105 protein-coding genes, 1 tRNA gene and 2 pseudogenes (1 of these 108 cut by a window edge) are annotated in these 112,082 nt (G+C 62.2%); 61 read left to right on the forward strand and 47 right to left on the reverse strand.

Going from position 1 to position 112,082, the window contains the following annotated elements; translation table 11 throughout:
* Positions 1–17: 17 nt before the first annotated feature.
* A complete protein-coding gene (locus G9X67_RS32815) occupies positions 18–182 on the reverse strand; it encodes a hypothetical protein (protein WP_003542801.1) in 165 nt (54 codons plus the stop codon).
* A gap of 172 nt (positions 183–354) precedes the next feature.
* On the opposite strand from G9X67_RS32815, the gene G9X67_RS32820 reads away from it, so the two are divergent.
* From G9X67_RS32820 to G9X67_RS32830, 3 genes are all read left to right on the forward strand, one after another.
* Positions 355–1,653: an MFS transporter gene (locus tag G9X67_RS32820; protein WP_138333416.1), complete on the forward strand. Its 1,299-nt coding sequence runs from the start codon at positions 355–357 to the stop codon at positions 1,651–1,653.
* A gap of 21 nt (positions 1,654–1,674) precedes the next feature.
* Positions 1,675–1,866, forward strand: coding sequence for a DUF1192 domain-containing protein (locus G9X67_RS32825; RefSeq protein WP_003542803.1), 192 nt, complete (start codon positions 1,675–1,677; stop codon positions 1,864–1,866).
* 391 nt (positions 1,867–2,257) lie between these two features.
* Positions 2,258–2,773: a DUF1465 family protein gene (locus G9X67_RS32830; RefSeq protein ID WP_003542804.1), complete on the forward strand. Its 516-nt coding sequence runs from the start codon at positions 2,258–2,260 to the stop codon at positions 2,771–2,773.
* 185 nt (positions 2,774–2,958) lie between these two features.
* Here G9X67_RS32830 and rpmE read toward each other — a convergent pair whose 3' ends face one another.
* The gene (gene rpmE / locus G9X67_RS32835; protein ID WP_003542805.1) at positions 2,959–3,180 is read right to left on the reverse strand and encodes a 50S ribosomal protein L31; all 222 of its coding nucleotides are present in this window, start codon (positions 3,178–3,180) and stop codon (positions 2,959–2,961) included.
* A 192-nt stretch (positions 3,181–3,372) separates the two neighbouring features.
* Between rpmE and G9X67_RS32840 the strand changes: the two genes are divergently transcribed.
* From G9X67_RS32840 to G9X67_RS32860, 5 genes are all read left to right on the forward strand, one after another.
* A complete protein-coding gene (locus tag G9X67_RS32840) occupies positions 3,373–5,175 on the forward strand; it encodes an ABC transporter transmembrane domain-containing protein (RefSeq protein WP_171600626.1) in 1,803 nt (600 codons plus the stop codon).
* A 143-nt stretch (positions 5,176–5,318) separates the two neighbouring features.
* Positions 5,319–6,311, forward strand: coding sequence for a tripartite tricarboxylate transporter substrate binding protein (locus G9X67_RS32845; protein ID WP_138333412.1), 993 nt, complete (start codon positions 5,319–5,321; stop codon positions 6,309–6,311).
* A gap of 283 nt (positions 6,312–6,594) precedes the next feature.
* Positions 6,595–6,783: a YegP family protein gene (locus G9X67_RS32850; RefSeq protein WP_064651210.1), complete on the forward strand. Its 189-nt coding sequence runs from the start codon at positions 6,595–6,597 to the stop codon at positions 6,781–6,783.
* A gap of 268 nt (positions 6,784–7,051) precedes the next feature.
* On the forward strand, positions 7,052–7,390 hold the full coding sequence (locus G9X67_RS32855; protein ID WP_138333410.1) for a YciI family protein: 339 nt from the start codon (positions 7,052–7,054) through the stop codon (positions 7,388–7,390).
* A gap of 7 nt (positions 7,391–7,397) precedes the next feature.
* Positions 7,398–8,642 (forward strand): DUF6596 domain-containing protein, encoded by a 1,245-nt coding sequence (locus tag G9X67_RS32860; RefSeq protein ID WP_138333408.1) that lies wholly within the window; start codon positions 7,398–7,400, stop codon positions 8,640–8,642.
* 6 nt (positions 8,643–8,648) lie between these two features.
* On the opposite strand, the gene G9X67_RS32865 is transcribed toward G9X67_RS32860, so the two are convergent.
* The 3 genes from G9X67_RS32865 to G9X67_RS32875 all read right to left on the reverse strand — a co-directional run bounded on the left by G9X67_RS32865 (position 8,649) and on the right by G9X67_RS32875 (position 11,703).
* Positions 8,649–9,680 (reverse strand): peptidoglycan -binding protein, encoded by a 1,032-nt coding sequence (locus G9X67_RS32865; protein ID WP_138333406.1) that lies wholly within the window; start codon positions 9,678–9,680, stop codon positions 8,649–8,651.
* Positions 9,681–9,683: 3 nt separating this feature from the next.
* Positions 9,684–10,790, reverse strand: coding sequence for a flagellar motor protein MotA (locus tag G9X67_RS32870; protein ID WP_138333405.1), 1,107 nt, complete (start codon positions 10,788–10,790; stop codon positions 9,684–9,686).
* 112 nt (positions 10,791–10,902) lie between these two features.
* Entirely contained in the window at positions 10,903–11,703 is an 801-nt protein-coding gene (locus G9X67_RS32875; RefSeq protein WP_138333404.1) for an inositol monophosphatase family protein, read from the reverse strand.
* A gap of 218 nt (positions 11,704–11,921) precedes the next feature.
* Here G9X67_RS32875 and G9X67_RS32880 point away from each other — a divergent pair, with 218 nt between their 5' ends.
* The gene (locus G9X67_RS32880; RefSeq protein ID WP_138333403.1) at positions 11,922–12,500 is read left to right on the forward strand and encodes a TetR/AcrR family transcriptional regulator; all 579 of its coding nucleotides are present in this window, start codon (positions 11,922–11,924) and stop codon (positions 12,498–12,500) included.
* Between the two features lie 74 nt (positions 12,501–12,574).
* Positions 12,575–13,315 (forward strand): 3-oxoacyl-ACP reductase family protein, encoded by a 741-nt coding sequence (locus G9X67_RS32885; protein ID WP_138333402.1) that lies wholly within the window; start codon positions 12,575–12,577, stop codon positions 13,313–13,315.
* Between the two features lie 82 nt (positions 13,316–13,397).
* On the opposite strand, the gene G9X67_RS32890 is transcribed toward G9X67_RS32885, so the two are convergent.
* The 10 genes from G9X67_RS32890 to G9X67_RS32935 form a co-directional block, all read right to left on the reverse strand.
* Entirely contained in the window at positions 13,398–14,495 is a 1,098-nt protein-coding gene (locus tag G9X67_RS32890) for a chemotaxis response regulator protein-glutamate methylesterase (RefSeq protein ID WP_138333401.1), read from the reverse strand.
* 61 nt (positions 14,496–14,556) lie between these two features.
* A complete protein-coding gene (locus tag G9X67_RS32895; RefSeq protein ID WP_138333400.1) occupies positions 14,557–15,414 on the reverse strand; it encodes a CheR family methyltransferase in 858 nt (285 codons plus the stop codon).
* Positions 15,415–15,444: 30 nt separating this feature from the next.
* Entirely contained in the window at positions 15,445–15,927 is a 483-nt protein-coding gene (locus G9X67_RS32900; RefSeq protein WP_018072866.1) for a chemotaxis protein CheW, read from the reverse strand.
* Positions 15,924–17,732, reverse strand: coding sequence for a methyl-accepting chemotaxis protein (locus G9X67_RS32905; RefSeq protein WP_171600627.1), 1,809 nt, complete (start codon positions 17,730–17,732; stop codon positions 15,924–15,926). The genes G9X67_RS32900 and G9X67_RS32905 overlap by 4 nt, the downstream gene beginning before the upstream one ends.
* 218 nt (positions 17,733–17,950) lie before the next feature.
* Positions 17,951–19,873 carry a methyl-accepting chemotaxis protein gene (locus G9X67_RS32910; RefSeq protein ID WP_138333398.1) on the reverse strand — a complete coding sequence of 641 codons (1,923 nt, stop codon included), beginning with the start codon at positions 19,871–19,873 and terminating at the stop codon, positions 17,951–17,953.
* A 244-nt stretch (positions 19,874–20,117) separates the two neighbouring features.
* Positions 20,118–21,827: a methyl-accepting chemotaxis protein gene (locus G9X67_RS32915; RefSeq protein ID WP_138333397.1), complete on the reverse strand. Its 1,710-nt coding sequence runs from the start codon at positions 21,825–21,827 to the stop codon at positions 20,118–20,120.
* A 33-nt stretch (positions 21,828–21,860) separates the two neighbouring features.
* A complete protein-coding gene (locus tag G9X67_RS32920; RefSeq protein WP_003542822.1) occupies positions 21,861–22,370 on the reverse strand; it encodes a chemotaxis protein CheW in 510 nt (169 codons plus the stop codon).
* Positions 22,367–24,415, reverse strand: coding sequence for a chemotaxis protein CheA (locus tag G9X67_RS32925; protein WP_171600628.1), 2,049 nt, complete (start codon positions 24,413–24,415; stop codon positions 22,367–22,369). Before G9X67_RS32925 ends, G9X67_RS32920 begins: the two co-directional genes overlap by 4 nt.
* The gene (locus G9X67_RS32930) at positions 24,412–24,780 is read right to left on the reverse strand and encodes a response regulator (RefSeq protein ID WP_003542824.1); all 369 of its coding nucleotides are present in this window, start codon (positions 24,778–24,780) and stop codon (positions 24,412–24,414) included. Before G9X67_RS32930 ends, G9X67_RS32925 begins: the two co-directional genes overlap by 4 nt.
* A complete protein-coding gene (locus G9X67_RS32935; RefSeq protein ID WP_171600629.1) occupies positions 24,777–25,106 on the reverse strand; it encodes an STAS domain-containing protein in 330 nt (109 codons plus the stop codon). Before G9X67_RS32935 ends, G9X67_RS32930 begins: the two co-directional genes overlap by 4 nt.
* 342 nt (positions 25,107–25,448) lie before the next feature.
* On the opposite strand from G9X67_RS32935, the gene G9X67_RS32940 reads away from it, so the two are divergent.
* Positions 25,449–27,191: a chemotaxis protein gene (locus tag G9X67_RS32940; protein ID WP_171600630.1), complete on the forward strand. Its 1,743-nt coding sequence runs from the start codon at positions 25,449–25,451 to the stop codon at positions 27,189–27,191.
* Positions 27,192–27,230: 39 nt separating this feature from the next.
* Here the strand turns inward: G9X67_RS32940 and G9X67_RS32945 are convergent, their stop codons facing one another.
* Positions 27,231–28,313, reverse strand: a complete 1,083-nt coding sequence (locus tag G9X67_RS32945; RefSeq protein WP_138333393.1) for a tetratricopeptide repeat protein — start codon at positions 28,311–28,313, stop codon at positions 27,231–27,233.
* A 10-nt stretch (positions 28,314–28,323) separates the two neighbouring features.
* Positions 28,324–28,977 (reverse strand): thiamine phosphate synthase, encoded by a 654-nt coding sequence (locus tag G9X67_RS32950; protein ID WP_171600631.1) that lies wholly within the window; start codon positions 28,975–28,977, stop codon positions 28,324–28,326.
* 107 nt (positions 28,978–29,084) lie between these two features.
* On the opposite strand from G9X67_RS32950, the gene G9X67_RS32955 reads away from it, so the two are divergent.
* A complete protein-coding gene (locus G9X67_RS32955; protein ID WP_171600632.1) occupies positions 29,085–29,849 on the forward strand; it encodes a sulfite exporter TauE/SafE family protein in 765 nt (254 codons plus the stop codon).
* A gap of 95 nt (positions 29,850–29,944) precedes the next feature.
* Positions 29,945–30,205, forward strand: a complete 261-nt coding sequence (locus tag G9X67_RS32960) for a metalloregulator ArsR/SmtB family transcription factor (protein ID WP_003542830.1) — start codon at positions 29,945–29,947, stop codon at positions 30,203–30,205.
* Between the two features lie 206 nt (positions 30,206–30,411).
* On the opposite strand, the gene G9X67_RS32965 is transcribed toward G9X67_RS32960, so the two are convergent.
* Positions 30,412–30,585 (reverse strand): DUF465 domain-containing protein, encoded by a 174-nt coding sequence (locus tag G9X67_RS32965; RefSeq protein WP_003542831.1) that lies wholly within the window; start codon positions 30,583–30,585, stop codon positions 30,412–30,414.
* A 228-nt stretch (positions 30,586–30,813) separates the two neighbouring features.
* Here G9X67_RS32965 and G9X67_RS32970 point away from each other — a divergent pair, with 228 nt between their 5' ends.
* From G9X67_RS32970 to G9X67_RS32995, 6 genes are all read left to right on the forward strand, one after another.
* Positions 30,814–31,017 (forward strand): YdcH family protein, encoded by a 204-nt coding sequence (locus G9X67_RS32970; RefSeq protein WP_003542832.1) that lies wholly within the window; start codon positions 30,814–30,816, stop codon positions 31,015–31,017.
* Positions 31,018–31,035: 18 nt separating this feature from the next.
* Positions 31,036–31,530, forward strand: coding sequence for a 5-(carboxyamino)imidazole ribonucleotide mutase (purE, locus tag G9X67_RS32975; protein ID WP_011653459.1), 495 nt, complete (start codon positions 31,036–31,038; stop codon positions 31,528–31,530).
* On the forward strand, positions 31,527–32,603 hold the full coding sequence (locus G9X67_RS32980; protein ID WP_003542834.1) for a 5-(carboxyamino)imidazole ribonucleotide synthase: 1,077 nt from the start codon (positions 31,527–31,529) through the stop codon (positions 32,601–32,603). Before purE ends, G9X67_RS32980 begins: the two co-directional genes overlap by 4 nt.
* A 164-nt stretch (positions 32,604–32,767) precedes the next feature.
* Complete coding sequence (gene ykgO, locus G9X67_RS32985; RefSeq protein WP_003542835.1) at positions 32,768–32,893, forward strand: type B 50S ribosomal protein L36; 126 nt, start codon at positions 32,768–32,770, stop codon at positions 32,891–32,893.
* A gap of 112 nt (positions 32,894–33,005) precedes the next feature.
* Positions 33,006–33,641, forward strand: a complete 636-nt coding sequence (locus G9X67_RS32990) for a hypothetical protein (protein WP_171600719.1) — start codon at positions 33,006–33,008, stop codon at positions 33,639–33,641.
* A 113-nt stretch (positions 33,642–33,754) separates the two neighbouring features.
* Positions 33,755–34,810 carry an alpha/beta hydrolase gene (locus G9X67_RS32995; RefSeq protein WP_138390532.1) on the forward strand — a complete coding sequence of 352 codons (1,056 nt, stop codon included), beginning with the start codon at positions 33,755–33,757 and terminating at the stop codon, positions 34,808–34,810.
* Positions 34,811–34,855: 45 nt separating this feature from the next.
* Here G9X67_RS32995 and G9X67_RS33000 read toward each other — a convergent pair whose 3' ends face one another.
* On the reverse strand, positions 34,856–35,572 hold the full coding sequence (locus G9X67_RS33000) for an SDR family oxidoreductase (protein WP_171600633.1): 717 nt from the start codon (positions 35,570–35,572) through the stop codon (positions 34,856–34,858).
* A gap of 116 nt (positions 35,573–35,688) precedes the next feature.
* Between G9X67_RS33000 and G9X67_RS33005 the strand changes: the two genes are divergently transcribed.
* The 3 genes from G9X67_RS33005 (at position 35,689) to G9X67_RS33015 (ending at position 39,551) form a co-directional block, all read left to right on the forward strand.
* Positions 35,689–36,546 carry a helix-turn-helix transcriptional regulator gene (locus tag G9X67_RS33005; RefSeq protein ID WP_171600634.1) on the forward strand — a complete coding sequence of 286 codons (858 nt, stop codon included), beginning with the start codon at positions 35,689–35,691 and terminating at the stop codon, positions 36,544–36,546.
* Between the two features lie 137 nt (positions 36,547–36,683).
* Positions 36,684–38,420, forward strand: coding sequence for a gamma-glutamyltransferase (gene ggt, locus G9X67_RS33010; protein WP_138390535.1), 1,737 nt, complete (start codon positions 36,684–36,686; stop codon positions 38,418–38,420).
* Between the two features lie 156 nt (positions 38,421–38,576).
* Entirely contained in the window at positions 38,577–39,551 is a 975-nt protein-coding gene (locus G9X67_RS33015) for a threonine/serine dehydratase (protein ID WP_138390536.1), read from the forward strand.
* A gap of 67 nt (positions 39,552–39,618) precedes the next feature.
* Here G9X67_RS33015 and G9X67_RS33020 read toward each other — a convergent pair whose 3' ends face one another.
* Positions 39,619–40,416: an SDR family oxidoreductase gene (locus tag G9X67_RS33020; protein WP_171600635.1), complete on the reverse strand. Its 798-nt coding sequence runs from the start codon at positions 40,414–40,416 to the stop codon at positions 39,619–39,621.
* 126 nt (positions 40,417–40,542) lie between these two features.
* Here G9X67_RS33020 and G9X67_RS33025 point away from each other — a divergent pair, with 126 nt between their 5' ends.
* On the forward strand, positions 40,543–41,487 hold the full coding sequence (locus tag G9X67_RS33025; RefSeq protein WP_171600636.1) for a GlxA family transcriptional regulator: 945 nt from the start codon (positions 40,543–40,545) through the stop codon (positions 41,485–41,487).
* A 141-nt stretch (positions 41,488–41,628) separates the two neighbouring features.
* On the opposite strand, the gene G9X67_RS33030 is transcribed toward G9X67_RS33025, so the two are convergent.
* On the reverse strand, positions 41,629–42,435 hold the full coding sequence (locus G9X67_RS33030) for a phytanoyl-CoA dioxygenase family protein (RefSeq protein ID WP_171600637.1): 807 nt from the start codon (positions 42,433–42,435) through the stop codon (positions 41,629–41,631).
* A gap of 229 nt (positions 42,436–42,664) precedes the next feature.
* Positions 42,665–43,561 carry a LysR substrate-binding domain-containing protein gene (locus tag G9X67_RS33035; RefSeq protein WP_171600638.1) on the reverse strand — a complete coding sequence of 299 codons (897 nt, stop codon included), beginning with the start codon at positions 43,559–43,561 and terminating at the stop codon, positions 42,665–42,667.
* 118 nt (positions 43,562–43,679) lie between these two features.
* Between G9X67_RS33035 and G9X67_RS33040 the strand changes: the two genes are divergently transcribed.
* The 3 genes from G9X67_RS33040 to G9X67_RS33050 are packed head-to-tail and all read left to right on the forward strand — an operon-like array spanning position 43,680 to position 45,054.
* Positions 43,680–44,099 carry a tautomerase family protein gene (locus G9X67_RS33040; protein ID WP_171600639.1) on the forward strand — a complete coding sequence of 140 codons (420 nt, stop codon included), beginning with the start codon at positions 43,680–43,682 and terminating at the stop codon, positions 44,097–44,099.
* Positions 44,096–44,500 carry a cupin domain-containing protein gene (locus tag G9X67_RS33045; RefSeq protein WP_171600640.1) on the forward strand — a complete coding sequence of 135 codons (405 nt, stop codon included), beginning with the start codon at positions 44,096–44,098 and terminating at the stop codon, positions 44,498–44,500. The genes G9X67_RS33040 and G9X67_RS33045 overlap by 4 nt, the downstream gene beginning before the upstream one ends.
* Entirely contained in the window at positions 44,497–45,054 is a 558-nt protein-coding gene (locus tag G9X67_RS33050) for a DUF4865 family protein (protein ID WP_171600641.1), read from the forward strand. The genes G9X67_RS33045 and G9X67_RS33050 overlap by 4 nt, the downstream gene beginning before the upstream one ends.
* Positions 45,055–45,056: 2 nt before the next feature.
* Here G9X67_RS33050 and G9X67_RS33055 read toward each other — a convergent pair whose 3' ends face one another.
* From G9X67_RS33055 to G9X67_RS33065, 3 genes are all read right to left on the reverse strand, one after another.
* Complete coding sequence (locus tag G9X67_RS33055; protein ID WP_011653474.1) at positions 45,057–45,692, reverse strand: LysE family translocator; 636 nt, start codon at positions 45,690–45,692, stop codon at positions 45,057–45,059.
* Between the two features lie 123 nt (positions 45,693–45,815).
* The gene (gene pyk / locus G9X67_RS33060) at positions 45,816–47,255 is read right to left on the reverse strand and encodes a pyruvate kinase (RefSeq protein WP_003542849.1); all 1,440 of its coding nucleotides are present in this window, start codon (positions 47,253–47,255) and stop codon (positions 45,816–45,818) included.
* Positions 47,255–47,740 carry a DUF1036 domain-containing protein gene (locus G9X67_RS33065; protein WP_011653476.1) on the reverse strand — a complete coding sequence of 162 codons (486 nt, stop codon included), beginning with the start codon at positions 47,738–47,740 and terminating at the stop codon, positions 47,255–47,257. Before G9X67_RS33065 ends, pyk begins: the two co-directional genes overlap by 1 nt.
* 201 nt (positions 47,741–47,941) lie before the next feature.
* Here G9X67_RS33065 and G9X67_RS33070 point away from each other — a divergent pair, with 201 nt between their 5' ends.
* The 3 genes from G9X67_RS33070 to G9X67_RS33080 all read left to right on the forward strand — a co-directional run bounded on the left by G9X67_RS33070 (position 47,942) and on the right by G9X67_RS33080 (position 49,406).
* Positions 47,942–48,730 carry an N-formylglutamate amidohydrolase gene (locus G9X67_RS33070; RefSeq protein WP_171600720.1) on the forward strand — a complete coding sequence of 263 codons (789 nt, stop codon included), beginning with the start codon at positions 47,942–47,944 and terminating at the stop codon, positions 48,728–48,730.
* Positions 48,731–48,745: 15 nt separating this feature from the next.
* Positions 48,746–49,051 (forward strand): DUF1244 domain-containing protein, encoded by a 306-nt coding sequence (locus G9X67_RS33075; RefSeq protein ID WP_003542852.1) that lies wholly within the window; start codon positions 48,746–48,748, stop codon positions 49,049–49,051.
* A 91-nt stretch (positions 49,052–49,142) separates the two neighbouring features.
* Positions 49,143–49,406 carry a DUF2312 domain-containing protein gene (locus G9X67_RS33080; RefSeq protein ID WP_062941535.1) on the forward strand — a complete coding sequence of 88 codons (264 nt, stop codon included), beginning with the start codon at positions 49,143–49,145 and terminating at the stop codon, positions 49,404–49,406.
* A gap of 153 nt (positions 49,407–49,559) precedes the next feature.
* Here G9X67_RS33080 and G9X67_RS33085 read toward each other — a convergent pair whose 3' ends face one another.
* Positions 49,560–51,410 (reverse strand): DUF882 domain-containing protein, encoded by a 1,851-nt coding sequence (locus tag G9X67_RS33085; protein ID WP_171600642.1) that lies wholly within the window; start codon positions 51,408–51,410, stop codon positions 49,560–49,562.
* A 178-nt stretch (positions 51,411–51,588) separates the two neighbouring features.
* Positions 51,589–53,133 (reverse strand): sigma-54 dependent transcriptional regulator, encoded by a 1,545-nt coding sequence (locus tag G9X67_RS33090; RefSeq protein WP_041936462.1) that lies wholly within the window; start codon positions 53,131–53,133, stop codon positions 51,589–51,591.
* Positions 53,134–53,458: 325 nt separating this feature from the next.
* Between G9X67_RS33090 and G9X67_RS33095 the strand changes: the two genes are divergently transcribed.
* From G9X67_RS33095 to G9X67_RS33150, 12 genes are all read left to right on the forward strand, one after another.
* Positions 53,459–55,315, forward strand: coding sequence for a M3 family oligoendopeptidase (locus G9X67_RS33095; protein WP_171600643.1), 1,857 nt, complete (start codon positions 53,459–53,461; stop codon positions 55,313–55,315).
* A gap of 91 nt (positions 55,316–55,406) precedes the next feature.
* Positions 55,407–56,567: an aminodeoxychorismate synthase component I gene (locus G9X67_RS33100; protein ID WP_171600644.1), complete on the forward strand. Its 1,161-nt coding sequence runs from the start codon at positions 55,407–55,409 to the stop codon at positions 56,565–56,567.
* A complete protein-coding gene (locus tag G9X67_RS33105; protein ID WP_171600645.1) occupies positions 56,564–57,193 on the forward strand; it encodes an aminotransferase class IV family protein in 630 nt (209 codons plus the stop codon). The genes G9X67_RS33100 and G9X67_RS33105 overlap by 4 nt, the downstream gene beginning before the upstream one ends.
* A gap of 2 nt (positions 57,194–57,195) precedes the next feature.
* Positions 57,196–57,480, forward strand: coding sequence for a YciI family protein (locus G9X67_RS33110; protein ID WP_171600646.1), 285 nt, complete (start codon positions 57,196–57,198; stop codon positions 57,478–57,480).
* Positions 57,481–57,497: 17 nt separating this feature from the next.
* Positions 57,498–57,863, forward strand: coding sequence for a DUF4440 domain-containing protein (locus G9X67_RS33115; RefSeq protein WP_171600647.1), 366 nt, complete (start codon positions 57,498–57,500; stop codon positions 57,861–57,863).
* A gap of 197 nt (positions 57,864–58,060) precedes the next feature.
* The gene (locus tag G9X67_RS33120; RefSeq protein ID WP_138390549.1) at positions 58,061–59,512 is read left to right on the forward strand and encodes a homospermidine synthase; all 1,452 of its coding nucleotides are present in this window, start codon (positions 58,061–58,063) and stop codon (positions 59,510–59,512) included.
* A gap of 171 nt (positions 59,513–59,683) precedes the next feature.
* Positions 59,684–60,052 carry an outer membrane lipoprotein Omp10 gene (gene omp10, locus G9X67_RS33125; RefSeq protein WP_012758937.1) on the forward strand — a complete coding sequence of 123 codons (369 nt, stop codon included), beginning with the start codon at positions 59,684–59,686 and terminating at the stop codon, positions 60,050–60,052.
* Between the two features lie 27 nt (positions 60,053–60,079).
* Positions 60,080–60,400, forward strand: a complete 321-nt coding sequence (locus G9X67_RS33130) for a hypothetical protein (RefSeq protein WP_138333369.1) — start codon at positions 60,080–60,082, stop codon at positions 60,398–60,400.
* Positions 60,401–60,574: 174 nt separating this feature from the next.
* On the forward strand, positions 60,575–62,569 hold the full coding sequence (locus G9X67_RS33135) for a bifunctional UDP-sugar hydrolase/5'-nucleotidase (protein WP_171600648.1): 1,995 nt from the start codon (positions 60,575–60,577) through the stop codon (positions 62,567–62,569).
* A gap of 125 nt (positions 62,570–62,694) precedes the next feature.
* Positions 62,695–63,729 (forward strand): ferrochelatase, encoded by a 1,035-nt coding sequence (gene hemH, locus G9X67_RS33140; protein ID WP_138333367.1) that lies wholly within the window; start codon positions 62,695–62,697, stop codon positions 63,727–63,729.
* Between the two features lie 178 nt (positions 63,730–63,907).
* Positions 63,908–64,948, forward strand: coding sequence for an SPFH domain-containing protein (locus G9X67_RS33145; protein ID WP_011653489.1), 1,041 nt, complete (start codon positions 63,908–63,910; stop codon positions 64,946–64,948).
* A gap of 3 nt (positions 64,949–64,951) precedes the next feature.
* A complete protein-coding gene (locus tag G9X67_RS33150; protein WP_003542867.1) occupies positions 64,952–65,407 on the forward strand; it encodes an NfeD family protein in 456 nt (151 codons plus the stop codon).
* Positions 65,408–65,435: 28 nt separating this feature from the next.
* On the opposite strand, the gene G9X67_RS33155 is transcribed toward G9X67_RS33150, so the two are convergent.
* Positions 65,436–66,431, reverse strand: coding sequence for a KpsF/GutQ family sugar-phosphate isomerase (locus G9X67_RS33155; RefSeq protein ID WP_138333366.1), 996 nt, complete (start codon positions 66,429–66,431; stop codon positions 65,436–65,438).
* 143 nt (positions 66,432–66,574) lie between these two features.
* Between G9X67_RS33155 and G9X67_RS33160 the strand changes: the two genes are divergently transcribed.
* The gene (locus G9X67_RS33160; protein WP_138333365.1) at positions 66,575–68,116 is read left to right on the forward strand and encodes an outer membrane beta-barrel protein; all 1,542 of its coding nucleotides are present in this window, start codon (positions 66,575–66,577) and stop codon (positions 68,114–68,116) included.
* A 69-nt stretch (positions 68,117–68,185) separates the two neighbouring features.
* Here G9X67_RS33160 and galU read toward each other — a convergent pair whose 3' ends face one another.
* Positions 68,186–69,073, reverse strand: a complete 888-nt coding sequence (gene galU / locus G9X67_RS33165; RefSeq protein WP_003542870.1) for a UTP--glucose-1-phosphate uridylyltransferase GalU — start codon at positions 69,071–69,073, stop codon at positions 68,186–68,188.
* A 204-nt stretch (positions 69,074–69,277) separates the two neighbouring features.
* Here galU and G9X67_RS33170 point away from each other — a divergent pair, with 204 nt between their 5' ends.
* Together G9X67_RS33170 and G9X67_RS33175 are read left to right on the forward strand one after the other, a co-directional pair.
* Entirely contained in the window at positions 69,278–70,501 is a 1,224-nt protein-coding gene (locus tag G9X67_RS33170) for a lytic murein transglycosylase (RefSeq protein ID WP_138333364.1), read from the forward strand.
* A gap of 159 nt (positions 70,502–70,660) precedes the next feature.
* Positions 70,661–71,902, forward strand: coding sequence for a DUF459 domain-containing protein (locus G9X67_RS33175; protein WP_171600649.1), 1,242 nt, complete (start codon positions 70,661–70,663; stop codon positions 71,900–71,902).
* 36 nt (positions 71,903–71,938) lie between these two features.
* Here the strand turns inward: G9X67_RS33175 and G9X67_RS33180 are convergent, their stop codons facing one another.
* From G9X67_RS33180 to gltB, 3 genes are all read right to left on the reverse strand, one after another.
* Positions 71,939–72,571 carry a hypothetical protein gene (locus G9X67_RS33180; RefSeq protein WP_138333362.1) on the reverse strand — a complete coding sequence of 211 codons (633 nt, stop codon included), beginning with the start codon at positions 72,569–72,571 and terminating at the stop codon, positions 71,939–71,941.
* A 267-nt stretch (positions 72,572–72,838) separates the two neighbouring features.
* Positions 72,839–74,293 carry a glutamate synthase subunit beta gene (locus G9X67_RS33185; protein WP_072640575.1) on the reverse strand — a complete coding sequence of 485 codons (1,455 nt, stop codon included), beginning with the start codon at positions 74,291–74,293 and terminating at the stop codon, positions 72,839–72,841.
* Between the two features lie 226 nt (positions 74,294–74,519).
* Complete coding sequence (gene gltB / locus G9X67_RS33190) at positions 74,520–79,244, reverse strand: glutamate synthase large subunit (RefSeq protein ID WP_171600650.1); 4,725 nt, start codon at positions 79,242–79,244, stop codon at positions 74,520–74,522.
* Positions 79,245–79,782: 538 nt separating this feature from the next.
* On the opposite strand from gltB, the gene G9X67_RS33195 reads away from it, so the two are divergent.
* Complete coding sequence (locus G9X67_RS33195; protein ID WP_138333360.1) at positions 79,783–80,835, forward strand: low specificity L-threonine aldolase; 1,053 nt, start codon at positions 79,783–79,785, stop codon at positions 80,833–80,835.
* A 54-nt stretch (positions 80,836–80,889) separates the two neighbouring features.
* On the opposite strand, the gene G9X67_RS33200 is transcribed toward G9X67_RS33195, so the two are convergent.
* The gene (locus G9X67_RS33200) at positions 80,890–81,744 is read right to left on the reverse strand and encodes a LysR substrate-binding domain-containing protein (protein ID WP_138333359.1); all 855 of its coding nucleotides are present in this window, start codon (positions 81,742–81,744) and stop codon (positions 80,890–80,892) included.
* A 45-nt stretch (positions 81,745–81,789) separates the two neighbouring features.
* On the opposite strand from G9X67_RS33200, the gene G9X67_RS33205 reads away from it, so the two are divergent.
* Positions 81,790–82,839, forward strand: a complete 1,050-nt coding sequence (locus tag G9X67_RS33205) for a bile acid:sodium symporter family protein (RefSeq protein WP_138333358.1) — start codon at positions 81,790–81,792, stop codon at positions 82,837–82,839.
* Positions 82,840–82,898: 59 nt separating this feature from the next.
* On the opposite strand, the gene G9X67_RS33210 is transcribed toward G9X67_RS33205, so the two are convergent.
* Positions 82,899–83,369 carry an Hsp20 family protein gene (locus G9X67_RS33210; protein ID WP_018072811.1) on the reverse strand — a complete coding sequence of 157 codons (471 nt, stop codon included), beginning with the start codon at positions 83,367–83,369 and terminating at the stop codon, positions 82,899–82,901.
* Between the two features lie 404 nt (positions 83,370–83,773).
* Between G9X67_RS33210 and G9X67_RS33215 the strand changes: the two genes are divergently transcribed.
* Positions 83,774–84,748: an alpha/beta hydrolase gene (locus G9X67_RS33215; protein ID WP_024322335.1), complete on the forward strand. Its 975-nt coding sequence runs from the start codon at positions 83,774–83,776 to the stop codon at positions 84,746–84,748.
* Between the two features lie 64 nt (positions 84,749–84,812).
* On the opposite strand, the gene hisN is transcribed toward G9X67_RS33215, so the two are convergent.
* Together hisN and G9X67_RS33225 are read right to left on the reverse strand one after the other, a co-directional pair.
* Positions 84,813–85,586 (reverse strand): histidinol-phosphatase, encoded by a 774-nt coding sequence (gene hisN / locus G9X67_RS33220; protein WP_138333357.1) that lies wholly within the window; start codon positions 85,584–85,586, stop codon positions 84,813–84,815.
* A 275-nt stretch (positions 85,587–85,861) separates the two neighbouring features.
* Positions 85,862–86,743 (reverse strand): N-formylglutamate amidohydrolase, encoded by an 882-nt coding sequence (locus G9X67_RS33225; RefSeq protein WP_138333356.1) that lies wholly within the window; start codon positions 86,741–86,743, stop codon positions 85,862–85,864.
* Positions 86,744–86,930: 187 nt separating this feature from the next.
* On the opposite strand from G9X67_RS33225, the gene cpdR1 reads away from it, so the two are divergent.
* From cpdR1 to G9X67_RS33250, 5 genes are all read left to right on the forward strand, one after another.
* Positions 86,931–87,293: a response regulator CpdR1 gene (cpdR1, locus tag G9X67_RS33230; RefSeq protein WP_003542883.1), complete on the forward strand. Its 363-nt coding sequence runs from the start codon at positions 86,931–86,933 to the stop codon at positions 87,291–87,293.
* 84 nt (positions 87,294–87,377) lie between these two features.
* Positions 87,378–87,452, forward strand: a tRNA-Val gene (locus G9X67_RS33235).
* A 185-nt stretch (positions 87,453–87,637) separates the two neighbouring features.
* Complete coding sequence (locus G9X67_RS35475) at positions 87,638–87,832, forward strand: hypothetical protein (RefSeq protein ID WP_138333355.1); 195 nt, start codon at positions 87,638–87,640, stop codon at positions 87,830–87,832.
* A gap of 570 nt (positions 87,833–88,402) precedes the next feature.
* On the forward strand, positions 88,403–89,446 hold the full coding sequence (locus G9X67_RS33245) for a porin (RefSeq protein WP_138333354.1): 1,044 nt from the start codon (positions 88,403–88,405) through the stop codon (positions 89,444–89,446).
* A 435-nt stretch (positions 89,447–89,881) separates the two neighbouring features.
* Positions 89,882–90,394: a hypothetical protein gene (locus G9X67_RS33250; RefSeq protein ID WP_171600721.1), complete on the forward strand. Its 513-nt coding sequence runs from the start codon at positions 89,882–89,884 to the stop codon at positions 90,392–90,394.
* 6 nt (positions 90,395–90,400) lie between these two features.
* Here the strand turns inward: G9X67_RS33250 and G9X67_RS33255 are convergent, their stop codons facing one another.
* Entirely contained in the window at positions 90,401–91,114 is a 714-nt protein-coding gene (locus G9X67_RS33255) for a hypothetical protein (RefSeq protein WP_138333353.1), read from the reverse strand.
* A 231-nt stretch (positions 91,115–91,345) separates the two neighbouring features.
* Here G9X67_RS33255 and G9X67_RS33260 point away from each other — a divergent pair, with 231 nt between their 5' ends.
* A complete protein-coding gene (locus G9X67_RS33260) occupies positions 91,346–91,858 on the forward strand; it encodes an MgtC/SapB family protein (protein ID WP_171600652.1) in 513 nt (170 codons plus the stop codon).
* 60 nt (positions 91,859–91,918) lie between these two features.
* Here G9X67_RS33260 and G9X67_RS33265 read toward each other — a convergent pair whose 3' ends face one another.
* Positions 91,919–92,095, reverse strand: coding sequence for a hypothetical protein (locus tag G9X67_RS33265; protein ID WP_171600653.1), 177 nt, complete (start codon positions 92,093–92,095; stop codon positions 91,919–91,921).
* A gap of 57 nt (positions 92,096–92,152) precedes the next feature.
* Positions 92,153–92,404: a hypothetical protein gene (locus G9X67_RS33270; protein ID WP_017989424.1), complete on the reverse strand. Its 252-nt coding sequence runs from the start codon at positions 92,402–92,404 to the stop codon at positions 92,153–92,155.
* A 352-nt stretch (positions 92,405–92,756) separates the two neighbouring features.
* Here G9X67_RS33270 and G9X67_RS33275 point away from each other — a divergent pair, with 352 nt between their 5' ends.
* Entirely contained in the window at positions 92,757–93,845 is a 1,089-nt protein-coding gene (locus tag G9X67_RS33275; RefSeq protein ID WP_138333352.1) for a DUF475 domain-containing protein, read from the forward strand.
* Between the two features lie 99 nt (positions 93,846–93,944).
* Here the strand turns inward: G9X67_RS33275 and G9X67_RS33280 are convergent, their stop codons facing one another.
* The 7 genes and pseudogenes from G9X67_RS33280 to G9X67_RS33305 all read right to left on the reverse strand — a co-directional run bounded on the left by G9X67_RS33280 (position 93,945) and on the right by G9X67_RS33305 (position 99,678).
* Positions 93,945–94,115, reverse strand: coding sequence for a hypothetical protein (locus G9X67_RS33280; protein ID WP_003542890.1), 171 nt, complete (start codon positions 94,113–94,115; stop codon positions 93,945–93,947).
* Between the two features lie 157 nt (positions 94,116–94,272).
* Positions 94,273–95,790: a tripartite tricarboxylate transporter permease gene (locus G9X67_RS33285; RefSeq protein WP_011653510.1), complete on the reverse strand. Its 1,518-nt coding sequence runs from the start codon at positions 95,788–95,790 to the stop codon at positions 94,273–94,275.
* Between the two features lie 88 nt (positions 95,791–95,878).
* Entirely contained in the window at positions 95,879–96,370 is a 492-nt protein-coding gene (locus tag G9X67_RS33290; RefSeq protein WP_138333351.1) for a tripartite tricarboxylate transporter TctB family protein, read from the reverse strand.
* A complete protein-coding gene (locus G9X67_RS33295) occupies positions 96,367–97,311 on the reverse strand; it encodes a tripartite tricarboxylate transporter substrate binding protein (protein ID WP_011653512.1) in 945 nt (314 codons plus the stop codon). Before G9X67_RS33295 ends, G9X67_RS33290 begins: the two co-directional genes overlap by 4 nt.
* A 382-nt stretch (positions 97,312–97,693) precedes the next feature.
* A complete protein-coding gene (locus G9X67_RS33300; protein WP_029871889.1) occupies positions 97,694–98,740 on the reverse strand; it encodes an ABC transporter substrate-binding protein in 1,047 nt (348 codons plus the stop codon).
* Positions 98,741–98,803: 63 nt separating this feature from the next.
* Positions 98,804–98,971: pseudogene (locus G9X67_RS35245) on the reverse strand (ornithine carbamoyltransferase); the annotation flags it as partial.
* A gap of 221 nt (positions 98,972–99,192) precedes the next feature.
* On the reverse strand, positions 99,193–99,678 hold the full coding sequence (locus G9X67_RS33305) for a hypothetical protein (RefSeq protein WP_020487030.1): 486 nt from the start codon (positions 99,676–99,678) through the stop codon (positions 99,193–99,195).
* Positions 99,679–99,849: 171 nt separating this feature from the next.
* Here G9X67_RS33305 and G9X67_RS33310 point away from each other — a divergent pair.
* Positions 99,850–100,228 (forward strand): annotated as a pseudogene (locus tag G9X67_RS33310) (transposase); the annotation flags it as partial.
* 123 nt (positions 100,229–100,351) lie between these two features.
* Here the strand turns inward: G9X67_RS33310 and G9X67_RS33315 are convergent.
* Complete coding sequence (locus G9X67_RS33315) at positions 100,352–101,221, reverse strand: ornithine carbamoyltransferase (RefSeq protein WP_171600655.1); 870 nt, start codon at positions 101,219–101,221, stop codon at positions 100,352–100,354.
* Between the two features lie 434 nt (positions 101,222–101,655).
* On the opposite strand from G9X67_RS33315, the gene G9X67_RS33320 reads away from it, so the two are divergent.
* From G9X67_RS33320 to G9X67_RS33345, 6 genes are all read left to right on the forward strand, one after another.
* Positions 101,656–103,524, forward strand: coding sequence for an adenylate/guanylate cyclase domain-containing protein (locus G9X67_RS33320; RefSeq protein WP_171600656.1), 1,869 nt, complete (start codon positions 101,656–101,658; stop codon positions 103,522–103,524).
* A gap of 198 nt (positions 103,525–103,722) precedes the next feature.
* Positions 103,723–104,400, forward strand: coding sequence for a response regulator transcription factor (locus tag G9X67_RS33325; protein ID WP_003542898.1), 678 nt, complete (start codon positions 103,723–103,725; stop codon positions 104,398–104,400).
* Positions 104,397–105,779, forward strand: a complete 1,383-nt coding sequence (locus G9X67_RS33330) for a sensor histidine kinase (RefSeq protein WP_171600657.1) — start codon at positions 104,397–104,399, stop codon at positions 105,777–105,779. The genes G9X67_RS33325 and G9X67_RS33330 overlap by 4 nt, the downstream gene beginning before the upstream one ends.
* 103 nt (positions 105,780–105,882) lie before the next feature.
* A complete protein-coding gene (locus G9X67_RS33335; RefSeq protein ID WP_171600658.1) occupies positions 105,883–109,209 on the forward strand; it encodes a transglutaminase family protein in 3,327 nt (1,108 codons plus the stop codon).
* Between the two features lie 40 nt (positions 109,210–109,249).
* Positions 109,250–111,667 (forward strand): circularly permuted type 2 ATP-grasp protein, encoded by a 2,418-nt coding sequence (locus G9X67_RS33340; RefSeq protein ID WP_171600659.1) that lies wholly within the window; start codon positions 109,250–109,252, stop codon positions 111,665–111,667.
* A gap of 5 nt (positions 111,668–111,672) precedes the next feature.
* Positions 111,673–112,082 carry the 5' end (the start) of a transglutaminase family protein gene (locus tag G9X67_RS33345; protein ID WP_171600660.1) on the forward strand. It continues 469 nt past the right edge of the window, so only the first 410 of its 879 coding nucleotides appear in the window; its start codon is at positions 111,673–111,675; the stop codon falls past the right edge of the window.

The following is a 112,082-nucleotide window of genomic DNA, read 5'->3' on the forward strand; positions in this document are numbered from 1 at the left end:
TTATACGCAATCCGGGGCTACATCAGGAAATCGCGCGAAAGCAGAGCCACTGCCCAGACGGCGAAAGCGATCAGCGCGAGCTTCCAGAAATCCATCCGCCGCCTGAGGCCGGGAAGCCCGAGCGGTTTGATCACCTGTATCGCCATGGCAAGGATGAGCAGCAAGGCTATCAGCTTTGTCATGCTTTATTTTTTCCGTTTTTCGGAATGTCACAGGACGGACATTTTTCCGCGCGAACAAGAGGATCTCGACACGCCGTAAAGACATTCCGGGGCACAATCAATCATCTTGAGGCTGGGCTGACGCAGGTCCTGCCTTATGTCATTGCAAATCGCTAAGACCGAGTCTGGGGAAATGAAGAGAAATCTGCTGTCCGTCGCCGCGCTGCTCTTTGGCACGCTCTTCCTTTTCATGGGCAACGGCCTGCAGGGCATACTGCTTCCCGTGCGCGGCAATCTCGAAGGCTACGCGACGACGACGCTCGGCCTGCTCGGCACTTCGTGGGCGGGAGGCTTCGTCATCGGCTGCTTGATTGCGCCGAAGATTGTGCGCCGCGTCGGCCATGTGCGTGCCTTTTCAGGCTTCATCTCGATCATCGCCATCATTGCGCTGGTCAGCGGTATCATCATCGATCCGGTCTGGTGGGTGGTCCTGCGCGCCGTCACCGGCTTCTCCACCGCCGGCACGTCGATGATCATCGAAAGCTGGCTGAACGAGCGTGCCAGCAACGAGAGCCGCGGCATGATCTTCTCGCTTTATATCGGCATCACACTCATCGGCGTGGTCGGCGGCCAGATGATGATCCCGCTCGAGGATGTGCGCACGCCGGTTCTCTTCATGATCTGCGGCATCTTCTATTGCATCGCCATGCTGCCGACGACGCTGTCGACCGCCGCTTCGCCGCAGCCGCTGAAGGCGGTGCGCCTCGATCTGCCGGCGCTCTATCGCAACTCGCCGGTCTCCTGCCTCGGCATCCTGCTCGTCGGCATCGCCAACGGTGCCTACGGCACGCTCGGCGCCGTCTTCGGCGCCGGCGCCGGCCTCTCCGACACCAGCATCGCCGTCATGATGAGCGCCACCATCTTCGCCGGGGCGGTGATGCAGCTGCCGGCCGGCCGGCTTTCCGATCGCATCGACCGGCGTTACGTGCTCGCTGCCATGTCGGGGATCGCCGCCCTTGCCGGCCTGCTGATCTTCCTGCTCCACCCGACGTCCCCCGCCCTGCTGATCGGGCTCGTCGTCCTTTACGGCGCCGTGGCGAATACGCTCTATCCGATCGCCGTCGCCCACGCGAACGACTTCGCGTCGTCAGAGGATTTCGTCAAGGTCTCCGGCGGCTTGCTGCTGCTCTACGGCATCGGCACGGTGATCGGCCCGACGCTCAGCGGTCCCGTCATGTCGGCGATCAGTCCACACGCGCTTTTCCTGGTCACCGCCATCGCCCATGTGCTGATCACCGTTTATGCCATCATCAGGAGCCGCATCCGGGCCGCGGTCCCCGCCAGCGACCGCGACGCCTACACGACGATCCCGACCGGCACCTCGGCGATCCTGACACCGCAAAGCATGTCGCTTGCCGATCGCGGCGCCGGCAAACCTCCCGAAACCGGAAAGTCTCCCGAAAGCGACGATCCTGCTGTAAAGTTTGGTTAGGCAGCGAACGGAGGACGAACCATGAGCTTCATCGATGATGACCGGCCGCAGAAGAAAGTCGCCCATGAGATCGGCGCCGATCTCTCCATGCTTTCGGTCGATGAATTGAAGGCGCGGGTGGAATTGCTGAAGACGGAGATCGCCCGTCTTGAGGCCGAGGCCGCCCGCAAAGCCTCCGGGCGGCAGGCGGCGGAAAGCTTCTTCCGCTCGTGATCCGATAAAAACCCCGAAAAACAAGGCTATAGGCGGATAAAATAGCCCGCCTCAAGTCTTAATCCGGCACAATGTTAATAAAATATTAAGCTTTATAAGGTATTACTGTATTCATCCGGATTTCCTCTGGATCTCAGACAGTTTTCCAAGCGGTGAATTGGTCTGATTTTTCTCCCTGTTTTACCTTGAGAGCCGCGTTTGCGGCTCTTCTTTTTCCTATGGCCGGCGCACTTCCACGAAACTGTGGAGATTAACCCTTTCTTAAGAAACGGCTTGCGCATTTGGGCTAATGATACCATCTTAAAGTCATAAAGACCGGGCCTGGAAACTTTTCCGTCGGTGCCGGCGTTACCTGAATATATGTAGCTGCGTGCGAACAGGGACTATTGCGATGTCGGAAGTTGGATTGAACACGATCAGTTTTGCAGGCCGCGCCGCTGCATCCTCGCAGTTCAAGGCACTTTATGCGGAAGGCATGTCGCTGGTCGAAGAGACTGCCGCCTATCTCGACGGTCAGGGCCGCGCCGCCTCCAAGGTTCTGCCGCGGATGGCCTCGGTTCTCTACGCCGCGGAATCGATGCGTCTCACCACCCGCCTGATGCAGATGGCCTCCTGGCTGCTGTTGCAGCGCGCCGTCAACAATGGCGAAATGTCCCGTGACCAGGTGCTGGCCGAAAAGAACAAGGTTCGCCTCGACGGCTTCAACGTCGACCGCGCCGCGCCCGGCTGGGGCGACCTGCCGGAATCCTTCCGCGACCTCGTCGAACGCTCGCTGCGTTTGCAGAACCGTATCGCCCTACTCGACCGCGAGATCTACCGCCCGTCCGAAGCGGTGATCGTTCATGATAATCAGAACAGCGTCCAGGCCCAGCTTTCCCTGTTGCAGACCGCCTTCGGCAACAACTGACCAGATCTGCAAGAATTCGAATACGAACCGGCTGCGTCTTACGTGGCCGGTTTTTTGTTTGCCGCTGAAGCATCCCTACAGCGTCCTTTACGCGTCCCAAAAGACGCGCGGCACTGTAAGCCGTTGCAAACGCAAAAAAGCCCGGCGAAACCGGGCTCTCTTCGAATTCCGTCGAGCAAAAGCGATTAGAGGCCGAGACCGCCGAAGCGCTTGTTGAACTTGGAAACGCGGCCACCGCGGTCCATGAGCTGCTGGTTGCCGCCGGTCCAGGCCGGATGCGACTTGGAGTCGATTTCGAGGTTCATGACAGCGCCTTCCGAACCCCAGGTCGAGCGGGTTTCGTACTCAGTGCCATCGGTCATGACCACCTTGATCATGTGATATTCGGGATGGATGCCTGCCTTCATAACAATCTTCCTGCGATACCGGAGTTCAATTTGCCGCATGCAGTTGCGGCCAACGAACCGATTGAATAAATGAAGCCGCAGTCGGATGGCTACGGCTTCCCATTAGGATGCGGTGCCTATACATGAAGGACGCCTAGATAACAAGAGCCAACAGGCCGCATTGCGCGGGTCCTGCGGGCGATCGGAGACGATTTGGCAGAGCAGACACGGGCTGAGGAAAACAAGAAGCGATCGCTGCGACCGCTCGGCAGGCTGATGCCCTATGTCATGCGCTACCGCGGCCTGGTGGCCGGTGCGCTGATGTCGCTGGCGCTTGCCGCCATCACCTCGCTGGCGCTGCCGCTCGCCGTGCGTCGCATGATCGATCACGGCTTCACCCAGTCCGACGGCCGCTTCATCAACAGCTACTTCGCCATGCTGATGGTCATGGCCATCGTGCTCGCGGTCGCCAGCGCGCTGCGCTATTATTTCGTCATCACCATCGGCGAGCGCATCGTCGCCGATCTTCGCCGCGATGTCTTTTCCCATGTGACAAGGCTGTCGCCCTCCTTCTTCGACGTCAATCAATCGGGTGAGATCGTCTCGCGGCTGACCGCCGATACGACACAGATCAAGTCCGCCGTCGGCGCCACCGCCTCGGTGGCGCTCAGGAACTTCATCCTCTGTATCGGCGCCATGGGCATGATGATCGTCACCTCGCCGAAGCTTTCGAGCCTCGTCATCGGAGCGATCCCGCTGATTGTCTTCCCGCTCGTCGCCTTCGGCCGCTCGGTGCGCAAGCGCTCACGCGCCGCCCAGGATACGCTCGCCGATGCCTCCGCCTTCGCCAACGAGACGATCGCCGCGACCCGCACCGTCCAGGCCTTCAACGGCGAGGATGCCGCAGCGACGCGTTACGGCACCGCCGTCGAATCCGCCTATGAGGCCGCCCGCGCCGCCATCCGCTCGCGCGCGCTGCTGACCGGGATCGCCATCACGCTGATCTTCGGCAGCGTCGTCGCCGTTCTTTGGGTCGGCGCCCACAGCGTGCTTGCCGGCACGCTTTCGGCCGGCACGCTCGGCCAGTTCCTGCTCTATGCCGTCATCTCCGCCGGTTCGCTGGGCGCGCTGTCAGAGGTCTGGGGTGAACTCTCGCAGGCAGCCGGTGCCGCAGACCGGCTGACCGAGCTTCTCGACGAGGTCTCGCCGATCGCAGCACCCGCCAGCCCTGAGCCGCTTCCCTCGCCCAGCCGCGGCCGCGTCGAATTTTCCGGCGTGCATTTTGCCTATCCCTCGCGCCCCGGCAAATCGGCGCTGCATGGTTTAAGCTTCGCGGTCACGCCAGGTGAGACCGTCGCCATCGTCGGCCCTTCCGGTGCCGGCAAGAGCACCGTCTTTTCGCTGCTGCTGCGCTTCTACGATCCGCAGCAGGGCAGCGTGACGATCGACGGTGTCGATGCGCAGCTGACGACGCCCGACGAGCTGCGCCAGCGCATCGCCATCGTGCCGCAGGACGTCACCATCTTTGCCGCCTCGATCCATGACAACATCGCCTTCGGCCGTCCCGGCGCCTCGCGTGACGAGGTCCGCGCCGCAGCTCTTGCCGCGCAGGCCGACGAATTCATCGCCCGGCTGGACCAGGGTTATGAGACCGAGGTCGGCGAACGCGGCATCACGCTCTCCGGCGGCCAGCGACAGCGCATCGCCATTGCCCGCGCCATCCTGAAGAACGCGCCCGTGCTGCTGCTCGACGAGGCAACCTCCGCGCTTGACGCCGAAAGCGAAACGCTGGTGCAGAAGGCGCTTGACGGCCTGGTGGACGGCCGCACGACGCTCGTCATCGCCCATCGCCTGGCAACCGTGCTGAAGGCCGACCGTATTCTCGTCATGGATCAGGGCCGGGTCGTCGAAGAGGGCACGCATCAGAGCCTGATCCGTCACGGCGGCATCTATGCGCGGCTGGCGCGGCTGCAATTCGACGCCGCCAATGAGGATGTGCTCGCCGCCGCGAAATAGCCGGCGCGCACTTCTCCCGCCAACAGCGACTAAAGTCTGAACCCGCCGCGCTTCTCTGCGGTTGTCTTTCGCGCGTCCTGCCCTAACCTCTTCATTCCCCGGGGTGGGGATATTGCTGCTGAAATCCTTGGGAGGAGATAGGAATGGCGCTTTTCGATATGACGCGACGTACGGGCCTTGCGCTCGGTTTCGGTGCGCTTGCGGCCCTTGCCGTCGGCGCGTCTGCCGCTGCTGCGGATTTTCCCGATCGCGCGATCACTATGGTCGTGCCCTTCGCGGCCGGCGGCTCGACCGATGTCGTCGCCCGCATCGTCGCGCAGAAGATGTCGGAGGATCTCGGCCAACAGGTAATCGTCCAGAACGTCGCCGGCGCCGGCGGCAATCTCGGCGCCGGTAACGTCGCCCGCGCCGAACCGGACGGCTACACCATCCTGATGGGCACGGTCGCGACCCACGCCCTCAATCCGCTGATCCTGAAATCGACGCCCTATGACGCCGAAAAGGATTTCGCGCCGATCTCGCTGCTCGTCGTCGTGCCGAATGTGCTGGTCGTCAACCCGGAACTGCCGGCAAAGACCGTGCAGGAACTGGTCGCCCTGCTGAAGGCCGAGCCCGACAAATACAGCTACGCCTCATCGGGCAACGGCACGCCGTTGCATCTTTCCGGTGAACTCTTCAAGTCCATGGCCGGCGTCAGCATGCAGCACATCCCCTATAAGGGTGCCGGTCCGGCATTGAACGACGTCATCGGCAACCAGGTGCCGATCATGTTCGACAACCTGCCCTCCTCGTCGAGCCACATCAAGGCCGGCACTCTGCGGGCGCTGGCGGTGACCACGGCCGAGCGCGCGCCCTCGTTCCCAGACATACCGACCGTCGCCGAGTCAGGCATTCCAGGTTACGAGACCTACACCTGGAACGCGCTTTTCGCCCCGGCCAAGACGCCGAGCGAGGTTGTGACGCGCCTCAACGCCTCGGCTAAAAAGGCGCTCGCCGACCCTGCCGTTGCGGAACGGATGAAGGAATTCAGCGCCACCATCGTCGGCTCGACGCCGGAGGAACTCGCCGCCCATGTGAAGGCCGAACTCGCCAAATGGGGACCGGTCGTCAAGGGCGCGAACATCCAGATGGAGTGATGCCGAGCATGATCCGCAAAGTGTGAGCGGTTTTCGGATGACGTCATGCTCTATTCTTTAAATGAGAACAGGATTCAGATTTTAGGCCGATCCGGCCTGAGATCATCCTGTTCTCGGGCATAGGCGCTGCCGCCCTCATTCGCTTGCGTCCAATAGAAACGGTGACAATTGGACGCTAAGCAACCCAATCCTGATTAAGGCAGTGGAAAAGCTCGCCATTTTGATCTAGCCTCCACTAAGCTGATGGTTGCAATTCAGCGTTTTGGGATTTCGGGAGACATCTATGTATAAATTCGAAGTCTATAAGGATAAGGCCGGCGAGTTCCGCTTCCGCTTCAAGGCATCGAACGGGGAAACCATGTTCCTGTCCGAAGGCTACAAGGCGAAGGCGTCCGCCGTGAGTGCCATCGAATCCATCAAGAAGAACACGCCAAGCGCCGAGGTCGTCGACCAGACGAAGGCCGAGTCCTGAGCAGACCGGCAGCGGCGGCGTGATTGCCGCCCTGCCCTTTCGCGCCCGTAAGCAGCGCCGGCGCCCTTGAGCCTGGCCCGCTTGCGATTTTCGGCGCCATTTTTCTTTTTCGCATATTTTTTTGAAAACCATGTCGAAACGACCGGTGGCCGCGCCTCATTGTTTCGGAACGGCCCCACCGCTCCGCCGGGCTTCACGGTTTTCGGGATCTGGATCCCCGCTATCGGCATGCCCGGATCAACGTCAGCAACGAGATCAGGAGTTTTCCATGCAATATGCTCTCATCATTCGCGAAGCCGCCGAGGATTTCGCCCGCCGTAGCGATCCCGCCTATCGCGACGGCTGGGTCGCCTACAGCCAGGCGCTCGCCCAGGCCGGGATCATGACCGGCGGCGCCGGGCTGACAGGCCCGGAGACCGGCACGATCGTGCGCCGCAAAGGCGAGGACCATGATGTTCAGGACGGTCCCTATCCGGAAGGCAAGGAACAGCTCGGCGGCTTCTATCTGATCGACGTTCCCGACATGGACACCGCGCTCGAATGGGCGACCCGCGTTCCGATCTCCGACAAGGGTTCGGTCGAGGTGCGCCCGCGCCTGCAGATGTGAGGCGGCAATGCAACCCGATGCCGGACGCGCTGCCGAAAAGGTGGCGCGTCAGTCCTACGGCAAGCTGATTGCCTTTCTCGCCGCCCGCTCGCGCGACGTGCCGGCGGCAGAGGATGCATTGTCGGCAGCGCTGGCTTCGGCCCTTCGCGTCTGGCCGGAACGCGGCGTTCCCGGCAATCCGGAAGCCTGGCTGCTGGTGGCTGCTCGCCGCAACCTCATGCAGGCGGCCCGCCATCGCACCGTCGAGGCCAATGCACAAACGACGATATCGGTCGCCTTCGAGGAGGCGGAGGAACGCATGAACGCGGCCGGCAGCGCCGTCTTTCCCGATGAGCGGCTGAAGCTGCTGTTTGCCTGCACCCATCCCGCCATCGACAGCTCCGTGCATACGGCGCTGATGCTGCAGACCGTTCTTGGCATCGAAGCAAAGATCATCGCCCGATCGTTCGTCGTCTCACCGGAGGCGATGAGCCAGCGGCTGGTGCGGGCCAAGGTGAAGATCCGCGATGCCGGCATTCCCTTCGCCGTTCCGCCTCGCCCCGCGTTGCCGGGGCGGTTGGCGGCGGTGCTTTCGGCGATCTACGCGGCTTACGGTCTCGGCTGGGACGGTCTTGACGGAGAGAACGAACGCCATTCGCTCGCCGGCGAAGCGATCTGGCTCGGCCGTGCGCTTCTGGCGGTGCTGCCGGACGAACCGGAAGCTGTTGGCCTGCTCTCGCTGATGCTTCACTGCGAAGCCCGCCGCAGCGCCCGGCGCGGCGGCGATGGCCGATATGTGCCGTTGGATGAGCAGGATACGACTGCGTGGAACGCGATCATGATTGCCGAGGCGGATGCGCTGCTGCGCAAGGCCGGCAGCTTCGACCGTTTCGGCCCCTTCCAGTGCCAGGCGGCGATCCAGTCCGTGCATGCGGCGCGCCGGCTATCGGGAACGACCGACTGGCAGGCGCTGACGACACTCTACGCAGCGCTGGTGATGATGAAGCCGACGCTGGGTGCGCGCGTCAGCCAGGCTGCGGTGATCGGCAGGGCCTCGAGCGCCGCTGCCGGGCTGGAGCAGCTCGACAAGCTCGATCCGCGCGACATCGCAAGCTACCAGCCCTACTGGGCGGTGCGTGCCTTTCTCCTGACCCAGGTCGGCGATCATACCGCGGCAGCCGATGCCTATATGACAGCAATCGGCCTCAGCGACAGCCCCGCCGTGCGCGATTTCCTCGCCGGCCGGCTAAAGGACGCGCGGCAGGCGATATGATGTTAATCACTTCTCGGTCAGCTTCAGCTCGATGCGGCGGTTGGTAGAGCGCGCATCCGGTGTATCGCCAGGCGCGATCGGCTGGAACTCGCCGAAGCCGGCGGCAACCAGCCGGTCGGCCGGCACGCCTTGTGCAATCAGGAATTTGACGACCGAAATCGCGCGCGCCGAGGAGAGTTCCCAATTGTCGCGATAGCGGCCAGTTCCGCCAAGCGGCACATTGTCGGTATGGCCATCGACGCGCAGCACCCAGTTGATCTCGGGCGGAATTTCTTTGGCGAGATCGAGAAGGGCGCTAGCAAGCTTCGCCATCTCGGTCTGCCCCTCCGGGTTGAGATCGGCGCCGCCCGAGGGAAACAGCACTTCCGATTGGAAGACGAACCGGTCGCCGACGATGCGGATATTCTCGCGGTCCGAGAGGATCTCGCGCAGACGGCCGAAGAAGTCGGAACGGTAGCGGTTCAGCTCCTGGACGCGTGCGGCGAGCGCCACGTTGAGGCGGCTGCCGAGGTCGGCGATCTTGGTCTGCGAGACCCGGTCTTTCTCCTCCGACGCCTGAAGGGCTGCTTCGACGGCGGCAATCTGGCTGCGAAGCGCTGCGATCTGCTGGTTCAGCAATTCGACCTGGCTGAGCGCCCGCTCGCTCACCTGCTTCTGCTCGTCGAGCTCCTGCGTCATCGAGCCGATCCGCTTCTGTGCCGCATCCTGACCGCCCGAACCGGCATTCAGCAGCGCCTGCAGCCGCGACCGGTCACCTTCGGCGCTGGCAAGCGAGGCCTGCAGATTGGCGACCGAATCCTGGAGATCCTGGTTGCTGCCCTTTTCGAGCGCGAGAAGCTGCGTCAGCTCGTTGATCTGGCTGTTGAGGCGATTGAGCACCTCATCGCGTCCGGTGATCTCACGGCTGAGGATGAACTGCCCGACGACAAAGACCGTCAGCAGGAACATGATGGAAATGAGCAGCGTCGACAGCGCGTCGACGAAACCCGGCCAGTAATCCACCGTGCGTTCGCGGCGCCGGTTGCGGGCAAGAGCCATGGCTTACTTGCCCTCGCTCTTTTCTGCCTGGCTGGCGCGGTCGCGCAAGCGCTCGCCCCTCTCGCCTGCGCGCTCCTGCACGCCGATGCGTTCGGCAAGCCGGTCGAGCGTGCGTCGCATTGCCTTGGCCTCGTCCTGCTGTGCCTCGATCCAGTCGCGCAGCATCTGCTGCTCGTTGCGCATGTTCTTGACGAGACCCTGAATGCCTTCGGCAAGGCTCGCCATGGCAGCGACGGAGCGCTGGCTGCCGGCGCCGCCCTCTTCCGAGACCTTGCGCAGATAATCGGAGAGCGCGCGCATGTCATCCGACGAAGCGCCGGAAACGGCGTCGAGAGCTGGGGCAAGATGATCGGAGCCGACATCCGTGACCGAGGAGAGCCAGTTTTCCAGCTCCATATAGAAGCGGTTTTGCGCGCGGCCGGCCTGCAGGTCGAGGAAGCCGAGAATGAGCGAACCGGAAAGGCCGAGCAGCGAGGAGGAGAAGGCCTGGCCCATGCCCGAAAGCGGCGTGGAAAGCCCTTCCTTCAGCGCCGAGAGCACGTCCCCGGTGCCGTTCGAGCCGGCATCGAGCGACTGGATGACAATGCTGATCGAACCGATCGTGCCGATGAGGCCCCAGAATGTGCCGAGCAGGCCGAGGAAGACCAAGAGGCCGATCAGGTAGCGCGAAACGTCGCGCGATTCGTCGAGGCGGCTGGCAATCGAATCGAGGATCGAGCGTAGCGCCGTCGTCGACAGCGACACTGCGGACTTGCGGCTGCCGAGCAGCGCCCGCATTGGCGCAAGCAGCCGCGGATTGCGGTTGACCTTGTCGACGCTGCCGGCGGCGCGGAACGAATTGAACCAGCGCACCTCGGGGCGAAGCGCCAGTACATGGTTGAAAACAAGGATGATTCCGACCGCGAGAACGCCGACGATCAGGCCGTTGAGGCCCGGATTGTGCATGAAGGCGGTCTGCGTCTGGCGGAAGAGGATGGCGGCGATAAAACCGACGATGACGAGGAAAAGCAGCATCGTCCAGAGGAAGGGCATGGGGCTCGAAAGCCTGTTGGCATAAATGCCCGCCGTCTTTTCGGTGGAGCCGATCTCCGCCACATTCACATTTTCCATAGGTTACGCAGCCTCCGGATTCCCTGCTGGCGGAGACTAGAACAACATTGTGCCGAATTGAAGTATGCCGGGGAGAAAACCGTGACTTTACAACAGCCAGATTTTCGTTCGGTCACTTGGCGGGAACCGGCCGCTTGACGACTTCGATCAGCGCCTTGTGGATAATCTCGTTGCCGGCGACGATCGTGCCGCTCTCGAGCATCGTTGCGCCACCGTCCCAGTCGGTGGCGAAACCGCCAGCTTCGCGGATGAGCAGGATGCCAGCCGCCATATCCCAGGGCGCAAGCTCCGCTTCCCAGAAACCGTCGAAACGCCCGGCCGCGACATAGGCAAGATCAAGCGTCGGCGAGCCCAGGCGCCGGATGCCTGCCACTTCGCCCATCACGTGGCGAAGCTCGACCAGGAACTTGCCGTGATTGCGCTTGCCGAGCGCCGGCACGCCACAGCCGATGACGCAATCCGACAGTGCCCGGCGCGCAGCGACGCGCAGGCGCCGGTCGTTGAGAAAGGCGCCGCCGCCACGCTCGGCGGTATAGAGTTCGTCGGTCGCCGGATTGAAGACGACGGCGGCAACGATCTCGCCATTGCGTTCGAGCGCGATCGAGACAGCGAAGGCTGGGATGCCGTGCAAAAAGTTCGTCGTGCCGTCGAGCGGGTCGACGATCCAGCGATGCGCGCCGTCGGTGCCCCTGATTTCCTCGCTTTCCTCGCCGAGGAAGCCATAGGTCGGACGCGCCTTGAGCAGCTCTTCCCTGACGATCTTTTCGGCCTTGCGGTCGGCGGTGGAAACGAAATCGCCCGGTCCCTTCACGGAAACCTGCAGGTTCTGCACTTCGCCGAAATCACGTCCCAGCGACTTTCCTGCCTTGAGGGCAGCCTGAACCATGACATTGAGAAGAGCTGAACGGGCCATCGGCGCATTTTTCCTTGGGACTGATACGGGGCGCGCGCGCTGCCAGGGGCGGGAAGTGTCCCTGAACATGCATGACAGGCAGCGCTGCGAAGATTGGCGGCCTCAAGACCACAAAATCAGGGAAATTTCAAGGGGAGGCGCGCATGGCTGCCCTGCGGTGCCAGAAACCATTAATTTTATTCTGGACAGATCAGTCCAATAAGAGTAGAAGCCTCGTCATGGCACGACACAAGGAATTCGATCGCGACACCGCCCTTCATGCCGCCATCGGCGTATTTTCCGAGCACGGCTATGAAGGCACCTCGACCGAGGAATTGCTGACGGCGATGAAGATCAGCCGGCAAAGCATGTACGACACCTTCGGCGACAAGCGCGGCCTCTATCTGGAAGCGCTGAAGCGCTACAATGTGGAGAGCATCGACAACATCATCGCCGATCTTCGCCGCGAAGGCCGGCCGATCGAGGCGCTGGAAGGCGCTCTTGTCGCCTTCGCCTCGCGTCCCGCTGCCGAAGCGCGGCGCGGCTGCCTCGGTGTCAGCGCCATCTGTGAATTCGGCCGCACCGATGCCGAGGTCGCAGCTCTTACCGACAGCGCCGGCCACGCGCTTCACGCGGCGATCGAGAGCCTTCTCGCGGAGGCTCGCAGGACCGGAGATCTCGCAACAGATATCGATATCGCCGACGCCATTCCGTTTCTCGGCGCTGCCCTGTCGGGCATGAAAGTCAGCGCCCGAAACGGCGCCCCACCCGCGACGCTACGCGGTATCGCACGCATGGCAATCAGAAGCCTCCGCTGACGAAGGGACAACTCCGAACCGGCCTTTCCATGCACAATTCTAGACTGATCTATCCAAAAACAAAGGAAACCTGCATGTCTCAACCCCTTTCCACCAAGATCGCCCTCGTTACCGGCGGCTCACGCGGCATCGGTGCCGCCATCGTCCGAAGGCTCGCCGCCGACGGCGCCGCCGTTGCCTTCACCTATTCCAGCTCCGAGCACAAGGCGAAGGCGATCGTCGCCGAGTTGGAGGCTGCTGGCGGTAGGGCGCTGGCGATCCGGGCCGACAGTGCCGATACGAAAGCCGTACAGGATGCCGTCGCGCTGACAGCTGGGACCTTTGGCGGTCTCGACATTCTCGTCAGCAATGCCGGGATTCTCATCCTCAACCCGCTCGACGACTATTCGCTCGAAGATTTCGACCGGATGTTCGCCGTTAATGTCCGCGCTGCCTTCGTCGGCATCCAGGCAGCGGCAAGACATATGAAGGAAGGCGGCCGCATCATCACCATCGGCAGCGTCACCGCCGATCGCAGCGGCTTTCCGACCTCCGCAGTCTACAGCATGACGAAGGGCGCGATCGCCTCGATGACCCGCGGCCTCGCCCGCGATCTCGGCCCACGCGGCATCACCGTCAACAACATCCAGCCCGGCCCGACGGCGACCGACATGAACCCCAATGAGGACGATCATGAGCGCCTCAAGCCGCTGATGGCGCTTGGCCGCCTGGGTGAGGACCGCGAGATCGCCGGTCTCGCCGCCTATCTCGCCAGTGCCGAGGCCGCCTTCGTCACCGGCACCAGCCTGACGATCGACGGCGGTTATCTCGCCTGAATACAGAACTTGCACGGCTATGATCAAAAGCCGGCGGCATCGTGCGATACCGCCGGCTTCAGCCGGTTCCCTTGAAACCGACTTAAAACTTCTGTTGTGTCATCAGCACTTCGCGAGCGATCTGATCGAGCGGCAGAATACGGTCGACGCCGCCTTTGGCGATCGCCTCCTTCGGCATGCCGAAAACAACGGAACTCGCCTCGTCCTGCGCCACTGTGTAGGCGCCGGCCTGATGCATTTCCAGCATGCCGCGCGCGCCGTCGTCGCCCATGCCGGTCATGATGATCCCCATGGCGTTCGAGCCGGCCGAGCGCGCCGCCGAGCGGAAGAGCACGTCGACGGAAGGCCGGTGTCGCGACACCAGCGGCCCGGTCTTGACGCTCACATAGTAGCGCGCACCCTGGCGTTCGAGCAGCATGTGTTTGTCGCCTGGCGCGATCAGCACATGGCCGCGCAGCACCGGATCGCCATCGACGGCTTCCTTGACCTCGACCTCGCAGAGCCCGTTCAGCCGCTTGGCGAAGGCGGCAGTAAATTTTTCCGGCATATGCTGGACGATCACCATGCCAGGTGCATTGGCCGGCAGTTCCTCCAGGAACTCGCGCAGCGCTTCGGTGCCGCCGGTGGAGGCGCCGACGCAGACGACCATCTCCGTCGTCTTCGCCATGGCCCGCCCCGTCGGTGGCGGCAGCATCACATCCGCGGTCAGCTTCTTGGCCGGCCCCTCCGCCGAAGCCGGGCGAATGGTTCCGGCGGCGCGGCGCACGTTGGAAAGCCGTGCATGCGAGGCGCTCTTGACGACTTCGCGAATACGCATCGCATCGTCGGCAAGGCTGTCGGCCGCTCCGATCTTCGATTTCAAAATGACGTCGACGGCGCCGGCCTCCAGCGCCTGGAGCAGCGTTTCCGAACCCGCTTCCGTCAGCGACGAGCACATCACGACGGGGATCGGCCGTTGCGACATCAGCTTGCGCAGGAAGGTGATGCCATCCATGCGCGGCATCTCGACGTCGAGCGTGATGACATCGGGGATCTCCTCCTGGAGCTTCCGCGCCGCCATGAACGGGTCGGATGCGACCGCCATGATCTCGATATCGGGATCCTGCTCCAGCACATGGGTCAGCGTCTGGCGGATGCTGGCGGAATCGTCGATGATGAGAACGCGGATTTTCTTAGCCATGAATGCCCCTAATGCATGCCGTCCAGAAGTGCGCAGCGGTTTTGGGATGACGCGATGCGCTTTAGATACGCTGAAACACCGTATTCGAGACCTGCTTCAACGGCAGATCGAAGCCGGTGATCGATTCGGAGTGACCGATGAACATATAGCCGCCCTTCGCCAGGCAGGCGCAGAGGCGGTTGAGCACGCCGGCCTGAGTCTGTTTGTCGAAGTAGATTAGCACGTTGCGGCAGAAGATGACGTGCATCGGTTCGCCGATCGCGTATTTCTCGTCCATCAGGTTCATACGGGCAAAACCGATCTTGCTGCGCAGTTTCGGCGTGATGCGCACCTCCCGCCGACCTGGCTGCTTGGCTGTCAGCACGTATTTGCGCTGCAGATCGCGCGGCACAGGCGCGATCAAATCTTCCGGATAGATGCCACGGCGCGCCGTCTGCAGCACGTCGGTGGAAAGGTCGGTCGCCAGCACGCTGTAGGAGACGTCATTGCGGCCTTCGGCGAACTCCGCCAGCACCATCGCCATCGTGTAGGGTTCCGCCCCCGTCGAGCAGGCCGAACTCCAGGTGCGGATGGTCCGCACGCCGCTATTGGCGATCGCCGGCAACGCCACGCTCTGCAGATAGTCGAAATGCTTGGCTTCGCGGAAGAAGTCGGTCTTATTCGTCGTCACCACGTCGATCAGGTAGACGGTTTCCTGGGCGAGGCCATCCTCATTGAACAGGAAGTCGCAATAATCGTCGAAGGTCGCGTGGTTGGTTGCGCGAAGGCGGCGCCTCAGCCGCCCTTCGAGCATCGTCAGCTTGGTCGGCGGCATCTTGATGCCGCTATAGTCGTAGATGAACCGGGCAAGCTTGTCGAAATTGCGCTTGCTGATCCGGTCACCCGGCAATTGGGTTTCCACCGCTGCTGCCATACTCATAGAATGCAGTACTCCGAGTTGATGCGCGGGTCAGGCCGCCGATTGCAGTGCCGAGGCGTCCTCGCGCGACAGCAAGCGTGCAAGATCGATGATGACGACGAAGCCGTTTTCACGGCGAACGACGCCGGCGATATAGTCCGAGCGCCACCGCACGCCGATATCGGGCGCTGCCTCGATCTGCTCGCGCCGGAACGGCGTGACCTCGAAGACGCGGTCGGCGACGAGGCCGAGCGTCAGCAGCCGGCTTTCCATCGGAACGTCGAGGACGAGCACCCGCGTGTGCGGTGTCGGCACGGTCTTCGTCATGCCGAGCTTCAATCGAAGGTCGATCGTCGGCACGCCCTGCCCGCGCACATCGCGCAGGCCGAGCAGATAGTCAGGACCATTCGGAATCTTGAAAGCTTCCGCATAGTCGAGGATTTCCCGTACGACCTCAACCGGCACGGCGAAAATCTCCTCGCCGAGGCTGAAGGTCACGAATTGCGCTTCCAGAGATGTCGTGGCCATGATCATGCGCTTTCCTTGAACTCGGCGTCCCCACTATCGGGACCACCCATCGAGAGATCGAGAGCGAAGCCTTTCGCCCGAGCCTGCTGGCCGGCAACGCTGTTGGCAGCCGGCTTCTTGGACATGGGCTTGCGGCCGGCGGCGGAAGCCGGGCTGCGGACCGTGACCTTGGCGGCCGGCACGCGATGCTGGCGATTGCTTGCCGTATCGACTTTAAAGAAGGCGCCCGACGTCTGCAGTTCTTCCGCTTGGGTCGCGAGCTCTTCCGATGTCGCAGACATCTGCTCGGAAGCACCGGCATTCTGCTGCGTCACCTTGTCGAGCTGCTGGATCGCTTCATTGATCTGCGAGGCGCCGATATCCTGCTCGCGGCAGGCGGCACTGATCTCGGAAACCAGTTCCGCCGTCTTGCGGATATCGGGCACCAGCCGGCCGAGCATGTCGCCGGCTTCCTGAGCGGCCTTGACCGTATCGCCCGACATAGAGCTGATTTCGGCGGCGGCCGACTGGCTGCGTTCGGCAAGCTTGCGCACTTCCGAGGCGACGACCGCAAAACCCTTGCCGTGTTCCCCCGCACGCGCGGCTTCGACGGCAGCGTTCAAAGCCAGCAGATCGGTCTGGCGGGCGATTTCCTGGACGATGCCGATCTTCTGGGCAATCGTGCGCATGGCGTCGACAGCACGCGTCACCGCTTCACCGCTCATCTCCGCGTCCTTGGCCGACTGGCGGGCGATCTTTTCGGTCTGGGCGGCGTTATCGGCGTTCTGCTTGATGTTGGCGGCCATCTCTTCCATCGAGGCAGAAGCCTCTTCGGCCGACGCGGCCTGTTCAGTTGCGCCCTGCGACACCTGCTCGGAGCTCGAGGAGAGTTCCTGGCTGCCGGCCGAGACATTTTCTGCGGCAGCGGCCGCGTCGGAGACAACCCCGCGCAGGCGCTCGACCATCTGCTCGAGCGCAATGCCCAACGCATCCTTGTCGGAGAGCGGCTTCGGAGACACCGTCAGGTCGCCGTTTGCGATCTGATTGGCGATCTCCGCGGTGTTGCGAAGATTTTCCGTCATAACGTTGATCGTGTTCACGAGATCCTTGATCTCGTCGTTGCTCCTGATCTCGACCTTCTGGTTCAGGTCACCGATGGCGACGGCGCTGGCAACGTTCATGATCTTGCGCAGGCCGCTGTTGACGCCGAGCGCGATCCATAGCGCAGCAGCGAACGCGATGACGGAAGCGCCGACAGCGATACCGATGAGCATGTTCTTCGTCGAACTATAAAGAATGTCGGTGTCGTCATCGGCTTGCGTCATCGACTTCTGCTGAAGTGCGACGAGCGTCTCGAAAACCTCTTCCAGTTCCACGACGAGGACGCGGACCTCTCCCGACGAAAGCGCCGCGGCCCCTGCCCTGTCGCCGCTTTCCTGGATGGAGGCGACCTTGTTGGAGCTCTCATTGAAGCGTTTGGCAAGCTCAACCAGCCTGTCCCAAGTGGGTTTGCCCTCGGTGGTTGCGAGCTGTTGGCCGCCCGTGGCGAAGGCCACCATTTCATCCAGGCTCTTCGCCGAGTTCTGGTAGTCCTTCCTGGCCACTTCGGGATCCATTTCCAGAAGGGCATTCTTCTGCCAGCGAACGGCATTAAGCTCGGCAGTCTTTGCCTCCAGAGCCAGTTCCAGCCTTTTTGCAGGACCTGAAACAAGGTTGCCGACAGCATCGTTCAGGGAACTGAGGCTGATGATTCCATAGACCGCGCTGCCTACCAGCAACAGTATGACAAAGCCGAATGCGGCTGCGAGCTTAAGTTTGATCGTAATACGCATCTCAATATACCTCTCCGAGAGCGAAGCAATAAAATGGGGTCCAGGCGCGCGCGGCATCATGCAGCAAAGAAATTCGAGTAGGCAAAGACATGCCACGGAAGGAAATTGGCGGACTTCCGTGCCGGCACGCGAGCGCCGGAGTGTGCGTCGTGGGCCAGGCTGGCTGGCCCACGACAGTTGCGAACGGGGGAGCGCTATGCGCTTTCCCCAGGGGAGCGCTATGCGCTCTCCCTAAACTCGTCATCGGCCGTGTCGGGACCGCCCATCGACATATCGAGGGCAAACCCCTTGGCGCGGGTTTGCTGGCCGGCGACCGTATTGGCCGGCGCCTTGCTGGCCGGCTTGCGCGGTGTGGCCGGAGCCCGGCTGCGGACGGTGAGTTTTGCAGCCGGCGTGCGATCGCGGCGCCCGCCCGCCATGTCAACCCTGAAGAAGGCGATCGAGGTCTGCAGTTCCTCGGCCTGGGAAGCGAGCTCCTCGGAGGTCGCCGACATCTGCTCGGAGGCACCGGCATTCTGCTGCGTCACCTTGTCGAGCTGCTGGATTGCCTCGTTGATCTGGGCAGCCCCGATATCCTGTTCGCGGCAGGCAGCACTGATCTCGGAGACCAGTTCCGCCGTCTTGCGGATGTCGGGCACCAGACGGCCGAGCATATCGCCGGCTTCCTGGGCGGCCGTCACGGTATCGCTCGACATCGCGCTGATTTCGGCGGCAGCCGACTGGCTGCGTTCGGCAAGCTTGCGCACCTCCGAGGCGACGACTGCAAAACCCTTACCGTGTTCACCCGCACGAGCGGCTTCGACGGCGGCATTGAGGGCGAGCAGATCGGTCTGGCGGGCGATTTCCTGGACGATGCCGATCTTCTGGGCGATCGTGCGCATGGCATCGACGGCACGGGAGACGGCCTCGCCGCTGGCTTCAGCATCCTTGGCCGACTGACGGGCGATCTTTTCCGTTTGCGCCGCGTTGTCAGCGTTCTGCTTGATATTGGAAGCCATCTCTTCCATCGAGGCGGAAGCCTCTTCGGCCGAAGCCGCCTGTTCGGTGGCGCCCTGCGAGACCTGCTCGGAGCTTGCCGAGAGTTCCTGGCTGCCGGAAGAGACGTTCTCGGCGGCGGAGATCGCGTCGGCGACGACGCCGCGCAGACGTTCGACCATCTGCTCCAGGGCGAGGCCCAGCGCATCCTTGTCGGAGAGCGGCTTCGGAGACACCGTCAGGTCGCCGTTTGCGATCTGATCGGCGATGCCGGCGGTGGTCCGCAGGTTGGAGATCATGCTCTGCATCGCGATGCCGAGCGTATCCTTGTCCGAAAGCGGCTTGGCATCGGTACTGAGGTCGCCCATAGCGATCTGATCGGCGAGTGCTGCCGTGGCGCGCAGGTTGGCAGTCATGGTGTTGACCGTGTTGATGAGATCCTTGATCTCGTCATTGGTCTTGACGTCGACCTTCTGGTTGAGGTCGCCGATTGCGACGGCGTTTACGACGGTCGTAATCTTCCGCAGACCGTTGTTGATGCCGAGCGTGATCCACAGTGCAGCGCCGAGAGCGATGAGCACGGCGATACCGGAAGCGGTGCCGAGGATCAGCTTGGTCGAATTGTAAAGATCGGTGTTCGACTGATCGGTCGCCTTCATGCCCTTGCGCTGGATCTCGATGAGTGCGGCAATCGCGTCACCCATGTCGTTGGTCATCGTGCGCAGGTCGCCGAGCGACAGCGCCAGTGCACCGGCTTGATCGCCCCTGGCGTCAAGCTGCTGCAGTTCGGCGGATCTGTCGCGGAATTTCGCACCGATCGTCTGCAGCTTTTCCCAATAGGGCTTGCCTTCGGGCGAAGCGATGGCGTGGCCGGCATCGACGGCATCGAACATCGCCTGCAAGTTCTGGTCGGCCTCCTTGTAGAAACCGGCAGCGGCGTCGGGTTCGGTGGAAAGCAGCGCGTTCTTCTGAGCGCGGATGGCGTTGACTTCGGCAACATTGGCGTTCAGCGCCAGTTCCAGGCGGCGCATCGGGCCGTCGATCATATTGCCGCTTGCATCGTTCAAGGTGCCGAGGCTCAGGCTTCCATAAACCGCGATGCCGATCAGCAGCAGCGTCATGATGCCGAAGGCAAGACCCAATTTGAGCTTGATGGTGAAACGCATGTGAGGCCCCCTGTTTGCGGTCAAAACGAATGGATAGAGACACGTCCCATCGGTGGGGCGTCGAGCGTGAAAGTGATGTGTCTGAAAAGGGGGAAAGCGACTACATTCACTTCCCGGCAGCCGGACATCTATCGATCGCAGCGCCAACGCCTACATGCGTTGGGGGATATCCCGCCTCGGGCCACCGGAGCAGCCCGAGGGATCACATGGCGAAAGCGTTCAGGCGCTTTTGCCAGGGGAGCGCCTATGCGCTCTCCCTAAAGTCGTCGTCGCCGGCGTCTGGACCGCCCATCGACATATCGAGAGCAAAGCCCTTGAGACGCTGCTGCTGCGCCGAAACCGTCTGGCCACGGCCCTGGCCGTTGGCCTGCGGGGCGGGTTTGCGGACAGCAGCCGGGGTCTTGATCACCTTGGTCGAAGCTTTTGGCTGGGCCTTGTAGGCGCCGGTCCGTGCGCTGCCTGCCGTATCGACCTTGAAGAAGGCGATCGAGGTCTGCAGCTCCTCGGCCTGGGAGGCGAGCTCCTCGGAGGTCGCCGACATCTGCTCGGAAGCGCCGGCATTCTGCTGCGTCACTTTGTCGAGCTGCTGGATCGCTTCGTTGATCTGCGAGGCGCCGATATCCTGTTCGCGGCAGGCCGCACTGATCTCGGAGACAAGTTCCGCCGTCTTGCGGATGTCGGGCACCAGCCGGCCAAGCATGTCGCCGGCATCGGCGGCAGCCTTGACTGTGTCGCTCGACATCGAGCTGATTTCGGCAGCGGCCGACTGGCTGCGTTCGGCAAGCTTGCGCACCTCCGAGGCGACGACCGCAAAACCCTTGCCGTGTTCCCCCGCACGAGCGGCTTCGACGGCAGCGTTCAGAGCCAGCAGATCGGTCTGGCGGGCGATCTCCTGGACGATGCCAATCTTCTGGGCAATCGTGCGCATGGCGTCGACAGCACGCGTCACCGCTTCTCCGCTCATCTCCGCGTCCTTGGCCGACTGGCGGGCGATCTTTTCGGTCTGGGCGGCGTTATCGGCGTTCTGCTTGATGTTGGCGGCCATCTGCTCCATCGAGGCGGAAGCCTCTTCGGCGGAAGCCGCCTGTTCGGTTGCGCCCTGCGATACCTGTTCCGAGCTTGCCGAAAGCTGCTGGCTGCCGGAAGAGACGTTGTCGGCGGCCGACAGTGCGTCGGCGACGACGCCGCGCAGGCGTTCGATCATCGTATTGACGTTGCCCAGAAGTTCGCCGATTTCGTCATGGCTGGTGATATCGGCCATCTTGGTCAGATCGCCTTCCGACACTTCGCGCACCACGCTGTTGGCACGGCCGAGGCCCTTGCTGATCGTGCTGGCGATCCAGAACGCGGTAAAGGCAGCAATCAGCAGGGCAACGGCGGCGACCGCAACCATCATTGTGCGCGTCGTCGTGTACTGCGCTTCGGCGCCGTCGTCGGCAGCCTTCATACGCTGCTTTTCAAGTGCCAGGATTTCGCTGAGCGTCGAGTCGATGTCGTTGGCAGCGACCCGCGCCGTCGTGACGGAAACGGCATTTGCGCCTTCGGCATTGCCGGCCTTCATATATTCCCGGATCTGATCGTCGGCTGCCGTGAAGCTCTTGGAAAGTTCGGCGATGCGCGCCCAGCGCGCCTTGCCTTCTTCCGTGGCCAGCTCCAACACCTGGTTGAAGGCGTCGGTGAAGTCCTTGCGGGCCTGATTGCCCTTCGCGATTGCGCCAGCCGTCTCGTCTGCGCTGCGGGCAGTGAGCAGGTTCTTCTGCTGGCGGATCTCCTCGAGCTGGGCAATGTTGATCTGCTGCGCCAGATCGAGCCGGGCTGCCGGGCCGGCGAGAAGCTTATCGATCGTGTCATTCAGCGATCCAAGGCTGAAGATACCGTAAGCGGCGGTGCCTACGAGCATCAGAATGATGAAGGTGAACGCGGTCACCAGTTTCGTCTTGATTGTCAGTCGCATAGTCCCCAAACCCCTCGTTGAATTCATTCAGCGTCAATTAGCGGCTCCCGCCGCATCTCGCCTCGATGAAAAAATCGCCTGCAGATTGGGGAGAATGATGAACTCTCCGCCCCTTTTCACCAGGCAGTTGATGTAATCGGCGCGCCAGCGCATGCCGACACTCGGCGGGGCCTCGCTCGCGGACTTTGCAAGCGTCGTCACCTCGTTCACCTTGTCGGTCCTGAGGCCGACGAGCGTCTGCTCGCCCTGCAGATCGATCTCGATGACGATGATGCGGCTGTCGATTGTCGCCTCCGCCGCTTCCATCCCGAAGGCGAGACGCAGATCGGCGAGCGGAATGACCTTGCCGCGAAAGTTGATGACGCTGGCGACGAAGGGCTGGCTGCCCGGCACCGCGGTCTCGGGAAGCAGGTCCAGGATTTCCTGGACGATGACCGCTTCCAGCGCGAAGGTTTCGCCGTTGAGATCGAAGGTCAGGACTTCGACTTCCTCGGCATAGTTCCAGTGATTGTCAAATCGTTCGGCTGCTGCTGTTGCACTCATCCTGCTACACGCAATTGCGCCTCCTGTTGCTGACCCGCGGCAACCAGGTGCCCGACGTCGAGAATGAGAGCGACGCTGCCGTCGCCGAGAATGGTGGCGCCCGAGAAGGTCGCGACGTTATTGTGCAGTTTCGACATCGACTTGATGACCGTCTGGTGGTCGCCGATGATCTGGTCGACGACGAGGCCGACGCGCTCCGTGCCTGTGGAGATAACGACGACCTTCTGATGCACATCGGGTTTTGTGCCGGTGCGGAAGAGGTCGCGCAGGCGCAGGAACGGCACCAGGCTGTCGCGCAGCGAGATGAAGCTGCGGCCGCGCGAACGAAGATCTTCCTCGAGCGACAGTTCGAGGCATTCCTCGACCGCCGAGAGCGGGATGACGTAGCGGCCGGAACCGACGCGCACCAGCAGGCCGTCGATGATGGCGAGCGTCAGCGGGATGCGCAGCGACACTTCCGAACCCTGTCCCGGCACGCTGACGATGTCGATCGCGCCGCGGAGCGCCTCGACCGTCTTCTTCACCACGTCCATGCCGACCCCGCGGCCGGACAGATTGGTGATCGCGGCTGCCGTCGAGAAGCCGGGGGCGAAGATCAGCTGCAGCAGCTCGGAGTCGGAAAGCGGCTGGCCGGGCTGGATAAGGCCGGAGGACTCCGCCTTGGCGCGCACCCGTTCACGATTGATGCCGCGGCCGTCGTCCCTGATCGAGATGATCACCTCGCCGCCGGCCTGGCGGGCCGAAAGCGTCACCGTGCCGGCTTCCGTCTTGCCGGAGGCAAGGCGGTCGGCGGGCGTTTCGAGGCCGTGATCGATCGAATTGCGCACCAGATGCACAAGCGGATCGGCCAGACGCTCGATGACGGTTTTGTCGACTTCGGTGCTCTCGCCCTCCGTCACCAGTTCGATCACCTTGCCGGTCTCGCGAGCGAGATCGTGAACGAGGCGGCGGAAGCGGGAGAACAGGGTGGCGACCGGCACCATGCGCAGCACCATCATCGTGTCGCGCAATTCGCCGGAGAGACGTTCGATTTCTTCCGAGACGGAGCGCAGTGCAATATCGGTGCTGGCGCTGGCGAGCTGGCTGAGGCGCGATTGCGCGATGACGAGCTCTCCGACGCGGTCCATCAGTTCGTCGAGACGTTCGGCCGGAACGCGGACATTCTCGGTCGCCTTCGCCTGGCTGACGGCGGCAGGCGCCTCGCGCTTGGCCGGAACCGCCTCGACAGGACGGAACTCCGGGACGGTGGCCGGCGGAACGGGGGCCGCCGATGCCGCGGCGACAGCCGCAGGTGCTACCTTTTCCTTAACCGGAGCGGCGGTTGCCGCTTCCGACGTGTCGATCTCCTCGACGCTGAGTTCCATGTCATCGAGCACGAAGATGAAGACGTCGTCGATCGCCGAGCGGTCCTGCTCGCTGGTCAGCGTCACGTCCCAGGAAATGTGGAGTTCCGTTGGAGCCAGCGCGTCGAGGGGCGGAATGGCCGAGGTGTTGGCGCGCACGGTGCATTCGCCGAGGTCGCGCAGCTCGTCCAGCAGGCCGAGCGGGTTGGTGCCGTTGGCCATCGAATTGGCGGGCAGGCTGAAGCGGATGCGCCAGCAGTTCTTCTTCGCCGCCGCGTCGCGCACCGCTGCGGAAACAGCGGCTGGCGCTGCTGCAGGCGCCGCTTCCTTGCCGCCGACGGCAGCCTGCAGCTGCGCCAGAAGCTTATGCCCGGTATCGCCATGATCGGCGTCCGGCTGGTCGACCAGCGCCCGCATATGGTCCTGGGCGGCGAGAACGGCGGCGACGAGTTCGCTGGTCGCCGCGACCTCGCCCTTGCGGACGCGGTCGAAGGCTGTTTCGCAATGATGGGTGAAGGCGGCGAGCGCCTCGAAACCGAACATCGCGCCGGAGCCCTTGAGCGTGTGGAGGCCGCGGAACACCGCGTCGACGAGATCCTTGTTGTCGAGCTGGTGGGTCAGGTCGAGAAGACCGGCCTCGATCGCTTCGAGGCATTCGGCGGCTTCGGTGCGGAATACGGCGACGGGATCGAGCGTACTCATCGTCCGAGAACCTTCTTCACGATCTTCACCAGGCTTTCCGGGTCGAACGGCTTGGTCAGCCAGCCCGTTGCGCCGGCGGCCTTGGCGCGCGCCTTGAGATCGGCGTCCGATTCCGTCGTCAGGAAGATGATCGGGACGCCGGCCTGCGCCGGCAGCTTGCGCAGTTCCTCGATCATCGTCAGCCCGTCCATGACAGGCATGTTGAGATCGGTCACGATCAGATCGAAGCTGCTGCCCTTGGCCGTCGCGAGGCCCTCTGCCCCATTGACCGCCTCGGTGACGCTATAACCGGCATTGGTCAGCGTGACCTTGGTGGTCAGACGAATGCTGGCGGAATCGTCGACAGTCAGGATATTTGCAGTCATAATGTCACCTCTTTATGCAACCAGAACTTTGCGTCTTCATGATCGAAGGATTCGATGAAACCTGCGCGCTCAAGTACCTTGAGGACCGAGCCGCTGGCCGGCGAAGAAAGCTTGAATGTCTTTCCCTTCGCCTTTGCTTGGCGGCGCGAGGATTCGATAAGTTGAACGAAACTCAGATCCGCTTCCGCGCCTTCGGGAATGCTGATGATGATTGTATCATTACTATGAAATTCATCAGTGAACTTTGAATATAGTTCAGACATGTTACGAATGCTGAGCACGTCCGGTAAATTTATAGATTCGTAATATTGTTTCTGAGTATCCAATGCAGCCTCCTGGGCCAGAAAAATACTTGATGACCCTAAAAGGACTCTCACGACAGCGTTAATGCAGAGTAAACAGCGGTTGTAGGAAACTGCCGTATAGCGCGTTCCGCGACTCCCAATTCTCATCCGGGATAAGTTGTATTTTTTCCTCAAAATTTAAAAATAAATAAAGTAAAAACAGTATGTTGAATCACACCTCACCACCGTGACTCTTTCATCGGAACCTCAACAACATCTTTCGTTAATCACAACGCTGGCGAGTCCCGGCGCGTTTACCGGACGTTTCCATCCTGCCCGTAAAAATAGAGTCGAATTGCCTGTATTTTAAGAAAAGGTATAAAAGTGGCACACGCTCTGGTATCATCGAACGCTGTAGCCTACACATCTGGGCGGGACATCAGCCAGACCCTGGAATCTGCTCGTAGCCAGGTCGAGGAACGTTTCCTCGAAGGCGGCACCGTGCTGCTCTCGGTGATGGATGTACTCAACCGTCTGTTGAACTCGCTCGAGAGTGTCACCACGACGCTCGACAACAAGGAGGCGAGCGACACCAGTGCCGATCTCCGCGCCACGGTGGAGAGCCTGATGGCGCTGCCCGTCACCGAGGAAAACCGGCAGCAGGCGCTCGTCTCGCTGGCGCATACCGGCAAAGAGCTGCGCAAGCACGTCGCTGACATGCAGGAGACGATGCGTTATCTCAGAACCTTCGCGGTGACCGTGAAGATTACCGGTGCCGGCCTTGCCGAATTCGCCGGCTTCGCCCAAGAGATCCTGGAGCGCATCTATTCCGGCACCGATGAGGTCAACCGTTTCGCCACGCACCTCGACAGTCTCGACAAGGAGGTCAAGCTCGCCGCCTCCTTTGGCGCCAGCGTTTCCACGGGCTATGCCGATACTGTTCCGGCCGTCGCCGGAGCCCTGCGCGATGATGCCGCCAAGATCGCCGGACATCGCAAGGATCTCGGCGTCATCGCCCGCGAGGTCGGCGCAATTGCCCGCGCCGTCCAGGGCAAGGTCGCCTCGACGCTGTCCGCCCTGCAGATCGGCGATATCACCCGCCAGCGCATCGAGCATGTGCAGGCCACCTTTTCGCTGCTTGAAGATTTCTTTGCCGGCGAGGATGGCGCCAGACTCGACGCCGGCGCGCGCCAGCGCCTCCAGAACGTCATTCACCATCTGACAGCGGCGCAGATGAGCGACATGTGCGTAAATTTCCAGCGGGATTCCGAAAACGTCGTCAAGACGATCGCGAGTTTCGACCGCGACATGCGGGAGCTTCTCAAGCTGCGCGATCAGATGAGCGGTGAGAGTGGCGAGGCCGGCGGCAACTTCATGCGCGCGCTGGAATCCAGCGTCTCGGCCGCCCATGAAATCGTCAAGCAGGTCGATACGGCAAGCCGCCAGGCCGATCAGGTGAGCCAGTCGACGATCGGTACGGCGGCCAAGCTCTCCGAAGCAATCGGCAACATCCGCGCCGTCAAGACCGACATTCACTATATGGCTTTGAATACCAACCTGCGCTGCAGCCGGCTCGGCGAGGAAGGCAGGTCGATCAACGTCGTCACCGCCGAGCTGCGCATCTTCGCCGGCAAACTCGACGATTCCGCCGACGCCATCGTCAACGGCCTGCCCACGCTCGAAGCTGCGGCCGGGCGCGTCGCCCCCGCCACCGATGCCGGAGCCGGCAACCTCGGAGAAAGCCTGACCTCGGCCGTCGGCAACATCCGCTCTGCAGCCAATGTGATGGAAAACGAGCTAAAGGTGCTCGCCGAGAACGGTCGCGAGGTCGCCACCAAGATCAGCCTGCTGATCGGCAAGCTCGATTTCCAGCATAATCTAGGCGAAGTCCTTGCCGGCTGCGCCGATATGCTCGAAGGGGTCGCCGGCACCGATGTCGCCGATATCTCCGATCTCGCTGAGACGATCGCGCCGCTCGACCGCAAGATCTTCAAGCACTATACGATGGTCCAGGAGCGCAGCATTCATCGCGGTATCATTCCGGCGAGCGAGGACAGCACCTCCGCTCCCGCCGAAACCGCCAAAGCCGAAAACGATGAAGACCTCTTCGCCGATGCGCTTTTTTAGGTTGAAACGCCTGTCGTCGGCCGGGTCGACAAACGGCCGCTATCGCCGCCGGAACTTGTTGGCGGCGTCGATCGCCGCCTTCTGCTGGGTGTCCTCGATGCCGAGGTAGAAATCCTCGAGCGCCGGATCGGCGAGCCCGGCCCGGCGCGACAGCACGTACCACTTCGCCGCCTCGATCGGATTGGGCGCCGTGCCGATCGCATTGATATAGAGATGGGCGAGCTTGTTCTGCGCGGCGACATTGCCGCCATTGGCGGCAAGTTTCAGCCATTCGAAGCCCTTGACGTAATCCTTCGGCCCGCCGACGCCGTTGACGAGCCAGATGCCGAGATCGAGCTGGGCCGTGTCGAAGCCGGCGCGCGCCGCGCGCACCATCCATTCGCGCGCGAGCTTCTTCTTTTCTTCCGGCAGGTCCTTCAGCGTCGCATAGATCTGCGCCACGGCATATTGCGAATCGGCAATGCCCTGCTCGGCCGATTTCTCGTAGAATGGCAGCGCCAGCCTCAGTCCCTTCTCGCCGGGATTGTCGGCGATGAGAAGCTGTGCCCAGTTGAATTCCGCCGAAGGATTGCCGGCCTCGGCCGCCTTGTGCATGTAGTCGTCGGCCTTGACCTTGTCACGCGGCACGCCCTCGCCTTCCATCAGGATCAGCGCATATTTGAACATTGCCGCCGCATCGCCGCCTTCGGCCGCCTTGCCGTACCAGAAGGCAGCGTTCTTCACGTCCTTCTTGACGCCGAGGCCCTGCGAGAGGATTTCGCCGATCAGCGTCTGCGCCGCCGGATCGCCGAGCTGGGCGCGCGGCAGCGCCTTGTCCATTGCCGTCAGGTAATAACCGCGCTGGAAGGCGCCGTAAGCCTCGTCGATCGGCCCCTTGTAATCCTTCTCCGGCGGCAGGTCCGGCAGCTTCGCGCCCATGCGGTCGAATACGCCGACGCCGTCGGAGGGTTGCACGCCCGGGCTGGAAGGCCGATCGGTGCGAAAGGTCGAAGCCGGCCCCGTGCCCGGCTGACTGATGACGCTGTCAGGCGCCTGCGCCAAGGCAATATTCGGCCCGGCCGCAAGGAAGGCGGCCATGCCGGCGAGGAGATATTTCAAATGACGGGCGGGCGGGATCGGCATGAGCGCGATTTCAATCCTCAAACCGTGGCGCTTTTTCGTCAAGCAACGCATTGATCTCGGCAACGACGGACGGCGCCCGGGCGGGCTCGCCGAAAACCGCCAGCCGCATCGCCACGAACTCCGCTCCGGTCTCGGCGACGGCGAGCGCCGAGGCCGGATCGGTGCCGCCCATGACGATGCAGGGGATCTCGATCATCGAGGCCCACCATTCGGCGAGCGCCAGGTTCTTCGGATGCGCCTCCGGCTTGATGTCGCCGTCGAGCTTGCCGAAGAAGATATAGTCCGGCCTGACTTCGCCGATCTCCAGCGCATGGTGCCGGTCGGCCGCGTTGCCGCCGCCGACGATCAGCTTCGGCGCATGTTTGTCGATCGCCTCCGAAAGGGCCTCCGCATTGCCGGAAAGGTGCAGGCCGTCGGCCTTCGCCCGACCTGCGACACGGCTGTCGCCTGCAATCAGCGCGGCGGCGCCAGCGCCCTGGATCAACGGCACCAGCTTTTCGGCATGTTTCTGGAAGGTGCCGTCGTCGAGCCCGTATTGCGGCACGATCACCGAAGCGACATCGCCGCCCTTGAGCGCGTCGGCGACGATCTTTGCCTGTTCATCGGCATCGGCGATATCGGCTACGATGAGCACAAGGCGGCAGCGGTTTTCCGGTTCGGTCATGGGGTCTTTCCGTTTCCTGCGAATTCCCCTTCGAAATGAGGGATCCGCACTCGTTTTGTGTGAGTAGTTCCGTTAGACGAGGCTTGCAAGAGGAGGACGTCGAAAGCATGCCGCAGGATTTGTTATTCTACTACGCCGCCGTGCCCGCCGTTCTGCTGGTGGGCCTCGCAAAGGGCGGCATGGGCGACGCTTTGTCGCTGATCGGCTTGCCCTTCCTCGCCCTTGTCGTCTCGCCGGTCGAGGCGGCGGCCATCCTGCTACCGATCCTGGTTTTCATGGACATGATCTCGCTCGTCATCTGGCGCAAGCATGGCGACTGGACGACGCTGAAGATCATGCTGCCCGGCGCCTTCACCGGCATTGCGCTGGGCTGGGCGACCTCGGCTCTGGTTCCGGGCAACTTGCTGCGCATCGTCATCGGCGCGGTGACCATCCTCTTCTGCCTGCGCTATTTCTGGAGCAATTTCGGCCCGGGCGCCGGCAAGGTGATCCCGCCGCGCAGCCAGCGGCCGGTAGCCGCCAGCCTCTGGGGAACATTTTCCGGTTATGGCAGCTTCGTCGCCCATGCCGGCGGTGCGCCCTTCCAGATCTATGCCCTGCCGCTCAAATTGCAGCCACGCGAATATACCGGCACCAGCGTGCGCTTCTTCGCGATCCTCAACGCTGTCAAGCTGATCCCCTATTTCGCGCTCGGCCAGCTCGGCACCCAGAACCTTGCGACCTCCGCAACGCTTCTGCCCTTTGCTCCGCTCGCCACCATTGCCGGCGCCTGGTGCGTGCGCCGCATGAGGCCACAGATCTTCTATCCCTTCATCTATACAATGGCGCTGATCGCCGCCTTCCTGATCGTGCACGAGGGCCTTGGCTGGTAAGAGGCCTACAGCGCCGCTGCACTTCGCATTGCTGCAATTCGCTGCAATGCACAATTTCCTTGCTGGCGCGGCCGGTTTGACGTAGCGTTGCTGCCATGTCGAACACCGACCCTTTCTCTGCGATTGCCGATCCGAACCGGCGGTTTCTGCTGGAGGAATTGCGTCGCGCGCCACGGACGGTCAATGAGCTCGCCGAAGGCCTGCCGATCAGCCGTCCAGCTGTTTCACAGCACCTGAAGGCGCTTCTCGACAGCAATCTCGTTTCCGTGACCTCGGAAGGCACCAAACGCATCTACACGGTCAATAACCGCGGCTTCGACAAGCTCAATTTGTGGCTGGATCAGTTCTGGGCCTGATGCAAGTTCCCATAAGATCTGGGGATACGATGCGAATCATAAGAACGCGATGTGGGACGTGACAGACCCAAAAGCGCCAGCCACGATGCCGGATGCATCGGACTGGCGCAAATATGGTGTCAAATCACCGGTTCTTGCAAATTTTTGGCGGAATGGATGGATTTACCTTGTTGCGCAAGATGATCGCCCGGCGACCCTTGGGAAGATTAGTGGACGGATGACTTAAGACGCTGAATCTCGTCCTTGATGCGCAACTTGCGGCGCTTGCATTCGGCAAGCTCCGTATCCGAAATAGAGGGAGATGTTCTGAGCGCGTGCAACTCCTCCTCGAGAGCGACATGCTTTTTCTGGAGTGACTCAAGATGAGCTTGAACAGTCATATGACCCTTCCTTCCTCTTACCCTCCCCGGCCAACATCGTCGGGGATCAAGGTGTCAACGGGCGGGACTGTGACATATTTTTGAAGGCTTGTCGAAGGCCAAAAGATGAAGACTGGATGGCAATTTCATGATCAAGACTAACTAGCCGTTACCTGTATTTGATGATAGGAGCTTGCGGAAATCATCGCCAGATCGGACAAGGTCCAAGGACGATAACGGGGAATGCATATGGCCGATCAGGAACAGGCGGAAATCAGGCTCATAGTGGCGCGCCTGCGCCAGGAGCACGAAGATTTCGACGCCGCGATCAACGCCATGATCCAGACCGGATGCGACGCTCTGCGGATCCAGCGCATGAAAAAGAAGAAGCTCGTTATCAAGGACAGGCTCTCCAAGCTGGAAGATCAGATCATCCCTGACATCATCGCCTGAGAGGGAATAACAGCAACGATGACAGACAGACCACCCGTCGCCATCATCATGGGCAGCCAGTCCGACTGGGAGACCATGAAAAACGCCGCCGACACGCTGGAGGCGCTGGAAATTCCCTATGACGCGCGCATCATTTCGGCCCACCGCACAGTCGACCGGCTGGTCAATTTCGCCAAGGGCGCACGCGCGGAGGGCTTCAAGGTCATCATCGCCGGCGCCGGCGGCGCCGCCCACCTGCCGGGAATGACCGCCGCGATGACGCCGCTGCCGGTCTTCGGCGTGCCGGTCCAGTCGAAAGCCCTGTCCGGCCAGGACAGCCTCCTTTCCATCGTGCAGATGCCGGCCGGTATCCCTGTCGGTACGCTCGCCATCGGCAAGGCCGGCGCAGTCAACGCTGCCCTTCTCGCCGCCGCCGTGCTAGCCCTTTCCGACGAAGAAATCGCCGACCGGCTCGACGAATGGCGCGAGCGCCAGAGTGCTGCCGTCGCCGAATACCCGATGGACGATCTATGACGGCACGAACGATCGGCATTATCGGCGGCGGCCAGCTCGGCCGCATGCTGGCCATTGCCGCCGCCAGGTTGAATTTTCGCACGGTCATCCTCGAGCCGCAGGCGGACTGCCCGGCCGCCCAGCTCGCCAACCGGCAGATTACCGCCGCCTATGACGATCCCTCGGCACTGGCCGAACTCGCCGATATCTGCGACGTCGTCACCTACGAATTCGAGAACGTGCCCGTCGCAGCCGCCGAAACGCTGTCGGCGAGCGTGTCTGTCTATCCGCCGCCGAAGGCGCTGGAAGCCGCCCAGGACCGCCTCGTCGAAAAACGCTTTCTCAATGGCTGCGGCATATCAACTGCCCGCTTCCATGCGATCGACAGCCAGGCCGATCTCGAGGCGGCACTGAAGGATTTCGGCGGCCAGGGCGTGCTGAAGACCCGCCGTCTCGGTTATGACGGCAAGGGCCAGAAGGTTTTCCGCTCGGCCGCAGACAGCCCGGATGGCGCCTATGCAGCACTTGGCGGCGTGCCGCTCATCCTCGAAAGCTTCGTTGCCTTCGAGCGCGAGGTCTCGATCATCGCCGCCCGCGCCACCGACGGTACGGTCGTCTGCTTCGATCCCGCCGAGAATGTCCACCGCAACGGCATCCTCCACACCTCGACGGTTCCCGCTGCGATCTCTGCGCCGGCGGCGGACGCTGCGCGCCAATCGGCCGAGAAAATCCTTGCCGCGTTGAACTATGTCGGCGTCATCGGCATCGAATTCTTCGTGCTTGCCGATGGCGGCCTGGTCGCCAACGAGATGGCACCACGTGTCCACAACTCCGGTCACTGGACGGAAGCCGCCTGCGTCGTCAGCCAGTTCGAGCAGCATATCCGCGCCGTTGCCGGCCTGCCGCTCGGCAATGCCGAGCGCCATTCCGACTGCGTCATGCAGAACCTGATCGGCGACGATATCCTTGCCGTTCCCGACTGGCTGCGGCGCCCCGATACGCTGGTTCATCTCTATGGCAAGACCGAGTGGCGCCCCGGGCGCAAGATGGGCCATGTCACCACCTTGACGCCGAAATCGCCGGTTTTGGCCTGAGAAAACACCCCTGTACCTTGGGAAAAACACCTTCGTGTGGTTGACACGGAAAAGGTGACGGGGTATCTGCTCCCCCACCTAAACAGCGCGCCCGATGGCGCGCTTTTGATTGTTAAAGATACGGGCGAATGTGAATTCCCCCATAGAGATCGCGGATCAGAAAAATGAAGATCAAGAATTCGCTCAAGTCGCTCAAGGCTCGTCACCGTGACAACCGTCTGGTTCGCCGCAAGGGCCGCATGTACATCATCAACAAGCTGAACCCGCGCTTCAAGGCTCGTCAGGGCTGATTTCGCGCGTCCGGATCGCCACGCCGCGTGAGCTTGCGTCGGCAGATATATCCGGTGGGTCGCTGCGGTGATCACGTCAAATTTGTTTGATCTTCGGCGCTGGCGGGCTAATATACCCGCCATGCGCTTTTTTGCTTTGACATCAGCGGCGGTGCCGCTCGCCCTCATTCTCCTCACCTCCTCCTTTCCGGCCGCCGCCGCGGAACAGCCGGCCGCCGCCGCGAAAAAGGACGTCATCGTCGAGCAGGCGGATGCCAACAATGCGCCGAAGCAGCACCTCGACCAGCTCTTCAGCCAGCTGAAGCGTGAACGCGATCCCGAAAAGGCCAGCGGCATCGCCAATGAAATCCGCATGGAATGGAACGATTCCGGCAGTGCCACCGTCAATCTGCTGATGCAGTGGGCCGACAAGGCGATCGAGGAGAAGCGCAATCCCGCGGCTCTCGATTTCCTCGACGAGGCGATCGCGTTGAAGCCCGATTATGCCGAAAGCTGGAACCGCCGCGCCACGCTGAATTTCGTCATGGGAAATTATCGCAAGTCGATGTCCGACATCGAACGTGTGCTCGATCTCGAGCCGCGCCATTTCGGCGCGCTCTCCGGCATGGCGGCGATCCTCAGCAATTCCGGCAACGACCAGCTGACCTTGAAGGCGTGGGAGCGTTTTCTCGATATCTATCCCGCCGAACGCACCGCGCAGGAACAGGCCAACACGCTTGCGGAAAAACTTGCCGGCAACCGCACATGATTCCCGGTCAGCGATCTTGACGTCGGATCACGCTGCACAATTTTAGAATAGAGAGGGAACGATGTGGCGGTTGTCCGCCGCAGGACGTCCCGCAATTATCGCTCGTTGAGATCATGCTTGCAGAAGTTTCCGCTCTTCTCGCCCCGCTCGCCGCCGCCATCGGTTACTCCACTTATAAGGCGCGGCAATTCGAACACGCCTATCCGAATATCGGCGAACTGACGGATGTCGGCGGCTACCGCATGAATGCCGTCCACGTCGAGCGTCCCGAAAATGCGGATCTGCCGGCGCTGGTCTTCATTCACGGCGCCAGCGGCAATCTGCTCGACCAGGTCGTTGCCTTCCGCGCCGCACTCGAAGGCCGGGCGGAAATGCTGTTCGTCGATCGCCCCGGTCATGGCTATTCCGAACGCGGCGGCCTTGAGAACGCCGTCCCCTCCGGCCAGGCAGATGCAATCGCCAGGCTGATGGAGAAGCGCGGCATCGGGAAGGCGATCATCGTCGGCCATTCCTTCGGCGGCGCGATCACCGCCGCCTTCGGCCTGCGCCATCCTGACAAGACCGCCGGTCTGCTCTTCCTCGCGCCCGCCACCCATCCATGGCCGGGCGGCATCGACTGGTACTATCACGTGGCAACCGTACCGATCGTCGGCTGGCTCTTCAACCACGCGATCGTCGTGCCGCTCGGGCTCAGCCGGCTGGAGCGCGGCACGCTGAATGTCTTCCGCCCCAATCCTCGCCCGGCCGATTACATCGAAAAAACCGGTCCGTCGCTGGTGCTACGCCCCAGCGCCTTCCACAACAATGCCGCCGATTTCAAAAGACTGCTCGCCTATGTGAAGGAGCAGTCGCTGCTCTATTCGCAGATCACCGCGCCGACCATCATCATAACGGGCGACCGCGACGAGATCGTCTGGGAACACCTGCATTCACGCGGCCTTGCCCGCGATATATCAGGCTCCGAGCTCATTACCGTCAGCGGCGTCGGCCACAAGCCGGATTACCTCGCAACCGATGTCGCCATCGCCGCCATGGAGAAGATATCAGGCAAGCCGCGCGACCTGCAGGCAATCGCCCGCAAGGCCGAAGAAAGGCTTGCCGCCACCTCACGCGATCGGACGGTCGCAACCGTGCCGTCGTTGAGGCCAGGCGCCCTGCCCGGCGTATGACCTCTCCGGCTTGGATTTCCGGTCGGCGACAGCCTGAAGCCTACCTCACGCGCTGAGACGCACACCCCCGTCACAGGTGATGACGTGGCCGCTCATGAAACCGTTTCCGATCAGGAAGGCGATCGCCTCCGCAATATCCTCCGGCCTGCCGACACGGCCGACCGGCGTGCGGCCGGCGAAATCCGCAAAGACGCCGCCGCGCTGCTCGGGCGGCAGGAAATTCCACCACGGCGTATCGACGACCCCGGGAGAAACGCCGTTGACGCGCAGTGGCTTCAGCTCGGCGGCAAGCACCGGCACCATCGCCTCGATGCCGGCATTGACGGCCGCAAGCCCAGCCGTTCCGGGCATCGCAGCCTGCGCGCTGACCGCCGAGACGAAGGTGATGCTGCCGCCTGGCTGCAGCAGCGGCGACGCCGCCTGCGCCGCTGCGGCATGAGGAATGAGCTTGGTCTGGAACCCGGCGAGCAGATCCGCCATGTCGAGCGTCGCGAAGGGTCCGGCGCCATGACCGCTGCCCATCGCCAGCACGAGATGGCCGAACGCGCCGATCCCGGCGAAGGCCTCTCCGAGGCTTGAAAGCTTCGCCGCATCGAGCACCAGGCTGCGCGGATCACCATCGAGCGAAGCCTTCGCCGCCGCGAGCTTTTCGCCGTCGCGGCCTGCAATGGTGACCGTATATCCCTGTTTCAAAAGTAATTTCGCCGTGGCAAGGCCGATGCCGGAAGAACCGCCGATGACGACCACATGCTGCAAAGACATGATGCTGCTCCTTGAATTGAACGATCCGCAGGCGCTTCGACCACCTGCGACACCTCAATCATGCGCGGCCTGAAAACGGCAAACAGTTCCAGTTTTATCCTGGTATCGATACTGATATGATCGGCGCCATGGACCAGAGATCCGACACATTCGAAGCACGCCGCCGCGAATTTGCGGCCTTCCTGCGCTCTCGCCGCGAGCGGCTGGCACCCTCCGATGTCGGCCTGCCCGAGGGTTTTCGTCGGCGCACGCCGGGTCTGAGGCGCGAGGAGCTTGCCATGCTCGCCGGCGTCGGCACCACCTGGTACACATGGCTGGAACAGGGCCGCGACATCAGGCCCTCCGCGCAGGTGCTCAACGCCCTTGCCGATGCGCTGCGCCTCGACGAGGCAGAGCGCCGGCATCTCTTCACTCTCAACAATCGCCAGGTGCCGGAGACAGTGTCGGCGGCACCGGAATGCGTCGACGAGCCGCTGCAACGCATGCTCGCCAACCTGACCCACCAGCCGGCCTATGTGCTCGGCCGCCGATGGGATGTGCTCGCCTGGAACCGCGCCGCCGACATGCTATTCGGCGGCTATGACACGCTCGACCGCGACGAACGCAACATCATGCATCGTCTCTTCGCCGACCCGGCGCATCGCCGGCTGCTCGTCGATTGGGAATCGGTTGCCCGCGTCTCGCTGGCGATGTTCCGCGCCGACAGCGCGCGTTATGCCGGCGATCCGGATTTCGATCGGCTGATCGCGCTGCTGAAGCAAGCAAGCCCTGAATTTCGTGATTGGTGGCAGCGCCATGAGGTCGTCAACCCGCTATCCGGCATCAAGCGCATCAACCATCCCGTCAAGGGCCGCATGTCATTCGAACATACCGGCCTGACACTGACCAGTCGGCCGGAGATGAAGCTCATCGTCTATACGCCCCTCGATGACGACGACACCAACCGGAAACTCGCCGAACTGCTGACGCTCTAGATTTTGTTTTTACGTAAGTCGTCGCCGCAAACTCGCGACATACTTTGCGCGACATGTTTTAAAGCCAACCCCTTGCATTGCCTCGGGCTGTCGCAGCCCCATATGTTTTTCCATCATTGTCCATAGGAGGGGAAATCATGGGCCGCCTGCATATCGGGACGATCTCCGTCATATCAGCATTGTCGCTGAGCCTGACCTCGGCTTTTGCCGCCTCGCCTGCGCCCGTCGAAGCCGAGCACGGCATGGTCGTCACCGCCCAGCATCTGGCGACTGATGTCGGCGTCGAGGTGCTGAAAAGCGGAGGCAACGCCGTCGATGCGGCGGTCGCCGTCGGTTATGCGCTGGCAGTCGTCTATCCCGCGGCCGGCAATCTCGGCGGCGGCGGCTTCATGACCATCCGCCTGAAGGACGGCACGAAGACTTTCCTCGATTTTCGCGAACGCGCACCGCTTGCCGCAATGAAGACCATGTATCTGGATGCCAAGGGCGATATCGTGCCGCGCGCCAGCCTCGACGGTTATCTTGCCGTCGGCGTGCCGGGCTCCGTCATGGGCTTCGAGACCGCGCGCGAGAAATACGGCACCAAACCGCGCGAAGAATTGATCGCACCGGCGCTCCGCTTCGCCAAGGAAGGTTTCACGCTGGAACAGGGCGACGCCGCAAGTTTCGCCGGCAACGCCAAGCGCCTCGCCAAGGATGAAGCCACGGCAAAGATCTTCCTGAAACCTGATGGTAAACCCTATGCATCCGGCGAAAAACTCCAGCAACCGGACCTTGCCGCCGTCCTGGCAGGCATTTCCGAAAAAGGCCCCGACGCCTTCTACAAGGCCGCGCCCGCCGAGGCGATCGTCAAGGCGAGCCAGGCCAATGGCGGCATCCTCGCCAAGGAGGATTTCGAGCAATATGCCGTGCGCGAGCTGAAGCCGATCGAGTGCAACTATCGCGGCTACGACATCATCTCCTCGCCGCCGCCGTCTTCCGGCGGCGTCATCATCTGCGAGATCCTCAACGTTCTGGAAGGCTACCCGCTCTCCTATCTGGGCTATAACTCGGCCGAAACCGTGCACATCATGGTCGAGGCGATGCGCTATGCCTATGTCGACCGCAATGCTGCGCTCGGCGATCCCGATTTCGTCGAGAACCCGGTCACAACGCTGCTCGACAAGAAGTATGCTTTGGAGATCGCCGCCAAGATCGACCCTTACAAGGCCGGCACCTCGGCGAACCTGAAACCGCTCGGCGGCAAGGAAAGCACCGAGACCACGCATTATTCGATCATCGACGACGAGGGCAATGCGGTCGCCGTCACCTATACGCTGAATGGCTCCTTCGGTGCCGCCGTTGTAGCGCCCGGCACCGGTGTGCTGCTGAACAACGAAATGGACGATTTCACCTCCAAGCCCGGCGTGCCGAACCTCTACGGACTGGTGCAGGGCGAGGCCAATGCCATCGCCCCGAAGAAGACGCCGCTCTCCTCGATGAGCCCGACGATCGTCACCCGGGACGGCAAACCCTTTATGGTGATCGGCAGCCCCGGCGGCTCGCGCATCATTACCATCACGCTGGAAGCGATCCTCAATGTCGTCGATTTCGGCATGGATATCAGCCAGGCGGTCAACGCCCCGCGTCTCCACCACCAATGGCAGCCCGACAAGGTCTTTCTCGAACCCTATGCGCTCTCGCCGGATACGGAAAAGACACTCGCCGCCATGGGCTACAGCTTCGATGGCGGCAATGACGCGCCGCAATGGGGCCAGGCCGCCGGCATCCTCGTCGGCGGTAAAAGCCTTGCTGCCATCGAAAAGGGTGGCGGTGCCCGCTACAACGGCGCCATGGACAGCCGCGCGGCAGAAGGGTCGGCAAGCGGCTACTGACGTTTCGGGGATCGCCTGATCAAACAGTCGGCGGAAGCGCAACGCGGCTCGAGAAGCAGCGGTGGCACCATTCATGTCACCGTGACAAAGTCGCCGTTCACAATTGACTTGCCGCGCCCTATGCATGGGCGAACCCGCAAGCAGAAAGATTCCCGAATGGCCAGCATTGAAATGATTGTCGCAGCCCGCGCCCGTCTGCGCGGTCATGCAAGGCGCACGCCGCTTCTCTCCTCCCCTTTCCTCGATGAGATTGCCGGCCGGCGCCTGTTCGTGAAGGCGGAATGCCTGCAGCATTCCGGCTCGTTCAAGTTTCGCGGCGGATGGTCGGCCGTCTCCGGCCTCGATCCGGCGGTGCGCTCGAAGGGCGTCATCGCCTTCTCCTCCGGCAACCACGCCCAGGGCGTTGCGCTTGCGGCCAAGCTGCACAATATCCCCTCCGTCATCATCATGCCGAGCGATGCGCCGAAGCTGAAGATTGCCAACACCCGTGCCTTCGGTGCCGAGGTGGTGCTCTACGACCGCGTCAACGAGGATCGCGACGAGATCGGCGCGAGGCTTTCGGCCGAGCGCGGCCTGACGCTGATCAAGCCCTTCGACGAACCGCTTGTCATCGCCGGTCAGGGCACGACCGGTCTCGAAATCTCCGAGCAGGCGGAAGAGGAAGGCGTGACGTCAGCCGAGGTCCTCGTTCCCTGCGGCGGCGGCGGATTGACCTCTGGCATTGCGCTCGCCCTCGAAGCCAGCGCCCCCGGCTTTCGCGTCCGCCCCTGCGAGCCCAAGGATTTCGATGACACCACCCGTTCGCTCGCCTCCGGCAAGATCGAACGCAACGCGGCGGTGTCAGGCTCGATCTGCGATGCGATCGTCACGCCGCAACCTGGCAATATCACTTTCCCGATCCTCAAGCGCCTCGCCGGCGCCGGCATCGTCGTCACCGACGAGGAGGCGTTGCGCGCCATGGCGCTCGCCTTCACACGGCTGAAGATCGTCGTCGAGCCCGGCGGCGCCGTGGCGCTCGCCGCCGCCCTCTTCCATGGCGATGCCCTGGAAAGCGACACGGTCATAGTGGTCACCTCCGGCGGCAATGTCGATTCCGATATCTTCGCCATGGCTTTGGAACGTTTCGGCTGAACATCGTGTAAGTGAACGCCGTCGACCATCCGCAGCAGCAGCCGCGGATGGTTTCTATCTTTTATAATTACGCGACCTTGTAGCGTTTCGCCGGCGCGGTGCGTGAGAGGTTCGGCATCAATGCCTGACGCGCCTGCTCGTAAGCGGCAAGCAGGCCTGCATCCTCAAGCGAGGGGATCGTTGCAAATTCGCCCTGCTCAAGACCTGCGAGCGATGCATCGACCATATTTTCTGCCGACATCACGATCTCATTCGGCAAATGTTCGACCGGCGTGCCGGCGATGTCCCAGAATTCCGTGGCGGTGGCGCCGGGCAGCACCGCCTGCACGCGGATGTTCTTCTCCGCCAGTTCGTGCTTCAGCGACTGGCTGAAGGCGAGCACGAAGGCTTTCGTACCGCCGTAAACGCCGTTCAGCAGCTCCGGCGCGATCGCGACGATGGACGCAATATTGATGATCGTGCCGCCGCCGCGTGCGACGAACCCCGGCACGGCGGCATAGGTCAGCCGCGTCAGCGCCGTGACGTTGAGCTCGATCATCTCCTGCATCTTTTCGACATCGGCGGAAAGCAGCGGCGCCGTTCCACCGACACCGGCATTGTTGACCAGAAGCGTGATGCTCCGGTCATCCTTCAACACCCCTTCGATGCGGCCGAGATCGGCCCGGTTGCCGAGATCGGCAACGACAGTCTCGACCGTCCGGCCGGTCTCGTCGGTCAGCCGGCTTGCCAGCGCCTTCAGCCGCTCGCCGTTGCGGGCAACGAGGATGAGATTGTAACCCTGCTTTGCCAGCCTGTGGGCATAAATTGCGCCGATACCCGACGATGCGCCGGTCACCAGCGCCGTACCCTTATGGTCCTGTGTCATGATCCGTCTCCTTGCATGCGCCGGCACGATGCCTTGCGCTTGAGAAGATCTTACGCCCGATTGCGAACGTCCTGAATGTCATATATACCACCTTTCAGGACATACCTTTCTCAGGACGCGATGATCATGCAGCAAATCGGCTTTCTGCTTTATCCCGGCTTTCAGATCATGAGCCTGGCGGCCGTCTCCGCCTTCGAATTCGCCAATCTCGAACTCGAGGAAAAGGTTTACGAGATCCGCTACCTCTCCGAAAATGGTGGGCCGGTTGCCAACTCGCTTGGCATGATGATGGAGACGGAGGCCTTCGGCGCCCCGACCCTCGACACCCTGATCGTGGCGGGGGCGCCCGATATCAGGCTGCCGAATGCCGCAGAAGCCGACTTCATTCGCGCCGCCCTGCCCGCCACACGTCGCCTGGCGTCGATCTGCACCGGCGCCTTCTTTCTTGCCGAAGCCGGCATCCTCGACGGCCGCCGCGCGACGACGCACTGGTATGTCTCTCGCGAGCTGCAAAGCCGCTATCCCAAGATAAAGATGGAAGAGGACCGGATCTTCATCATCGACGGTTCCATCTGGACCTCGGCAGGCATGACGGCCGGTCTCGACCTGGCTTTGGCGATGGTCGAGAAGGATCATGGTTTCGAGGTGGCGCGCGCCGTTTCCCGCAAGCTCGTCGTCTATCATCGCCGCGCCGGCGGCCAATCGCAGTTTTCCGCGCTCCTGGAACTGGAGCCCAAATCGGACCGCATCCAGAAGGCGCTCGCCCACGCCCGCAGCAATCTGAAATCGGCGCTGTCAGTGGAGGAGTTGGCGGAAGCCGCCCATCTCAGCCCCCGCCAGTTCAGCCGCGCCTTCCGCGCGGAAACCGGACAATCGCCGGCGAAGGCCGTCGAGAACCTGAGGCTGGAAGCGGCCCGGCTGATGATGGAGCAGGGCCGCCACCCGATCGATGTCGTTGCCCGCGAAACCGGCTTTGCCGATCGCGAGCGCATGCGCCGCGCCTTCCTTCGCGCTTTCGGTCAGCCGCCGCAGGCAATTCGACGCGCCGCCCTGCAGGAACTGCAGATGTGATGCACCCGGCCTACTGCATAATTCCTTAAATCGGAATCGATTTAAGGATAAAATTATGCAGCAATTCAAAGTGCTACAGCGTCCTTTGCGCGTCTGAAAAGACGCGCGGCGCTGTAGGCGACAGGATGCATCCTGTTCTCGTTAACCCCCCTGAAGCGCCCGGCGGATTGCGATTTCGACCGGTGAATAGGCACCGTCCTCCCGTTCGAGCCGAAGAGGTTCGAAAGGTGCAAGGCCGGGCTGCGCCATGAAGCGCGGCTGCTTGCCGCGATGCATCTGCGCCGCATGGATGAGGAACGGATGGCACAGATAGACCGTGCCCGCCCGTCCCGTCGCCCACTCCAGCGGCCGCTCTTCCCCGACATGCTCCAGCCAGAGATGGGCCATTCCTCTCTCGCCGGCCGGCTCGAGAAGGCGTGCGATATCCTTGTGCGAACCGACGCGGATACGGGTCGGCGCATCCTCTTGCCCCACATCCGAAAACAGGAAGAGCATCAGCAGCGCCCGCCCGTGCGAGGTGATGTTCACCCGCCAGGCGGAAAAGTCCCGCTGCTCGTTCGGATCGGAACCCTCGTCGGGAAAGCTGAGGTCGACATGCCAGCCGGCATCACCGGGATCATCGGGATGGGGGAAGCGCACGGGAAAACTGCCAAGCCCATCGCGCGGCTCCCAGCGACCGGTGCCGACGAGCTTGTCGAAGGCCGAATGCAATACCGGCGTGTTGACGGCTTTCTCGAACGGCCCGCCGCCATAACCGGCAAGCCGCACGACGGGCTGCGTCCACGTGCTTGGATCATCCGCAGCGAAGGGAATATCGCGCCACATGATGGCACGGGCTTCCTCGGCCAATGCGCGGGGAAAAGCGTCGTCGATCCTGACGAAACCGTCCTCGATGAATTGCTCGATCTGCGCAGCACTCAGTGCCGCCGGATAAACATCTGATGTCATGAAATATCTCTCTATCGCCAAACCTGCCGGCTCTTTCCTTGGCCAGATGCAGGGTGGTTACATCCACGGCAACGCGCCAACCACGAAGGCTGGTCAGCGGCCGCATCTTCTAATGCCCGAAGGCAGAGCCTTAGAGGCTCAAGAAGAAGACCGAAGCGATATTGAGGGTGAACGTCTTCATAGCGGTTCGAGGCTACAGGCTTGCGCCCGAGGGGTCAATGCGGAGATGTCAAGCCGACACCTCGCGCAGCGCGCCCTGCACGGACTGAAGCACGAGCTCGGCAAGCCGGGCCGCAGCCGGTTGCGGTTCGGCTTCCGCCCGATGCAGGACCAGACCGAGCTTGGGCAAATCCGGCAAGCCGATGGTCTCCGGCGCGAGCGGCCGGACCTTCGCCGGCAGGCCGATCGGCGTGCGGATGGTGAGACCGAGGCCTGCCGCCGTCGCGGCCCAGAGACCGCCGAGACTGGGACTGACGAAGGCGAGCCGCCAGGAGATACCCGCCTCATCCAGCGCCTTGGTCGCGGCGCTGCGTAACAGACACGGCGCCTCCAGCGAAGCGAGCGGCATCGGCTCACCGCTTGCGGCTTGCCAGGCCGGCGGCCCCTCGGAAGGTCCGATCCAGCGCATCGGCACTTCGCCGATCCGCTCGCAATGCGCCGTCAGCGTGCCGTCACTCCAGGCAAGCGCGAGATCGAGTTTGCCCGATGTGACGCGCTCGAGCAGTTCGGCATTGCGCACCACCCGCGCTTCGATCCGGACCTTCGGATGAGCGCGCGCGAAGCGGCCGAGCACATCAGGCAGCAGGGTCTCGCCGAAATCCTCCTGCAGGCCGAGCCGCACCCAGCCTTCCAGCTCGACGCTGTTGACGGCAGCAGCCGCCTCGTCGTTGAGTTCCAGCAGCCGCCTGGCATAACCGAGCATCGTCTCGCCGGCATCGGTCAGCGCCAGTCCGCGCCCCGCCTTACGGAAGATCGGCGTGCCCGCCTGCTCCTCCAACTTCTTCAGCTGCGCACTCACTGCCGAGGTCGAACGCCCAAGCCGCTCGGCCGCCTTGGCGAAGTTGCCGAGTTCCATGCCGGTCGAAAAGGTTCGAAGCACATCGAGATCGAAGGTCATCCGTCGCATCGCATTAATCCCGTTTTTAAGGACCATTATTCCATAAAATTCTGATTTTCAGCATCATCGTGCCGTGCGATGGTTCTGCTGTCAAGGCCGACGGACGGCCTAAACCATGGAGATCCCGATGCCCTTCGTTCGCATTTCCCTTCGCAAAGGCAAGTCGCCGGACTACCTCATGGCACTGGCCGACAACATCCAGCGCGCCCTGGTCGAGACCTTCGACGTGCCCGAAAACGACCGTTTCCAGGCCATCCATCAGCATGACCAGAACGAGCTGATCTTCGATCGCAGCTATCTCGCCGGCCCGCGCTCGGACAACTTCGTCTACATCTCGATCACGATCGGCAGGCCTCGCACCGGCGAGATGAAGGCAGCGCTCTATCGGCGCCTCGCCGATCTCCTGGCGCAATCGCCGGGCCTCCGGCCGGAGGACGTAATGATCGTCATCAGCACCAGCACACCAGAAGACTGGTCCTTCGGTAATGGCATTGCCCAGATGACCGACCCAGACTGGCGGCTCCGTGTGCCTGGAGCCCGGCAATGAGCGCTTCGAACCCGAAGACCATGACTGTTAGACGCCCTGGCAAGGCGATCCGCTCGCCGGAGGGCGTCGCAACGTCGCCTTTCTGGGTCGAGATGCTGCTCGAAGGCAGCGCCGACGGCGAAAACACCGCAATGCGCGCCACGCTCGATCCCGGAACGATCACCCGCTGGCACACACATCCCAGGGGCCAACTGCTCTATGTGCTTTCGGGCCATGGGTTGGCGCAGAGCGAGGGCGGCCCGATCGAAACATTGCGTGCCGGCGATGCCGTCTGGTTTGCACCCGGCGAGCGCCACTGGCATGGCGCGGCCGATGACAGCCCCCTCAGTTATATCAGCCTCCAGCCGGCGGAAAACGGCAGCGTCGTCGAATGGCTGCGACCGGTGGAGGCACAATCATGATCGCCATGCAGTACAGCTTCACCCTGCCCGCCGATTACGACATGTCGATCATCGACCGCCGCATCCGCGACAAGGGACCGCTGCTCGACGGCTTTCCCAATCTCGGCTTCAAAGCCTATCTCAGCGCCCGCAAGGGGGAGTTCCGCAGCCGCGACAATCTCTATGCGCCCTTCTATCTCTGGCAGAAGCCGGAAGGGGCAAGCGACTTCCTCTGCGGTCCGGGCTTCGAGACGCTGACCGGTGCCTTCGGCTGGCCGCGGGTGAGGACTTGGATCGTCTGGCGGTCGGAAGTCTCATCCGACATCGCCGCGGCAAGGTTCGCAACACGCGATATCCAGCAGACGCAGCCCTACGCGCCGCTCGCCGATATTCGCCGCGCCGAAAGCGCGGCGGCCGAAGCAGACCTGGCGACAGGCGGCGCACTCGCCTCCGTCTCCGGCTTCGAACCGACAAGCTGGACGCGGGTACGCTTCAGGCTTTGGCGGGAGCTTCCCGAGATCGGTGAGCAAACGCAAGCCTATCGCGTCGGTCATCTATCCCTGCCTCGACCCTGAACTCAGACGGTTGCCCGGCGATAGAAGGCCAGCGAGCCGGCGAGCGCCAGCAGCGCGCCACCACAGGCCCGCTCCAGCCACATGGCGCCCGAGGTTTTCAGGAAACGCACCGCCTGCGAACCGAAAAAGGCGTAGCCGAACATGATGAGGAAATCGAGCGCGGCAAAGACAAGGGCGAGCAGCATATATTGCGTCGCCTGCGGCATGGTAGGATCGATGAACTGCGGCAGGAAGGCCGAGAAGAACAGGTAGCCCTTCGGATTGGTCGCCGCGACCATAAAACTCTTCAGTCCGATCGAGAAGGGCGATGTCGCGCCCGCAGGCGCTCCGGACTTCAACGCCGCATCGATCGTGCCCTTCGAACGCAGCAGCATGATGCCCAGAAAAGCGAGATAGGCGGCACCCGCCCATTTCAGCATCGAAAACCAGAATTCCGATGCGGCGAGCAGTGCACCGAGCCCGATCGCGACGGCGCCGATCAGCACGAAATCGGACAGCACCGCGCCGATCATGCCGGCAACTGCCCGGCGCAGGCCATGCCGAGAGCCGTTGGTCAGCGCAAGCAGCACGGTCGGTCCGGGTGTCGCGATGCCAACGAAGGAAACAGCTGCAAAAGCCAGAAGCGTGACGATATCCATAGTGCTCCTCCGAACCCAGAATATCGAAACTTGCATGCGCCGCCGCCTTTGGCAATGCCGGCCCATGAACGAAAAAGCCCGCCGCCGTTTCAGGCAGCGGGCTCTAGAATCCATGCAATTGGATCAGACACCGCTCTGGCCGTCGGAGCCGATATAGGCGATGCGGATCATGTTGGTGGCGCCGGGCGTGCCGAGCGGCACACCGGCCGAGATGATGATGCGGTCGCCCGGCTTGCCGAAGCCTTCGTCGGCGACGATGCGGCAGGCGCGGTTGACCATGTCGTCGAGATCGGTCGCGTCATGGGTGACGACGCAATGCAGGCCCCAGACGACGGCAAGGCGGCGCGCCGTCTTGATGATCGGCGACAGCGCCAGGATCGGCACCTGCGGACGCTCGCGCGAAGCGCGAAGGCCTGTGGTGCCCGACGAGGTATAACAGACGATCGCCGACAGCTTCAGCGTTTCGGCAATCTGACGGGCGGCCAGCGAGATCGCATCGGCACCGGTCGCTTCCGGCTGGGCACGCTGGGCATAGATGATGCCGGGATAATGCGGCTCGCGCTCGATGGCGGTGGCAATCGACGCCATCGTCGTCACAGCTTCGACGGGATAGTCGCCCGAGGCCGATTCGGCCGAGAGCATGACGGCATCCGCACCTTCGAAGACGGCGGTCGCGACGTCGGAAACTTCGGCGCGTGTCGGCACCGGCGCGGAGATCATCGATTCCAGCATCTGCGTGGCAACGACCACCGGCTTGCCCGAACGGCGGCAGGCGCGGATCAGCTGCTTCTGGATGCCGGGAACCGATTCGAGCGGCATTTCGACGCCGAGATCGCCGCGGGCGACCATCAATGCGTCTGACAGTTCGATAATTTCCTCGATGCGCTCGAGAGCCTGCGGCTTTTCGATCTTCGACATCAGGCCGACGCGGCCGCGGGCGATCTTGCGCACTTCGGCAAGGTCGTCGGGACGCTGGACGAAGGAAAGCGCCACCCAGTCGACATCGTCGGTGGCAAGCACTGCATCGAGATCGGCACGGTCCTTGTCCGTCAGCGCGCCGACGCCGAGCAGCGTGTCGGGAAGGCTGACGCCCTTGCGGTCGGAGATGCGCGTGCCCGAAATAACAGTCGTGACGATGCTCTTGCCGTCGCATTTTTCTGCGCGCAGGGCGAGCTTGCCGTCATCGATCAGCAGACGGTGGCCGGGCTGTACCGACTCCAGGATCTCGGGGTGCGGCAAATAGACGCGGTTCTGGTCGCCGAGGGCTTCGTTGTTGTCGAGCGTGAAGGTCTGGCCGGGCTTCAGATCCACCTTGCCGTCGACGAACTTGCCGACACGCAGTTTCGGTCCCTGCAGGTCGGCGAGAATGCCGATCGGCCGGCCGGAGCGCGCCTCGACCGAGCGGATGCGCTGGATGAGCATACGCATCATGTCGTGGCTCGCATGGCTCATGTTGATGCGGAAGACATCGGCACCAGCCTGGTGCAGCTTCTCGATCATCGATTCCTCGGAGGAGGCTGGCCCGAGGGTGGCGAGGATTTTAACTTTGCGATTACGCTTCATCAATTCTGGCTTTCTTGCGTCCCTGGGGTGTCGGAGAGCTGAACCATCCAGCTACCCTGGCGGCCCGTATCATATTCCTTGAATCCCATCTTCTGGTAACCGCGGGCATAACAATCCTGCACACCCGAGATCTTGAATTCATTTTCCGCCACGCACATCTGCACGTCACCCGTCCATCGTCCTCCCCGGGCGGCGTCCTCTGCGTAGAGGTAATAATAACGCGACTGCAATTCTCCCTCGATCAGCGTGGCGCAGGTCGTTGCCGGCACCTGCCACCAGCCCTCCGTCACCCAGCCATCCTTGGCCCGGTATCCGATCGCAACGCCGACGAGATTCTGTGTTCCGTTGCAGACGCGAAAATCGGCGCGTGCGGCATCTGCGATGAAAAACGGCATGGCGGCTGCAAGAGCGAACAGAGCGAGACGGACCAGCGGTCCGGACCGCGTGAGGAAACTTGGCGCGGCTTGGATCAACACGGCTCCCAAATAGCTCCACGGTTATTCGTATCCGTGTCTTCTTGCGCCGCCGTCAAGCGAAAGTCAACGCAATGCTAATCGATTATATTTCCTTTCATAACCACCGTCGAGGGTCCGACTCAACCTCTCCCCACCCTGCCGCGCTTGAACCTGCCGCAGGTGCATGCGATCACTGCGCCCGACGGCGCAATGACAAACGGCAATTCCCTGATGGACGACTTCCAATCCTTCGAAATCCTATCCGGCAAACATGACAAAGGCATGGTGATCCTCGCAGATCACGCGATGAACCGCCTTCCCGCGCGATATGGCCGGCTCGGACTGCCCGAGGCGGCCTTCGCCCGCCACATCGCCTATGACATCGGCATCGAGGGCCTGACGCGACAGCTTTCGGCGAAACTCGGCGTTCCTGCCGTGCTCGGCGGCTTTTCGCGTCTGCTGATCGATCCGAATCGCGGCGAAGACGATCCGACGCTGATCATGAAGATCTCCGACGGCGCCGTCATATCAGGCAATCATCCGATCACACCGCAGGAATGGGACTACCGCATCGAAACCTTCCACCGCCCCTATCACGACGCTGTCGCCGCAACGATCGACAGCGTGGCGAATGCCACCGGTAGGGCGCCGCTGGTGCTGTCGCTGCACTCCTTCACGCCGGCCTGGAAAGGCATTCCCCGTCCGTGGCACGCCGCCGTGCTTTGGGATAGCGACCATCGCGCCGTCGGCCCGCTGCTCGACATGCTGCGCGCCGACCCCGATCTCGCCGTTGGCGACAACGAACCCTATGACGGCGCACTGAAGGGCGATACCATGTACCGCCATTGCATGATCACAGGCATTCCGCATGCGCTGCTCGAGGTGCGGCAGGACCTGATCGGAGACGAGACCGGCATATCAGCATGGGCCGAACGCCTGGCGCCGATCTTTGCGGCGATGAATGCCGATCCCGCCTTGCACGGATACGACGTCCACCTGTCACGCACCGGCCCCTATTGAAAGAAAGGAAGCAAGATGACCGCGCTCAGCAAGGAACAACAGACCGAATTCGAAGCTGCCGCCTTCCGCCGCCTCGTCGCACATCTTCGTGAGCGCAGCGACGTTCAGAACATCGATCTGATGAATCTGGCCGGCTTCTGCCGCAACTGCCTGTCGAACTGGTATCGCGAAGCCGCCGAGGCCGAAGGTGTCCCGGTGACCAGGGACGAATCGCGCGAAATGGTCTATGGCATGTCCTATGAGGACTGGAAGAATCTTCACCAGAACGAGGCGTCGCCTGTGCAAAAGGCTGCTTTTGAACTGAACAATCCACACAAATAGCGTGGCTGGCCGCGAACAGGCTTGACCGTGACGCCGCTTCGCGGCAGTCACTGGCATCCAAAATTGATCACCGAAAAACCAGGAGAACACGATGTCTGATGCTCATGGCGTCGCCCGCGATCAGCTTCGCGCTTTCATCGAGCGCATTGAACGGCTGGAAGAAGAAAAGAAGACCATCGCCGACGACATCAAGGACGTCTATGGCGAAGCCAAGGGAATGGGCTTCGATACCAAGATCCTGAAGAAGGTCGTGGCGCTGCGCAAGAAGGACGAGCAGGAACGCATGGAAGAGGAAGCAATCCTCGACACCTACCTGCTCGCGCTCGGCATGATCGAGTCGCCGCCGGAGGCCTGATCCGCCCACATCGCCGATATCGACAAGCCGCCGGGCCTTTCGGCGGCTTTTCTTTTGCGCGCAAGGCGGAACGGCCATCTCGCTCCATCGAAACAGCAAAAAGAAAAACCGCCGGATCGCTCCGGCGGTTTCGACATTCCGTAATCGGCAGGCTCAGTTCGTGTTGAACTTGCGCACTTCCATGAAATTCACAGCCGTGCCGCTGAAGCGGGCCGGGTCGACCGAAGCGGTCTTGACGTTGAAGCCCTCGGCATAGACGGCGGTCGGCTGGGCGCGCATCGTCTGGCTGACGAACCGCGGCGCCTTGACCTGCTTGGAGGCCATTTCCAGGCGGGCATTGGTGAGCGCCCACTGCGAGATCATCTTTTCCGTCAGCTTCGGCTCAGTGCGCACCGTCGTGCGGCTGGCATCCGCTGCCGCGGCTTCCTTATGGGTCGGGCGACCACCCTTGGCGGGAAGCCCCTGCGCCACGGCGCTTTCGACAGCCGGTTCGTCGAAGCCGTCGCCAAAGCTAGCCGTTTTGGTCATCGGCGCCAACGCCGCGAGTTCGAGCGGTGGCTTTGCGGCAGCCGCCTTTTGCGTCATCGCGGCGTTGATGGCCTGCTCGACCGTCTGCGGCGCCGCCCTGGACGCGATCTGCCTTTCCGCATCCTCGTTCCGCTGCTGGTCGAGCGCATCGGCGACCGCAGGAGAGAGCGCGTCCTGGTCGGCTTCGTCGGCGTCTGCCTCCGGATCGGCATCGGCCGCTGCAAGAAGGTTCTCGGCAACGGAAGGGCGTTCGATCGGCGTCGGAACCGGCAGCGCATTCGCGCCCGTCAGCACGGGATCGGTCGACGCAACCTCGGCGTCGCCAGGCGCGCGGCGCTGACCGAGAAGCGAGGGAACCGGAATGCTGTAGGCGCTGAGATCGGCGAACTGCTGCGGCTGGGCCTGATCGGCCGGAAGGGCCGCCGCAAGAGCCTGCTGTGCGGCATTACCCGAAGGCGGCGCGACGAGTGCATTCGCCACTTCGCTGGCCGCCGGCTGGTTGCTGAATGCGGGGCGAACCTGCGGCACCGGCGCGTTCAGATCGGCGACTTCGGTCTGCTGCGGCTCAGCAGGAGCAGGCTCGGCCTTAGGCGGCGTCGCCTTGGCGACGGCGACAGGCGTGGAATCATCCGACTCGTCTTCCTGCTCGTCCGCTCCGCCGCCAAAGAGCGCGGCAAACAGCGTCTTGTGCTTCGGCGCCGCCGATTCGGAAGCGCTGGCGATCTGAATCTGCGGGCCGCTGGCGCGGCGCTTGTAGTCGGCCATCGCCTGCTGGTAGCCCGGCAGCGGCTTGCCGTCGGCCGGAATATGGATGGTGTTGCCGTTGGGGAAAAGCCTGACGAGTTCGTCGCGGCTCATGCGCGGCCAGGCGCGAACGCCGCCGACATCCATATGCACGAAGGGCGAGCCCGATTTCGGATAGAAGCCGACGCCGCCGACCTGCATCTTCATGCCGATGCCGCGCAACGTCGCGAGTTTGACGTCGGGAATGAAGAAGTCCATCGCCTTGCCGAGCATATGCTGGCTCTTTTCGGCGACGCCGGATTTGCGCGAGCGGCCGCGCAGCATCTCGTTGGTCCCCGGCGAGCGGAAGCCGCAGACGACGTTGATGTAATCCCTCGAACCGCTCTGGCGATAGACTTCCCAGATCAGGTCGAACAGGCGCGGGTCCATCTTCGTCGGCTGGTTCTTGCGCCAATCGCGCAGGAAGCGGTTCAGCTGCTCCAGACCCTTGGGGTCGAACTTGCCGTTACGCTTGTAGGTGATGACGGCTTTTTCGCCGGTATGAATGAAATAGAGCTTGAGGCTGCGGGTGTCGCCCGCTGCCTGCGAAGGCGTACCAACGAATACCGGTGAGGAAACCGCGAGCGCAAGAAGGGCGGCCGCTACCGTCCTTATTGCCTTTCCGCAAATGTCGGCGCACAACAAACGCCAGCTCAAGCGCGAAGGCTTGGAATTCCCATTCAGATTCGGCAACTCGATCCCCGTCAGACAGACAATGTCCCGTACTGTCTCAGATGACTGTCAAATGCGGTCACACGATGGCAAAAATGCCACACATGATCAACCTTTTCTTTACATAGTGAACGCGCCACTAACAAGTGGTTTATGACTAGTAACAAAACGTGGTTGCCTTAATCTTAAGGAAAAGCGCTTAAGCCGCATCTTTCTGGGGATTGTCAGGGTCTATGCCGTAGTCCTTGAGCTTGCGATAAAGTGTGGATCGGCCGATGCCAAGTTTGCGCGCTACTTGACTCATCTGCCCGCGATAGAATTTGAGCGCGAATCGGATGAGTTCCTCCTCGACATCGGCAAGCTTGCGCACGTCTCCGGCAGGATTGACGCTGGCGATCGCGTTTTCCGAGGCCTCGGACAGGCGGTGGTGCACCTCTCCCGACATCGACGCCCTGAAGTCCTCGCCATAGCCATTGTCAGGATCGAGGCCGGTATTGTCGGCAACTAGTGCCAGGTGATCCACCACGTCATATTCCGGAAGCTGGGCGGCGATCTGCGGGAAATCAGCCTCGGTCAACTCAGGTCCTTCGGCCAGAACGACCGCGCGGAAGATCGCGTTTTCGAGCTGGCGGATATTACCCGGCCAGTCATAGGCGGTCAGCAAAGCCAGCGTGCCGGCATTCACCGTCATGCGGCGGCCGTTCTTCTGCTCGCTGGAGAAGCGGTCGGCAAAGACGCGCACCAGATGCGGAATGTCTTCCTTGCGTTTGCGCAGCGCCGGAATGGTGATCGGGAAGACGTTGAGGCGATAGTAGAGATCCTCGCGGAAATGGCCGTTCTTGACCTCCTCGATCAGATCCTTGTTGGTCGCCGAGATCAGCCGGACATTGACCTTGTGCGCGGTGCGGGCACCGACGGTCTCGATCTCGCCCTGCTGCACGGCACGCAGAAGCTTCACCTGCACCTCGAGCGGCAGATCGCCGATCTCGTCGAGGAAGATGGTGCCGCCATCGGCTTCCATGAATTTGCCGATATGACGCTCGGTCGCGCCGGTAAACGCGCCCTTCTCGTGACCGAAGAGAATGCTTTCGACCAGATTATGCGGGATCGCCCCGCAATTGACCGTGACGAAGGGCTTGTTCGAGCGGTCGCCGCCGGACTGGATGGCGCGCGCCACCAGTTCCTTGCCGACGCCGGATTCGCCTTCGAGCACGACCGGAATGTTGGACTGAGCCGCCCGCTGGGCGAGATCGATGACACGGAGCATCGCCGGGCTTGCCGAGACGATATCGTCGAAGCCAACCGAGCCTGAGCGCGACCGGCGTCCGGCCCGTGCCTTCACCTCGCGCTGGTCGAGCTTCATTGCATTCGAGATCGAAGTGGCGATGCGTTCAGGCGAGACCGGCTTGACGACAAAATCGAAGGCGCCGGCGCGCATCGCCTGCACCACCGTCTCGATGCCGCCCTGCCCCGTCTGCACGATGACGGGGATCTGCGTGCCGAATTCATGAAGCGCATCGAGGAATTCGAGGCCTGTCATCTCCGGCATCATCAAGTCGAGCACGATGACGTTGAAAAGGCCGCTGTCGCGTTTGACCATTTCCAGGCCGATGCGGCCATTTTCCGCCTGGTGCACGACATGGCCGTGACGCTCGATTGCGTTCTTGAGCAGGCGGCGCTGCACGGGGTCGTCCTCGACCACGAGGATTTGCCCTGCTCCCTTGAGCTCATTGTAACCGGTCATTGTCGCCTCACTTCATGCGAAACCATAAAGCGCACTCTGACAGCAAGGCTTGAACATCCAGTTTTGAGAAATAATTGCATTTTAACGATTGTAACGGGTCGTTTTCGTGCCGAAGCGAGGCCTTTCATACGCCGAAAACCCCTTGATGCCGGGCGTTAGCACGCTTACAGCGCCGCGCGTCTTTTCAGACGCGCAAAGGAAGCTGTAACACTTTCAATCGACGCATCGTGCTTTCCGAAAATCGATTCCGATTTTCGGGCCGATGCGGTAGACAAGCTGACCTGTTACGGCAGACCTGTTATAAAAGTGGAGAGGAATTGCGCTCATGAAAAACAAGCTCCCGCACGCCGGCCTTCTTCTATCGGCGGCAGCGCCAGCTGGGGCCGCCGATGCGGCGCTCGGCGATCTGCCGGTCTGGAAGCTGCAGGATCTTTATCCCTCCGCCACATCCACCGCCTTCGTCGCCGACATGGAAAAGGCCGGCAAGGCCGCGATCGCCTTTGAAGAAAAGTGGAAGGGCACACTCACTGAGGCGGCGACGAAGACCGGCGCTGACGGCATCGGCGCGGCGCTGAAGGAATATGAGGCGCTGGATGACATCATCGGCCGTCTCGGCTCCTTTGCCGGCCTCACCTATTTCTCCGACACCACTAACCCGGCAAACGGCAAGCTCTACGGCGACGTACAGGCCAAGATCACCGAATTTTCCGGCCATCTCCTATTCTTCGCGCTGGAACTGAACCGCATCGACGACGCGGTGATCGACGCCTGCATGGCGAATGATCCTGCCGCCGGACATTATCGCCCATGGCTGCTCGACCTCAGGAAGGACAAGCCCTACCAGCTCGACGACAGGCTGGAACAGCTCTTCCTCGAGAAGTCGATGACCTCGGCCGCCGCCTTTAACCGCCTCTTCGACGAAACCATGGCGGAACTTCGCTACGACATCGATGGCGAGAAAGTGCCGCTCGAAGTGGCGTTGAACAAGCTGCAGGAAAAGGATCCGGAAGTACGCCGCAAGGCAGCTATGGCGCTCGCCGAAACCTTCAAGGCGAATATCCGCACCTTTACGCTGATTACCAACACGCTTGCCAAGGACAAGGAGATCGCCGACCGCTGGCGCGGCTTCGAGGACATCGCAGACAGCCGACACCTGGCAAATCGCGTCGAGCGCGAGGTCGTCGATGCGCTGGCCGCAGCCGTCCGCGAAGCCTATCCCCGCCTTTCGCATCGCTATTACAAGATGAAGGCGAAATGGCTCGGCATGGAGCAGATGAATTTCTGGGACCGCAACGCGCCTCTTCCGGAAACCTCCAGTGCCATCATCTCCTGGCCGGAGGCGAAGGACACGGTGCTTTCGGCTTATGGCAATTTTGCCCCCGAGATGGCTGATATCGCCAGGCGGTTCTTCGACGAACAGTGGATCGATGCTCCGGTTCGTGCCGGCAAGGCGCCCGGCGCCTTCGCCCATCCGACGGTTCCTTCCGCCCATCCCTATGTGCTCGTCAATTATATGGGCAAGCCGCGCGATGTGATGACCCTTGCCCATGAACTCGGGCACGGCGTGCATCAGGTTCTCGCCGGTGCGCAAGGGGCGCTGATGTGCCAGACGCCGCTGACGCTTGCCGAAACCGCTTCCGTGTTCGGCGAGATGCTGACCTTTCGCGCGCTGCTGCAAAAGACCACCGATACGCGCGAGCGCAAGGCGATGCTTGCCCAGAAGGTCGAGGACATGATCAACACGGTCGTGCGCCAGATCGCCTTCTACGAATTCGAGCGCAAGCTGCACACCGCCCGCAAGGCTGGCGAACTCACAGCCGACGACATCGGCGAACTCTGGCTCTCCGTCCAGTCGGAAAGCCTTGGGCCGGCGATCAACATTTCTGAAGGTTACGAGACTTATTGGGCCTATATCCCCCACTTCATCCACTCGCCCTTCTATGTCTACGCCTATGCCTTCGGCGATTGCCTGGTGAATTCGCTCTATGCCGTCTACCAGAAGGCCGAGACGGGCTTTCAGGAGAAGTATTTCGAACTGCTGAGGGCCGGCGGCACCAAGCATCACTCGGAACTGCTGAGGCCTTTCGGCCTCGACGCCACCAATCCGTCGTTCTGGAGCCAGGGCCTGTCGATGATCGAAGGGCTGATCGACGAACTGGAAGCGTTGGATAGGTCGGCCTGACCAGCCTCGTCCCTACGCCAAACCTCTTCCCGCAAGCGGGGAGAGGCGTCGGCAGGCGGACGAAGGATCGCGCTCCAAGAAAAGACGCCCGATGGCCGAAACCCAACCCACTATTCTCTTCCGCGACGACACGACGGGACAGGTGATGCTTTTTGCCGAGCCGGCAGAGATCATCGTTGCCAGGACGCGCGCCGAGTTTTTTGCAGGCCTTGCCCGGATGCAGCAGGCAAAGGCCGCAGGCAAATGGCTTGCCGGCTACATGGCCTATGAGGCCGGATACCTCTTCGAGGAAAAACTTGCTCCCTTCGCCGGGGAACATCGCGAGACCCCGCTCATCTGTTTCGGCGTGTTCGACGCTCCGCAGGCTGATACGCATCCGCTTGCCCAGCCACAACAGCGCCTCGAAAACGAGGAATTCCTCACCGCTCCGAAAGCCGCCTGGGATTTCCCTATATATAAAGTGCGCTTCGACCGTCTCCACCAGCACCTGCGGCTCGGCGACGCCTATCAGGCGAACCTCACCATGCCGGTCGAGGCTCGCTGGAACGGCGATCCTCGGGCCGCCTTCTGGTCGCTGATCGAACGCCAGCCGGTCAAATACGGCGCGCTAGTCGATCTCGGCGGCCCGATCATCCTTTCGCGTTCGCCCGAACTTTTCTTCCGCACCGATGAAGAGGGCTGGATCGAGACCCATCCGATGAAGGGCACGGCGAAACGCGGCACGACTGCCGCCGAGGATGCCGAAATCATCGAGGCCATGCGCCGCGATATCAAGACGCAAGCGGAAAACCGCATGATCGTCGATCTCCTGCGCAACGATATCTCCCGCATCACCGAGGTCGGCACGCTCGACGTCCCGAAGCTCTTCGACATCGAGACCTATCCGACCGTCCACCAGATGGTGAGCCATGTCCAGGCAAGGCTCCGCCCCGACCTTTCGATCCGCGATATCTTCTCCGCGCTCTTCCCCTGCGGTTCGATCACCGGCGCGCCGAAGATGCGGGCAATGGAAATCCTCCATGCGCTCGAGGATGTCCCGCGCGACGCCTATTGCGGGGCGATCGGCATGATCTCGCCCACCGGCGCCATGCGTTTTTCCGTCGCCATCCGCACGATCACGCTTTTTGAGGGCGGCAGGGCCGTCTTCAATGTCGGCGGCGGCATCGTCTTCGATTCGACCGCCGAGGCCGAATACGAGGAATGCCTGCTCAAGGCCCGCTTCGCTGTCGGCGACCAATGGATTGCGCGATGATCGATTTTTCGCTGATCGAGACGCTGCTCTGGCAACCCGGCGAGGGCTTCATCCGGCTGCGGCTGCATCTCGCCCGGCTTTCCCGCTCCGCCCGTCGCCTTGGTTTCCCCCCACCGATCGAGGCCGCGGCCAAGCTCGACGAAGCCGTTGCGGGTGCTGCCGGTCCGCTGCGCATCCGCCTGACCTTCGACGCGCAGGGCCATATCGAAGTGACGAGCGCCGCTTTCGTGCCCCTGGCGCCCGATGCCATCTGGACCATCCGCCTCGCCGAGACCCGCCTGGATTCCGCCGACAGGCTGCTGCGCGTCAAGACCACGCGCCGTGCCGTCTACGAGGCCGCGCGGGCCGAATATCGGCCTGATGAGGCCGATGAGGTCATGCTTTTGAACGAGTGCGGCGAAGTCTGCGAGGGCACCATCACCTCGATCTTCCTGGACGACGGAACCGGCATCCTGCGCACCCCGCCGATCTCCTGCGGCCTGCTCGCCGGCGTGCTGCGCACCGAGCTCATCTGCCGGCGGCAGGCCCGCGTCGGCCGTATCTCGCTTGCCGATCTCGATGCCGGCACGCTTTATATCGGCAATTCGCTGCGCGGCCTGATCCGCGCAAACCTCGTCAGGAGCTGACCATGTTCATTCTCTCGCTCACCTATGTGAAACCCAACGATGAAGCCGACAGGCACATGGAGCCGCACATGGCCTGGGTGAAGGAGGGTTATGCAAAGGGCTGGTTCCTCGCCTCAGGCCGCAAGGTGCCGCGCACCGGCGGCGTCATCCTCGCAATCGGCGATCGCACCGCAATCGAGGCCTATGTCGCCGCCGATCCCTTCACCATCCATGGCGTTGCCGAATATGACATCACCGAGTTTGCCGTAACGACTGCGGTCGACGGACTGGAAATCCTGAAGGGCTGAATTTGCAGGAGCCGATCATGGATGATCTCGCAGCCCATCTGAAGGAGCTCGAAGAAAAACTCTTCGACCCGTCCGTTCGCGCCTCGCGGGAGATGCTGACTACGCTGCTCTCGCGCGATTTCCGTGAAATCGGCAGTTCCGGACGGCTCTATACCTTCGACGTCATTGTGCCCAGTCTTTTGGCCGAGCAACGAACGGGAACGTCCCGCGGCGAGCATTTCGAAACCCAAAGACTTGCGGAGCACATCGCGCTCGCGACCTACCGCGCCATTTACACAGACACCGACGGAAGCGAAAGGCGGACGCTGCGCAGTTCCATCTGGCGGCTGGAAGAGGAGGGGCACTGGCGCATGCTCTTCCATCAGGGCACCGTCATCGGTTAAGCCAATCCATGCGGTCTGCCGATCCCCAAGACGGTTTCGCCGGCCCCTATCGCCACTCGATATTTGGTCTTTCCCTGTCAACGCTCTTTATTGTGACGTCGTTTTATGGTTAGAGCCGGTCACCTCGCACTCTCTGCGGCAATTTCATAACAATTCTTCGGGCTGAACGCCTTCGTCGCCTTCCACAGGAGAAAAGAATGACGGAACAGAATTATCCGGTATATGCCGAAATTACCGGTCCGATCGTAATGATCGGCTTTGGCTCCATCGGCCGCGGCACCCTGCCCCTGATCGAGCGCCATTTCAAATTCGACAAGAGCCGGATGGTCGTCATCGACCCTCGTGAAGAGCCCTCCGACATGGAGATCCTGAAGAAGCACGGCGTTCGCCATATCAAGGAACATGTCACCAAGGACAATTACAAGGAACTGCTGAAGCCGCTGCTGACGGAGGGCGAAGGTCAGGGCTTCTGCGTCAACCTCTCGGTCGACACCTCCTCGCTCGACATCATCAAGCTCTGCCGCAAACTCGACGTTCCCTATATCGACACCGTCGTCGAGCCCTGGCTCGGCTTCTATTTCGACAAGGGCATGAGCAATGCCGACCGCACCAACTATGCGCTGCGCGAAACCATGCGCAAGGAAAAGGCGAAGAACCCGGGCGGCGCCACCGCCGTCTCCACCTGCGGCGCCAATCCGGGCATGGTCTCCTGGTTCGTCAAGCAGGCGCTCGTCAACCTCGCCAACGACATCGGCCTCAAGTTCGAGGAGCCGGACCAGCACGATCGCGAAGGCTGGGCAAAGCTGATGAAGAAGGTCGGCGTCAAGGGCATTCACATCGCCGAGCGCGACACCCAGCGCACCAAGCATCCGAAGCCGCTCAACGTCTTCTGGAACACATGGTCCGTCGAAGGCTTCATCTCTGAAGGCCTGCAGCCGGCTGAACTCGGCTGGGGCACGCATGAAGAGTGGATGCCGAAAAACGCCAAGAAGCACAAGAAGGGCAACAAGGCGGCGATCTACCTGGAGCAGCCGGGCGCCAACAGCCGCGTGCGCACCTGGTGCCCGACGCCCGGCCCGCAATATGGCTTCCTCGTCACCCACAACGAGTCGATCTCGATCGCCGACTTTTTCACGGTCCGCGACAAGGACGGCGAAGTGACCTTCCGCCCGACCTGCCACTATGCCTACCATCCGGCCAACGACGCCGTTCTCTCGCTGCATGAGATGTTCGGCAATGGCGGCACGCCGCAGCCGGTCCATCACGTTCTCGACGAGGACGAGCTGGAGGACGGCATCGACGAACTCGGCGTCCTGCTCTACGGCCATGAGAAGAATGCCTACTGGTATGGCTCGCGCCTGTCACTGGAAGAAACCCGCCGCATCGCGCCCTACCAGAACGCCACCGGCCTGCAGGTGACCTCCGCCGTCCTCGCCGGCATGGTCTGGGCGCTGGAAAACCCGAATGCCGGCATCGTCGAAGCCGACGAGATCGATTACAAGCGCTGCCTCGAAGTGCAGATGCCCTATCTCGGCCCGGTCGAAGGCCACTACACCGACTGGACCCCGCTCGACGGTCGTCCGGGCCTCTTCCCGGAGGATATCGACACCAAGGATCCGTGGCAGTTCAGGAACATTCTCGTTCGCTGAGGACGCCTGCACGGCTTTGACAATGCCCGCCGCAAGGCGGGCATTTTTGTAACGCCGGCTGTATAATTGCCGCCCGCCACCCCTCCAAGGCTTGCCTTCGTGCCGGGCGCGCGCCATGTTTTGCCCGAACTTGGCGGCTGTCCGCCGCGCCGATTCGCCGGGAGAAGCCTTATGAAAATCAGAACTGGTCTTGTTCTTGTCGGTGCAGCGGCCGCTCTTGCCGCCTGCGTTTCATCAGAGCCGCGTCGCTTGCCGGTTGCAACCGCGCCCGCCGCCACCGGCGTCGAAGGCAACTGGAGCGATCCGAACGGCATCGTTTCCACCTTCCAGGGCGGTAGTTTCACCACCCGCACGACCGACAGCAACCAGCTTCTTGCCTCGGGCACCTATATCAATACCTCACCGACCCTGGTGGAGATCAACATGACCTCGCTGGTGCGCAAGACCCAGTCAAAGGTCAATTGCGCCCTCGTCAACCCGAGCCAGCTCAATTGCACCTCCGATTCCGGCGCGCAGTTCACGCTTTCCCGCCGCGGCTGAAAGATGAGGCGATAGGCTAGGCACACCATGCGGGCCTTCGCCTCTTATCTCATCCTGCTGCTCGCATTGCCGCTTGCGGCGCTTGCGGTCGTTTCACCGGCCAACGAATATCGTGCCCAGGGCATCGCCGCTCCCGATTGCGACGGGCCGCTGCAGGTGCTGATCTTCGCCGTGCCGGCAGTCCTGATCTATGGTGCAGGCGCGCTCCTCGCCTATCGGGCCGGCCGGCGCTTTCATCGCCTCGTTTCCCTTCTCTGCTTGATCGTCGCGCTCGCCATAGTCCCGAATATTGCGGAGGCCGTGCACGAACTCTATCGAAACACCGCCGACGGCGAATGCCGGGGATAGGAACCCGGCTTTTTTACCCGGCCCCCTTGGAAAGCGTCCCGCCTGGCCCAGCTTTCTCTTGCGGTCGTGCATCGTCTGATGGAACATCCGCAGGCCGGGAAACCGCCCCGGCGCATAATGAAAGGGATCGGCGAGGGATCAGGGGGATCTTTCGCCTCAATCAGGAGAACAGGGATGACGAAGTCTTTCAGCTTCGGTCTTTTGACCGCGTCCATGCTGGCGCTCAGCGCGGGCGCCGCCTTTGCGGATTACGAACTCAATATTCTTCATATCAACGATTTCCATTCGCGCATCGAATCGATCAACAAGTTCGACTCCACCTGCTCGGCCGAGGAGGAAGGCAAGAAGGAATGCTTCGGTGGTGCTGCCCGCCTGAAGACCGCGATCGACCAGCGCCGTCAGGCGCTATCCGGCAAGAACGTCGTCCTCCTCAATGCCGGCGACAATTTCCAGGGCTCGCTCTTCTACACGACCTACAAGGGGGCAGCCGAAGCCGAATTCCTCAACCTGATGAAGTTCGACGCCATGACCGTCGGCAACCATGAATTCGACGACAGCGAGGACGGGCTCGCGACCTTCCTCGACAAGGTCCAGTTCCCTGTCGTGACCGCGAACGTCAAGGCGACGGCCGCCTCCAAGCTCGGTGACCGCATCAAGCCGTCGCTGGTGCTCGATGTCGGCGGCCAGAAGATCGGCATCGTCGGCGCCGTCACCAATGATACGGCAGAGCTTTCCTCCCCCGGCCCGAACGTCACGATCGCCGATGACGTTGAGACCATCACAGCGGCCATTCAGGATCTGAAGGGCCAGGGCGTCAACAAGATCATCGCGCTGACCCATGTCGGTTATCCCCGCGATCTCGCCCTGATCGCCAAGATCCCGGATGTCGATATCGTCGTCGGCGGCCATTCCCACAGCCTGCTCTCCAACACCGACCCGAAGGCTGAAGGCCCCTACCCGACGATGGTCGACAATCCCGGTGGCTACAAGGTACCGGTCGTCCAGGCCGCCTCCTACAGCAAGTATCTCGGCGATCTCGTCGTCAATTTCGACGATAGCGGCGTCGTCAAGGATGCCAAGGGCGATCCGATCCTGATCGATTCCACCTTCACGCCCGATCCGGCCGTCATCGCCCGTATCGCCGAACTGGCAAAACCGATCGAGGACCTGCGCAAAAAGGTGATCGGCTCCTCGGAAAGCCCGATCGAAGGCGACCGCAAGGTCTGCCGCGTCAAGGAGTGCTCGATGGGCAACCTTGTGGCCGACGCCATGCTCGATCGCACCAAAAACCAGGGCGTCACCATCGCCGTTCAGAACGGCGGCGGCCTGCGCGCTTCGATCGACGGCGGCGAGGTCACCCAGGGCGAGGTCATCACTGTCCTGCCTTTCCAAAACACGCTCGCTACGTTTGAGACGACCGGCGCAGACATCGTCAAGGCGCTCGAAAACGGCGTCAGCCAGATCGACCAGGGCGCCGGGCGCTTTCCGCAGGTCGCCGGCCTGAAGTTCTCCTTCGACCAGTCGAAACCCGTCGGCAGCCGCGTCAGCGATGTTCAGGTGAAGGACGGCGACAATTTCGCTTCGATCGATCCCGCCAAGACCTACAAAGTCGCCACCAACAACTTCATGCGGGCCGGCGGCGATGGCTATTCGATCTTCAAGGACGGCCAGAACGCCTATGACTATGGTCCGGATCTTGCCGACGTGACCGCCGAATATGTCGCCGCGCATTCGCCTTACAAGCCCTACACGGACGGCCGCGTCACGGAACTGGCGCAGGCAGCGCCTGCTCCGGCTCCCTCTGCCGAACCCAGCCCTGCACCGGCTGCTCCCGCCCCATCCACCAAGCCGGCTCCCGCACCCGCTGCCCCGGCCCCAGCAGCACCGGCTCCCGCGCCGGCGGCACCTGCAGAACCGACTCCTGCACCCGCGGCACCGGCGCCAGCAACACCCGCACCCGCTGCGGAACCGGCACCCGCACCGGCAGCCTCCACACCTGCCGCGACGACGCCTTCCACCCACGTCATCGCCGCGGGCGACACCTTCTGGGATCTCGCAGTGACCTTCTATGGCGACGGCACGCTGTGGCGGAAGCTTTCGGATGCCAATGGCAAGCCGAACCCGCGTCACCTGACGGTCGGCAAGGAGATCGAGGTCCCTGCCAAGTAAGACGATTTGTCCCGATGCCAATGGCCGGTCCGGGGTTTCCCGGGCCGGCTTTTCTTTCTATAGGGTGAACCACGATCTCCAGGCTGCGTATGAGCCGAAGAGACAGAAAGAGCTTTGGGGTCAGAATGACAGCAGATATTTCACTCCGCCCGGCCGACCATCCGGCCGTCAAATTTGGCAAGGTCGGTGTTCTGCTGGTCAATCTCGGCACGCCTGACGGCACCGATTATACGTCGATGCGCCGTTACCTCAGGGAATTCCTGACCGATCGCCGCGTCATCGAATGGTCGCCCTGGAAGTGGTATCCGATCCTGTTCGGCATCGTCCTCAACACCCGCCCGCAAAAGGTCGGTAAGGCCTATGAGTTGATCTGGAACAAGGAGAGGAACGAAAGTTATCTGCGCACCTACACCCGCAACCAGTCGGAACTGATGGCCGAGCGCCTGAAGGATCTTGATAGCGTCAAGGTCGACTGGGCGATGCGCTACGGCACGCCGTCGATCGCCTCGCGCATCGACGCGCTGAAAGAAGAAGGCTGCGACCGGATCGTGCTCTTCCCGCTCTATCCGCAATATGCGGCGGCGACGACCGCCACCGTCAACGACAAGGCCTTCCAGAAGCTGCTCTCAATGCGCTGGCAGCCGGCGCTGCGCACCGTTCCCGCCTATCATGACGACGAGACCTATATCGAAGCGCTCGCCGCATCCGTCGAAAGGCATCTTTCGACCCTCGACTGGAAGCCCGAGATGCTGCTCGCCTCCTTCCACGGCATACCGATGTCCTATTTCAAGCAAGGCGATCCCTATTACTGTCAATGCCAGAAGACCGGCCGGCTGCTGCGCGAGAGGCTCGGGCTCACCAAAGAAAACTTCATGGTGACCTTCCAGTCCCGCTTCGGGCCGGAGGAATGGCTGCAGCCCTATACCGACAAGACCGTTGAGAAACTCGCCAAGGACGGCGTCAAACGCATCGCCGTCATCAATCCCGGATTCGTCTCCGACTGTCTGGAGACGCTGGAGGAGATCGCCGAACAGGCCGCCCACTCCTTCCACGAAAACGGCGGCGAGAAGTTCGCGCATATCCCCTGCCTCAACGATGGCGAGGACGGCATGAAGGTGCTGGAAAAGGTCGTCCGCCGCGAATTGCAGGGCTGGATCTAAGAAACCATCTTCAGAAATTTACACCGCACGGATAGTCGGCGACGACCCGACGGACCTTACCGTCCTTTCGCTTGGAAGGTGCGGCAGCCGTGCGTCATTTCCTCCTCGCAAAGAACATGCTAACTCACCACATCAGTGGTGTAGGTGGGCGCGAATGCGCCGATAGGAGGAATTTTTCATGCTGTTCGGCGGCTTCGACATCGTCGTGATCGTACTGGTCATCTTCGTCATCCTGGTACTCTTTGCCGGGATCAAGACCGTGCCGCAGGGCTACCGCTATACGATCGAGCGCTTCGGGCGTTATACCCGCACGCTGGAGCCAGGCCTCAACCTCATCACCCCCTTCATCGAGCGCGTCGGCGCCAAGTTGAACGTCATGGAGCAGGTGCTGAACGTGCCGACCCAGGAGGTGATCACCAAGGACAATGCCTCGGTTTCGGCCGATGCCGTCTCTTTCTATCAGGTGCTGAACGCCGCCCAGGCTGCCTATCAGGTCTCCAACCTCGAAAACGCCATCCTCAATCTCACCATGACCAACATCCGCTCGGTCATGGGTTCGATGGATCTTGATGAACTGCTCTCCAACCGCGATGCGATCAACGACCGGCTGCTGCGCGTCGTCGACGAGGCCGTGCATCCCTGGGGTATCAAGGTCACCCGCGTCGAGATCAAGGACATTCAGCCGCCGCGCGACCTCGTCGATGCGATGGCCCGCCAGATGAAGGCCGAGCGCGAGAAACGCGCCCAGGTGCTGGAGGCCGAAGGCTCGCGCAACGCACAGATTCTGAGGGCCGAAGGCGCCAAGCAATCCGCCATCCTGCAGGCCGAAGGCCAGCGCGAAGCCGCCTTCCGCAACGCCGAAGCCCGCGAACGCCTGGCCGAGGCCGAGGCCAAGGCGACGAAGATGGTCTCTGAAGCCATCGCCGCTGGCGACATTCAGGCGATCAACTATTTCGTTGCCCAGAAATATACCGAGGCGCTCACCTCGATCGGTTCGGCGCCCAATTCCAAGATCGTGATGATGCCGATGGAAGCCTCTTCCATCCTGAGTTCGCTCGGTGGTATCGGCGCCATTGCCCGCGAGGTCTTCGGCGATGCCGGCAACAGCCCGTCAACACCGCTGCCGGTACCGCCGCGTCCGCGCCCCGCACCGGCGCGCTCGACGCCACCGATCAATCCGTCGACCCCCAATCCTTTCAATCCCGAGCAGGAGCGTTAAGCCATGCTGGCGAAGATCGTCGCCGAACTCGGTCCGTGGAGCTGGTGGGTCGCGGGCCTCGTGCTGCTCGCCGCGGAAATGATCGTTCCCGGCTTCTTCCTGGTCTGGATCGGCCTTGCCGCCCTGATCGTCGGCGCGCTGTCGCTGCTCTTTTGGGACAGCGCCTTCTGGGTCTGGGAGTTGCAGGCGATCCTTTTTGCGCTTCTCGCCGTTGCCACGACCTTCGCCGGCCGCCGGCTGACCCTGCGCAATGCGACCACCGACGAGCCCTTTCTCAATCAGCGCGGCGCCAGCCTCGTCGGCCGCACGGCGACCCTGCACGAACCGATCCGCGAGGGCCGCGGCCGCATCCGCCTCGACGATACGCTATGGCAGGTGATGGGGCCTGACCTGCCCGTCGGAACGCAGGTGAAGGTGGTTTCGAGCAATGGCCGCGACCTGACGGTCGAGCCCGTCTGATCAAATAACGCTGATCAAACGAACCTGATCAGGCGACGCCGATCCGCAGCAGGTCGTGGAAATGCACCAGCCCGACCGGCCGGCTGTCGTCGTCGATGACGATCAGCGCGCCGATGTGATGCTGGTTGAGCAGCGCCAGGGCTGCGGTCGCCAGCACCGTCTGCTTCACCGTCTTCGGCGTCCGCGTCATGATGTCGTCGACGGCAAGCTCGGCAAGATTGCGCGTCAGGTTGCGCGCCATGTCGCCTTCGGTGACGATACCACAGAGCCGCCCATCCTCATCAAGCACGCCGACGCAGCCGAAATGCTTGCGCGACAGGACCGTGATGGCCTCCGGCATCGGTGTGCCCTTGGCAACGAGCGGCAGCCGCTCGCCGGTGTGCATGATATCGGCGACATGCATCAGGCTCGCGCCCAGCTTGCCGCCCGGATGGAAGACGTGGAAATCCGTGGCGGTAAAGCCGCGCGCCTCCAACAGCGCCACCGCCAGCGCGTCGCCGATTGCAAGCTGCATCAGCGTCGAGGTCGTCGGCGCCAGCCCATTGGGGCAGGCTTCCTGTTCGTTCGGCATCAGAAGGACGATATCGGCGGCGGCGGCGAGCGAGGAGCCTTCGCTGCAGGTGATCGCGATCAGCGGAATGGAGAAGCGCCGCGTGAAGGAAATGATGCTCTTGAGTTCGGCGCTCTCGCCGCCTTTCGAAATCGCCAGCACAACGTCATCACGCTCGATCATGCCGAGATCGCCGTGATTGGCTTCCGCCGCATGCACGAAAAAGGCGGGTGTTCCGGTCGAAGCGAATGTCGCCGCGAGCTTGGCGCCGATATGCCCACTCTTGCCGACGCCGGTGACAATCACACGTCCGGAGATGTCGCCGATGACTTCGACGGCCCGTGTGAAAGGGCCGGCCAATCCATTGTCAAAAGCTTGTTCGAGCGCTTCAAGACCGCGTCTTTCGGTCTCTATCGTGCGTTTTGCCGACTCGAGCACGCTGTTTTCAACGAGGTTGATCGCTCTTCTGTTCATGAAGTTGCGTTAGACCTTTTCACTTTCCAAGTCCACCCCGCACTCTTTCCGAATTGTGAACAGCGCCCGCCGACAGCAACGAATGATTAACCACGAGGCTTTACCTTTGGGTAAGAACCGAAAGCATGTCAGGCGCGAATTGCATGGGCCAGCCAAAACAGACGAGCAGTGTGACGCCGCTCCGCGCCATGAGCCGTGCCGTCTCTTTTGCAGTGGTCGGTGGTCTGCTTCTCAGCCAGACGGCAGCCTTCGCGCAGTCCACCTCGACACAGCCGGCAAACAGCCGCTCCGCCGCCTCCCAGGATAACCGCGCCACCAACAATGCCGCATCCGCCGCCGGTTTCGATGACGAGACCGGCGATACCATTGCGCCTACGGCAAACGGCGCGACCGCGAACGCGGACGATGCCCAGCAGCGGCCCGCCATACCGGATGCGCAAGCCGGCGACGACATTACCGGCTCCATCCTCGACGAAGACATACGCCGGCTGAACACCCGCGAGGCGCCGAGCGACGAGACGCTGCCGCGCCGCAGGGCTGCCGATAGCGCCTCGACAGAGGAAACGCCGGGAATCCCGATTGGCACTTTCGTGCTCCGCCCGAGCGTCACCCAGAGCATCAACACCGAGACCACCAAGGACGGCAATACCAGGCAGCGGCGCGCCTTTCTCGAAACGGATGCCGCAGCGACACTGACTTCCGACTGGGGTCGGCACCAGCTGACCGTCACCTCGGAAGGTGCCTGGCAGAGGAATATCAGCGGCGAGGGCGAGGAGCAGCCTTCCTTTAAAGTCAACGGCGATCTCAGGCTGGATCTTCCCGACGATACGACCGCGCACCTCACCGCTGGCTATAATTTCTACCGTGAGGATACGGATGATCCCGACGCCATCGCCGACGCCGCACAGCAGTCGGACGTGCAGGAAATTTCGGCCGGCGCCTCCGTCCAACGCGATTTCGGCATCCTGCGCGGCACGACGGCACTGGCACTGACCCGCTCGATCTATTCGGATGCCAAGCTTGCGAACGGCACCACCGTCGCCCTCAGCGATCGCAACCAGACGACGGGTACGCTGCGCGGCCGCGTCGGCTACGAGCTGTCTCCCGCGCTCATTCCCTTCATCGAGGCGACGATCGGCCGTTCGGTCTATGACGAAACCCGCGACTCTGCCGGTTACGAGCGCTCCGGCCATAGCTATGGCGCCAAGGCAGGCGTCGAGGTCGATCTCGGCGAAAAGCTGAAGGGTGAAGTCGGCCTCGGCTACGAGATGGCGGATTTCGAAGACAGCCGGCTGTCCTCGATCGATACAGCCACGCTCGATGCGAGCCTGCTCTGGTCGCCGATCCGCGGCACCGATGTCAATCTCGACCTGCAGACGAGCATCCAACCCTCGACCACGGCAGGCGAAAGCGGCTACGTCTCACACGCGCTGACGACGACGGTCACCCACCAGCTGCGCGACAATCTGGTCGGGACGATGATCGGCGGGGTCATATGGCGCGATTATCCCACGGACAGCACGATTAACGATGAGCTCGTCTATACCGCCGCAACCGGCTTGACCTGGAACATCAACCGCTATCTCGATCTGACCAGCACACTCGGCTACGAGCTGACGACGCGCAAGGAAGGCACCGATTCGCAGCAATGGCGAGCCGGCGTCGGTCTCAAGCTGAAACGCTAAGAATGTCGGAAAATAAAGCGCCGCGCATCCGTTAGGACACGCGGCGCTTTATCGCGTTGAATCTGCAACTTATTTCAGGCCGGCCAGCAGTTCCCTGAAGCCGCCTTCGACGGAGGGGCGGATATCGGCGCGTTCGAGGGCGAAGGCGACGTTCGCCAGAATGAAGCCGTCCTTGGCGCCGCAGTCGTAAGTCGCGCCGCGGAAGTGGTAACCGGCGAAATCCTGTTCCTTCAGCAGCTTCAGCATGCCGTCGGTGAGCTGGATCTCGTTGCCGGCGCCGCGCTCCTGGGTTTCGAGGATCTTGAAGATCTCAGGCTGCAGGATATAGCGGCCGTTGATGAAGAAGTTGGAAGGCGCCGTCCCCTTGGCAGGCTTTTCCACCATGCCGGTGATGCGGAAGCCATCGCCGATCGCCTCGCCGACGCCGACGATGCCGTATTTATGCGCCTGATCCGGCGCGCATTCCTCGACGGCAATGATATTGCCGCCGCTCTGGGCATAGAGGTCGATCATGCCCTTCATGCAGCCCTTGTCACCCTTCATGATCATATCGGGCAGCAGCAGCGCGAAGGGCTCGTCGCCGACGATCTCACGCGCGCACCACACGGCGTGGCCGAGGCCGAGCGGCTCCTGCTGGCGAGTGAAGCTCACCGTGCCTGCCTTCGGCAATTGCTGGGCGAGAAGGGTAATCTCCGCCTTCTTGGCGCGTTCGCGCAGCGTCTGTTCCAGCTCGAAATGAATGTCGAAATAATCTTCGATGACGTGCTTGTTGCGTCCGGTGACGAAGACCAGATGTTCGATCCCGGCTTCGATCGCCTCATCGACGACATATTGAATGATTGGCTTGTCGACGACGGTCAACATTTCCTTCGGAACAGCCTTTGTCGCCGGCAGGAATCGCGTTCCCAACCCGGCAACCGGAAATACTGCTTTACGAACTTTGTTGTGTTGAGCCACACCCGGCCTCCTGCTTCGATCATATCGCTTTGGAAATAGAGCTTTTTAGCTTTAACTAGTATAGAATTGCTACTGTTTTGCAAATGGTGACCGCAGCGGGCCGCCATGGTAAAGAATTTGTTGACTCCGTTCCTGTAGTCTCGGGTCTGGGCGGACGTGATGCCCCGCTGCACCAGAAACTAAAGATGACGGATACGACTGTCGATGACCCAGAATCACAAAAACTCCCTTCGTGGTCTTGCTCTCGCCCTCGTTGTCGCCGTCCAGGTGGCACTGGTCCCCGACAACGCGCAAGCTGATTCCCGCTTCCAGAAATGGATCGCGGATTTTTACCAGACTGCCGCTCAGAGTGGCATCAGTAAGGCAACCTATCAAAAGGCCTTTTCCGGAGTGAGCGAGCCCGATCCGACCGTGCTCGAAAAGGCGGCCTACCAGCCGGAATTCACCTCGAAGATCTGGGACTATGTCGATTCCCGCGTCAACCCCTATACGGTCAAGATCGGCCGCGAGATGGCCGCCAAGCACGCAAGGACGCTCGCTGCGATCGAGCAGCGCTTCGGGGTCGACAAGACCATTCTGCTGGCCATCTGGTCGATGGAATCGAATTACGGCGCAGTCCTCGACAAGGACGACCGGTTGCACTACGTGCCGCGCGCCCTGGCAACGCTTGCCTATGCCGATCCGAGCCGCGCCAAATTCGCCAAGAAACAGCTGGTCGCCGCGCTGAAGATCCTGCAGAACGGCGATGTGCCGGCACGCGAGATGACCGGCTCCTGGGCCGGCGCCATGGGCCACACCCAGTTCATTCCGACAAGCTACCTGCTTTATGCCATCGATGCCGACGGCAACGGCCATCGCGATATCTGGAACTCGATCCCCGACGCGCTGGCGACCTCGGCCAACCTCCTGATGAAGAACGGCTGGGATACCGGCAAGACCTGGGGCTATGAGGTCGTTGTTCCCGCAGCGGCCGCCAAGCAGGCCGGCAAGACCCATACACTGGCCCAATGGGCGGCACTCGGCCTGACACGCCCGAACGGCAAGGCCTTTCGCGAGAGCGCTACCAAAGCCGTGCTGAAGATGCCGGCCGGAGCTGGCGGCCCGGGTTTCTTGATGACCGCCAACTTCTTCACCATCAAGAACTACAATGCCTCGGACAGCTACGCGCTTGCCGTCGGCCTGCTGGCCGACCAGATCGCCGGCTACGGCGGGATGCAGCAGCGTTGGCCGCGTCCGAACGGCGCACTCGACATCACCGAGAAATTCGAGCTGCAGACGCGTCTCAAGACGCTCGGCTATTACAACGGCGAGGTCGACGGCAATTTCGGCTCGGGTTCGAAGGCGGCGATATCAGCCGTGCAGTCGCGCATCGGCATGCAGCCGGACGGCGAGCCCTCGCTGCCGCTGCTGAACGCCCTGCGCCGCTAGAGTTCGCGTCGGTTCGGGAATCATGCAGGGCGCTTCAAGTCTTTGTCTCATGCAGGTCGCCCCGTCCTGCCGCACGGTTTTGGCGAACCCGCATTGGAAGCGGCAGAACCGTGACCTAGATATCAGTGGGAGTGGACGCTGGCCTGCCCTGCGTGCAAGATGCCGGCAGATGCGGAACTGCCCATGACGAAGAAAACTGATCGGACCCGTAAAATCCGTTGGCTCGTGCTCGCCTTGGCGGCGGCTTCGCTATGCCTTGGCGTGTCTGCGCCGGTGCATGTCGCCGAAGCCCAGGAGCAGCGCTATCAGCGCCGGTCGATCTTCGATTTCTTCCTTGGCCGGCGCTATCTCGACGACGGGCCGCAGGCCCCTGACGTGCAGCAGCCGAGACGCCAGCAGCGCAAACGCCCGCCGGCGCAGAAAGCCATCGTCAATACCCGCACTGCACCGCCGGTCCGCGCTCCCGTACAGGAGGAGGAGCCGGCCGTACAGAAGCTCGGCGACGCCCGAAAGATCCTGATCGTCGGCGATTTCCTGGCCAGCGGCCTCGGCGACGGCCTCACCGCCGCCTTCGAGACCTCGCCGGGTGTGGTCGTCGAAGCCCGCGGCAACGTCTCCTCAGGCCTTGTCCGCGACGATTATTACGACTGGCCGGAACAGCTGCCGAAGATGATCGACGAGCTGAAGCCGGCAATGGTCGTCGTCATGATCGGCGCCAACGACCGCCAGCAGATGGTGACCGACACCGCCAAGGAAAAATTCCGCACCGATGGCTGGTTCACCGAATACCGCCGCCGCGTGCTTTCCTTCGGCAAGGAGGTCACCGACCGCAAGATCCCGCTGCTCTGGGTCGGTCTTCCCGCCTTCGAATCCGATTCGATGACGGCCGATGCCGTCCAGATGAACCAGCTCTATCGCAACCAGGTCGAAAGCATCGGCGGTGAATTCGTCGATATCTGGGATGGTTTCGTCGACGAAAACGGCAACTTCATCGTCACCGGTTCGGATGTGAACGGCCAGCAGGTGCGCCTGCGCACCTCCGATGGCATCAACCTTACGCAGGCCGGCCGGCGCAAGCTCGCCTTCTATGTGGAAAAACCGGCGCGGCGTCTTCTCGGCACGCAGGCAAGCCCCGATCTGGTCCGCCTCGACTCCAGCAATCTGCCCGGTCTCGGCCTTCCCACCAATCCGGTCGAACATACCGTGCCGATCAGTCTCTCCGATCCCAATCTCGACGGCGGCGCCGAGCTTCTCGGTGCCAGGCCGCCACCGATGACTTTGACGCGCTCGCCGCGCGATCTCCTGGTCGAGCAGGGCGAAATGACGCCAGCACCTCCAGGCCGCGTCGATGACTACCGCCTGCCGGCGGTTAAGGCGCCGGCCGAAGTCTCGGTCAAATGAAAAGGCCGCCCGAGGCGCCCTTTTGCTTCACGCAGTTTATGCGGACGTCGCCTGCGGCCAGCTCAGATAATAATAGTTCGAGCCGATCAGGCCGAAGAAAGCGTTGCTGTCGTTCGTCTGGTCGACATAACTGCCGTTTTCCTTGACGAAGGCGCCATCGGCGCCGCGCTCCAGATGCGCGTCGAGGAAGTCGCTCCAGCCGCTGACGTCGATATCCTTGCCGGCCTTGCTCTCGGTGTCCGCCTCGTCGGGATCGTCGACATCCCAGGCGGTTATAGATACGCCCTGTGTCGGATCGGTGATGGTGAGCGTACCCGCTTCGAGGGCGGCCAGCATGTCATGGGCCTTGCCGCTCTCGCCTTCGGCCGCAGCCGCATCCTGCAGCTGCTGCTTCAGCATCGACATGAACGAGGCGCTGGTGACGTCGGCGCCGTCACCCGTCGTGTCGGACTCGTCCGACGTGTCGCTTTGGGCCGAAAGCCTGTCGAGCAGCCCAGAAAGGGCCTGGTTGGAAAGAAGCGAGGAAGAGCTCGCATCGAGCCCGTAGCTGCTCAGAATGCTGGCAACCGATGAACTCTGCGTATCCTGCGCGCTGTCATCGGAGCCGCGAAGGTTTTTCAGGGCATATTGGGCCGAAACCAGCCGTGTGCTGTCAAGTGCGGAAACCATTTGAAAATCCTTGTCGATCATTCGCGGCCTTGCGTCGCGACCGATGGTGAAATGTGCTGTGGCCAAAACGGCAGGGCACCTCCACTTCGGTCGCCGCCGGCTCCTTCTGAGCCCGCGTCCGGCGGAAAATCTCGCTTCCCGGCATTGCCTGGGGCTTGCGGCGCAGAGCCTCCGCGTCAAGCGGTCGCACTACAGCGCTGTGCACCATGAAAAAACTCCGCCGGAGGGGCGGAGTTCGTGGTCTTCGGGCAGGTGTGCGGCTGGCGGTCAGTTCGGCAGAACGGTCGAGCCCATCAATTCCTCGTCGATGGCGCGCGCAGCCTGGCGGCCTTCACGGATCGCCCAGACCACCAGCGATTGGCCGCGGCGCACGTCGCCCGCCGTCCAGAACTTGTCGACCGAAGTCTTGTAGTCGCGGTCGTTGGCGACGACGTTGGTCGAGCCGCGCTTATCGGTGTTGAGCGTCAGCTTGCCGTCGAGCTCCTTCAGCACGCTGCCGGTGAACGGCCCGCGGAAACCGATGGCGATGAAGGCGAGATCGGCCCGGATGACGAATTCCGTGCCTGGAACCGGCCGCCGGCGTTCGTCGACCTCGCAGCACTTGACGCCGGTCAGCACACCGTCTTCGCCGACGAATTCAAGAGTGGCCACCTGGAATTCACGCACGGCGCCCTCGGCCTGCGAGGAAGAGGTGCGCATCTTCGTCGCCCAGAAGGGCCAGACGGCAAGCTTGTCTTCCTTCTCCGGCGGCTGCGGCCGGATGTCGAGCTGGGTGACCCTGACGGCGCCCTGGCGGAAGGCCGTGCCGACGCAGTCCGAAGCCGTATCCCCGCCGCCGACGACGACGATATGTTTGGCGCCGGCAAGGATCGGGTCCGACGGCCAGCCGACGCTGTCGATGTTCTCGCGCCCGACGCGGCGGTTCTGCTGCACCAGATAGGGCATCGCATCATGCACGCCCGCAAGGTCGGTGCCCGGAATGCCCGCCTCGCGCGGCGTCTCGGAGCCGCCGCAGTAAAGCACGGCGTCGTGATCGGCGAGCAACTGCTCGACCTTGACGTCGACGCCGATATTGACGCCGCAATGGAAGGTGACGCCCTCACCCTTCATCTGCTCGACGCGACGGTCGATGAAGTTCTTCTCCATTTTGAAGTCGGGAATGCCGTACCGCAGCAGTCCGCCCGGCTTGGTCTCGCGCTCATAGAGATGCACCTCGTGGCCGGCGCGGCCGAGCTGCTGGGCGGCCGCCATGCCGGCGGGGCCGGAGCCGATGACGGCGACCTTCTTGCCGGTATGGACCGTTGCCGGCTGCGGCCGGATGAAACCGAGTTCATAAGCCTTGTCGGCGATCGCCTGCTCGACCGTCTTGATGGCGACCGGCGCATCCTCGAGGTTCAACGTGCAAGCTTCCTCGCAAGGCGCCGGGCAGACGCGACCGGTGAACTCAGGGAAGTTGTTGGTCGAATGCAGGTTCTGGATCGCCGCTTCCCAGTTGTTGTTGTAGACGAGGTCGTTCCAATCGGGAATCTGGTTGTGAACCGGGCAGCCGGTCGGGCCGTGGCAATAAGGGATGCCACAGTCCATGCAGCGCGCGGCCTGTTTCTGCACTTCCGGGTCCGACATCGGGATCGTGAACTCGCGGAAATGACGGATACGATCCGACGCCGGCTGGTACTTTGCCACCTGCCGGTCGATTTCCAGAAACCCTGTTACCTTACCCATATCTTCGTCCCTTACCCTCATGACCGCCTCACCGCAGCCAATCTGTCTATCGTCAGTCCCGGTACCCGGGGCAAGTTGCTTGTCTTGACCGTCATTGGACCATATCCCCTGAAAGACATCCGGGCGATCTGGACAGCCTTCGCCGTCGGTGTGATCGTCACGGGTCATCGAGATATTTTCGTCACCCGTCACCTGCAGTCGTCAGGTGACGGATGTCCGGTGCAATTCATTCCGCGGCGATGCCCATCCGGCTGCGCTCCATTTCCTCGAGCGCACGCCGGTATTCGACCGGCATGACCTTGCGGAATTTCGGCCGGTAATCGGCCCAGTTGTCGAGGATCTCAGTGGCGCGGGCCGAGCCCGTATAATGCAGATGGTTGGAGATCAGCTGGTAAAGGCGCTCCTCGTCATGGCGCGTCATGTCGCCAGAGACGTCGACGCGTCCCTTGTGCATGAGATCACCGCCGTGATGATGCAGCTTCTCCAGCATGTCGTCCTCCTCGGGCACCGGCTCGAGCTCGACCATTGCCATGTTGCAGCGGCTGGCGAAATCACCGGTTTCATCGAGCACGTAGGCGACACCGCCGGACATGCCGGCTGCGAAGTTGCGGCCCGTGGCGCCGAGCACAACGACGACGCCGCCGGTCATGTATTCGCAGCCATGGTCGCCGACACCCTCGACGATGGCGATCGCGCCCGAATTGCGCACGGCGAAACGTTCGCCCGCCACACCGCGGAAGTAGCATTCGCCCTCGGTCGCACCATAAAGCACGGTGTTGCCGACGATGATCGAGTCCTCGGCGACGATCCTCGAATTCTCCGGCGGCCTGATGATGATCTTGCCGCCCGAAAGGCCCTTGCCGACATAGTCGTTGCCGTCACCGATCAGGTTGAAGGTGACGCCGCGCGCCAGGAAGGCGCCGAAGCTCTGCCCCGCCGTGCCGCGAAGCGTCACGTTGATCGTGTCTTCCTTCAGACCGCGATGGCGATAACGCTTGGCGACCTCGCCGGAAAGCATCGCGCCCACCGACCGGTCGACGTTCTTGATGCCGACCTCGAAGGCAACGGGCGTCTTGGCCGTCAGTGCCGGCTGCGCCTGTTCGATCAGCACGCGGTCGAGAATGTCGTCGATCGGGTGCTTCTGCCGGCTCGTCCAGAAGGTCTCTTCCTTGGGAGCGTCGACCTTGTGGAAGATGCGGCTGAAGTCGAGGCCCTTCGCCTTCCAGTGGTTCAGCATCTCGTCCTTCTCCAGCAGCTCCGAGGCGCCGATGATCTGGTCGAGCCGGGTGAAGCCCAGCGAGGCGAGGATTTCGCGCACTTCGTTGGCGACGAAGAAGAAGTAGTTGATGACGTGCTCCGGCGCGCCCTTGAAGCGCTTGCGCAGCACCGGATCCTGGGTCGCCACACCCACCGGACAGGTGTTGAGATGGCACTTGCGCATCATGATGCAGCCGGCGGCAATCAGCGGCGCGGTGGCAAAGCCGAACTCGTCGGCTCCAAGCAGCGCTCCGATAATAACGTCGCGGCCGGTCTTCAGGCCGCCGTCCACCTGCAGGGCGACGCGCGAACGCAAGCCGTTCAGCACCAGAGTCTGCTGGGTCTCGGCAAGGCCGATTTCCCAGGGGCTGCCGGCATGTTTGAGCGAGGTCAGCGGTGAGGCACCGGTGCCGCCGTCGAAGCCGGCGACCGTGATATGGTCGGCGCGCGCCTTGGCGACGCCGGCAGCGACCGTACCGACGCCGACTTCCGAGACCAGCTTGACCGAAACATCGGCAGTCGGGTTTACGTTCTTCAGATCGTAGATCAGCTGCGCCAGATCTTCGATGGAATAGATGTCGTGGTGCGGCGGCGGCGAAATCAAGCCGACGCCCGGTGTCGAGTGGCGGGTCTTGGCAACCGTCGCGTCAACCTTGTGACCCGGCAGCTGGCCACCTTCGCCAGGCTTGGCGCCCTGCGCCACCTTGATCTGCAGCACGTCGGCATTGACGAGATATTCGGTGGTCACCCCGAAGCGGCCCGAGGCGATCTGCTTGATCGCCGAACGCTCCGGGTTCATCGAACCATTGGCCAGCGGTATATAGCGGTCGGATTCTTCGCCGCCCTCGCCGGTGTTCGACTTGCCGCCGATCCGGTTCATGGCGATCGCCAGTGTCGTATGCGCCTCCCTGGAAATCGATCCGAAGGACATCGCCCCCGTCGAGAAACGCTTGACGATATCGGCCGCCGGCTCGACCTCGTCGATCGATACCGGCGTACGGCCGAGCGCCTCGGCGCTCTTCATCTTGAAGAGCCCGCGGATCGTGTTCATGCGCAGCGCCGAATTGTTCACCATGTCGGCGAATTCGCGGTAGCGGTCCTCGGCATTGCCGCGCACGGCATGCTGGAGGGCTGCGACCGCATCCGGCGTCCAGGCATGGCTTTCACCGCGCATGCGGTAGGCATATTCGCCGCCGATATCGAGCGTCGTGGCAAGAAGCGGATCGGTGCCGAAGGCCGCATTATGGCGGGCGACGGTTTCCGCGGCGATCGCCTCGAGGCCGACGCCTTCGATCATCGTCGCGGTTCCGAAGAAATACTTGTCGATCAGTTCCGACTGCAGGCCGATCGCATCGAAGATCTGCGCGCCACAATAGGACTGGTAGGTCGAGATGCCCATCTTCGACATGACCTTGAGGATGCCTTTGCCGACCGCCTTGATGTAGCGGTAGACGATTTCGGAAGCATCCACTTCCTTCGGGAATTCGCCCTTGGCATGCATGTCGAGCAGCGTGTCGAAGGCGAGATAGGGGTTGATCGCCTCGGCGCCGTAGCCGGCAAGCAGGCAGAAATGATGGACTTCGCGCGGCTCTCCGGTCTCGACGACGAGACCGACCGAGGTGCGCAGCCCCTTGCGGATCAGATGGTGATGCACGGCAGCTGTGGCGAGCAAAGCAGGAATCGCGATCCGGTCCGGCCCGATCTGGCGGTCGGAGAGCACGATGATGTTGTAGCCGCCCTTGACGGCCGCTTCCGCGCGCTCGCAGAGCCGGTCGAGCATTTCGGGCATGCCTTCGGCACCACGCTCGATATCATAGGTGAAATCGAGCGTCTTGGTGTCGAAACGGTCTTCCGTATGACCGATCGAGCGGATCTTTTCGAGATCGCCATTGGTCAGGATCGGCTGACGAACCTCGAGCCGCTTGGCGTTGGCCGCCCCCTCATGGTCGAGAATGTTCGGCCGCGGCCCGATGAAGGAAACCAGGCTCATGACCAGTTCCTCGCGGATCGGGTCGATCGGCGGGTTGGTCACCTGCGCGAAGTTCTGCTTGAAATAGGTGTAGAGCAGCTTCGGCTTTTCCGACATCGCCGAGATCGGCGTATCCGTGCCCATCGAGCCGATCGCTTCCTGGCCGGTCGTCGCCATCGGCGACATCAGGATGCGTGTGTCCTCGAGCGTGTAGCCGAAGGCCTGCTGGCGGTCGAGCAGCGAGACGTCGCGGCGCAGTGCCCGCGGTTCCACCGGCTTCAGGTCTTCGAGGATGAGCTGGGTGCGGTTGAGCCAGCTGCGATAGGGATGCGCCGTCGCCAGTTGCGACTTCACCTCGTCGTCGGAGATGATGCGGCCTTCTTCCATGTCGATCAGCAGCATCTTGCCCGGCTGCAGGCGCCACTTCTGGATGATCTTCTCCTCCGGAACCGGCAGCACGCCGGCTTCGGACGCCATGATGACGCGGTCGTCATCGGTGACGAGGTAGCGCGCCGGCCGCAGGCCGTTGCGGTCGAGCGTCGCGCCGATCTGCTTGCCGTCGGTGAAGGCGACGGCAGCCGGCCCGTCCCAGGGCTCCATCAGCGCCGCATGATATTCGTAGAAGGCCTTGCGTTCGGCCGCCATCGACTGGTTGCCGGCCCAGGCTTCCGGGATCAGCATCATCACGGCATGCGCCATCGAATAACCGCCGCGCACCAGGAATTCGAGCGCGTTGTCAAAGCAGGCCGTGTCCGACTGCCCCTCGTAGGAGATCGGCCAGAGCTTGGAGATGTCCTCGCCGAACAGCGGTGAGGAGACCGACGCCTGGCGCGCCGCCATCCAGTTGACGTTGCCGCGCAGCGTGTTGATCTCGCCGTTATGGGCGACCATGCGGTAGGGATGCGCGAGCTTCCATGACGGGAAGGTGTTGGTCGAGAAGCGCTGGTGCACCAGGGCGACCGCGCTTTCAAAACGCGGATCCGACAGGTCCTTGTAATAGACGCCGACCTGATAAGCCAGGAACATGCCCTTGTAGACCACCGTCGCCGACGACAGCGACACCGGATAGAAATTGCTCTCCTCGCCGTCGAACTCGTCATAGATACGGTTGGAGATCACCTTGCGCAGCGTGAACAGCCGGCGCTCGAACTCGTCGTTGTTTTCGGCATCCTCGCCGGCGCCGATGAAGACCTGCACATGATGCGGCTCGGTGGCGGCAATGGCCGGCGCCTTGGAGAGCGAGGAATTGTCGACGGGCACGTCGCGAAAGCCGATGAAGACCTGACCTTCCTCGGTGATGACATCCTTGATCACCTTCTTGAAGTGCTCGATCTGCTTTTCATCGCGCGGCATGAAGATATGGCCGACGCCATATTCGCCGACCGGCGGCAGGGTGATGCCCTGCTCGGCCATCTCCTCGCGGAAGAAACGGTCGGGGATCTGCACCAGGATGCCGGCGCCGTCACCCATCAGCGGATCGGCGCCGACGGCGCCGCGATGCGTCAGGTTCTCGAGAATGAACAGGCCATCCTTGACGATCTGGTGCGACTTCTGGCCCTTCATATGCGCGACGAAGCCGACGCCGCAGGCATCATGTTCGTTACGCGGATCGTAGAGGCCCTGTTTCTTCGGCAGGCCGGAGGCGGATTTGGAGATATTGGCCGTCGCGCGCAGCTCTGCAGCAGCAAACCGGTCAACTTCCATGGATGGCGTCTTCGTCATCATCTTTCCTCCTGTCGAAGCCCGCGGGGCCGCGGGCGGCTTTTCGTCCCGCGCCGCAACCCGAAGATAGGTTCGGCGCATGACAGCGCTGTTGCATTGTGAAGATCGGCCGCAGACATCTGCTTTAAAGGAAAGCAAACCGTCGCGTTCCGCGCCTGCCATTCGCCTCCGCGCGCCGCCCTTGAGGCTTGGCGCTCGGAAGAACTATAGCGTGAAAGCCGGTCTGTTCCAGGGCTTTCGGCGCCTCTTCGGTCATAAAGGCCAAAATAGGACAGCAACACTGTCCTAATTCATCAGTTCTATGCCAGAAAGCATTCAGCTCCGCAAGAGCGCTCCGTCAAAAAACGTCAAATTGCGACGGAAGATTACCTGGCCAGTGGTGCTGACGAAATAAAATTACGTCAAACGGTACTATTTTGTTTATTGATTGCGTAGTTCAATTTCTGTGATGTGTCGCGGGCGACAACCTTGATCCTGTGAAGCTTTGGCGTAATGTCCGCTGCGGACTTGCCAACCCCTTCCTTTCTCACGGTTTCCCCACATGTTCTTTGCTTCCGATAACTGGGCCGGCGCCCACAAATCCATTGCCGAACGTCTGCTGACGGAATCGCCCGGCTTTGCCGCCGCCTATGGCGCCGGCGATCTCGACAGGAAGGTCGAGGCCCGCTTTTCCGAGATCTTCGAGCGTGAGGTTTCGATCTTCTTCGTCGCCACCGGCACAGCCGCCAACTCCCTGTCGCTGGCAAGTGTCCAGCGGCCCGGCGGCATCACCTTCTGCCATTCGGAGGCCCATGTAATCGAGGATGAATGCGGCGCGCCGGAATTTTTCTCCGGCTCCGCCCGCCTCGTTGCCGTTGACGGCGAAGCCGGCAAGATCGATCCGGCAAAGCTTTCGGCGAAGATCGCAAGCTTTCCCGAGGACGCCGTCCATCACGGCCGCGCCAGCGCGGTGACCATCACCCAGGCGACCGAGATCGGCACCGTCTATTCCCTGCCGGAGATCGGCGAGATCGCCGCCATATCAAGGAAGCGCAATCTGCCGCTCCACATGGACGGCGCCCGCTTCGCCAACGCCCTGGTCGCACTCGGCGCCACCCCGGCCGAAATGACCTGGAAGCGCGGCGTCGACATGCTGTCCTTCGGCGGCACCAAGAACGGCTGCTGGTGTGCCGAAGCGATCGTCTTCTTCAATCCGGATCAAGCCCGGGAAATGCCCTTCATCCGCAAGCGCGCCGCCCAGCTCTTTTCCAAGTCGCGTTTCATCGCCGCCCAGTTCGATGCCTATTTCGAAAACGGTCTCTGGCTCGATCTTGCCCGCCATTCGAACGGCATGGCCGACAGGCTGCGCGCCGGCATCGCCACCAGCAACTCCGCCCGCCTGGCCTGGCCGACCGCGTCCAACGAAGTCTTTGCCGTCGTCAGCAAAAGTGCCACAAAAACTGCGGAGGAAAAGGGCGCTAAATTTTACGAATGGCCAGTCCCGACGGCAATGCCCGAACTCGTTTCCGAAAGCGAAACCCTGATCCGCCTCGTCACCAGCTTCGCGACAACAGAAGCGGATGTCGATGGCTTCTTGAAGTGCCTGGCCGCCTGATCGCCTGCCCGAAAGGCTTGCCGGCCCGGCAGGCCCTTCGGTGACGGCAAGGACTCACGCCGATCGCAGTCCCCTCACCTTTTGCAGAATATCCTCGGACAGTGCTGAAACCAGTGCCTGGTCCGCGCCCTTGCGCGGCACCAGCACGAATTCCACATCCTCCAGCACCGGAAGTCTTCCCGCAGCGATCTCCTTCAGACCGGACGGCGCCATGCTGCGTGGCTGCACCAGCACGCCCATCCCGGCCCGCGCCGCCGCCGTCAGCCCGCTCAGGCTGCCGCAGGTGCAGACGATCCGCCACGGCACCCCGTTTCGTCCGAGTGCTTCGAGCGCGATCACCCGTGTGACGCTCGGCGGCGGAAAGGCGATCAGCGGCAAAGGGCCGGTGGCAAGCACACGCTCGGGATCGCGCGCCAGCCAGACGAGCGGCTCGCGATAGACGAGTTTTCCGCGTGCATCGCCGAGCCGGCGCTTGGCGAGCACCAGATCGATCTCGCCATTGTCCTGCATCTCGTAAAGAACGCCGGACAGCGCCACTGTCAGCTCGAGGTCGACCGAAGGGTGCGAACGCACGAAATCCTCGAGCACCGCCGGCAGCTGGCTGGTGACGAAATCCTCCGACACGCCGAGCCGCAGACTGCCGCGCAGGCTGTTGTTCTTAAACAGCGACCGTACCTGCCCCTCGATCGAAAGCATGGCGCGCGCATGTGACAACAGCGCCTCGCCATCGCCGGTCAGCATCACCTTATGCGTATCGCGTGCCAGCAGCCTGCGCCCGAGCGCTGCCTCCAGCCGCTGAATGTGCTGGCTGACTGTCGACTGCCCGAGACCCAGCCTTTCTGCGGCGAGCGTGAAACTGCCCATCTGTTCGACGGCGACGAAACTGCGCAATTGCGAAAGGTCCAGCATGATCCAGATTCTCGATAACTGTTATTCCTTGCATCCTGGATCATAATGGACGACAGAACAATGACTGTTTTATCAAGCCGCGAGACCGCCATGCGCCGCTTTCTGCCCGATACATTCACCATCCTGCTCGTCTGCACCGTCATCCTTGCCTCGTTGCTGCCGGCGCGCGGCACGTTCGCGGATTATTTCGGCATCGCCACCGATCTCGCTATCGCGCTGCTGTTTTTCCTGCATGGCGCCCGCCTGTCGCGCGACGTGGTCATATCAGGCCTGCTGCACTGGCGCCTGCATATCGTCATCCTGCTGACGACCTTTGGCATCTTCCCGCTGCTCGGCATGGCGCTCGGACTGATCCCCGACACGATCCTGCCGCAGCCGCTTTATCTCGGCATCCTCTTCCTCTGCGTCCTGCCGTCGACGGTGCAGTCGTCGATCGCTTTCACCTCGATGGCGGGCGGCAATGTGCCCGCCGCCATCTGCTCGGCCTCTGCATCCAACATCTTCGGCATGTTCCTGACACCGCTGCTCGTCGGCCTGCTGTTTTCCGTCGGCGGCCATGGCGGCTTCTCCTTCGACGCATTAGAGCAGATCCTGCTGCAGCTGCTTGCCCCCTTCATCATCGGCCAGATTCTGCAGCCCTGGATCGGCGACTGGATTCGCGCCAAGAAGAAGATCCTGATGCCAGTCGACCGCGGCTCGATCCTGATGGTCGTCTACCTCGCCTTCAGCACGGCGGTCGTCGAGGGCCTGTGGCACACCTTCTCGATCGCCGATATCGCCGTCGTCATCGTCGCCGACATGGTTCTGCTGGCAATTGTCCTGGTGCTGACGATGTTCGGCAGCCGGTGGCTGGGCTTCAACAAGGCCGACCAGATCACCATCACCTTCTGCGGCTCGAAGAAGAGCCTCGCAAGCGGCGTACCGATGGCGAACGTCATCTTCGCCGGCCAGTCGATCGGCGCAATCGTGCTGCCGCTGATGCTGTTCCACCAGATCCAGCTGATGGTCTGCGCCGTCATTGCCCAGAAATACGCCGCCGCCGCGGCCCGCCGCGCAACGGAAAAAGAGATGAAAGAGGCCGGCAGCCCGGCCTAAGCAACAACAAAAACGGCGCCCCGATGGAGCGCCGTTCGTTTTATCCGATAAGGATCTGATTAGCCGTTGATGATCTGCGCTTCGATGGCCTTCGGAGCCTCGACCGGTTCTGCGGCAATCGTAATCTTGCGGGGCTTCATGGCCTCGGGAATATTGCGCAGAAGGTCGATGTGCAGCAGGCCGTTCTTCAGCGAAGCGGCGGTCACCTCGACATGATCGGCAAGCTGGAAGCGGCGCTCGAAGGCACGCTTGGCAATGCCTCGATAGAGGAATTCGCCGCTTTCGGCAGGTTCCTCGTTCTTTTCACCCTTCACGGACAGCACATGGGCATGGGCTTCGATCGAAAGTTCAGTCTCGTCGAAACCGGCAACGGCCATGGTGATGCGATAGGTGTTTTCACCGGTGCGCTCGATATTATAGGGCGGATAGGTCTGCGCCTGCTCCGGCTGGGCAAGGCTGTCGAGCATGGTGAAGAGCCGGTCGAAACCGACGGTCGAACGATAAAGGGGAGAGAAGTCTACGTGACGCATGATGTCCTCCTGTGGAAGCGACGTGTTGCGATGAAATGCCCCTGAGACCCCATCTTTGGCGGCCTTGGGACGGTTGCGCAGGCCCTGTTCGGCACCCGCAGAAAGGAGATGGTGATGGGATTCGAGGAGTTCAAGACCTTTTCGGAATCGCGTTGATCGCCCCGTGAACCCCGCATGAACGACCGGTTCGGAGCGCGTTCAGGCGCATTCGCTTAGGAATTTAGGCGTCGGGTGAATCTGGTCCCGATGGCTGAAGTGCATCGTCCCTTCTTCTTCAGTCTCAACTTCGGCCGGCCGCGAGCACCCTCATGCTCCTGCCGGCCCTTTTCCCCACCGCTTTCCAAGCCGGATGCCATGCGCTATCCCTGATGCGAAGCAGTCAGCAGCGGCGCATTGGCAAAGTCATGGATCAGGTTCTCTATTCGACGCCCGATAATCCCGCCCCGGAAAACCGCACGGAGGGGTTCTTCGAAACCCATGACGGCCAGCAGCTGCGTTACGCCGTCTTCCGCTCGAGTGGCCAGATTGCCAAAGGTACCGTCGTCATCCTGCACGGCCGAAACGAATATATCGAGAAATATTTCGAGACGATCCGCGACCTCACGGCCAAGGGTCTCTGGGTCGCGACCTTCGACCTGCGCGGCCAGGGCCGTTCGTCACGGCTCATGAAGCGCCGCAACCACGGCCACATCCGCCGCTTTGCCGATTACGAGCGTGATCTCGATACCTTCCTGGAAAAGGTGGTGCTGCCGGATACCCGCCTGCCCTTCTATCTGCTTGCGCATTCCACAGGCGGCCTGATCGCACTGTCCGCCGCGCCCTATCTCACCACCCGTATCGATCGCATGGTGCTGTCGGCGCCCTTCATCGGCCTGACCGGCCAGTCGGCCTCGCCCCGCGTCATCCGCGCTCTCGCCGGCACGCTGACTGCCGTCGGCCTCGGCTTCCTGCCGCTGACCTCGAAACTGAAGGAGCCGAACTTCAGCGACAACCCGCTGACCTCGGACGAACACCGCTTCGAGCGCAATGTCGCAATGATGAAGGCCTATCCGGAATTGACGCTCGGGCCGCCGACGGCCCGCTGGCTGATCGAGGCTTTTCGCACGATGGACCGGGTCACCTCACCCTACCATCTCTTCTCGATCACCATCCCGACCATCGTCATCGCCCCGACGCGCGACGGTGTCGTGCCCTATACGGCGCAGGAGCGGCTTTCGCGTTATTTCCGTGCCGGCCAGCTGGTGCCGATCAACGGCGCCCGTCACGAGATCTTTCAGGAGCGCGATATCTACCGCGCCGCCGCCCTTGCGGCCTTCCACGCCTTCATTCCCGGCAGCGATGCCGAAGAAAACCAGGACGTCGCAGCCCTCGGCACGTGAGACGCATTAGCGTTATTGACGGGGGGTCAGCGTTGCTGACCGGGATCAGCGCGGCCGGTCGGGGTTAGCGCTGCAGGATGGCGATTGCCTGTTCGTAGACTGCGCGGCTGCCGGCAGCGATGATCGAGCCGCCGTTTTCCGGCCGTCCGCCGTCCCAGGTGGTGATGATGCCGCCCGCCCCCTCGATGACGGGAATGATGCCGCCGACATCATAAGGCTTCAGGCTGTTTTCGACGACGAGATCGACATGACCGGCGGCAAGCAGCGCATAGGCATAGCAGTCGCAGCCGTAGCGGAAGAGCCGCACCTGGCTCTCGATCTCGCGGTATTTCTCCATCTCCTCGCCGGCAAAGAGATGCGGCGAGGTGGTGAACAGGATGGCGTTCGAAAGCGCATCGCACTGGCGCGTCGCCAGACGCCGCTCGCCCTCCGGCCCGGTATAGATCGAGCCGTTCTGGTCGGCGAAATAACGCTCGCCGGTAAAGGGTTGTTCGATCATGCCCATGATCGCCCTGCCATCCTTCTGCAGGCCGATCAGCGTTCCCCATACCGGCACACCCGATATGAAGGCGCGCGTGCCGTCGATCGGATCGATCACCCAAACATATTCGCGGTCGAGCCCGACATTGCCGTGTTCCTCGCCGAGAATGCCGTGGCCGGGGAAACTCTCCTCGATCAGCGCCCGGATGGCGAGTTCGGCCGCCCGGTCGCCCTCCGTCACCGGATCGAAACCGGAGGAAAGCTTGTTCGTGACATCGAGGCCGGAGCGGAAGCGCGGAAGCGTTTCGGCTCGAGCAGCCTCCGCCAGGCGATTGAAGAACGAACGGTCAGGAAACATGTTGGATCCGTTTGGCTGGCGGGAATGGCGCTTTTCATAGCGAAAAGCAACGGGAATGCAAATGCAGCAGGCAATTTGGCTCTAACTGCCCAAAGATATCGCAGCGCAATATATTGCTTGACATTTGTGCAATGCAAAAGTAGCGTCTTCATACAGTCTTCTGACTGTAAATACCCTCCTTGGGTGTTTCCTCCCTAGACTTAGCCGCGCTCACAAGCGCGGTTTTTTTTGGCCGGAAAACGAAGGCCAGACGTCAGCAACATCGAAAAAGAGATCTATTCGGCGGCCAGCGCCCGGTCGCCGGCAAATTTCTCGACATATTCCGCCATCTGCTGCATGAAGTCCGTAACGGCGTCGGCCACTGCGGCGAAATCCTCGCGTTTCTGCAGCGTCACTTCATCGACATAGATCGCCCGGTTCACCTCGATCTGCAGCGCGTGCAGGCCGCGCGAAGGCCGGCCGTAATGTTCGGTGATGAAGCCGCCGGCATAGGGCTTGTTGCGGATCGCCGCAAAGCCCATTTCCTCGAGGATGGCGATGGCCGCGCGCGAAAGTTCGGCGGAAGCGCTGGTGCCGTAGCGATCACCAATGATGAAATCAGGTCGTGCAGTGCTGCCGGCAACGCGCACATTGCCGGGCATTGAGTGGCAGTCGATCAGCACGCCGAAGCCGAACTGCACATGCGTTCGCGCGATCAGCCGGCGAAGCGCCGCATGATAGGGCTTGTAGACCGCTTCGACGCGATCGAGCCCCTCCTGCACCGGCAGGCGCCGCGCATAGATCTCCATGTTCTCGGCGACGATGCGCGGAATGGTGCCGAGCCCGCCGGCGACCCGCAGCGAATTGACATTGGCATAGGGCGGCAGCAACCCGTCGAACATCCGCGGATCGAGCTCGTAAGGCTCGCGATTGACGTCGAGATAGGCGCGCGGGAAGTTGGCTGCCAGTAGCGGCGCGCCGAGTGCGACGGCCGAGCCGAAGAGCTCGTCGACATAGTGATCCTCGGAACGGCGGATGGCGATGCCTTCCAGCCTCGACTGAGCGATAAATTCCGGTGGATAAATGCGGCCGCTATGGGGGGAGTTGTAGACGAAGGGAATGGTCTGCGACACGGGCTCATGAACCTCAAAAAGCTCGTATTCGCGTATTTCCGGCACTTTCGGCCCTCTTTACCATGTCATGAACTGACTGCTTGGCCCATGTTGCCAGTTGCCCGGCCGCAAGTCCATACTATGTAGACGGGATGGCGGTCACGCACAGGCAATTCACCGGTTGTTTACCGGATAAAGACTAGTGTAAACGCCTGGCAGCCCACCAAAAACCTATGGATCGCGGTCTGGATTGATGACTCAGAAGATACTTCTCGCCGAAGACGACAACGACATGCGCCGCTTCCTCGTGAAAGCGCTCGAAAAGGCCGGCTACAAGGTCCTTTCCTATGACAATGGCGCCAGCGCCTATGACCGGCTGCGCGAGGAGCCGTTTTCCCTGCTGCTGACCGATATCGTCATGCCCGAGATGGACGGCATCGAGTTGGCGCGCCGCGCCACCGAGCTCGACCCCGACCTGAAGGTGATGTTCATCACCGGTTTTGCCGCCGTGGCGCTGAACCCTGATTCGAAGGCGCCGAAGGATGCCAAGGTCCTTTCCAAGCCTTTCCACCTGCGCGATCTCGTCGACGAGGTCAACAAGATGCTTGCCGCGTAAGGCTTGCCGGCCGGCGCGTCACAAAACTGAAAAAAGCCTATTGACGGCTCCAAAGGTTTTGTGATCTATGCGCCGCCATCGGATGGGCGTGTAGCTCAGCGGGAGAGCACTACGTTGACATCGTAGGGGTCACAGGTTCAATCCCTGTCACGCCCACCATCCGATCTCCCTGACATCGTTGACAAATCCCCGCCTTGGGGATTTTCTCTTTCCTGAGCCTGGCGCGAGCTCCAGATCCAGCACTTTGCGGAGCGAAGGCTTGCACGTGATTGATCCGCGACCATGATCCAGGCCGGATTTCAATGGCTGTGGGATAGCCCCATACGTGGGAAATAGGGGGACGTATGACGCAAAGAACGCGGACACGTAAAGCGATATCCATAATCCTCGGCCTCGCCCTGGTTGGGGCTGGCCTCCTCGGTTTCTGTTATATGCAGTTTCATGTCGTCGAACCCATCAGCATCAAGCTTTGGCTGATCCCGATCACGATCCTCGCGGCTGGGGCAGCGATCCTCTGGGACGATTTCAAAAATCCCTAGCGAGACGACAGCTCTCCCCGTTTTGACGCCCGAGCGACGGCCGGCAAGCTGGCGAAAGGGCAAATAGAGCAATTCCAGCAAAAGTGCGTGCCAGACCTTCTTCGCTTCTCGTCGAGGCGACGTATCGTCAGTCACCGATCACTGCCAGTTCGAACCTGTGGCCCGACATCGGCATGTCTTGGCAAACGATAGTGGTCGTTGGGCTTTGTCCGATTCGTACTGATTGCAGCGACGGCGCGATCGCATATGAGAACATGCTCACGCGCTCGTCACTTGCATTAGCGTATTCAAGTTTCAGCCCCTCGTTGGTCAAGCATCCAGAGCCGCCGGTTTTGTGACGGCCGGATGACGAGTTTGTGACAAAATGCGTGTTATTTCAGCAACATAGCAGCCCCGCCCTGCTGTCATGATCGACATCGTTATTGCGACGCAACATGCCGCTGTGTAACTACCGCGGCGAGGCAGGCACCGGGTCAAAAGGCGCCGCTTCGCTCACACGGGTTGAAGATACGTAGGGACTGCCGATGGCAACGGTCTTCATCCTTCTGCATCTGAACTGGAGGTTATTCCATGAACATTAAGAGCCTTCTTCTCGGCTCCGCTGCAGCACTTGCAGCAGTATCCGGCGCTCAGGCTGCTGACGCTATCGTTGCTGCCGAGCCGGAACCGGTTGAATACGTTCGCGTCTGCGACGCCTACGGCACCGGCTACTTCTACATCCCGGGCACCGAAACCTGCCTCAAGATCAACGGTTACATCCGTTTCCAGGTTGACGTTGCTCCGAACGCCAGCTCGATCGGCGCCGGCGGCGGTGGTTCTGTCGCTAACGACTCGGACTGGGACGCCCGTACGCGTGGTCAGGTTCAGTTCACGGCCAAGAGCGACACCGAATATGGTCCGCTGACCGGCGTTATCGTCATGCAGTTCAATGCTGACAACGCTTCGGCTCAGAAGGCCATTCTCGACTCCGCCTACATCGACATCGCCGGCTTCCGCGCTGGTCTGTTCTACAGCTGGTGGGACGATGGTCTCTCCGGCGAAACGGACGATATCGGTTCTCCGGTAACGCTGCATAACTCCATCCGTTATCAGTACGAAACCGACGCTTTCTACGCTGGCATCAGCGTTGATGAGCTGGAAGACAGCCCGTTCTATGACGGCGAAACCGCCAACAACGTTGGCGTTGCAGTCGGTCTCGGCGGCAAGGCTGGTGCATTCAGCTACCAGATCACTGCCGGTTACGACACCGACAACGAAGAAGGCGCCGTCCGCGCTATGGGTACGGTTGCTGTCGGTCCGGGCACGCTCGGCCTCGCAGTTGTCTACGCGAGCAACCCGAACGCCTATTACAACAAGGCTGAGTGGGCGATCGCTGCTGAATACGCCATCAAGGCGACCGACAAGCTGAAGATCACCCCGGCTGTTCAGTACTACAACAACTACGGCATCACTGCTGGCGAGTTCAACGACGACAATGATGCCTGGAAGGTCGGTCTGACGGTTGATTACCAGATCGTCGACAACCTCTCCACCAAGATTTCGGTTCAGTACCTCGATCCGGACAATGCTAGCGACGTTACCTCGGGCTTCTTCCGCCTGCAGCGCGCGTTCTGATAAAAGGCTGCCGGCTAGAACAGGATGACGTCCGAAAACCGTTCACACTTTTCGGCATTATGCTCTGGACCGGCAGCTACAAATTCCTGATCTGACTGACCTCCGATCGGGAAAGAATGGGCCTGGACTTCCCTGCCTGGGCCCATTCCCCTTGACCGGACGTGCGTCCAAGACGGCACACTCGATGAGTGCCTTGCCACTGTCGTTTCACATCGGTTCGTTGCCGATGTCCGGCAGCCTGTGTCATTGCCGGACCTTGTAACCAGCAAGCTCAACCAACTTTTCATTCATCTGCCGCCGATCGCCGAGCGAGCCCGGTGGCCGACAAAATTTTTGCGCCTCAGCAATAACGGCGCCAAATTCGGACACAGAGCCATGCCATGGCGAACCGAGGGTGAGGTAGTGATTCGCCTCGCTACGACATGGGGCCACGACATGGGGTTTGAGATCGAAATGAAGTTATACGCGCTTGCCGCTGCCGCCCTTTTTTCCGCCGTCCTCGCCTTGCCGGCCTCTGCCGCGCCGGCCGCGCCCTTAGAGACCTTTCCTGGTGCGCCCGGCGTCATTACGCTTTCCGGCAAATGCGCCAAGCTGGTCGTCGCCAAATTCGACGCCACCAAGGGCTGCAAGAACGAGCTTGCCAGCGTCACGCTGGCCAATGGCGTGGTGACCTTCATCTTCACCTCGGATGGCAAGGCGCTGGGCTTCCAGGGCGACGGCAGCGGCATCAAGCCTGCCTCCAATGGCAATGCCCGCCTGCCGCTCAGCCTCGTCACCACGGGTGTCGGCAACAAGATGACCGGAGAGGTCAAGGTCGCCGGCTTCTGCACTTTCGGCAATCCCTATGCCGGCAAGCCGATCGCGGTCGAATGCACCGCCGAAAGCAAGGACTCCTCCTTCACCGGCAGCTTCCGCACTGGCGGCAAGCTGGTGAAGAAGGGTAAGTAGCCGCCCTCAAGCGCACCAGGCACTGCCGGCGGCCCCTGGCTTGCGTGCCAGGCCCTCATTGATCAGTTGCGCGCCGAAAGAGCGCCCGTCGCGCGAGACGACGCGCGGCGCGCCAGAGGGCTCGGCCTTACCCGCCGCATTCATGGTGAAGGGTCCGGCGTTCAGAAGCGCCAGCAGCCGCGACTTGGCGGCAAAGGCCACCCGGCGCTCGCCGTCACAGCGCGCCTGGTCGACCACCGGGCTTGCCATGTCGGCAATCACGATCTTCTCGCCCTTGTACCAGAAGACGCCACCGTCGCCGACACAATTGATATGGGCGCCCTGCCCGCAATAGCCGAAGGCGACTGTCCCGGTTTGCGAAACGGCATCGGAAGCCGGCGGCTGCACTGCCTTTATCGGCTGGATCATCGGCGTCGGGATCGCGGCCGGCGGCAGCGGCTGCGGTACTGCGACTTTCGGCGTGGGTGCGGCAAGCGCTACCTGCTTCGGCGGCGCGTCCTTCCTGACGACAGGCCTCGGCTCCGCCGTGTCCCGTGTGATCGGCGTCGATGGTCTTGCAAGCATCGGCTGGATGCTCTTCCAATGGTCGTGGGCGACGATGCCGCCGATCGCGGCAATGCCGATCACCGCCCAGGGCAGCAATCCGCCACCGCTGCTGCGCGCTTTGCTCTTTCCTCTCGCCGGCGCCTTGCGGCGGCCGCGTGTCGCTGTCTTGGCCATCTGTCCGATTCCCGTGAGGCCGGGATTATCGCTGCCCAATCCTTTCCGAAAGGTTGGCGCGGCGACAGGATGATGCCTGGTTCGCCAAACTTTCCCTAAAATGACATGAACACGCCGGCGCGCACCGGAAAGGCTAACGGCACTACCGAAACGCAGCGGGGAAAAAGCTGAACAAATTCCGCGCTCAGACGTTAGCCAGCGAAAAATTCCATCTTTCTGGGGGAAAAATCCATGGATCTTATTATCGCCGACATAATACCGGAGTCGCGTATCCACTATCCCGTCATTTTCGCCCGCCTCTTCGGCGCCATCGTCTTCGGCGGGCTGATCGGCTTCGAGCGTGAGGCCCGCGACCGCCCGGCAGGCTTCCGCACCCATATTCTGATCAGTCTTGCCGCTGCCCTCTTCGCCATCATCTCGATCGAGGCAGTGCACATGCCGGGTTTTACCGATGACGAGCAGGTGCGCATCGATCCGCTACGTGTCATCGAGGCCGTGACCGCCGGCGTCGCCTTTCTTGCCGCCGGCATGATCGTCTTTGCAAGAGGTCGGGTGCAAGGGCTGACGACGGGCGCCGGCATGTGGCTCTCCGGCGCCATCGGCCTCGCCATGGGCTTCGGCTATTGGCCGATCGCTTTCTTCACGACGATCGTCGCCATCTGCGTACTCTTCGCCTTCGGTAAACTCGAACAACGATTCGGCTTTAATTCCGGACAGCGTGTCGATCGCGATGAACACAAATAGAAAAACAGAGCGCCCGGTATCATGCCGGGCGCTAGTGTTGTCGGCGTCATTGTCTGTCGGTCATTCAGCGCGTGTTGCCGAAGGATCGCTTTTCCCAACCGAAGCCGTGCCGCCGATGGCGAAGAGCGGCTTCTGGCGTTTGCCGATATCGACGCGCTCGTCCGCCGCCTCGCGTATGGCCTGCCATTCATTTTCGTGCCGGATGAAGATCTCGCGGGGCACAAAGTTGATCGTCATATGTTTTTCACCCTGTTTCAAATCTACCGTCAGCGCCGGAGACTTCCGGAATACCCGTTATTTCTTGGTCTCTGCATTCCCTGACGTCTTAACGTCGGGGCCCTTGATGTCGGGGCCACCCTTGGAAAGATCGGCGCCGGTAACATGGGCCGGGACGTGAATGTCGTGGTAGACGCCGGGCGTCAGCGTCAGGTCGACATGATGCGGCGGCAGCACCTGCGCCTTCTGCATGCGGTTCGGCTTCGCCCGCTTCATGCGGTCGGACGCCTCCGTGCGTTTGTCGGGAAGATGGGTCGAAGTGTGCATCATCGGCCTCCTTTTTTAAGCTCAACCAGGGCCTAACGGGCGGGCATCAGGTTGGTTCCAAAAAAATCACCCAATCGCAGTGTGACGACCGACCTTGACTGGCCCGCGAAGTTCATTACCTAGTGCCTATCCCGCAGCCTTCCAGACATCGGCTGACGGGGAACTTTGGTGCCGGGCCCCTCTGGCGAGAGTTTTACGGCGCTCTCGTGATGTCGGTACCGCCTGCAGCTTAGCCGGCGGATTTTTCATCGATGAACAAGCTCACCATGCCTGACCCGCGTGCCCGTTGTGGCGTGCCGCGTTTTTCCACTAAATCGACCCTCTTCAACACGATTTGCGGCCGCGAGGTGCGGCCATGAATCAACCCGTGACCCAATCCTCGCTCAGCTATTTCCGCTGGGCTTTCATCGTCACTGCCCTCGGCCTCGTTCTCGGCGCGGTGCTCGGCTGGCAGACGACCGGTACGATCGGCGGCATGGCGACCGTCTTCTTCATCTGCACGGTGCTTGCGGTGCTGGAGATCTCGCTCTCCTTCGATAATGCCATCGTCAACGCCAACAAGCTGAAGGAGATGACGCCGGTCTGGCAGCAGCGCTTCCTTACCTGGGGCATCATCATCGCCGTCTTCGGCATGCGCATCGTCTTCCCGCTGGCAATCGTCGCGATCGCGGCACAGATCGGCCCTTGGGATGCTCTGGTGCTTGCCGCACGCGAGCCGGCCGAATATGCCCGTATCATGAACGACGCGCATCTGCCGATCGCAGCCTTCGGCGGCACTTTCCTGATGATGGTCGGCCTCAACTACTTCTTTGACTACAAGAAGGAAATCCACTGGCTTCCCGGCCTGGAAAGGGTGATGGCGCGTTCGGCCGCCATCAAGGGTATCGAAATCGCCGTCGTGCTGGCGCTGATGCTGGTTTTCTCCTGGCTGATCGGCGGGGAGGAAGCGACCGTCTTCGTCAACTGCGCCCTCTACGGCCTGCTCACCTTCCTCGCGGTCGAGGTGGTCGGCGGGCTGCTCGATGCCTCGCAAAAGACGATGAGTGCCGCCGCCAAGGGCGGTCTAGGCGCCTTCATCTATCTGGAGGTGCTGGATGCAAGCTTTTCCTTCGACGGCGTCATCGGCGCCTTCGCGCTGACGCAGAACCTCTTCGTCATCGCGATCGGCCTCGGCATCGGCGCCATGTACGTGCGCTCGATGACGATCATGCTGGTGGAGAAGGGAACGCTTGCCGAATACCGCTATCTCGAGCATGGCGCCTTCTACGCCATCCTGATCCTCTCGGTGATCATGTATGCGCAGACCCTGGTGCATATCCCCGAGGTTATCACCGGGCTCGGCGGCGCGGCCTTGATCGGCCTGTCCCTCTGGTCGTCCATCCGCCACAACAGACGCGAAAGGGTGGAGGATCACGGCGCCCGGCAGGAGGAGCTTCGCGCCTGACGATGTAAGAAGCCGCAGTGCGCGACGCCCATGCAGCTAAAAATAAAGCCCGCGACCATCCGGTTGCGGGCTAATTCATTCATGCATGGCTTGAAGGTCTTAGCGGGAGACCTGACCGAAGGAGGCTGGGTCGATACCGAGTGTGGTGAGGTCATTGGCACGCGGGCGGCGGCCGGCTTCGACAGCAGCGCTGACGGCGTTTGCTGCACCAAGGACGGCGAATGCGCGGCCAAAGAAGCCAGTACGGACTGAATTGCGAAGTGCGGACATTGTCCTTTTCCTCTTGCTCTATGATTGACTATTCATAGATGGCATCGCGCATAGACCTCCACAATGCTCAGAAAATCACCTCGGCCATGCAAAAACAGGAGGCCGGCGCATGTCTCCATGGCCGACCTCGAGGGAGGGGGTGGGTCGTCTTTTTCTTTTAGTCTTCGTTTGCCGCCAGCTGCGAGAGCACCTGTCCCCTGCCGCGCAACCGCAGGATCAGCGGGATGAGGAAGGCGGCCGCTGCAACGATAAGCAGGCCTGCCGCGATTGGCGACATCACCAGCGTCGTGACGTCGCCCTGGCTGATCGCCAGCGCCCGGCGCAGCTGCTGTTCGGCAAGCGGCCCGAGGATCAGGCCGACCACGGCAGGCGCGATCGGATAGCCGAAGAGCCGCATCACATAGCCGAGCAGACCGAAGGCGAGCAGCATGCCGAGCTCGAACACCGACGGATTGGCGCCGATCGTCCCGAGCGTCGCAAACAGCAGAATGCCGGCATAGAGCCACGGCTTCGGAACGGTCAGCAGCCGCACCCAGAGCCCGATCATCGGCAGGTTCAGCACCAAGAGCATCGCATTGGCGATGAGCAGGCTGGCGATCAGCCCCCAGACGAGCTGCGGATTGGTGGCAAACAGCAGCGGCCCCGGCTGCAGCCCGTATTGCTGGAAGCCGGCAAGCATGATCGCCGCCGTTGCCGTCGTCGGCAGGCCGAGCGTCAGAAGCGGCACCAGCGTGCCGGCGGCAGATGCGTTGTTCGCCGCCTCGGGACCGGCTACGCCTTCAATCGCGCCATGGCCGAACTCTTCCGGGTTTTTCGCCAGCCGCTTTTCGGTCGCATAGGAGAGGAACGTGCCGATTTCGGCGCCGCCCGCCGGCATCGCGCCGATCGGGAAACCGATCAGCGTGCCGCGCAGCCACGGCTTCCACGAGCGTGACCAGTCCTCCGCGTTCATCCAGAGCGAACCCTTGACCGCCTCGACCTTCTCGGCGATCCGGTTGCCCTGCGCCGCGATATAAAGCGTCTCGCCGATCGCAAACATCGCCACGGCCAGCGTCGTCACCTCGATACCGTCGAGCAGGTCGGGAATGCCGAAGGAAAGCCTGGCCTGCCCGGTCTGCTGATCGATGCCGACCATGGCGAGCGCAAAGCCGATGAACAGCGAGGTCAGACCCCTTAATGCCGAATCGCCGAAGGCCGATGAAACGGTGACGAAGGCAAGCACCATCAGCGCGAAATACTCGCGCGGCCCGAAGACCAGCGCCAGCTTGACGATGTAAGGCGCGATGAAGGCAAGCCCGAGCGTGGCGATCAGGCCGGCGACGAAGGAGCCGATCGCCGCTGTCGCCAGCGCCGGTCCGCCGCGTCCGGCGCGCGCCATCTTGTTACCCTCGAGTGCGGTGACGATCGAGGCGCTTTCGCCTGGCGTGTTGAGCAGGATCGAGGTCGTCGAACCGCCATACATACCGCCGTAATAGATGCCGGCGAACATGATCAGCGAGCCGCCCGGATCGAGCTTGTAGGTGACGGGCAGCAGCAGCGCCACGGTGAGAGCCGGGCCGATGCCGGGAAGCACGCCGACGGCGGTGCCGAGCGTCACGCCGACCATCGCATAAATCAGGTTCATCGGCTGCATCGCAACCAGGATACCCTGCCATAGGAATTCGAATGTGCTCATCTTGGTGTCCCAAGCGGCATTTCCGGCCGTGCGTTTCGCAACCGGGCGCCGCGCAAAATCAAAAGAGCTGACAGCGCGTCCCGCGCGGTCAGAAGAACAGATGTTCGAGCGGGCCGGCCGGCAGTGTCAGCTGCAGCAGCTGCGAGAAGATCGCCCAGACGACGAAGCTGAAGACGATGCCAAGTGGCAGCGAGATCCAGAGCTTGCGTTTGCCGAAGCCGCGTGCCGTCAGCGCAAACAGCACGCCTGTCGCAATCGAGAAGCCGGCGACGCGCAAAAGCAGCATCTGGCCGGCAAGACCGGCGACGATCCAGATGACGGGTGCGACTTCCTGCCGGTCACGTTCGGGAAAATCGCCGCGCCAGGCTTCGAAGGCGGTCCAGATCCCGAGACAGAAGAGGCCGAACGCCACCACTTGAGGCACTGTCGCCGGACCGATGCGGTCGTACTGCGCAATCGTTTTCAGATGCGACGCATCCCAGGCCATCACGCCGGCGATGGCGAAGAGGAAAACGGCAATGATGAACGCCGCCCAATCAGGGCGGCGTTCGGTTGCCGAGGAGGCGTTATCCTCGCTCATTGAACAAGTCCGATGTCTTTGAGAATGCCTTCAGTGGCCGAGACATCCTTTTCGAGCTGCGCCTTGAAGGCATCGCCGGACAGATAGGTGTCGGCCCAGCCCTTGGTCTTCAGCGTTTCCTGCCAGGTGGCGGAGCTGTGCAGCTTCTCGAAATCGGCGGTGACGGCTGCCACCTGCTCTGCCGACAGGCCGGGGGCAGCAGCAACCATGCGCCAGTTCTGGATGATGACGTCGGTGCCGGCTTCCTTCAGTGTCGGGGCATCGACACCGTCGATACGCTTTTCGCTGGATACGGCGAGAAGACGGAGCGTGCCTGACTTCACCTGCGATTCGAACTCGCTATAGCTCGAGACGCCGGCCGTGACCTGGCCGCCGAGAATAGCGGCGAGCGCTTCACCGCCGCCGGAGAAGGCGACATAGTTGATCTTCGTCGGATCGACGCCGGAAGCCTTGGCGATCAGGCCGACGGCGATGTGGTCGGTGCCGCCGGCAGAGCCGCCGCCCCAGGAAACCGCACCCGGATCCTTCTTCAGAGCCGCGACCAGATCGGCCATGGTCTTGATCTCGGACGCGGCAGGAACGACGACAGCCTCATACTCGCCGGTCAGGCGGGCGATCGGCGTGACATCCTTGAGCGTCACCGGCGACTTGTTGGTGAGGATCGCGCCGACCATGACATAGCCGCCGACGATCAGCGAATTCGGGTTGCCGGCAGCCTGGCTGCTGAACTGCGCAAGGCCGATGGTGCCGCCGGCGCCCGGGACGTTCTGGACCTGCACGTTGCCGGAGATCTTCTCCTGCTGCAGCGCGGTCTGCAGCGAACGGGCCGTCTGGTCCCAGCCGCCGCCGGGAGCGGCGGGCGCGATGATGGTGTAATCGGCCGCATAGGCCGGCAGCGCGATGGTCGCTGCAAGAAGGGTTGCGATGAATGTATGCTTCACGATGTGTCCTCCGTCGGCGGCTGAGCAAACCGCCTGTTATTCTCAAGGGAATCGGGAGGAATGGCCGGCCAGCGGACGCAAGCGTCCTGAATGACGAGCGGAATACCTCCCAAGGCTTCAACTCTCCGCCTCCACGGAGAAGAAGTAGCCAAAGCGACCACAACAACCTGTCATTTAGCTGACATCGGCGAGATATCCAGAAGGAGACGACACTTTTTTGCCGTAATTGGCAGGCGCGGATCTAAATCCCGGTTCTTCGCTGCCGGATGACCAGTACTTCCAGCGGCCACGAAGTATGGCCGCGAGCCTCATCTGGCGAGAGCTACAGGCGGAGCGATCCAAAGCTCTGCAAGGAGGGTGAACCGGCTGAAAGCTGACGCCTTCACTGCGTCCGCAGAACCTCATTCCAGTGCGCAATCAGCCGCGCCCGTTTCACCTGGTCGAGATAGACCATCAGCCCGGGGCTGACCGGCACCGGTCGCAGTTGGGCGCCGAGCAGTTCCTGCAGCGTATTGGCGGTATTCTCTCCTGCCACCTCGGGGCTGACGGCCGGGATCTGCAGCTCGCGCGCCATGATCGTCTGCCCTTCCCTCGACATGAAGAAGGTGAGGTAACGCCGACCAAGCTCCGGCTCGGCGGCGGCCTGCGGCACCAGCCCGATCCGCGACATCACCACGGTATAATCCTTCGGCAGCACGATGCCGACATCGGGATAGCGCGAGGCCCAATCGGCCGCATAGGAGCCGAGAATATTGTAGCCGAGCACGAAGCGCCCGTCGGCAACGCGTTCGAGGATCGCCGAACTCGTCGAATAAAGCTTGACGCCGGCAGCCCCCATCGCCCCGATCACCGACCAGATATCGCCGAACTGCTCCTGGTCGCGCGCCATGAAAAGAAAGCCGACGCCGGAACGCTCGATGTCGTAGGTGCCGATCCGCCCATAGACCTCGTTGCCCTTGCGCTTCAGATAGTCGACGAATTCAGCCCGCGAACTGGGCACCGGCTCATGCGCAAAGCTCGGCTTGTGATAGACAAACACCGCCGGCTCGAAGGTGAGCGCATAGGCGGTGTTGCGCCAGTTCGCCCATTTCGGCCATGCAGCACTCATCGGCAGGTTGCTGACCTGTGCATATCCGTCGTTGGAAAGCTTCACCTGCAGGTCCATCGCCGAGGAGAAGGCGAAATCCGCCGTCTTCTTGCCGTCATCCGTCTCCCGGACGATCCGGTCGTAGATGTCGCCGGTCAGCATGTCCTCATATTTGACTGCGATATCGGGATTGGCGTCCAGGAAACCCCGGATCATCGGCTGCGCCAGGGGCTCGTCGAGCGAGGAATAAACCGTCAGCACCGGCGCATCGGCATTGCCCGACTTCGCCGGATAGAAGGCCTGATCGGCTAGCGCGAAGCCCGGCCAGAACGCCAGCAGCAAGATGAAAACTCTCCTCATGCCGCAACAATGCCTGAGCGCGCCCAGAGGAGCAAGGGCGCCGGACTAGGCAGCGACCCACTCCATCAGCGCATTCTGCGCATGCAGCAGAAAAGCCTTGGCGATACGGCTTCGGCAGAGCGGATGTTCCATCGCCCCCGCCGTTACCTCCTCGCCGCGCCGAACCGGCGGGCACGGCAGGGAGATCGCACCCTCCGACAAACGATCGAGCAGATACCCTGATCGACAAACTCACTGCATTGGCCGACAAGGCGTCCATCGCCATCCGGGAGCTCAAGGAGCGGGATTGGGCCGACGGAGGAAGCCATTCTCTGGGCGAACGCGGGCGGGCTGAGTGGCATTTGGGGTCGGGGAGCACTTTACCTACTAGGCGACCCAACTTCGCGACCTAGGTGTCCCCTATGCATCCAAACCACATTTGAGCTGGTTTGCTCCTATTCAGTTTTGATGCCTGTGTTTAGCGTCACATAATAACGCGCAACAGCAACATCCATCTCTGCAATTACCAGTTGATACACCAATCGGGCACTCTTAGCGCCACCGTCTGAAGCTCTCAACGTAAGATCAATTATTTCCTGGGGTGAGTTGGCCATTCGAAAAGTTGGAGCCACAAGTAGATCATATCCGTCCTTGTTCCATTCAGTGTCACCTTGATCGTCAGATTTTGCTATTTCATCTTCCATTTCACTATCAATTCGCCGCTTTGCATCGGACAGCATTCGTAGGACTTCCTCAAGGTCTCCTTGCCCGATTGGTCTCTTTTGATCGCTCATCCGAGACTTTGCGCGTGTCGTGATCTCCTCTAACTCATGAATGGCCGCCATAGCAGCACCCACAGCGGCGTTGAACTTTTTCGACGGAACCCGCAGGATTTTGGGTGATGGGTCCGGCTCTGCTTTGCGTCGTAGGAAACCAAGCATTGTGTGTTCTCTCGTTCAAGGGGAACCGCCCGGGTTTGCCGGAGACCGTTTGGTTTAAGCTATGCGGCCATGGCTGGCGCGTCCAGCATGACGTAGTATCGTTCTTCAGCTTCGGCTGGTGGAATGTTGCCGATGGGCTCCAGAAGACGGCGGTGCCGCCGCGCCAATGAGGACTTGGCCATCTGCATGCGCGCCTTGTCGACGTCGACTATCCCGGCGCCGACAAGGTTCGTGTCGTGATGGATAACCTATCAACCCACACGACCTCCGCCGTCTATCAGACCTTCCCAGCCGCCGAGGAGCGCCGGATTTTGCGACGTCTGGAGTTCCACTACACGCCCAAGCACGCCAATTGGCTCAATATGGTCGAGATCGAGGTCGGCGTCCTGTGCCGCCAATGTCTTGACCGCCGCATCGCCAGTCGCGACAGCCTTGAAACCGAGGTCCGGACCTGGCTGCGACGCCGCACCGAAAGGGCCATCGCATCCGATGGATGTTCTCAACACAGCACGCAAGAGCCAAGATGGCAAAATCATATCCAACGCCATCGCTCAACGAGGCAGGAAAAGTGTGTAGCGGTTTTCCCAGGCAAAGCGCGAAGAGCTTTTGCCGGGAATTGCGTAAAGACAAAAGGATAGAGCGGTTCTGCGCTTCCGTTAAAAGCTGAATCGCTCTAGGTCGCGACCCACTCCATCAGCGCATTTTGCGCATGCAACAGAAAGGCCTTGGCGACGCGGCTTTGGCAGAGCGGATGCGCCATCGCCTCCGCCGTCACCTCCTGGCCGCGCGTAACCGGCGGGCACGGCAGAAAGATCGCATCCTCCCGCAAACGATCGAGCACATCGGCCCCGATCCGGTAGCCGGCGAGCGCGTCCGAGGCGGCATCGCCCGGCCATGAATCGGTAATGACGACGTCGGCATTCGATAGCTCGCCCATATCGGTGCTCACGCGGAAGCGTCCATTGAGCAACGCGGCGTCGCTGATGTGCCAGCGTTCGGGATAGACCTGCACCACCTCGATCGGCAATGCGATCGACGCTTCGGCCCAGGAGCGGAGGATATTTGTGTCCGCCGCCACGCCAACGACCTTCAATCCGTCGATCGAACCGCGCCGGCCCTTGATATAGGCAAGGTCGCCGAGCGTCTCGCAGGGATGGTTGGAGCGTGTCCGCGCATTGATGACAGGCACCGGCGAGGCTGCCGCCACCGCCTTCAATGTCGCGAGCTCCCTGGTGCGGATCACCAGCATGTCGAACCAGTTGCCGAGATAACCCTGGATATCGCCGGTTTCCTCCCTGGCATTGAAGCCGATCGGCACATGCGCGCAGATACCGCCCATCGCCTGGATGCCGAGATCGAAGGCGGTGGTATTACGCCAGCCGCCGTCATCGACAATCAGCGCGACGCGTTTGCCCGCAAGGCTCTGCGGCATCGCACGCTCATCCCAGGCTTTGGCAAGCTCACCGGCGCGACCGATGATCGACCGAAGCCCGGCCTCCGGAATGTCATGAAACTCCAGAAAATTCCGGGCCGAACCTGTCATTCCAACCCTCGTTGCGCTTGAAACCGTCGCCACAATACCCTTCGCTGGCCTCACGGCAATCTCCCAAGCAGCCGCGAATCACATTCCATACCGCGTTGGATAGCCTCGCGATTCGTCTTCCAAGCTATGTCCTGGGTCCGGCTCAAGCCTTAAATCGGTGGGCGATCGGTTTTATGATGTCGATTCAGAAAGTGTCGGCCAAAGCAGAACATTCCATTTTTCTCCGATGTGAATTGTCTTTTGCTCACAAAGGATTAGGGATTGGCTCCACCATTCACCCATTCAGAGTATTGATGAAGATCGACGACGTTATATGGTCGCGCCGCCGCGTTAAAAACGTCGAGACCGCCCGAATTATTATTCGGGGGACGACTCTACGCGACAAAAACTCTATAAAAAGCTAGACTAAACTAGGAAGATCCATGGGAGGGGTCATGGAACGACGACTGAGCGCTATTCTTGCTGCAGACGTCGTCGGCTACAGCCGACTGATGGGCATCGATGAATCCGGCACGTTGCAGGCGCTGAACCGCCATCGCTGCGAGCTGGTCGACATTCGTATTTCGGATTACAAGGGCCGGATCGTCAAACTCACCGGCGACGGCATCCTTGCCGAATTCCAGAGCGTGGTGAATGCGGTCGCCTGCGCCGCCGAAATCCAGCGCAGCATGGCGGCCCGTAACGAGAACGTGCCCAAGGACGAGCGCGTCGAATTCCGTATCGGCATCAATCTCGGCGATGTCGTGGTCGAGAACGGTGACATATTCGGAGACGGGGTCAATCTCGCCGCCAGGCTCGAGCGCATCGCAGCGCCGGGCGGCATCGCCGTGTCGGCCTCGGTACGCGACCAGGTCGGTTCGCGCCTCAATCTCGGCTTCGAATTCATCGGCGAACATATGCTGAAGAACATCAGGCAGCCCGTTCAGGTCTATACCGTCAGCTTGGCGCCGCCTTCCTCCGCCAGATTGGTGGCGCAGAACCGCAATACCTGCTTCATCGCCGTGCTGCCCTTCACCAATATGAGCGGCGATGCCGACCAGGATTATTTCTCCGACGGCATCACCGAAGACATCATCACCGATCTCTCCAAGATCTCCAGCCTGCACGTCGTGCCGCGCAACACCATTTTCACCTACAAGGGCATATCGGTAAAGGTGAAGCGGCTCGCTCAGGAGCTTGGCGTGCGCTACGTGCTCGAGGGAAGTGTGCGCATCGTCGGCAATCGCGTGCGCATTTCCGGCCAGTTGATCGACACCGCCAATGGCGACCATCTCTGGGCCGAGCGTTACGACCGTGACATGACCGACATCTTCGCCATCCAGGACGAGATCACCCATGCGATCGTCGGCCAGTTGAAGGTGCGCCTGCTGCCGGAAGAGAAGAAGGCGATCGCGACTGAGCCGACCGCCAATGTCGAGGCCTATACCTATTATCTCAGGGGCCGCCAGCTCTCCCACACCTGGACCAAATCCTATCTGCAGCTCGCAAGGCGCATGTTCTGCAAGGCGGTGGAGCTCGATCCGGATTATGCCCGCGCCTATGCCGGCATCGCCGATTGCGACGCGGCGATCCGTGACTGGGCGCCTGACGACGTGCCGCTGAGGCGCATCCTCGAGATGAGCGCCCGCGCCCTGGCGCTCGATCCTGACCTTCCCGAGGCTCATGCCTCGCACGGCCTGGCCCTGCATCAGAGCGGTTATGACGACAGGGCGGCGGCAGCCTTCGAACGTGCATTGGCGCTCGACCCGAACCTTTTCGAGGCGAATTTCCACTATGCCCGGTTCTTCTTCATGCACGGCAACTTCGCCGAATCCGTGCAATATTTCACCCGCGCCGCCGCAATCCGCCCTGATGACTACGTCTCGCCGATCCATCTGATGTCCGCTTATCGCTCGCTCGGTCGGGTGCTGGATACGGAAAACTGGGCGCGCCTCGGCCTGCTGCGCGCCGAACGCGCCCTCAACCTCAATCCGGAAAATTCCGGCCCCGCCCACCGCGGCGCGCTGGCGCTTGCCCATATGGGCGACGCGGCAAGGGCACGCGACTGGGCCGACCGCGCGATCGCCATCGATCCCGACGACATCGTCGCGCAGTATAATCTCGCCTGCGTCTACTCCGTCCTCGGCGACGTCGACCAGGCGATCGATCTGCTGGAGAAGCTGCTGCCGAACAGCTCCGTCTACCATATCAAATGGTTCGACAATGATTCCGACCTCGACAACATCCGCGACGATCCCCGCTTCCGGAAGCTGCTCGCCGCCGCAATGATGCAGCGCGAACGGATCGAAAGGACCGGGAGCTGAGGTCGAACCTTTCCAGGCCGTTCACTGGCGCATCGGCCCGAAAATCGGAATCGATTTTCGGAAAGCACGATGCGTAGATTCAAAGTGTTACAGCGTCCTTTGCGCGTCTGAAGGACGCGCGGCGCTGTAAGCTTGAAAATCGCTGTGACATCCCTGCTTCATCTCTGTAATCTCCCTTGAAAAACAGGGGAAACATCCGTGCGCATCCTGCTCACCGAAGACAATATCGCGTTGGCAGACGGCCTGTCGGCGATCTTGCGCGGCACGGGCCATGCCGTCGATGTCGTCCATGACGGGGCGTCTGCCAATGCGGTCATCGCAGCGGAAAATTTCGATCTGGTGATCCTCGACCTCAACCTGCCCGAGATGGACGGTCTCGACGTGCTGCGCGCCATGCGCGCCCGGCAGAACCAGGCGGCCGTCCTCATCCTGACCGCGCGCGGCACACCGGAAGAGCGGGTGAAGGGGCTCGATCTCGGCGCTGACGATTATCTGATCAAGCCCTTCGATATCGCCGAATTCGAGGCCCGCGTGCGCGTGCTGCTGCGCCGCCAGGCCGGGCTGCGCTCGGCGACCGTCGGCTTCGGCGGCATCTCCTTCGATCTCAATTCCCGCACCTTTTCATCAGGCGCAACGCCGCTCGATATTCCCGCCCGCGAGCTCGGCCTGCTCGAAATCCTCTTCATGCGGGCCGGCAAGGTCGTCGCAAAGGAGGCGATCATTCAATCGCTGACGGCCTTCGACGACGACATTTCCGCAAACGCCATCGAGCAATATGTCAGCCGCCTGCGTAAGCGACTGTCGCCGCACGGCCTGACCGTCAAGACCGCCCGCGGCATTGGCTATTATCTCGACAAGCTGCCCGAGGCCTCATGAAAGCCGCCTATTCCCTCAGGCGCCGGCTGCTCTTCTGGTTGCTCGTCTCCACCGCCGTCATCGGCACGCTGGCCCTTGCCGATACCTATCGCGAGGCGGTCCAGACCTCCAATATCGTCTCCGACCGCGTGCTCGCCGGTTCCGCGCTGGCGATCGCCGAGCGCGTCGTCGTCGCCGAGGACGGCACGCTGCAGGTCGATATCCCCTATGTCGCACTTGAGATGCTGACCTCGGCCGCGCAGGATCGCGTCTTCTACCGCGTCGACGGTCCGCCGGGCCAATTCATCACCGGCTACCAGTCGCTGCCGGTCCTCAAGAAGACGCCGGGCGATGCCGCCGCCTTCGCCGACGATAGCTTCCGCGGCGAGCCGATCCGCATCGCCACACTTGAGCGCTCGGCCTCGACGGGCATCCGCTCCGTGCCCTTCGTGGTGACGGTCGCCGAAACCACCATCGCCCGCCGGCAGTTGGCGCAGGCGATCCTCGTCCGATCCGCACTCCGTCTCGCCTTCATGATCGCGGGCGCAGCCGTTATCGTCTGGATCTCGGTCACGGTGGCTCTGCGCCCGCTCTACAAGCTCGGCGACGCCATCGGTGAACGCAGCCCCGATGACCTGCATCCGATCAAGCAGACCGTGCCGAGCGAGGTCGAGCCGCTGGTCGATACGGTGAATTCCTTCATGGTCCGCCTGCAGTCGGCGCTCGATGCGCTCCGCCATTTCACCGGCAATGCCAGCCATCAGCTGCGCACCCCGCTGGCGATCATCCGCACCCAGCTCGCCCTTTCCGCCCGTGCCGGCTCGCTTGACGAGGCGCAGGCGGCAGCACTGAAGGGCGACCAGGCGGTAGCGCACGCCGAGCGCATCCTTGCCCAGCTTCTCCTGATGGCCAAGATCGACGCTGCCACTGCCAAGGAGGCGCTGACCGCTTCCGCCATCGATCTCGCCGCCATCGCCCAGGAAATCACCGGCGAGCAGATCCCGACGGCCGCCGTCGCCGGCATCGATCTCGGCTTCGAGGGCGAGAGCCCGGCGATGGTCCGCGCCGAGCCGCTGCTGATCGGCGAAATGCTGCGCAACCTTGCCGGCAATGCCATCGCCTATGCCGGCAAGGGAGCTGAGGTCACCGTCCGTATCATTGCCGCGTCAGAGACGATCCGCCTCGAAGTCGAGGACAACGGTCCCGGCATTCCGCCCGAGAAGCTGGAGGCGGTGCGCCGGCGCTTTTCGCGCGGCAATGAGTCCGGTGCGCCCGGCGCCGGCCTCGGTCTGCCGATCGTCGAAGAAATCGCCAATCTTTTCAATGCCGCGCTGACGTTGGAGTCGGGCACCGACGGCAAGGGCCTGAAGGCGGCAGTCACCTTTGCCAAGGCAGCGTAAAAGCCGTCGACCTTTCCGCCTTGCTTTCTTTCGCTGCATTGCACACACTGATTTTCGGGAACAGCAAGCCGCACGACGATGCGAGCCGGATAAAAAGAGAAATATGTCGATCAAAGCCAGCATCTATCATCTGACGCATTATACCTATGACAAGCCGGTCCGCCTCGGCCCACAGATCATCCGGCTGAAACCTGCCTCGCATTCGAAGACACGGGTGCTCAGCCACTCGCTGAAGGTCACGCCCTCCAACCATTTCGTCAACCTGCAGCAGGATCCATACGGCAACTACCTTGCCCGCTACGTCTTTCCGGACCCGGTGACCGAGTTCAAGATCGAGGTCGATCTCGTCGCCGACATGACGGTCTACAATCCCTTCGACTTCTTCGTCGAGGAAGAGGCAACCAAGTGGCCCTTCGGATACCCTGAAACGATCCAGGAAGATCTGTCGATCTACATGACGCCGGAGCCGGCCGGTCCGCGCCTCAAGGCGCTGCTGCCGACGCTCGACTGGTCGCCCGACCAGCCGACGGTCGATATGATCGTCGGCCTGAATGCCCGCCTGCAGCGGCAGATCGGCTATGTCATCCGCATGGAAACCGGCGTGCAGACGCCGGAGGAGACACTGGAAAGCGCCAAAGGTTCCTGCCGCGACACCAGCTGGCTGCTCGTCCAGATCCTTCGCCACCTCGGCCTCGCCGCCCGCTTCGTCTCCGGCTACCTCATCCAGCTGACGCCGGACCTGAAGGCGCTTGACGGTCCCTCCGGCACCGAAGTCGATTTCACCGACCTGCATGCCTGGGCTGAGGTCTATCTGCCCGGCGCCGGCTGGGTCGGCCTGGATCCGACTTCTGGCCTGCTGACCGGCGAAAGCCACATCCCGCTTGCCGCCACGCCGCATTATCGCAACGCCGCTCCGATTTCCGGCGGTTATTTCGGCGAGGCCGAAACCGAATTCGCCTTCGACATGAAGGTCTCGCGCGTCGCCGAGCACCCGCGCATCACCAAACCCTTTTCCGATGAAAGCTGGGAGGAGCTCAACGAACTCGGCGAGAAGGTCGATCGTATCCTCGAAGCCGAGGACGTACATCTGACGATGGGTGGCGAACCGACCTTCGTTTCGATCGACGATTTCCAGTCCGAGGAGTGGAACACCGCCGCCGTCGGCCCGACCAAGCGCGAAAAGGCCGACGTCCTGATCCGCAAGCTGCAAGAACGCTTCGCGCCCGGCGGTTTCCTGCATTACGGCCAGGGCAAATGGTATCCGGGCGAAAGTCTGCCGCGCTGGACCTTCTCGCTCTACTGGCGCCGCGACGGCAAGCCGGTCTGGCAGAACCTCGATCTGGTCGCCGCCGAAGGCAAGGATACCGGCGTCACCGCCGAGGATGCCGAAAAGCTCCTGACGGCGATCGCTAAGGAACTGGCGATCAAGCCTGACATGGTGCAGCCGGCCTATGAAGATCCGGCCGACTGGATCATCAAGGAAGGCAACCTTCCCGAAAATGTCGATCCGGCGAATTCGAAGCTGAAAGATCCTGAGGAACGCAACCGCATCGCCCGCGTCTTCGCCCGCGGCCTCACGACCGCGACCGGTTACATCCTTCCGGTCCAGGCATGGAATGCCAAGGCGGCGGAAAGCCGAGTCTGGGTCAGCGAGAAATGGCGCACCCGCCGCGGCAAGATCTTCCTCGTCCCGGGCGACAGTCCGATCGGTTACCGCCTGCCGCTCGGCACGCTGCCCTATGTTCCCCCGGCGCGTTATCCCTATATCCACCCCGCCGATCCGACGATCCCGCGCGAACCGCTGCCTGATGTCTTCGTACCGGCCGGCCGGGCCATGCCGGAAGCCTCTTTCCATGCCGACGAGAGCAATCGCGGCCGGATCGAACAGACGCTCGGCGAACTCCGCGGCGCCGTGCGCACGGCCATGTCGGTCGAGCCGCGCGACGGCAGGCTCTGCGTCTTCATGCCGCCGGTCGAGCGCATCGAGGATTATCTCGAGCTGATCGCCGCAGCCGAAAACGCCGCCGCCGAGCTCAAGCTTCCCGTCCATATCGAAGGTTACCCGCCGCCGCAGGACGAGCGCATCAACGTCATCCGCGTCGCCCCGGATCCCGGTGTCATCGAGGTCAACATTCATCCGGCCTCGAACTGGAAGGACTGCGTCGACATCACAACGGCGATCTACGAGGAGGCGCGCGCCACCCGGCTCGGTGCCGACAAGTTCATGATCGACGGTCGCCATACCGGCACCGGCGGCGGCAACCATGTCGTCGTAGGCGCGGCCAATCCGAACAACAGCCCCTTCCTGCGCCGTCCCGATCTCTTGAAGAGCGTGATCCTCCACTGGCAGCGCCATCCCTCGCTCTCCTACCTCTTCTCCGGCATGTTCATCGGCCCGACCAGCCAGGCGCCACGCATCGACGAGGCTCGTCACGACAGCCTCTATGAGCTTGAGATCGCCATGGCGCAGATCGCTGCCCCCGGCCGCGGCCAGCAGCCGCTGCCCTGGCTTGTCGACCGCCTGCTCCGCAACCTTTTGACCGATGTCACCGGCAACACCCACCGCGCCGAGATCTGCATCGACAAGCTGTTCTCGCCCGACGGCCCGACCGGACGGCTCGGCCTCATCGAGTTCCGCGGTTTTGAGATGCCGCCGAACGCGCGCATGTCGCTTGCCCAGCAATTGCTGGTGCGCGCGCTGATCGCCCGCTTCTGGGTCAACCCGGTCGATGGCAAATTCGTCCGCTGGGGTACAACCCTGCACGACCGCTTCATGCTGCCGCATTTCGTCTGGGCCGACTTCCTCGACGTGCTTGCCGACCTTCGCCAAAACGGCTTCGACGTCAGCCCGGAATGGTTCAAGGCCCAGCTCGAATTCCGCTTCCCCTTCTGCGGCGAAGTCGAATACGAGGGCTCGAAGCTGGAACTGCGCCAGGCGCTGGAGCCCTGGCACGTCATGGGCGAGGAAGGCGCGCCGGGCGGCACCGCCCGCTACGTCGACAGCTCCGTCGAGCGCCTTCAGGTGCGGCTCGAAACCAGCAATGCCGCGCGTTACACCGTCACCTGCAATGGCCGCACCCTGCCGCTAACGCCGACCGGCACCGCCGGCGTGTCGGTCGCCGGCGTCCGTTACAAGGCGTGGCAACCGTCCTCCGGTCTGCATCCCGTCCTGCCGATCAACACGCCTTTGACTTTCGACATTTATGATACATGGTCGAACCGTTCGATCGGCGGCTGCATCTATCATGTTGCCCATCCGGGTGGCCGGACCTATGACACTTTCCCGGTCAACGGTAACGAGGCGGAAGCAAGACGACTCACCCGCTTCGAGCCGTGGGGGCATACGGCGGGCGGATACATTCCGCGCGTCGAGACGGGTTCGCCGGAATTCCCGCTGACGCTGGATCTGCGGCGGCCCGCCGGAATTTAAGGCCAAAGGTTAGGGCCGGGGGGTTAGGGTTTCAGTTTTGATGGGTAAGAGGCCGGCAGCGGAGCGCAAGGGAGAGGCAGAGGACCGCATCGGCAAGGGTGCGGCCTTCGACTATGCACCGCTTCCTGGCACCGCTGACGAGATGGTCGACAACAAAGGCGCGGTCCGCCCGGTCTGGCAGCGTTTTCTCTCGCATCTGAGCGCAATGCCGGAAAAGGATCTCACTGAGCGTTTTGCCCGCGCCGACCGCTACCTGCGCGATGCCGGCGTCTTCTACCGCGCCTATGGCAGCAAGGGCACCGGCGAACGCGCCTGGCCGATTTCGCATATCCCGGTGCTGATCGACGAGCGCGAATGGAAGACGCTGTCGGCAGGCCTCGTCCAGCGCGCCGACCTGCTGGAGGCGATCGTTGCCGATATCTACGGCGACAACCGGCTGGTGGAGGAAGGGGTCCTGCCGCCGGCGCTGATGGCCGCCAATCCCGAATTCCAGCGCCCGCTCGCCGGCATCCGGCCGGGCTCCGGCCATTATCTGCATTTCTGCGCCTTCGAGATCGGCCGCGGACCTGACGGCAACTGGTGGGTGCTGGCCGACAGGACGCAGGCACCGTCAGGCGCCGGTTTCGCGCTGGAAAGCCGCGTCGCGACGACCCGGGCCTTCTCGGATATCTACGCCGAAACCCCGGTCCACCGCCTCGCCTCCTTCTTTGGCGCTTTCCGTGACGCACTTCAGGGCATGAAACATTCGGGCGACGACCGCATCGCCGTGCTGACACCAGGCCCCGCCAACGAGACCTACTACGAGCACGCCTATATCGCCCGCTATCTCGGTCTCATGCTGCTCGAGGGCGAGGACCTGACCGTCGTCAAGGGCCGCGTCATGGTGCGCACCGTCGCCGGCCTGAAGCCGATCGGCGTGCTCTGGCGCCGTCTCGATTCGGCCTTTGCCGACCCGCTGGAGCTGAACCAGAATTCGCATATCGGCACGCCCGGCCTGGTGGAAGCGCTGCGCGCCGAAAGCGTCACCATCGTCAATGCGCTCGGCACCGGCGTTCTCGAAACCCGGGCGCTTCTGGCCTTCATGCCGACCATCTGCCACCGTCTGCAGGGGGAGGATCTGCAACTGCCCTCGATCGCCACCTGGTGGTGCGGTCAGAAGGAAGAGCGCGAGCACGTCGCAAAGAACATCGAGAAGATGGTGATCGGCCCGGCCTATTCCCGGGCACCCTTCTTCGACGACAACGGCGAGTCCGTACTCGGCTCGTCGCTGCGTGCGGCCGCCAAGGATTCCATCACCGACTGGCTGAGTTCGGACGGCCCGAAACTGGTCGGCCAGGAGGTCGTCACGCTGTCGACGACGCCCGCCTGGGTGGACGGCAAGCTCGTGCCGCGGCCGATGTCACTGCGCGTTTTCGCTGCCCGCACGGCAAACGGCTGGCAGATCATGCCCGGAGGTTTTGCCCGCATCGGCTCCGGCGCCGATGTCGCGGCGATCGCCATGCAGTCGGGCGGAGCGGCCGCCGACGTCTGGATCGTCAGCGACAAGCCGGTCGAGCGCCACACGCTGCTGCCGGCCGAGGGCAGCTTTACCCGCAACATGCCGGGCAGCCTGCCAAGCCGGGCAGCCGACAATTTGTTCTGGCTCGGCCGTTACATCGAACGTGCCGAAGGGGCGCTGCGCATCCTGCGCGCCTGGCATGCGCGTTACGCCGAAGCTGCCGATCCGAGCCAGCCGCTGCTCGCCGATGTCTCCGAGTATCTCACAGCCGTCGATATCGATACCGCCGAGGCCGTGCCGGAAACACTGCTGCGCAACATCGACAGCGCCGTTTATTCGGCGAGCAACATCCGCGACCGTTTCTCGCCGGACGGCTGGCTGGCACTCAACGATCTCGCCAAGACTGCCCGCCGCTTCCACGTCACCGTCGCTGCCGGCGACGACGCCAGCCATGCGATGACGATCCTTCTGCGCAAGCTTGCGGGCTTTGCCGGCCTCGTGCACGAGAACATGTATCGCTTCACCGGCTGGCGCTTCCTCTCGCTCGGCCGCTATATCGAGCGCGGCCTGCACATGACGCGCCTGCTCGGCCACATGTCCGGCCCGGACGCGCCCGACGGCGCGCTCGACATGCTGCTCGAAATCGGCGACAGCGTCATGACCCACCGCCGCCGCTACAACGTCAACACGGCGCGGCTGACCGTCACCGACCTCTTGGCGCTCGACCCGCTGAACCCCCGCTCGGTCCTCTTTCAGGTGAACGAGATCCACCACGAGGTCGAGCAGCTGCCGAATGCCCTGATCAACGGCCAGATGTCGCCCTTCTACCGCGAGGCGATGCGGCTCCATTCCGGCCTGGCAGTGATGACGCCGGAGGGCATGGGGGTCGAGGTCTATCAACGGCTCGAGCGCGAATTGGAGCAGCTTTCCGATCTGCTCGCCCAGACCTATCTCGGGTGACGGCGATGCTCTACGATCTCTCCCTCCGCATGGGTTACATCTACGACGTGCCGGCCTCCGGCGCCCGCCACGTCATCCGCCTGATGCCGCTGTCGCTGACCAATCGACAGCGCCTGGTCGCCGGCTCGATCACCATCTCGCCGACGCCGGACGAGCAGTCGCATTTCGTCGATTTCTTCCATCATCCCACCACCTCCTTCATGCTGCGCGCGCCGCACGAGACGCTCGACATTCGCATGCAGGCCCGCGTGCAGGTGGAAAGCCAGCCGATCGCCGCCGATTTCTCGCCGCTGCTTGCCGACCTGCCGGAGGAGGTCGCCGGCATCTGGTCTCTGGCGCCGGATTCGCCGCACCATTTCCTTGGTGAAAGCCCGCGCCTGACCCAAGCCCGCGAGATCGCCGACTATGCGCGAAA

This window comes from Rhizobium sp. WYCCWR 11152 (assembly GCF_013087615.1).
GTDB classification, from domain to species: domain Bacteria; phylum Pseudomonadota; class Alphaproteobacteria; order Rhizobiales; family Rhizobiaceae; genus Rhizobium; species Rhizobium indicum.

What these genes read in the sequence shown, in the direction of transcription:
- G9X67_RS32815 (WP_003542801.1), bottom strand. Translation starts at nt 182, where the DNA reads ATGACAAAGCTGATAGCCTTGCTGCTCATCCTTGCCATGGCGATACAG.
- G9X67_RS32820 (WP_138333416.1), top strand. Translation starts at nt 355, where the DNA reads ATGAAGAGAAATCTGCTGTCCGTCGCCGCGCTGCTCTTTGGCACGCTC.
- G9X67_RS32825 (WP_003542803.1), top strand. Translation starts at nt 1,675, where the DNA reads ATGAGCTTCATCGATGATGACCGGCCGCAGAAGAAAGTCGCCCATGAG.
- G9X67_RS32830 (WP_003542804.1), top strand. Translation starts at nt 2,258, where the DNA reads ATGTCGGAAGTTGGATTGAACACGATCAGTTTTGCAGGCCGCGCCGCT.
- rpmE (WP_003542805.1), bottom strand. Translation starts at nt 3,180, where the DNA reads ATGAAGGCAGGCATCCATCCCGAATATCACATGATCAAGGTGGTCATG.
- G9X67_RS32845 (WP_138333412.1), top strand. Translation starts at nt 5,319, where the DNA reads ATGGCGCTTTTCGATATGACGCGACGTACGGGCCTTGCGCTCGGTTTC.
- G9X67_RS32850 (WP_064651210.1), top strand. Translation starts at nt 6,595, where the DNA reads ATGTATAAATTCGAAGTCTATAAGGATAAGGCCGGCGAGTTCCGCTTC.
- G9X67_RS32855 (WP_138333410.1), top strand. Translation starts at nt 7,052, where the DNA reads ATGCAATATGCTCTCATCATTCGCGAAGCCGCCGAGGATTTCGCCCGC.
- G9X67_RS32860 (WP_138333408.1), top strand. Translation starts at nt 7,398, where the DNA reads ATGCAACCCGATGCCGGACGCGCTGCCGAAAAGGTGGCGCGTCAGTCC.
- G9X67_RS32865 (WP_138333406.1), bottom strand. Translation starts at nt 9,680, where the DNA reads ATGGCTCTTGCCCGCAACCGGCGCCGCGAACGCACGGTGGATTACTGG.
- G9X67_RS32870 (WP_138333405.1), bottom strand. Translation starts at nt 10,790, where the DNA reads ATGGAAAATGTGAATGTGGCGGAGATCGGCTCCACCGAAAAGACGGCG.
- G9X67_RS32875 (WP_138333404.1), bottom strand. Translation starts at nt 11,703, where the DNA reads ATGGCCCGTTCAGCTCTTCTCAATGTCATGGTTCAGGCTGCCCTCAAG.
- G9X67_RS32880 (WP_138333403.1), top strand. Translation starts at nt 11,922, where the DNA reads ATGGCACGACACAAGGAATTCGATCGCGACACCGCCCTTCATGCCGCC.
- G9X67_RS32885 (WP_138333402.1), top strand. Translation starts at nt 12,575, where the DNA reads ATGTCTCAACCCCTTTCCACCAAGATCGCCCTCGTTACCGGCGGCTCA.
- G9X67_RS32890 (WP_138333401.1), bottom strand. Translation starts at nt 14,495, where the DNA reads ATGGCTAAGAAAATCCGCGTTCTCATCATCGACGATTCCGCCAGCATC.
- G9X67_RS32895 (WP_138333400.1), bottom strand. Translation starts at nt 15,414, where the DNA reads ATGAGTATGGCAGCAGCGGTGGAAACCCAATTGCCGGGTGACCGGATC.
- G9X67_RS32900 (WP_018072866.1), bottom strand. Translation starts at nt 15,927, where the DNA reads ATGATCATGGCCACGACATCTCTGGAAGCGCAATTCGTGACCTTCAGC.
- G9X67_RS32905 (WP_171600627.1), bottom strand. Translation starts at nt 17,732, where the DNA reads ATGCGTATTACGATCAAACTTAAGCTCGCAGCCGCATTCGGCTTTGTC.
- G9X67_RS32910 (WP_138333398.1), bottom strand. Translation starts at nt 19,873, where the DNA reads ATGCGTTTCACCATCAAGCTCAAATTGGGTCTTGCCTTCGGCATCATG.
- G9X67_RS32915 (WP_138333397.1), bottom strand. Translation starts at nt 21,827, where the DNA reads ATGCGACTGACAATCAAGACGAAACTGGTGACCGCGTTCACCTTCATC.
- G9X67_RS32920 (WP_003542822.1), bottom strand. Translation starts at nt 22,370, where the DNA reads ATGAGTGCAACAGCAGCAGCCGAACGATTTGACAATCACTGGAACTAT.
- G9X67_RS32925 (WP_171600628.1), bottom strand. Translation starts at nt 24,415, where the DNA reads ATGAGTACGCTCGATCCCGTCGCCGTATTCCGCACCGAAGCCGCCGAA.
- G9X67_RS32930 (WP_003542824.1), bottom strand. Translation starts at nt 24,780, where the DNA reads ATGACTGCAAATATCCTGACTGTCGACGATTCCGCCAGCATTCGTCTG.
- G9X67_RS32945 (WP_138333393.1), bottom strand. Translation starts at nt 28,313, where the DNA reads ATGCCGATCCCGCCCGCCCGTCATTTGAAATATCTCCTCGCCGGCATG.
- G9X67_RS32950 (WP_171600631.1), bottom strand. Translation starts at nt 28,977, where the DNA reads ATGACCGAACCGGAAAACCGCTGCCGCCTTGTGCTCATCGTAGCCGAT.
- G9X67_RS32955 (WP_171600632.1), top strand. Translation starts at nt 29,085, where the DNA reads ATGCCGCAGGATTTGTTATTCTACTACGCCGCCGTGCCCGCCGTTCTG.
- G9X67_RS32960 (WP_003542830.1), top strand. Translation starts at nt 29,945, where the DNA reads ATGTCGAACACCGACCCTTTCTCTGCGATTGCCGATCCGAACCGGCGG.
- G9X67_RS32965 (WP_003542831.1), bottom strand. Translation starts at nt 30,585, where the DNA reads ATGACTGTTCAAGCTCATCTTGAGTCACTCCAGAAAAAGCATGTCGCT.
- G9X67_RS32970 (WP_003542832.1), top strand. Translation starts at nt 30,814, where the DNA reads ATGGCCGATCAGGAACAGGCGGAAATCAGGCTCATAGTGGCGCGCCTG.
- purE (WP_011653459.1), top strand. Translation starts at nt 31,036, where the DNA reads ATGACAGACAGACCACCCGTCGCCATCATCATGGGCAGCCAGTCCGAC.
- G9X67_RS32980 (WP_003542834.1), top strand. Translation starts at nt 31,527, where the DNA reads ATGACGGCACGAACGATCGGCATTATCGGCGGCGGCCAGCTCGGCCGC.
- ykgO (WP_003542835.1), top strand. Translation starts at nt 32,768, where the DNA reads ATGAAGATCAAGAATTCGCTCAAGTCGCTCAAGGCTCGTCACCGTGAC.
- G9X67_RS32995 (WP_138390532.1), top strand. Translation starts at nt 33,755, where the DNA reads ATGCTTGCAGAAGTTTCCGCTCTTCTCGCCCCGCTCGCCGCCGCCATC.
- G9X67_RS33000 (WP_171600633.1), bottom strand. Translation starts at nt 35,572, where the DNA reads ATGTCTTTGCAGCATGTGGTCGTCATCGGCGGTTCTTCCGGCATCGGC.
- G9X67_RS33005 (WP_171600634.1), top strand. Translation starts at nt 35,689, where the DNA reads ATGATCGGCGCCATGGACCAGAGATCCGACACATTCGAAGCACGCCGC.
- ggt (WP_138390535.1), top strand. Translation starts at nt 36,684, where the DNA reads ATGGGCCGCCTGCATATCGGGACGATCTCCGTCATATCAGCATTGTCG.
- G9X67_RS33015 (WP_138390536.1), top strand. Translation starts at nt 38,577, where the DNA reads ATGGCCAGCATTGAAATGATTGTCGCAGCCCGCGCCCGTCTGCGCGGT.
- G9X67_RS33020 (WP_171600635.1), bottom strand. Translation starts at nt 40,416, where the DNA reads ATGACACAGGACCATAAGGGTACGGCGCTGGTGACCGGCGCATCGTCG.
- G9X67_RS33025 (WP_171600636.1), top strand. Translation starts at nt 40,543, where the DNA reads ATGCAGCAAATCGGCTTTCTGCTTTATCCCGGCTTTCAGATCATGAGC.
- G9X67_RS33030 (WP_171600637.1), bottom strand. Translation starts at nt 42,435, where the DNA reads ATGACATCAGATGTTTATCCGGCGGCACTGAGTGCTGCGCAGATCGAG.
- G9X67_RS33035 (WP_171600638.1), bottom strand. Translation starts at nt 43,561, where the DNA reads ATGCGACGGATGACCTTCGATCTCGATGTGCTTCGAACCTTTTCGACC.
- G9X67_RS33040 (WP_171600639.1), top strand. Translation starts at nt 43,680, where the DNA reads ATGCCCTTCGTTCGCATTTCCCTTCGCAAAGGCAAGTCGCCGGACTAC.
- G9X67_RS33045 (WP_171600640.1), top strand. Translation starts at nt 44,096, where the DNA reads ATGAGCGCTTCGAACCCGAAGACCATGACTGTTAGACGCCCTGGCAAG.
- G9X67_RS33050 (WP_171600641.1), top strand. Translation starts at nt 44,497, where the DNA reads ATGATCGCCATGCAGTACAGCTTCACCCTGCCCGCCGATTACGACATG.
- G9X67_RS33055 (WP_011653474.1), bottom strand. Translation starts at nt 45,692, where the DNA reads ATGGATATCGTCACGCTTCTGGCTTTTGCAGCTGTTTCCTTCGTTGGC.
- pyk (WP_003542849.1), bottom strand. Translation starts at nt 47,255, where the DNA reads ATGAAGCGTAATCGCAAAGTTAAAATCCTCGCCACCCTCGGGCCAGCC.
- G9X67_RS33070 (WP_171600720.1), top strand. Translation starts at nt 47,942, where the DNA reads ATGGACGACTTCCAATCCTTCGAAATCCTATCCGGCAAACATGACAAA.
- G9X67_RS33075 (WP_003542852.1), top strand. Translation starts at nt 48,746, where the DNA reads ATGACCGCGCTCAGCAAGGAACAACAGACCGAATTCGAAGCTGCCGCC.
- G9X67_RS33080 (WP_062941535.1), top strand. Translation starts at nt 49,143, where the DNA reads ATGTCTGATGCTCATGGCGTCGCCCGCGATCAGCTTCGCGCTTTCATC.
- G9X67_RS33090 (WP_041936462.1), bottom strand. Translation starts at nt 53,133, where the DNA reads ATGACCGGTTACAATGAGCTCAAGGGAGCAGGGCAAATCCTCGTGGTC.
- G9X67_RS33095 (WP_171600643.1), top strand. Translation starts at nt 53,459, where the DNA reads ATGAAAAACAAGCTCCCGCACGCCGGCCTTCTTCTATCGGCGGCAGCG.
- G9X67_RS33100 (WP_171600644.1), top strand. Translation starts at nt 55,407, where the DNA reads ATGGCCGAAACCCAACCCACTATTCTCTTCCGCGACGACACGACGGGA.
- G9X67_RS33105 (WP_171600645.1), top strand. Translation starts at nt 56,564, where the DNA reads ATGATCGATTTTTCGCTGATCGAGACGCTGCTCTGGCAACCCGGCGAG.
- G9X67_RS33110 (WP_171600646.1), top strand. Translation starts at nt 57,196, where the DNA reads ATGTTCATTCTCTCGCTCACCTATGTGAAACCCAACGATGAAGCCGAC.
- G9X67_RS33115 (WP_171600647.1), top strand. Translation starts at nt 57,498, where the DNA reads ATGGATGATCTCGCAGCCCATCTGAAGGAGCTCGAAGAAAAACTCTTC.
- G9X67_RS33120 (WP_138390549.1), top strand. Translation starts at nt 58,061, where the DNA reads ATGACGGAACAGAATTATCCGGTATATGCCGAAATTACCGGTCCGATC.
- omp10 (WP_012758937.1), top strand. Translation starts at nt 59,684, where the DNA reads ATGAAAATCAGAACTGGTCTTGTTCTTGTCGGTGCAGCGGCCGCTCTT.
- G9X67_RS33130 (WP_138333369.1), top strand. Translation starts at nt 60,080, where the DNA reads ATGCGGGCCTTCGCCTCTTATCTCATCCTGCTGCTCGCATTGCCGCTT.
- G9X67_RS33135 (WP_171600648.1), top strand. Translation starts at nt 60,575, where the DNA reads ATGACGAAGTCTTTCAGCTTCGGTCTTTTGACCGCGTCCATGCTGGCG.
- hemH (WP_138333367.1), top strand. Translation starts at nt 62,695, where the DNA reads ATGACAGCAGATATTTCACTCCGCCCGGCCGACCATCCGGCCGTCAAA.
- G9X67_RS33145 (WP_011653489.1), top strand. Translation starts at nt 63,908, where the DNA reads ATGCTGTTCGGCGGCTTCGACATCGTCGTGATCGTACTGGTCATCTTC.
- G9X67_RS33150 (WP_003542867.1), top strand. Translation starts at nt 64,952, where the DNA reads ATGCTGGCGAAGATCGTCGCCGAACTCGGTCCGTGGAGCTGGTGGGTC.
- G9X67_RS33155 (WP_138333366.1), bottom strand. Translation starts at nt 66,431, where the DNA reads ATGAACAGAAGAGCGATCAACCTCGTTGAAAACAGCGTGCTCGAGTCG.
- G9X67_RS33160 (WP_138333365.1), top strand. Translation starts at nt 66,575, where the DNA reads ATGGGCCAGCCAAAACAGACGAGCAGTGTGACGCCGCTCCGCGCCATG.
- G9X67_RS33170 (WP_138333364.1), top strand. Translation starts at nt 69,278, where the DNA reads ATGACCCAGAATCACAAAAACTCCCTTCGTGGTCTTGCTCTCGCCCTC.
- G9X67_RS33175 (WP_171600649.1), top strand. Translation starts at nt 70,661, where the DNA reads ATGCCGGCAGATGCGGAACTGCCCATGACGAAGAAAACTGATCGGACC.
- G9X67_RS33180 (WP_138333362.1), bottom strand. Translation starts at nt 72,571, where the DNA reads ATGGTTTCCGCACTTGACAGCACACGGCTGGTTTCGGCCCAATATGCC.
- G9X67_RS33185 (WP_072640575.1), bottom strand. Translation starts at nt 74,293, where the DNA reads ATGGGTAAGGTAACAGGGTTTCTGGAAATCGACCGGCAGGTGGCAAAG.
- gltB (WP_171600650.1), bottom strand. Translation starts at nt 79,244, where the DNA reads ATGATGACGAAGACGCCATCCATGGAAGTTGACCGGTTTGCTGCTGCA.
- G9X67_RS33195 (WP_138333360.1), top strand. Translation starts at nt 79,783, where the DNA reads ATGTTCTTTGCTTCCGATAACTGGGCCGGCGCCCACAAATCCATTGCC.
- G9X67_RS33200 (WP_138333359.1), bottom strand. Translation starts at nt 81,744, where the DNA reads ATGCTGGACCTTTCGCAATTGCGCAGTTTCGTCGCCGTCGAACAGATG.
- G9X67_RS33205 (WP_138333358.1), top strand. Translation starts at nt 81,790, where the DNA reads ATGGACGACAGAACAATGACTGTTTTATCAAGCCGCGAGACCGCCATG.
- G9X67_RS33210 (WP_018072811.1), bottom strand. Translation starts at nt 83,369, where the DNA reads ATGCGTCACGTAGACTTCTCTCCCCTTTATCGTTCGACCGTCGGTTTC.
- G9X67_RS33215 (WP_024322335.1), top strand. Translation starts at nt 83,774, where the DNA reads ATGGATCAGGTTCTCTATTCGACGCCCGATAATCCCGCCCCGGAAAAC.
- hisN (WP_138333357.1), bottom strand. Translation starts at nt 85,586, where the DNA reads ATGTTTCCTGACCGTTCGTTCTTCAATCGCCTGGCGGAGGCTGCTCGA.
- cpdR1 (WP_003542883.1), top strand. Translation starts at nt 86,931, where the DNA reads ATGACTCAGAAGATACTTCTCGCCGAAGACGACAACGACATGCGCCGC.
- G9X67_RS35475 (WP_138333355.1), top strand. Translation starts at nt 87,638, where the DNA reads ATGACGCAAAGAACGCGGACACGTAAAGCGATATCCATAATCCTCGGC.
- G9X67_RS33245 (WP_138333354.1), top strand. Translation starts at nt 88,403, where the DNA reads ATGAACATTAAGAGCCTTCTTCTCGGCTCCGCTGCAGCACTTGCAGCA.
- G9X67_RS33250 (WP_171600721.1), top strand. Translation starts at nt 89,882, where the DNA reads ATGGGGTTTGAGATCGAAATGAAGTTATACGCGCTTGCCGCTGCCGCC.
- G9X67_RS33255 (WP_138333353.1), bottom strand. Translation starts at nt 91,114, where the DNA reads ATGGCCAAGACAGCGACACGCGGCCGCCGCAAGGCGCCGGCGAGAGGA.
- G9X67_RS33260 (WP_171600652.1), top strand. Translation starts at nt 91,346, where the DNA reads ATGGATCTTATTATCGCCGACATAATACCGGAGTCGCGTATCCACTAT.
- G9X67_RS33265 (WP_171600653.1), bottom strand. Translation starts at nt 92,095, where the DNA reads ATGACGATCAACTTTGTGCCCCGCGAGATCTTCATCCGGCACGAAAAT.
- G9X67_RS33270 (WP_017989424.1), bottom strand. Translation starts at nt 92,404, where the DNA reads ATGATGCACACTTCGACCCATCTTCCCGACAAACGCACGGAGGCGTCC.
- G9X67_RS33275 (WP_138333352.1), top strand. Translation starts at nt 92,757, where the DNA reads ATGAATCAACCCGTGACCCAATCCTCGCTCAGCTATTTCCGCTGGGCT.
- G9X67_RS33280 (WP_003542890.1), bottom strand. Translation starts at nt 94,115, where the DNA reads ATGTCCGCACTTCGCAATTCAGTCCGTACTGGCTTCTTTGGCCGCGCA.
- G9X67_RS33285 (WP_011653510.1), bottom strand. Translation starts at nt 95,790, where the DNA reads ATGAGCACATTCGAATTCCTATGGCAGGGTATCCTGGTTGCGATGCAG.
- G9X67_RS33290 (WP_138333351.1), bottom strand. Translation starts at nt 96,370, where the DNA reads ATGAGCGAGGATAACGCCTCCTCGGCAACCGAACGCCGCCCTGATTGG.
- G9X67_RS33305 (WP_020487030.1), bottom strand. Translation starts at nt 99,678, where the DNA reads ATGCTTGGTTTCCTACGACGCAAAGCAGAGCCGGACCCATCACCCAAA.
- G9X67_RS33315 (WP_171600655.1), bottom strand. Translation starts at nt 101,221, where the DNA reads ATGACAGGTTCGGCCCGGAATTTTCTGGAGTTTCATGACATTCCGGAG.
- G9X67_RS33320 (WP_171600656.1), top strand. Translation starts at nt 101,656, where the DNA reads ATGGAACGACGACTGAGCGCTATTCTTGCTGCAGACGTCGTCGGCTAC.
- G9X67_RS33330 (WP_171600657.1), top strand. Translation starts at nt 104,397, where the DNA reads ATGAAAGCCGCCTATTCCCTCAGGCGCCGGCTGCTCTTCTGGTTGCTC.
- G9X67_RS33335 (WP_171600658.1), top strand. Translation starts at nt 105,883, where the DNA reads ATGTCGATCAAAGCCAGCATCTATCATCTGACGCATTATACCTATGAC.
- G9X67_RS33340 (WP_171600659.1), top strand. Translation starts at nt 109,250, where the DNA reads ATGGGTAAGAGGCCGGCAGCGGAGCGCAAGGGAGAGGCAGAGGACCGC.